Origin of the sequence: Rhodococcus sp. Ni2 (genome assembly GCF_021352185.1) — a bacterium.
Classification (GTDB): domain Bacteria; phylum Actinomycetota; class Actinomycetes; order Mycobacteriales; family Mycobacteriaceae; genus Rhodococcus_F; species Rhodococcus_F qingshengii.
Window position 1 is genome coordinate 683,919 of the sequence record NZ_WOXZ01000001.1, and the last position, 115,343, is coordinate 799,261.

Sequence of the window (115,343 nt, forward strand, 5' to 3'; positions counted from 1 at the left end):
CGTCGACCTGTATCTGATCCACTGGCCCGCGCCGGCAAAGGGCCTGTTCGTGGAAACGTGGGCCGCTTTCGAGGAGATCCTCGCCTCCGGCCGTGCCCGTGCGATCGGCGTGTCCAACTTCCTGCCCGAGCACCTCGAACTGCTGGCCGAGCACAGCTCGATCACCCCGGCCGTCAACCAGATCGAATTGCACCCCAGACTGCAACAGCACGCGTCACGGGAGTACGCGCGAAGTCGCGGCATCGAAATCGAGGCTTGGAGCCCATTGGGACAGGGAACCATCCTCGACGACCCGGCCATCGGGAAAATTGCTGCAGCACACGGCAAGAGCCCGGCACAGATCATTCTGCGCTGGCATCTCGAACAGGGTCACACCGTTCTGTCGAAGTCGGTCACGCCTGCCCGCATGCGCGACAACGCCGCAATCTTCGACTTCACACTCGATGCCGACGAGTCAGCGGCCATCGCAGCGCTGAACACCGACAGCCGTGTCGGGCCTGATCCAGTCGAATTGAACTGAATCGAAACGGCTTCAAGAATTTTCGTGGGGAGTCAACGTCAGCAGCACAGAATCGACGGACTGCTCGGCCAGGAGCGCGTCCAGCGGTAAGTGACGGAACAACGCTCGGTAATAGATCGGCGACGCCAGCGCGTCCAGGACGAAGTCCAGGTCGAAGTCGCTCCGAATGTCGCCGCGTAGCCGCGCCGATTCCAGCACTGCCGCAGTGGAATCGCGTCGAGGCTGAAAGAATGCCGACTGGAAATCCCGCGCCAATTCCGGGTCCGCCGCCAGATCCGCGACCAACGCGGGCAGGATCCGACCGACTACCGTTTCACTCAGTCCCACAACCAATGTCGTGATGCCGGCGACCAGGTCTGCCCTGAGATCGCCGGTGTCCGGCGTTGGATCAGTGCCGATGTGCGTCACGACGACGTCCACCACCAGATGCCGCTTCGACGGCCATCTCCGGTAGATGGCGGGTCGATGCACGCCCGCTCTCGTCGCCACCGAACCGATCGACAGCTCCGCATATCCGTTCTCCCCCAACAACTCCAGGGTTGCCGCCAGAACGGCGTCGTCGATCCGCTCGTCGCGGGCGCGCACCATCTACAGCACCGGCCGCGGCATGAGCACCAGACGCCAGCCGTCGGGATCTTCGAAAGTCATCCCCGCATTCTCCTCCCAGTACGGATTCTCGGCGCCAACGGGTTCGTGCCCTGCTTCCCCCAACCTCTGAACTACCTCGTACATCGCCGACTCGCCGGCGAAGTAGAGCACCAACAGGTTGTCCTGCGTCGGCGCCGGGCACGGGCTTCCGTCTTCGTGGGTCGTGAATTCGAGGTGATAGTTCGAATCCGGCAGACCCAGCATAATTCCGTCGTACCCGGCATGACCGGAGAACCGGTAGAGCTCTGGCAATCCCAGACAGTCGCGATAGAACGTAATCACGTCGTCGAGCCTGTCGGTGGGTCGCGCTACGCGCACTTGCACTACTGCGAGGTCGTTCGGCCAAGTTGTCATTCCAAAACAGTACAGTACGTACCGTAATGTTTCGAGAAGATGGCTGCCAGCCTCCCGACGGCAGCTCGCTGCAACTACAAGCGATCATTCTCCGGAAACGCCGCCTTGGGCATGAACTTCAGCCTGGCGAACAGCACAGACAGTTTAGTGGGCTGCGACTCCACCGGGCGATCGGACCGGTACAGCAACGCCTGCTGCGGGGTACTCACCCATTCACTGGCGAAGATCTCACCGAGGCGCGAAACCGGCACGTGCGACCCGTCCTCGAGTCGAACGGTGACGTCCGCCCCGATGTCCGACTGGCCGTACACGACCCACCACGATTCGCCTTCCACATCCCCCGGAGTGTGCTGCCCGATACCGATGACTGCACCCTTCTCCATCGGATCGCGCCAGACCGCTTCGCGCCCTTGCGGTCCCACGCAGTAGCTACCATCCTCGCGCACCTGCACGACCAGGCCGGACTCTTCGAGCACCAACTGTTCGACCACTATGCCAAGCCCCTTCCGTTGCCCGAACCTTATCCGCCGGCACGCCCCAGAAGCGGAACAATCGCGGTTCGTGTTGACAAATTGTTGGGTTTTTACAACACTTTGATGCATGAGCCCAGTCCGGCGGGGAGACGCGCTCCCCATCTTCAATCGCATCGGAGTGCTTCGCGCCGAGCGGAAGATGAGCCGGGCACAGCTTGCGCAACTCGTCGACGTGAATCCGCAGACGGTGGGGGCACTCGAACGCGGTGACCACTACCCCAGCCTGGATCTTGCATTCCGAATCTGCTGGGTGTTCGACCTCCCGGTGGAGGCGGTGTTCTCCCGGACGGAGTTCGGGCCGCTGTCGACGGAGGTCTACCGGAATGCACCGTCGACGGAGGTCTACCGATCTGACCGCACTACCGAGGGGAGTGAAAAGCCAAGTGCCTGAATCAAATCTGATCGACCGCTACCAGGCCCACCGCACTCGGCGGTTCCTGCAGAACGAGGAGACGTTCCGACATTGGCTCCCGAATTGGCGAACCCGTCGACGTCGGCGCGTACTCGTCGTCGCCCTGGCGGTCCTGTTCACCACGATGGTTGCCGTCAGCACAGCATGCCTGTTCAATCCGCTCTTCGCCGTGGCATGGCCGGTCCTCACCCTGCTGTTCCTGCCGACGTGGTCCTCACTTCAAATCGTGTCAGGCCGGCAAGGGGATGCTCCGCGGCAGGCGTTGGACGAATGGGAGATCCAGCAACGCAACGACGCTCGCTCCGTCGGGCTCAGCGTGACCCAAACGTTGGTCTTCATTGTCGCCATTTTCCTCATTTTCACCTCGTCGGTGCAGTGGAATGTAGAGAGGCTGCCTTACACGGGAGGTTTATTGGCACTGACTGCAATGCTGATCGGCGCGTGCACACCCGCGATGATTCTCTCGTGGACCAATCCAGACCCGGATCCGATTGATTCGGAAGAGTTCGATCTCTGACCCGTATTACCGAAGCGCACCACTCGACCGATGGGAAGGACCCATGTCAGCCACCCTCACGATCGACGGCATCTCGAAACGCTACGGCGACGTCGTCGCACTCGACAACCTGAGTTTCGAAGTGCGCCCAGGCGAGATCTTCGGATTCGTCGGCAGCAACGGCGCCGGCAAGACGACCACGATGCGCATTGCGCTGGGTGTGCTCGGAGCAGATTCGGGAGAAGTTCGCCTCGGCGGCAAACCCGTCGACCTCGACGTGCGTCGCACTATCGGATACATGCCGGAGGAACGCGGCCTCTACCCCAAGATGAAGGTGGGAGCGCAACTTTCCTATCTGGCCGAGCTACACGGACTGTCGAAGGCCGACGCGCACGCGGCCACTGAGCGGTGGACCGAACGTCTGGGCATCGCCGAACGCGTCAAGGACACCGTCGATTCCCTGTCCCTCGGTAATCAGCAACGTGTGCAGCTCGCGGCGGCGCTGGTTCACGACCCATCGGTACTCGTTCTGGACGAACCGTTTTCGGGCCTCGACCCCGTAGCAGTCGATGTCATGAGTGACGTGCTGGTCGAGAAGGCTCGCACCGGCGTTCCCGTAATCTTCTCCAGCCATCAGCTGGATCTGGTGGAGCGCCTGTGCGATCGCGTGGGCATCATCAGCCGCGGCAGCATGCGAGAGATCGGAACCGTCGACGAGCTACGAGGCAAGGGCGACGGCCGAATCGAAGTCTTCGCCCCTGACGCGCCGGTCGGTTGGGCACACCATCTGATCGGTGTCACCACACTGAGCCACCTCGACGGCCGAACGCTCCTGAGCGTCGACGGCACGGCCGACGATCAGCAGATCCTGCACGCAGCATTGAAAACCGGACCGGTGCACGAGTTCACGCTACGACGTCCGTCACTGACCGATCTGTTCCGAGAGGTAGTAGCCGCATGAGCAACCAGTTGAGCGGAGGTCGAGCCATCGGGTTGGTCGCCCGACGCGAATTCATGACGCAGATCTCGAAGAAGAGTTTTGTGATCAGCAACGTCATCATTCTGGTCGCGATCATCGGCGGCATCATCGCCTTCTCGCTCTTCTCCGGCGGCGACGAGGACAAGTCGAAGATCGGCTTGGTCGGCAACCAATCACTCAGTGCCACGATGGTGTCCATCGGCGACACCCTCGGAAATCCGGTGACGGTAACGGAGGTTTCCGACGACGGCACCGCGCGTGATCAAGTCAAGGACGGCGACCTCGACGTGGCCGTGATCGCTGGATCGGGCGGCGGCGTCACTGTCGTGACCAAGAAGGAAGTAGCCACGAATCTGCGGGCCGTCATCGAGAGTTCCGTTGCACAGCAGGCACAATCGAATGCGCTTTCCGCTGCGGGGATCGACCCGGCTCAGCTCGCCGAAGCCACGTCCACCGCAGTGGTCACCATCGATGCCATCGATCCCCCGGATCCCGAACAGGGCCAACGTATAGCGATGTCGATCGCTGCTGTGGTGCTCCTGTACATGCAGATCCTGTTGTTCGGAACGTACGTGGCGATGGGCGTCGTCGAGGAGAAGTCCAGCCGTGTCGTCGAGTTGCTGCTCTCCACTCTCCGTCCACTGCAGTTGTTGTGGGGCAAGGTTCTCGGAATCGGTGCTGTCGGCTTGATGCAGATGGCTGCCTATGCCGTCGCGGGCGTCGCCACCGGACTGGCGACGGGCGTCCTGACCGTGACGGGCACCGCAATCGGCGTTCTGTTCGGCACTCTCGGGTGGTTCATTCTCGGCTTCCTCTTCTTCGCCGTGCTGTACGCCGCGGCCGGGTCCATGGTCTCGCGACAGGAGGACGTCAACGCCACCGCGATGCCTCTCGCGCTGCTCGTCATGGCAATGGTCAGCGTGGCTTTCGTTTCGGTGAGCAATCCAGAAGGAACCCTGAGCAACGTGTTGAGTTGGATTCCGCCGTTCTCGGCAATCCTCATGCCCCTGCGCATTTCCGCCGGTGTTGCTTCTCCGTTCCAGATCGTGGGAACGATTCTGCTGATGCTGGTCGTGACTGCTGCGCTGTCGATGATCGCGGCAAAGATCTACCAGCGCTCCATCCTTCGTATCGGCAAGGTCGTTTCGTGGAAAGAGGCGTTCGGACGCTGATTTATCCGGCGCACAACTGACGCCACACGATCACGGCAGCACCCCGCCCAGGTAGGTTCATCCTGGACGGGGTGCTGCTTACTTGGAGGACGTTGTGCGAATCTCGGCCGAAGAACTACTCACTGCGGTACTCGATCCCGAGAGCTTCGTCTCTTGGGACTCCCCGCCCGTCGACGTCGGACCTGGCGCGAAATACGCGGAAGACCTGGCGAAGGCCCGCGAGAAGAGCGGAGTTGACGAGTCCGTCGTCACCGGTGTCGGTACCGTTCGGGGACGTCGGGTCGCGGTAATTGCCTGTGAATTCAGCTTTCTCGCCGGTTCGATCGGAGTTGCTGCAGCCGAGCGGATCGTGACCGCTGTCGAACGTGCTACGGCAGAACAACTCCCGCTGCTGGCCTCGCCCACCTCCGGCGGAACGCGGATGCAGGAGGGCACCGTGGCGTTCGTTCAGATGGTGAAGATCGCTGCGGCAGTGGCTGTTCACAAAGCGGCACACCTACCCTACCTGGTTTACCTGCGCAATCCCACCACCGGCGGGGTCTTCGCCTCGTGGGGATCCCTCGGCCACATCACCGTCGCGGAACCCGGTGCTCTGGTGGGATTCCTCGGACCCCGTGTCTACGAATCCCTGTACGGCGAAAAGTTTCCCGACGGTATCCAGACGTCCGAAAACTTGTATCGCAACGGCGTGATCGACGGCGTCGTCCCCGTCGACCGCCTCCGTCTGCTGGTCAACCGAGCGTTGTGCGTGCTCACCGATCCCCCGGCCCCGGCGGCCACGGACCCGATTCCCTCACCCGAGATTCCCGATGTTCCCGCCTGGCAGTCGGTGATGCTCTCGCGCCGGGCCGATCGACCCGGCATCCGGCAGTTGCTCCGCCATGCCGCAACTGAACAGGTACCGCTCAGCGGCACCGGGCAGGGTGAAACCGACAAGACGATCTTGCTCTCGCTCGCCCGCTTCCGAGGCTTTCCGTGCATCCTGCTCGGCCAGGACCGCAGTGGCCAATCCGCGCTCACCACGATGGGACCGGCCGCGCTCAGGGAAGCGCGACGGGGCATGAAACTTGCCGAAGAACTACAACTCCCGCTTGTCCTCGTGATCGACACTTTGGGCGCGTCGCTGTCCAAAGAAGCTGAAGAACGTGGACTGGCCCCTGAGATCGCCCGTTGCATCGCCGACCTCGTGACGCTGAAGACCCCGACAGTGTCGGTGTTGCTCGGCCAGGGAACAGGCGGCGGGGCGCTCGCGCTGCTGCCCGCCGATCGGGTACTCGCGGCACAGAACGGGTGGCTCGCTCCCCTGCCGCCGGAAGGCGCAAGCGCGATCGTCCATCGCGACATCAGTCACGCACCGGAGATGGCGGCAGCGCAGGGCATTCGTTCGTTGGATCTGCTTCGAGACGGCGTGATCGACGCGATCATTCCCGAAACGCCTGACGCGGCCGACGAACCCGTGGAATTCTCCAAGAGGGTAGGGGCTGCGATAGCGCACGAACTCTTCGTGCTTGCCGAAGAGTCGGACACCGATCGCCAGTCCTCCCGTATCGCGCGCTATCGAAACCTGGGAGTTCCGCAATGACGACGAAGGACCGGAATGCGCTGACGCTGCCGCACAGTTACGACCGCGCGGCACTCGCTCGTTTCGAATTGTTCCTGTTCGCGGGCATCGCCACCGTGCTGATCACCCGCGCATATCTGGCGGCAACGGGCTATCCCCAGATCGGGGGCGGCGCCCTCCACATCGCACACGTTCTCTGGGGCGGATTGCTGATGGCCGTAGCCATCGTGGCGACCGCCATCACCGAAGGCTCTCGCACGCGTGACCTGGCCACGCTCGTCGGCGGAATCGGGTTCGGTCTCTTCATTGACGAGGTCGGAAAATTCGTCACCGCCGACGTCGATTACTTCTACCAGCCTGCCATCGCGATCATGTACGTCGTCTTCGTTCTCTTCTATCTTGCCGCGCGCGAGGTGGTGATTCGGCGCGGAATGAATGATCGTCATCGGCTCGCCATCGGGGCGCGAGCGCTCTCGGACCTCGCTCTCGGTCAGCTCGACGAGATCCAGTACAACCACGCCCTCCGCGTACTCGACGGCGTCGAAGACCGCAGCCTCACCGACCTCGTCGATTCGATCAAAGCCGGCCTGCATTCACAGACTCCGCCGACCGGCGGTATCGAATCGAAGATCACTCGTGGCCGCAACGCGTTCTTCCACCGTGCCGAGGAACTGCTCCGGCACCGGGTCGTCCGCCGACTGGTACTGACCCTGTTCGTACTGCAGGCTCTTCTGGCGATTGTCCAGGTGATCTACGCGTTGGTTTCCGAGAACGTCGTCGAGGCCGACGACGTCTCCGACCTGGTGGTCCAGATCTCCACCGTCGCAACCGGAGTTCTTGTGGTTCTGGGAGTGTGGTTCCTCTTCCGAGGTCCGTACCTGCGAGCATTAAGGCTCCTGCGTGCATCCCTCATCGTGAGCCTCCTGGTGACGCAGGTTTATCTGTTCACACAGGACCAGTTCGGCGCGCTTTTCGGATTCGCGGTGTCACTGTTCATGCTCGCGACTCTCCGCATCGCGATTCGAAGCGAAGAGTCCGCCGCAGCTCTACCGCAGTAATCCTCTACCGCAGTGGGACCGCAGGCCGACTCGGTAGATCGCGGATCCCGCGGAGCGGGCTGAAGAGCAGGACCAATCCGCACGGCGCGATCAGGCAGGCCATGATCCACATCGTCCCGCGCGGATCCACTGCGTCGCCGAGGTAGCCTGCCGTCAGCGCACCGAGCGGAATGCTGCTGTGCAGCAGGAACATACTCGTTGCCACCACTCGTCCGAGGCGGTCCGGCGGACAGTAACTTTGACGGAAACTGCCGAGCACCACGTTGCACGACACGACGCCCGCAACCATCACCATGCCGCCGATGCAGAACCAGAACAGGCCGGCACCGTACGTCGTCAGAGGTGCTAACAGGATGAACGGTCCCGTCACCAACTGACAGGTGAGAACGCTTCGGGCAGTGCCGAATCTGCGGCCGAGCGGGCGCGCGATCATCGATCCGACAATTCCGCCCACCCCGGCAATCGCCAGGAGAAGCCCGAGTCCGAACTCCCCCACGCCAACCGTCTTTTCCAGGAACACGATCTGGATCGTGGAGTACCCGGTGAGACCGAAATTGAGCAGAGTGCCGTAGACGACGATCGACCGCAGATACGGATCACCGGCGACGAATCGCAGTCCGAGCGCAATCTGGCGTCGCAACGGTTCTCGCTGATTCTGTCCGCGATGGACGGTCTCCTGCACACGAATCAGCCAGATGCATACGAAGCAGAAGGCGAACGTGAACGCGTCGACAACCAGACCGGCCGCGAGCCCGACAGTTGCAACCACCAGCCCACCGACGCTTGGGCCGATCACCCGAGTTGCGGCCTCGGCGCCCTGAATCTTCGAGTTCCCTTCGACAAGATCCGCTTCGGCGAGCACCGTGGGGAGATACGAGTGATAGGCCGCCTGGAAGAAGACGGTGGCTGTACCGGTGAGCAGCGCGACCAGGAGCAGGTGGCCGTATGTCATCGCCTCCAGGAAGCCGGCGATCGCGATGCTCGCGAAGAACAGCGCGCACGCAGCGTTCGCGATCATCATGATCGGGCGCCGAGGCAGCCGGTCGATCCAGGCACCGGCTGGTAGTCCGACGATCAACCACGGCAACCACACTGCCGATGCCAGCACACCGATCTGGAAGCTACTCGCGTCCAGTTCGCGAAGCGCGATCAGCGGCAGTACGACGGTCGTGACACCGTTTCCGATACCGCTGACTGCGTCGCCGGTCCACAGAAGTCGGAAGTCACGCAGAGCGAGGACTCCCCAGAAGCCTGCGCGTTGCGCTGCACCTGTCACATCGATCCCCCCCCCTTTCAGTCCCTGCCCTATCCCACCCCTGCGCGCCACTGGCCGACGGGACAGGCCCGCCCGGCGCAAAGGGACGGTACCCCCACCGCTACTGAGGCGCACCGCACTGACGGTGACCTAAGGTGTTTCAGGTCACCGGTAAACGAAGTTCACGAGAGGACACACGTCGATGAGCTCTTCCGAGCAGGCGTCCCACACCACGTATGCCGACGCATATCGCGAGAGCATGGATCAGCCGGAGAAGTTCTGGCTCGACGCTGCGCGGGCCGTCGACTGGGATGTCGCGCCCACCAAGGCTCTCGACGACTCTGCCGCGCCGATCTATCGCTGGTTCCCGGATGCTTCGCTCAACACCAGCTTCAATGCCCTCGATCGGCACGTCCGCGACGGCCGCGGCGATCAGACCGCGTTGATCTTCGACTCCGCGATGGTCCCCACCAAGGCCACGTACACCTACGCCGAATTGCTCGAGCAGGTCTCACTCTTCGCCGGCGTCTTGAAAGATCAGGGTGTGGTGGCGGGCGACCGCGTGATCATCTACATGCCGATGATCCCCGAGGCTGCGATCGCGATGCTCGCGTGTGCGCGAATCGGCGCGGTGCATTCGGTGGTGTTCGGCGGCTTTGCGGCCAAGGAGCTCGCAACCCGTATCGACGACGCCGGTCCAGTGGTGCTCGTGACGGCGTCCGGCGGCCTCGAACCCGGACGAACAATCGAGTACCTGCCGATGGTCGAGAAGGCTCTGCAACTGTCCGCCACTCCCGCGCACACCGTGATCGTGAAGAATCGCGAGCAGATTCCCGGTGCAGCTTCCGACTACAAGTCAAGTGCCGCAGCCTGGTTCGACTGGGACGAGCTGATCGCCGACGCCACCCCGGCCGACCCGGTGTCGGTCGCCGCGACGGATCCGCTCTACATCCTCTACACCTCGGGAACGACCGGTAAGCCCAAGGGCGTCGTCCGGGACAACGGTGGCCATGCCGTTGCGCTGACGTGGACCATGAAGAATCTGTACGACATCAGCCCAGGACAGGTGTGGTGGACCGCCTCCGACGTCGGCTGGGTGGTCGGCCACTCCTACATCGTCTACGGACCGTTGCTCGCCGGAGCCACGACGGTCATGTACGAAGGCAAGCCCGTCGGCACCCCCGACGCCGGTGCGTTCTGGCGCATCATTTCCGAATACAACGTGTCGGCACTCTTCACCGCTCCGACAGCGATCCGCGCGGTCCGCAAGGCCGACCCGGACGCAAAAGAGCTTGCCAAGTACGACATCTCGTCGCTCGACACACTGTTCGCGGCCGGCGAGCGCTTGGATCCCGACACCTACGAGTGGGCTACTCGGATTCTCGATCGCCCGGTGGTCGATCACTGGTGGCAGACCGAAACCGGTTGGGCCATCTGCGCGAACCTGCGCGGCCTCGAACCGATGGAGATCAAAGCAGGCTCACCCACCGTCGCCTGCCCCGGATACCGCGTCGAAATCGTCGACGGCAAGGGCGAACTCGTGGGTCCGGACACCGAGGGCAACATCGTGATCGGCCTGCCGCTTCCTCCCGGAACACTCGCCGGACTGTGGCGTGACGAGGACCGGTACGTGAAGTCCTACCTGTCGACATTCGAAGGCTATTACCTCACCGGCGACTCCGGATACATCGACGAGGACAACTACGTCTTCGTGCTCGGACGAAGTGACGACGTGATCAACGTTGCCGGACATCGCCTTTCAACCGGAAGCATGGAGGCCGTCGTCGCCGGCCACCCGGCTGTCGCCGAATGCGCGGTCATCGGCATTCACGACGAACTCAAGGGGCAACGGCCGAGCGGTTATGTCGTGCTCAAGTCCGGCGTCGACATCGATCCCGAAACACTCCGACAAGAACTGGTCGCGCGGGTGCGAGACCAGATCGGTGCCGTCGCCACGTTCCGGGACGTCACCGTCGTCGCCGCACTACCGAAGACTCGTTCCGGCAAGATCCTCCGCAAGACCATGCGGCAGATCGCCGACAACGAGGAGTACACGGTCCCGTCGACCATCGAGGACGCGAGCGTATTGGACGAGTTGTCCAAACTCCTTCGCGGATAAGGATTCAGCGAATTCCCCTGTCTGTCTGCCTCCGGACGTAGCAGTATGAACACGTTCCAGTTTTCAACGATTCAGACGGGCAGGGGAAGTTCGATGGGCAATTTGGACGGTCAGGTCGCATTCATCACCGGAGCGGCGCGTGGTCAAGGGCGGGCGCATGCCGTCAAGCTCGCGTCCGAGGGCGCGGACATCATCGCGGTGGATCTCTGCGCGCCGGTCGCAACGGCGGGGTACGACATGGCCACCGAAGCCGACCTCGCCCAGACCGTCGCCCTGGTCGAAGCTCAGGGCCGGCGTATCGTCGCATCCGTCGCGGACACTCGCGACCTCGATGCCCTGAAATCAGCGGTCGACGCCGGAGTCGAGAAACTCGGCCGACTGGACATCGTGATCGCCAACGCGGGAATCGCGGCGTCGGCGAAATTGTCCTGGGACCTGAGCGCCGAAGAGTTCCGCGAGCTGATGGACATCAACGTCACCGGCGTCTGGTTGACGACCAAGGTGTCGATTCCGCACATCATGAACGGCAATCGAGGTGGATCCATTGTGTTGATCAGCTCGATGGCCGGGCTTCGAGGCGTGCCGGGGATTGCACATTACTCCGCGTCCAAGCACGCCGTTCGGGGGTTGGCGAAGTCTCTGGCCAACGAACTCGGCTGGGCAGACATCCGAGTCAACTCCGTACACCCGGGCAATGTGCGTACGACGATGATCGACAACGAACCGATGATTCGTGCGTTCCGTCCAGACTTGGAGAATCCTGTCCTCGCCGATACCGCTCCGATCATGTCGAAGCTGAATCTGCTGCCCCACCCGTGGGTCGACCCCGAGGTGATTGCGGATGCGGTGTTCTATCTGGTGGGGCCGGCAGGCCGCGGGATCACCGGCATCGCGTTGCCGATCGATCTCGGCACCTCGGAAAAATTCGCCGGCGGCTGAAGGCCCGAACTGATGCAGAATTGCCTCTGCCGGATGGGTCTCGAGCACCATCCGGCAGAGGCAATTCCGGCTTGATCAAGCCTTCGTAGCAACAGAACAAGTAGTCGACAACCTCATAGGCGCTCCTCGTCTGGCGTGGGACAAACCGTTGTGGGATGCGCAACAAACCCAAGACCCAGCGTAGAAGCATTTGGCCGCAAACGCGCGTCATTCGGCACTATTTTTTTGGATTCGGGCATACTGGACAACGCTCCCACCACGTATTATGGACCCGAGTTCACACTTACAGGGGGTAGGCACAGTGACGGTCAAATACGCCGTAATGGACCCGATTCACGGAAAAGTCGAGATCTCGTTCGATGTCGACACGGGGGTCGTCGACGTCCGAAACGGCAACTCACACGCTCTGTTGACGCGTCGAGTCGATGCCCCGCGCCGTGAAGGCACACCCATCGGAACGCGCGCCGCCGCCGACTTGTTCTTCACTGTCGGTGGCGATGAAGTCGAACTCACTGTCGGCAAAGGGTTTCTGTCCCGTCGCTCGTACTCTGTCTCGGCACTCGTCGACGGCGTGAGTTTGAACTTCGCCCCAGTCGACGACGCGAACAGTGCATTCACCCGCGACGGATTGCGGATCGGGCACTTCTCCAAGAACGAGGAATCCGATCCCAGACAGACCGACGCAGTCTGGTCGAGCACGCCGAGCACCGACGAACTTGTCATCGGTTACGCCCTGGCCGAAGCCTTCGATTGCGGAGCACTCAACGGTGCTTTTGCGTTGATCGAATCACTGGTGCTCGGCGGCGGATAGAGACCACTCAGAGCAGGTGGATTACCAGCAGAACAACGGCAATAGCTGGGAAAAGCATCTGTACGACGGCTGCGCGGGCTTTGTCGGGAGACGAGAGAATCAGCACCAATCCCGCGGCAACCATCGATCCTGTGCCTGCCAGTACGAGGGCAATTCCGACCGACGCGGAGCCGGTCGCCGCAATCACGATGCCGACCGCCGACACGATCGCCAAGAAAAGGTTGTAAAAGCCCTGGTTGAAGGCGAGCGGCTGCGTGGTGATCGCCTCTTCCTCGGACTTCACGCCGAACGTGGCGCGGGTCTTCGGGGCCGTCCAGAGAATCGATTCGAGGACAAAAATGTACACGTGCACTGCTGCGGCCAGTCCCGCGAAGATGTAGCCGGCGACGTTCATCGGTGAGCTCCTGTTGCTTCGAGTGAATTCTGTATCGTTCGGTCCAATATATACTGGACCGAACGATACAGAAAGAGCGAGGCTTTGATGGGCAGATCACAAGAATTCGACACAACAGCCGTGGTCGCTGCCGCTTTGGACGTTTTCTGGGCACGCGGATACGAAGGTGCCTCACTCGGCGACCTCGAATCCGCGACGGGGCTGAGTCGGTCAAGTCTCTACAACTCGTTCACCAACAAGCGCGGATTGTTCGACGCCGCCGTGCAGATGTACCTCGACCATGTCATCCGGCCACGTCTGCGCAGCCTCACGACAAATCCCGGGGCAGACGCAGTCGACGACTACCTTTCCTCGCTTGCGCACGCGATCGGCACCATGACCGCCGACTCGCCTCGGCGCGGTTGCCTACTTCTCAATACGGCTGCCGGACTCGGCGCGCACGACGATGCGGCGGCCGCAGTGATCCGCGCGTACCGCCGAGAACTCGCCGACGCGATCAACAGTGGATTACACGCCGCGTTTCCAACCGAGACAGACGCCACGCTCTCAGATCGCACTCGAATCCTTCTCTCCTGCACGGTAAGTGCATTGGTACTCGCACGAGTTGACACCGAAGAGGCCATCGCAACTCTGGAATCTGCGCGCCGACTGAACGCAGACTGGCAGGGATAATGACCGGAAAGCTCACGCCATTGCCCGCCATCAGGCGGGTAGGCGATGATGCTTCACGTGCCCAAGTTGACCACGCCCGCTATCGCCGCTGGATATCTCCGGGGAATGGACCAACCCTCGATCCACGTCGGGACTTTCGCGATTCTCCGACCCTGGACCCGCGACGACGCACCGGCCGTCATGGAAGCCTTTCGCGATCCGTCGATTCAGCGTTGGCACATCCGCCGCGCCGACTCGATCGACGAAGCACGGGGTTGGCTCACCCAGTGGAGAGACGGGTGGGCAAGCGAATCCGAATGCCATTGGGCGATCGCCGCTCCCGAGACAAATGAACTCCTCGGTCGAATCGCAGCAAAGGGGGTGAATTTGTGGGACGGCACTGCCGAGCTCGCGTATTGGGTGACCCCAGCGGCGCGCGGCCGCGGACTGTGCACCCAGTCTGTAACCGCACTGTCCGAGTGGGCATTCCGCGAAGCGGGGTTTCATCGACTGGAACTCGAGCACTCGATCCACAACCCACGATCGTGCCGAGTCGCCACCAAAGCAGGGTTCAGCGAAGAAGGTGTTCGACGAAGCTCCGCCAGGCACGCCGACGGCTGGCACGACATGCACGTCCACGCCCGACTACGTAGCGATCAGCCTTCGGCAACGACTCGCGCCGCGAGGGCAAGCGTCTGATCCACCAATTCCGCAACTCGCTGCGGCACGACCGGTTCGAGGTCAAACAGAATTCGGTAGATGATCGGCGCCACTACATGGTCGACCACCGAATCACCATCCACGCCGGCAGCTTCCGGCCAACGCGCGAGGATCACGTCGATCTGCGTCCGACAGAAGAAGGCACACTTGAACTTCTTCGTACCGTCCGGTGCATGCGTCTGATCGTCGCTCATCAACACGTCACGCAACGAAGCACGACCGACAGGCGCAGACATCTCCTCGAGGTACTCCTGCGCCCAAATCGTCAGATCCCCTCGGAGCGAGCCCGTTTCACGCGGGTCGGCGTCCGGGCGCAATCTCTCGATCGAGACGTCGGCAAAGACTTCGTTGATGTCACCCCACCGCCGATAGATGGTCGACGGGGTCACTCCCGCATCGGTCGCGATCATCGGCACCGTGATCTCGGCTCGATCACGCTGTTCCAACAACTTGCGCGCCGACGCATGCACGGCCTGTTGGATGCGCGCACTACGGCCACCGGGGCGCGGACCTGCGGACGGACTCATAAATCCAATAATAACGCAAAGATGTTGCATTAGGCTACGGCCAGGCGTAGCGTCCCAAACGCAAAGTATTTGCGTTTGAAGTCTTCACCACCCGCACGGGAAGCGCTACGACAATGACAACGACCGTTTCACCACAGACCGAGAGCACTTCACGCCCACGCCTTGGGCGAGGCGTCGCTTTCACACTCATCGCCGTCATCATCGCCACGTTCCTGGGCGCATCCGCGACCCCGACACCGTTGTACGAGCACTATCAACAGTTGTGGGGATTCTCCTCGCTCGCGTCGACGCTCGTGTTCGGCATCTACGCTCTCGCATTGCTCGCCACGCTCCTGACCGCCGGATCCCTGTCCGATCACATCGGCAGGCGCCCGGTCCTGCTCGGAGCACTCGCGCTCGAGGCAGTCTCGCTCGCGCTGTTCGCCTCGGCCGACGGTTTGACCATCCTGCTCATCGCCCGGGTCGTACAGGGTGTTGCCACCGGCGCTGCAATCAGCGCTCTGGGTTCGGCATTGATCGACCTCGAACGCACTCCGGGCCGAGGATCGATCATCAACAGCGTCGCTCCGACGATGGGGCTTGCAGTCGGAGCAGTGGGTTCGAGCCTCATCAGCGAGCACCTGCCCCGGCCCACCAGCACTGTCTACCTGGTCCTTCTCGTGCTTGTCATTCTCGAGATCTTCGGAGTATGGGCCGCTCCCGAGACTTCGGGCGGACGCCCCGGAGCCTGGCAGTCCCTGCGCCCCACACTGGCCGTTCCTCGTCAGGCGCGCACGATGATTGCCCTGACCGCACCGTGCCTGATCGCGGTCTGGGCGCTGGGAGGTTTCTACCTCTCACTCGGACCTGCATTGGCGCGCAACGCACTTGACGTTCACAGCTCCCTCATCGGTGCCGTCATGGTCGCAACACTGACAGGATTCGGAGCGGCAGCAGTACTCACCTTCCGCAAACTCGGCGGCCGGACCGTGATGCTGATCGGAACCACCGCCTTGGTGCTCGGGGTGGCCGTCACACTCATCGGTGCTGAAACATCCTCTGCCGTATTGATTCTGGTCGGTACGGCTGTTGCAGGTATCGGCTTCGGAGCAGGATTCCAAGGAACTATCCTCACCGTCATGCCGCTGGCCGAGAACCACGAACGCGCGGGTTTGTTGTCCACCGTCTACGTCATCGCATATCTGGCCAACAGTCTTCCCGCCTTGCTGGCCGGCTACCTGGTCGGCAAGGTCGGATTGGTGGATACGACGCGTGGCTACGGAGCACTCGTCATGGTGCTCGCGGCGGCCGCACTGATCGGACTGCTGGTCACCGGCGAGCGAAAGGTCGAAGCCGTCTCGGTGTCGGAGTAGGTGTCCCCCGATCGGTGGACACACCGTTCCGCCTGCACAGGGTCCGGGGAGTGGACATACGACATCGATCTGCTCCGACATAGTTGTCTTCGAGAGAGCCAACCGAACGCTCACCCGGACAAAGGACACCGACGATGACGAACCCACGCTACGTAGTTGCCGCAATCACAGCTCTGGCCGCCGGCGCCCTCACTTTGGGATTGAGCGGAATCGCCAGTGCCGGAACCCTTCCCACAACCGGCAACAGCATCACGATGACGATCAGCAACGACACCGAACAGACAATTCATCTCGAAGGCGCCGACAACCCCTACGGACAGTGGATGCAGAGCCCACGCCAGTCGCTCGCGCCTCACGAGACCGAGATCGTCACGGCATACAACCAGGACCCGCGCGGCCTGACGGTCGACGTCGTCTATTCCACTCCCGACGGCGGACAAGCAGTCTTCATGGCCAACGACTATCCGCAGTTCGACACCGACGGAACTCGCACCACCGACCCTGATCACTACTTCATCTCGAGCTACATCGACGGCTACTACCCGAACCTGAGCGTCGGGTACCACCTCAGTGTGGTGTGACTGCGGCAGTCGTCATAAGTAATCCATCTGCCTCTCAGACGCACTTGTTCTTGGACATTCGTCCGGCGCGCGGGGATTGTTGAACGCAGCCCCGCACGACCAGGCACACGCCCCGTTGCCGGTGGCCCGAAAATCAACGGGAGAGGGAAAACCACAGTGCGACTACCCAACCAGTTTCTGATCTACGTCAGCGATGCCGCCTCCGCAGCAGCGTTCTACGGCGAATTGTTCGACGCGAAGCCTGAGGTCCTCAGCCCTCGGTACATGACCTTCGACCTCGGCGGCGGTGTGGTCCTTGCACTGTGGAGCGGCAAGTCCCGCGACCTCGATCCCGCGACACCGCGCAATTTCGAAGTCGGCATCTTGGTCGACGGCGGGAGCAACGAAATTCGGGCGATCCACGACGAGTGGGTGGCCAAGGGAGTCGAGGTCGTCGAAGAACCCAGCGAAGATGTCTTCGGTCTGACGTTTGTCATTTCAGATCTGGACGGAAACCGCGTCCGCGTAGCGCCCGCAGATCACTGAGCACTCAGCCTTTGATCTCGCCGTACCGGCGCAAGGCTTCCTCACGCTCGTGCGCGTGATCGACTATCGGGTCCGGGTAGTCGACTGGGCGCATCGCCTTCAACGAGTGGACGGCCTTCCCGGGAACATCGCGAAGTTCGGGGACCCACCGACGGACGTATGTGCCGTCGGGATCGAACTTCTCCCCTTGCGTGATCGGGTTGAAGACGCGGAAGAAGGGCGAAGCATCCGTACCCGACCCGGCAGTCCACTGCCACCCGTGCTGATTGGAGGCCAAGTCACCGTCCACCAGTTGCGACATGAAGTACCGTGCGCCGCGCCACCACGGAATGTGCAGGTCCTTCACCAGGAATGACGCGACGATCATTCGGACCCGATTGTGCATCCAGTTCTCGGCGGCGAGTTGCCGCATGCCGGCATCCACGATCGGGAAGCCGGTCTTGCCTTCACACCAGGCCGTGAAGGCGGCGTCTGCGTCGACTCCCCCGTCGTGACGTAAACGGTCGAACTTGTCGTCGTAGTTCTTCCGCGCGCTGTCGGGGCGCTGAAACAGGATGTCTGCGTAGAAGTCTCGCCAAGCAAGCTGGCGACGGTACGCCTGAGCGCCGTCTCCGAGTCGCTTGGAGAGATCTGCCAACATGGTTCTCGGATGAATCGTGCCGTACTTGAGCGGGATCGACATCCGACTCGTGGTGTCGAGGTCGGGTCGATTTCGTTCGTCGTCGTACCGGTCAAGATCGTTCTCGCAGTATTCTTTCCACTGTTCGAGCGCACCGGCCTCACCGACGACATCGCTGACGGTGCCGGACGGCGCGGGGATACTCACCCGGCGCGGGCCACCGTCCTTCTCGCTCGGATCGAACCAACGGACCGTCCCCGCATCGGTCGACGCGGGGCCCCGCCAACCATGTTCCATCCACTGACGGAAGTACGGCGTGAACACCTTGTACGGATCACCGTCCGCCTTGGTGACGCGTCCGGGCGCCACGGCATATGGTGACCCGGTGGCGATCAACTCCACCTTCTCGGCCACGGCCGCGTCGCGCCGTCGGCCGTAGGGCCCGTAGTCGGCACTGATGTGAACTTCTTCGGCGCCAACGGATTCCGCCACGCGGGGCACCACGTCTGCCGGATCACCTCGAACAACCATCAATCGTCCGTCTAGCTGGTTGTCGAGTGCCGACAAGTTGGCGAACAGTTGATTCTGGCGGGGTGAGCCTGCCGGTCCGAGCAACTTCTCGTCGAGGACGAACAAACCCAACGTCTGTCCGCCGGCATCCGCCGCTGCAGTCAGAGTCGGAAGATCACCGACCCTCAGATCGCGTCGAAACCAGATCACAGAGTTACTCACCCAGTCGAGCCTACCGATCAGATCTCAGAACGCATCCCACCGCACGGGCCGCCAGTTGCGCCGCTCTTTCGGCTGTCGGTTCGGAGGTGAGCCCGAGCAGTCGCCGCCGGTGCTCCTCCCCGAGCAGCAAGGTGTACAACTGATCCGCGCACAGCGCAGCCTTCTGACCCTGCTGATCGATCAAAATCTTCTCCAGAAAGGCAATCGACTTGGCCGGGCCGGATTCGTAGAACGCTGCGGCCAATTCAGGGAACTGCACGGCCTCGCCGATCATCATGCGGTGCAGCGCAATCGAGTTGTCGCTGTGCAGGGCGATGACGATGTCCACTGCAGCGGCGAGCAGGTCGGACTGGCCCTCGCCGGTATTCTCGACGTACGCGTGCTGACGCGCAACCGCAGCTGCAAAGACCGCAGACTTGTCGCCGAAGTAGCTGTACACGGTGCGCTTGGCGACGCCGGCCACCGTGGCAATGCCCTCGATGGTAGTTCGGGCGAACCCGACATCTCGAAACGAGTCGACAGCGACGTCGAGAATCTCGTTGCGTCGTTCGGCGCGCTCGGCGTCACTGGTTCTCCCACGTCTGCGCGGTTGCTCCATCAAGTCCCCTGTTACCGTGCCGGTAAATTAATGCTACGTTGACGTTTCATTAATCCGAATACTACAGGAGCACTGCATGACCGGACAACGACTCGTCCACGTCGCTATCGCCGACGACTGGGAAGCATGCAAGCGTTTCGGTGAGTACGAGGTCTCGACGCGCGGAATCAGTTACGACGAGGCAGGATTCATTCGCGCAACGACCCCGGACGCACTCACTTCGGTGCTCGATCTGGTGTTCGGCGACCTCACATTGCCGCTGGTCGTCGCCGTCATCGATCAGGACGCCCTGACCTCCGCGGGCATCGACGTCGAATGGGAGGCGGAAAAGCCCCGAATCCTCCGACCTCTACCGATGGACGAGGACACCGTGGTCGCCGAACTGGCCGTGGAACGCGTTGACGGGGTCTGGCCGATTCCCGACCTGACCCCGTACGCAAGCTGCGCCGGCTAGACCAGCGCGGCCTCCGGTTCGATAACCGGCGCCGACGCCTTCTTCCGGCCGGCAGCCACGCACAGCGCGATCCCGACGGCAATCCAGCACACCAGCACCAGAAGTGGCGTGGTGGCGCCATGGCCGTCGAAGAACGCCATCGAACGGACGGATGCACCTGCGGCGCCAGGTGGGAGCAGCTGCCCCAAAGCGCCCCAACCCGCGGGCAACCACGCGGCAGTTGTCGCCATCCCCGAGAGTGGGTTTCCGATGAACATCATCGTGACGGCGCCCAACGCGAACCCCTTCATCCCGAGCAGGGATTCGAGCCCCAAAATGGGAAGCGAGATGGCCGAAATACCAACGGCGAGTGTGAGCGCGGTGAGCAGGTAGTTTCCGTCAAGACTGTTGGTGCCGAACTGCAGAATGGCAGTCAGTGCAAAACCCGCGACCACCGCGACGCCGGCAGCGCCCAACACTCGTTTGACGATGCTGCGCGGAAACAGTTGCACGAGAACAACAGCGGGCATGATTCCGCCGAACACCAAGGGCAAGGCCAATGCCGTGAGCCCAGCACCGGTCGGGTCGTCCGCAGTCAGCGGCACAACGTCTTCGACGGGCACCTTTGCCCCCGAGGCCTCCGAGAGGCCGTTGGCCACCCCGGTCAGGGTCTGGGCGATCGGGGTTCCGCCTGCAGTCGCGATCAACACGTGAGGACCGTTGGCATCAACGGCGATTCCGCCGACCACGTCGCGATTCCGAATCGCGTCACGCAGGGCGTCGGCGTCGGCGAATTCTCGAGTATCGAAGGCGCCTTGCTTACTCGCCTCGAGCGAGGTGCTGATCTGTTCGGTTGCCGCAGCTGGACCGGTGATGCCCAACTTCAGTTCGTGCGGGCCACTGTTGACCGAGGGCAGTACGAAGGCAAGCAGCATCAGCCCGATCACGGCGGACAAGCCCAACACCACAGCCACCAACTTCTTGCGGTCCTGTGCTTCGACTTCGGCGTTCATAACTACCCACCCTAAGTGGAAGTTTTTCCTCCACTATTTGTGGAAGATATTCCTCCGGTTATGATGAACTGTCAATACCGGAGGTGGATGTGCGAGCCGATGCACGTGAACGCAGAAACGCAATAGTCGACGCCGCACGAGCGGTGTTCACTGAGCGCGGGCACGACGCGCCCCTCGACGCAGTCGCAGAACTCGCGAAAGTGGGCATCGCCACGCTGTATCGGAACTTTCCGACGCGCGAGGACCTCGTGACCGCCGTCGCCGTCGCAACACTGACCGATGTCCGCGAGGCTGCCGACATCGCACTCACGGCAATGTCCACCGATCCCACAAACGCGTGGCACACGCTGGTGGACCGCCTCGTGGAACTGCGCCTGGGTGCGCTCATTCCTGCACTGGTGGAACGCAGTTTCACCGAGCTGGCGCCCGAAGTTCTGGCGGTGCGTGAGGTGACGAAAACGAAGATGACCGCGACGATCGGCGCCGCTCAGAGCGCCGGACTGGTTCGCGCCGATCTGCAACCGCTCGAATTCGTCATGGCTCTGGCCAAACTGACGCGCCCGCAAATCGAGTTGTCCGACGAGGCCATGCCGAACCTGGTCCCGCGGTTGGTCGCGGTGTTCATGGCCGGTCTGCGTCCGGACGGTACCGACTTGCCGGTCTGATCGGCGAAACCCGACGTACCAGGCAAGGCACAATGGGGCTGTGACCGAGATACCGAAAATCCTCGTAGTCGACGACGACGCAGACGTCCTGACCTCACTCGAACGCGGATTGCGGCTCTCGGGATTCACCGTACTGACGGCGGTGGACGGCGCCGACGCGCTCCGAGTGATCTCCGACAAGCGACCGGACGCGGTAGTCCTCGACATCAACATGCCGGTGCTCGACGGCACCGGTGTGGTGACGGCGCTTCGTGCCGCCGGCAACGAAATCCCGATCTGCGTGCTCAGTGCGCGCAACTCGGTCGACGATCGCATCGCCGGACTCGAATCCGGTGCAGACGACTACATGGTCAAACCGTTTGTTCTTGCCGAACTGGTTGCCCGGATCCGCGCAATGCTCCGTCGCAGCAACACTCCGGCCGGCGATCACTCCGAGGGTACGAATACCCTGCGGGTCGGAAACCTCGACATCGATCTCTCCGGTCGCCGGGTTCGTGTCGACGGCAAGGAAGTACCGCTCACCAAACGCGAATTCGAGCTACTCGAAGTGCTCGCACACAATTCCGGCATCGTGCTCACTCGCGAACGTCTCCTCGAACTGGTGTGGGGCTACGACTTCGTCGCCGACACGAACGTCGTGGACGTCTTCATCGGCTATCTGCGTCGAAAGTTCGAATCCGGCGGTTCACCTCGTCTGCTGCATACCGTTCGCGGCGTCGGGTTCGTGCTTCGGGAGAACCCGTGAAGCGTCGCCGCTTCTCACTACGAACTCGCGTTGCCGCGGCCGCGGCACTGGGGGCGACGTTCATCGTCATCGCACTCGGTGTGGTCGTTGCACTGGCTATCGCACGAAACAATTTGGCGCAGTTGGACCGTCGATTGGAGACGGCATCGACGGTCATCGTGGCCAATGCGGCTACAGCGGGACCTTTTCTCGGCGCGTTCGGAGACGGCGGCGCCTTTTCCGTGACCATCCGCTCCGACACCGACGGAACCGTCAAATCCAGTACCCCGACGCGACTGCCCGAACTACCGGTCGGCTCGGCGACCGTCGACGTGGACGGTACGAAGTACCGAGCATATACCGCCGAGGCCGACGGGATCAATGCCCTTGTCTCGCTGGCGGTTCCCTATGCCGAAGCGCGAGACATCACAGTCGACCAACAGCGACAGGTTGCGTTCTTCGGCGTCGGGGCCGTAGCGGCCGCAGCTGCGTTGGGATGGTTGTTCGGCGGCCCGGCGGTGCGCCCCCTCGTGGAGTTGACCCGCCGGATCGCCAGGCGCGATCCCGATCTCGCCACCGAGGTTTCCGGAATCCGTGAAGCGGACGAGCTTGCCGCAGCAGCAGAATCGATGCTCAGCGACGTCGCTCGAGCGCAAGCCGCAACCAACTCCGCCCTTGCCGCAGCCCGAGATTTTGCGTCCGCCTCGGCTCACGAACTCCGAACTCCGTTGACAGCAATGCGAACCGACATCGAAGTGTTGTCCATTCACGACCTCGATCACGAACAAAGACGCGAGATCCTCACAGATCTGGCCCGCGCGCAGGGCCGCGTCGAGTCAACTCTGAGAGACCTCGAGCGCCTGGCGAAGGGTGAACTCTCGACGGCCGAGGATTTCAAGGACACCGATTTGACCGAGGTCTGCGACATCGCCGCCGACGACGCACGCCGACATCATCCTGGGCTCGACGTCGGCGTCGTCACGGTGGATTCCCCACTCCCCTATTGCATCCGGGCCCTTCCCGGCGGAATCCGGTTGATCCTCGACAACGCGATCACCAATGCAGTCCGCCACGGCGGCGCGAGCGCGGTGCGCATCACCCTCGCTCGCCCGGCCGATTCACCGGACACCGTCACGATCACGATCGACGACAACGGTTGCGGAATACCGGCCGAGGAACGCTCGAGCGTGTTCGAGCGCTTCACTCGCGGATCGACGGCAGGCAAGACAGGCTCCGGTTTGGGCCTGGCGCTGGTGGCGCAGCAGGCGGCCCTGCACGGCGGACGGACGACATTTCACGACAGTCCACTCGGCGGGGCTCGCCTGCTGGTCGAACTCAGGGATCAGCCCGGACCCGAATAGCCCCTTCAGGTCTCGATCAACTGGCCGATCCCCGACGCTGTCACTTCGATGACCCGAGCCGAGCCGATGTCGAAGAACAGTCCGGCGATACGCAGGCGACCATCCACACGGGCCTGACCGACGAGAGGATGGCGTTCGAGAGTCTGCAATTGGACTGCGACATTGACCATTCCGAGCTGATCGACCTCCGAGAAACCTGCCTCGGCCGCAGCACGCGCGACCGGATGGCCACTCGTATAGGCCTGCAAGCTCGTCTCCGCATGCCGCAGCCATTCCCCGACGACTCCCGATTCCGACGAACCGTTCGTCAGGAGTGCTTGCATCGCGCCGCAGCCCGAATGTCCGCACACGACCACCGAGCTGACACCCAACTCGTCGATCCCGAAGGCCAGTGCCGCTTCCACCGACGTATCGCGGCCGCCGGCAGGAACCAGGTTTCCGACATTGCGCACGGTGAACAGGTCGCCGGGGCCACTGCTCGTGATGATGTTCGGCACCACTCGCGAATCTGCGCAGGTAAGGAAAAGAGAGTCGGGGTTCTGCCCGTCGCGCAACTGATCCATGTGCGGCCGTATCGCTTCGGCGCGATGGCGATGATAGTTGGACACCCCGTCGAGAATGGGCCGCAAGGCCGGCGGGCTGCTCAGATTCCTCCCCGAAGCCTGTGGTTGCCAACTGCCCCACGGCGCGAGCAAGCCGCGCAGGTCGGTGACTGCGGCGCCGCGCTTCGGCGGACCGGTGGTCGCGCTCTCCATACTCACCGAGCCGACTTCGTCGATGACCACCGAACCACCTGCCAACTCGTACTGCCTCGCCCACTCTTCGATGACGTCGAAGACGGCATGGTCGAGGAAGTCGACAGACAGCTCGACGGTGACGTCCGACCGCGGTGGGAGTCCGGCGAGCACCGACGTCAGCTTGGGCAGCACCAGGAAGGTGCACGAGCCTTCGACCAGGACGCGCCACTTCCCGGAATCGTTGTCGCCCAACTCTTCTGCGGTGACAGTTGCGCGGATGACACGCCACACCAGGAGGGCGATGGCCAGCGCCAACCCGATCAGGACGCCCTCGAGCAGATTCAAGAACACGACGCCGACCACCGTGATGCCGTACACCCACAGATCACCGGTCCGTCGCGCCAACCGAATGTGCGCCAGCTTGACCAGTTGAATACCGATGACAATCAACAGTCCGGCCAGTGCAGACTTCGGAATCTGCTGGACCAACCCGGCGAGCGCAGCCGAGAACAGCAGAATCCACAGGCCGTGCATGATCGACGACGCGCGGGACTTCGCCCCGGCCTCGACATTGGTCGCACTGCGCACGATCACCCCGGTGACCGGAAGGCCGCCGATGGCCCCGGACACCATGTTCGCGGTGCCCTGGCCGAGCATCTCGCGATCGAAGTTCGACCGCGGGCCCGAGTGCATCTTGTCCACGGCCACGGCCGAGAGCAGACTCTCCACACTGGCGATCAGGGCGATGGTCAGGATGCCGGTTGCGACGCCGAGCCACTGGCCGTCGGGCAGAGCGGGGAGTCCGATCGAGTCCAGCAAAGATCCGTCGAGAGCAATACGCTCGACGTCGATCGGCAGCGCCAGCGAAGCGAGAGTTGCCAATACGATGCCCACCAACGCCGCCGGAACCTTGCGGACACCGGCAGGGAGATAGCGCCACCCGAGAAGGGTGGCGATGACGACGAGTCCGATCATCAGGTCCTCGACATGCAAGGCACCGATCTGTGCGGGCAACTGCCGTAGATTGTCCAGCGCCGAGCTGGCCGAGCTTCCACCCAACAACACGTGAACCTGTTGTAGCGCAATGGTGATGCCGATACCGGCGAGCATCGCATGCACCACCACTGGAGCAATAGCCAGCGCCGCACGGGCAATTCGGCTGAGCCCGAACACGATCTGCAGAATTCCGGCGCCGACGGTGATCAGGCAGGTGACTTTCCACCCGAACTTGCCGATCAGTTCGGCGACCACCACGGTCAGGCCGGCTGCGGGACCACTGACTTGCAGCGGTGAACCTCCCACAGCTCCGGCCACCACTCCGCCGACGATTGCGGCGATCAGACCTGCCATGATCGGCGCCCCGGAGGCGATCGCAATTCCCAATGACAGGGGAAGCGCCACCAGGAATACGACCAGCGACGCCGGCACGTCGTATCTGATCAGTTGCTCGAGATATCGCCGGCTTCCACCACCCGGCGGAGACGAATCCCCCACGACGCTCTCGTCTGCGGATGATTGTGCGTGCACTACGGACTGCGTCGACATAGATCTCCTCGCCGGACCCCGGATCCGGCTGCTGGGCAACATGTTCGAAGCGAATCGGCGATCGGTATCGCCGATCGACTGTGACCATGGTAACCGCGATTCCTTACCGTTCCCTTAGATGCGAGCCCAGACGTGGTCGACGTCACCGCCGCCCGGCACTGTGACTCGAACCTGAACATCGGTCCAAAAGATCGATCGAATTGCTTTAAACCGCAAGCATTTTGACTGACACACCTCCAGCGGCCGGCACACCTGAGCGCCGTCGGCGATAATGGTCGGGAGTGAACGCTCAACCGCAAACACAACGATGTGAAGGCAGGCACCATGTCCGATCAGTACGTCGCCGCGCAGGACCGCTACGAAGCCATGCCGTACCGCCGAACCGGTCGGAGTGGTCTCAAACTCCCGGCCATCTCGCTGGGCCTCTGGCACAACTTCGGCGACGACGTACCGATCGAGAACCAGCGCGCAGTTCTGCGGCGGGCATTCGATCTCGGAATCACCCACTTCGATCTTGCGAACAACTACGGACCCCCGTACGGAAGCGCCGAGACGAACTTCGGCAGGATCCTGCGTGAGGATTTCTCTTCGTACCGCGAGGAATTGGTCATCTCGTCCAAAGCCGGCTGGGACATGTGGCCCGGCCCCTACGGATTCGGTGGTTCCCGCAAGTATTTGCTGTCTTCCCTCGATCAGTCGCTCGGACGACTCGGCGTCGACTATGTCGACATCTTCTACAGCCATCGCCCTGACGCCGAAACTCCGATCGACGAGACCGCAGGCGCCCTGATCAGCGCTGTCCAGCAGGGCAAGGCCATGTACGCGGGTATCAGTTCGTACTCGCCGGAGCGCACCCGTGAAATCGCCGCACTGCTCGCCGCTGCGGGGGTTCCGCTCTTGATCCACCAGCCGAGCTATTCGATGCTGAACCGCTGGATAGAGCAGGACCTGCTGTCGGCTGTCGACGATCTCGGCGTCGGCGTCATCGCGTTCTCACCACTCGCTCAAGGCATGCTCACCGATCGCTATCTGAACGGCGTCCCCGAGGATTCCCGTGCAGCTCAAGGTAAGTCACTGGATCCGTCGTGGTTGACCGACGACGCTCTCACCCACATCCGCGCGCTCAACGACATCGCGGCAGACCGCGGCCAGTCGCTGGCTCAGCTGGCACTGAGCTGGGCACTCCGCGATTCGCGGGTCACCTCGGTACTGATCGGTGCGTCCAGTGTCGCCCAACTCGAAGCCAACGTCGGCGCGCTCGACAATCTCGAATTCAGCGCAGCCGAACTGGCCTCCATAGATCAGCACGCCAAGGACAGCGGCATCAATCTGTGGGCAGAGGCCAGTTCGATCTGAGCGATCACCTGCGCTAGAGCTGAGGCAACTCCACGTTCACGTGCTCGCCCTCTTCGAATACGGCCGACGCCGGCCCGACGATCAAGGGATCCGGAGTACCGACAGCCCGGTGATCCTTGTTGGGATAGTCGAAGCTGGCGAGCACGTGACGCATCGCCTCGAGGCGAGCGCGTTTCTTGTCGTTGCTCTTGATTACCGTCCAGGGCGCATCCCCGGTATCGGTGTAGAAGAACATGGCTTCCTTGGCCTGGGTGTAGTCGTCCCACTTGTCGAGCGAAGCCAGATCGGTCGGTGAGAGCTTCCACTGACGCACCGGGTCCGTTCGGCGGGCCGCGAACCGCGCCAACTGCTCTTCGCGGCTGACCGAGAACCACAGCTTGTGCAGATGAATCCCGGAGTTGACGAGCATCCGCTCGAAGTCCGGGGTCTCTCTCATGAACTCGAGATACTGCGTCGGCGTGCAGTAACCCATCACTCGTTCGACGCCGGCGCGGTTGTACCAGGACCGGTCCATCATCACTATCTCGCCGCCGCTGGGTAGGTGTGCGACATAGCGTTGGAAATACCACTGCGTCCGCTCGATGTCGGTGGGCTTCTCGAGCGCGACCACGCGGGCTCCACGGGGATTGAGATGCTCGGTGAATCTCTTGATCGACCCGCCCTTACCGGCAGCATCGCGACCTTCGAAGATGATGAGCACCTTCTGACCGGTTTCCTTGACCCACAACTGCAGCTTGAGCAGCTCGATCTGCAGACGCCGCTTCTTCCGCTCGTACTCGCGGCGCGACATCTTCTTCTCGTAGGGGTAACCCTGCTTCCAGGCATCCGCGAACTCCGAAGGCTCCAGCACGCCGAGCTTGTGCTTGAGACTCGACAGCTCGTCGATCTCGGCCGCGTAATCCTCGGTGACGGAAATTCTGGTCGACGGGGTCGGCAGGTCAGGAACCCGACCGTCCACACCGCTGGCGTCGGGGCTCATGAATACGCACTCCCTGTCGTCGAAATGAACGAACGTCCGGAAAGTGAATTTTACGCGCCGAAGCCCGCTCCCGCGGGTCCGAAGAGAATGTTGCTTGGCATCGAGGAGGTAACGACAGGTCCGGCTTCCCAGTCGCCGAACCCTCACGCGGTACCTTGATCGAGGTAACTGAGACGGTCGGTAACCCCGAGAGAAGAGAGTTCTGGCGAGATGCGAGTAGACGGACGGGAGATCCCGGTAACGGGAAGCCTCCTGCCACCACTGCACCGCCGTACGAGCGACATCATGCGGGTTGCGATCGCTGCTGTGCTGCTCGGCGGCGTGATCGCGGGATCTCTGATCACTCGAAGTCAGTGGGACGCGCTCGAAACGTCGGTGTCCAACATCGTCGGTGTTCTGTCGCCGAGCCTGTCCGACACTGTGTACCTGCTCTACGGCATCGCAATTCTGGCGCTACCGTTCGCCATCCTGATCGGCCTGATCGTCGGGCGCCGGTGGAAGTTGCTGGCCGGATACGCCGCCGCCGGCCTGTGCGCCGGTGTCGCGCTGTCCTTCACCGGAACAGGCCTGGCGGCACCGAAATGGCACCTCGACGTGCCGGACCGACTCGACGCCACCTTCCTGTCTCAATTCCTCGACGATCCGCGATGGATCGCGATGCTCGCGGCGGTGCTCACCGTCTCGGGCCCGTGGCTTCCGAAGAAGTGGCGACGAGCCTGGTGGACGCTGCTTCTGCTCTTCGCTCCCATCCATCTGATCGTCAGCTCGATCGTTCCCGCACGATCGATGCTGGGTCTCGCCGTCGGTTACCTGATCGGCGCGGTGATCGTTCTCGCCGTCGGCACCCCTGCCCTCGAAGTGCCGTTGGACTCGGCAGTACGCGTACTCGCGCGGCGCGGTTACCGCGTCACCGCGTTCCGCGTCGTGAGTCCCTCGGGAATCGGGCCTCTTGTCATGTCCGCAGCCATCGACCAAGCACCGGACGACGAACCTTTCGACGAACTCGTCGTCGAGTTGTACGGACAGAACCAGCGAAGCAGCGGAGCAATTCGACAGACGTTCCGTTGGATCTCGTTCCGGAACCGTGAAACTCCGCCGCCCTACGGATCACTTCGTCGCGCCGTCGAACACCGAGCGCTCATGGGTATCGCGTTCGCCGACATCGGTCTGGCCAGTTCCAAGGCCGTCGCAATCTCGGTACTCGATCGCGGGTGGGAGATGTACGCGCGCCCGAGTCCTCGTGGCATCCCCCTTGCCGTCGCCGTCGAGAACCAGGCGGGCGAGGAAGAATCCACCAAACTGATCGACGCGCTGTGGCAGACACTGCATACCGCTCACGTGCACCAGATGGCGCACGGCGACCTGCGCGCTTCCGAAATTCGTGTCGAAGGCGGAACCATCCTCTTCGGCGGGTACGCGTACTCCGAATTCGGCGCCACCGAAGTTCAGATGCAGTCCGACAACGCACAACTTCTCTTCGCCACCGCATCATTGTTCGGGGTCGATGCAGCGGTGGACGCCGCGATTCGAGCGCAAGGCGCAGACACGATTCTCGCCGCCTCCGGCCGATTGACCACCGCTGCATTGCCCAACCGAATTCGGCGGACGGTCACGGATTCCGCGAAACTGATGACCGAGATCCGAGACGAGGTCGGTGCCAAGAACGGGATCGAAAAGGTCGCTCCCGCACAGGTCACCCGATTCAGTCGCAACCAGCTGATCCAGCTCGTTCTGCTCATCGGTCTGGTCTACGTCGCCTACCCCTTCATCAGCCAGGTCCCCGCGTTCATCACCGAGCTGAAGACGGCCAACTGGTGGTGGGCACTGCTCGGCCTCGGCGTCTCCGCACTGACGTACGTCGGCGCGGCAGCGGCCCTGTGGGCCTGTGCGTCGTCGATGGTCAGTTACCGCAACCTCTTGATCATGCAGGTGGCCAACACCTTTGCGGCGACGACAACTCCGGCCGGAGTCGGCGGGCTCGCGCTGAGCGTGCGGTTCCTGCAGAAGGGTGGGCTCGGTACCGTCCGTGCAACGGCCGCAGTCGCGCTGCAACAGACGGTCCAGGTGGTCACCCACGTCGGCTTGCTGATCTTCTTCTCGATCGTCGCCGGACGTGATACGAACCTCTCGCACTTCATCCCGGGATCCACTGTTCTGTACCTGGCGGGCGGCGTCGCGCTCGGAGTTCTCGGTGCATTCATGTTCATCCCGAAACTCCGTGGGTGGCTGCGCGACGATCTGCGTCCTCAGATCACCGAGGTGTTGGGTGAACTGAGCCAACTCGCGCGAAATCCCACGCGCTTCCTCATCATCGTGGGCGGCAGCGCCGCAACAACTCTCGGTGCCGCCCTGGCTCTGTGGGCGAGCGTCGAAGCATTCGGCGGCGGAACGACGTTCATCACCGTCACCATCGTGACGATGATCGGTGGGACGCTCGCCTCGGCGGCTCCGACACCGGGTGGCGTCGGAGCCGTCGAGGCCGCCCTCATCGGTGGTCTGTCCGCATTCGGACTGCCGGCAAGCATCGCGGTCCCGTCGGTCCTGCTCTACCGAGTGCTGACCTGCTGGCTCCCGGTGTTCTGCGGTTGGCCGACGCTGCGATGGCTGCAGAAGAACGACATGGTCTGAGCCGTTCCGCTACTTCTGGCGAACGACGTGAGCCTGCAGTGCTTCGCCGTCCTCGTCCACCCAGCCTTTGCTCTGGGCGTAGTCGACCATCGCGGCAACACCTTCGACGTCCGTGGTGCTCTCGCGAACGCGGGCTACCGAGATGAATGCACTACCACCGCTGACGTATCCGTAATCCTGAAGGCGCAAGAGTTCGTCCAGTTCGGCTTCGGAGATGTCGGCACTCACCTCGACGTGAAAGTCCTTCAGGTTGTCCACATCGTGGATGCTGACGCGGCCGTCGTCCACCAGTACATACATGGCTCTCCTTCCTAGAGCACTGACGTCGGTGCGTGCGTACCGAATACACGCCGGTGGTAGGTCAGTGGATTCGACTCGCGGTGCTCGACCTCGTCCACCGATCCTGTCACGATCTTGTGATCACCACCGTCCACGACGGCATCAACGGTGCACGCGATCCAGATGGATACGTCCGGCAGTCTCGGAACACCGAGATGCTCCGCCCACTCGACACCGTCGAACTTCGCACGGCCCTTCCTCGCAAAGGCAACCGCCAGTGAGCTTTGCGCGGTCCCGAGGACATTGATCGCGAACCTCCGCGTTCCTTCGATGAGGCCGAGAACTTCCGACTGTCGATCCAGAGCCACCGCGGTCATCGGCGGGTCCATCGACAACGACATGAATGCGCTGACCGTCGTGCCGTGCGGCCGGTCGCCGTCCATTGCCGTGACGACGGCGACCGGTGAGCACACGTGCGCCATGGCTTCTCGAAAACGCAACGCCCGGTTGCCCTGTGGGACATTCACGATGTCAGCCCTTGTCTGCCAACTCTTGTGCGTACTTCTTCGTCATGTGGTCGACGGCGTCGAGTTGCGCCTTTGCATGCCCTCCCCTGACAGCGCGCGCGTGAGCTGCCGCGTCGAGCGTCGCCTGCGCCTGCCCTTGGAAGTGCGGAAAGACCTCCTGCGCGAACAACTCTGCCGAACGTCGGGTGTCCTGCGGGTTCGCCCAATCGTGACCCATCTGCAGCATGCAGCCGAAACCACCGGACTGGTCCCACAGCCGTTGTACCTGACGTCTGGCCTGCTCCGGTGTGCCGATGACACCGATCCCGGCCTCGTTGATGAAGTCGATCATCTCGCTCAGACGCGCACCGGAGACCGCCATCTGAGGGAAGGCCGCGACGTGCTGGAAATAGTCGAACCACTCCTCGATGCCGTACTCGACCTGCTTGCGTGCTTCCGCCTCGGTTTCGGCGATGTGGAAAGGTCCGGCAAGAGACCACTGCCGACGATCCACCGTCGTCCCGTTGACCTCAGCGCGTTCCTCCATCACATTCCAGTGGTGCCCCAAGGCGTCGAAACCGTCGGCGGACAAGGTTGCTCCGATGGAGAGCAGACCGAGACCGTGCGTACCGGCCAGGCGAGGTCCTGTCGGGGAGGCCACTGCGGCCACGGTGATTTCGATGCCGTTCTCCGAGTACGGAGCGAGCTGCAGCTTGGCGTCGTACAGCTCGTGGGTTCGTGTCTTCGCGGAAACCGTCTCGCCACGAAGAAGGCGCACGACGATGTCGAGGTTCTCCTGCAACAACTCTCGGGTGTCCGTCGGGTTCAGACCGATCATCGCCGAGTCGGTGGGCAACGAACCGGGCCCGACTCCGAAGATGGTGCGCCCCTGAGTCAGGTGATCCAACTGCATGATTCGATCCGCTGCCCACAGCGGGTTGTGATACGACAACGACGTGACACCCGTGCCGAAACGAATCCGAGGTGCGCGCTGCGAGGCTGCAGCGATCATGATTTCCGGCGACGCGATGATCTCGCTTCCGGCAGAGTGATGCTCACCGAACCACGCCTCGTCGTAGCCCAACCGGTCGAGGTACTCGACCAGTTCGAGATCACGCTGCAGTGCGGCGGTGGGATTGCGTCCGGGGACGTGGAACGGTGCCATGAAATACCCGAAACGAAGCCTACTCATGAGTTCTCCTAGTGCTGTGGGCCAACTCCTGGCCGTGCACCGAAAACGCTATCCGTGCCGTGACCGCGGTCACAGTGCACGAAAGTGGACAATCTCAAGCGCGTTGATCGGCAAGTTTCTGCGCGTAGACCAACTTCACGAACTCGGCACGGTTGCGAACGCGCAGAAGAGCAAGGATGCGGCTTACATACTTCTTCACCGTGTCCGGACTCAGCGACAGGATCACCGCGATCTCGTCGTTGGTATGGCCGTCCGCCAACAACTCCGCGAGATCGATCTGCCGGGGCGTCAGCTTCTCTCGCCATCCCGGCTCGCGTTGCCCGGGCAGCGTCTGACACAACAGCGACAATTGCTTGCCCAGAATGCCCAAGCCCACGATGTCGCGCCCCGACAGATCCTTGCCTTCTGAATCGAAAATCCCCACCAGACCGTGACCGCCGTGGGCCAACTGGAGATGCATCACCGACGCGCTGTGAAGGCGTTTGCGATAGAGGAAATCTCGCAGGTACGTCGCCGACTGTGAAGGGACGTCGGCCAACTGAGTGTGCGTGATGGCGGGAGATGCCAACAGCGTTGCCCGCGATTGCGCCGTCGCAAAAACGTCGTCGAGGTACCAGTGCGCTTGGTACTCGTCGAGGATCGGCGTGATCCGCCCGGTCGTCACCGGATCCGGGTCGGCGAAAGCCGTCGTGAAGGTCGGGCCGGCAAGGAAGGTGGTGTTGGGACAGCGGTAGTGATCATGGAGCGCGACCATGAGGAGATCCTTGAGCTGATCGAGCGTTCTCGCGGCCGAGCAGTAGTCGAAGACAGCGAAGACACGGTCGTAGTCCGCAGCGGACAGAGCGACGTCACCGCTACCGTGCACGTCGACCACCTCACCCGAACTATGATCCAGATCACTCATCGGACAGCATATGCATTACTTCGAGAGAACGGACAACTTCGCCGCCTACCAGCACTGTTGATGCCGATAGCCGATACTGAGCTGTATGTCGGAACTCGGAAATGAACCAGACTCGAAGCAGAAGGCGGTGCTCGAGCGACACGCGTCATGGATCGAATTGTTCTTCGACCTCGTCGTGGTTGCCGGTATCGGTCAGCTGGCTCACCTGCTCCACGGTTCGCCGTCGTGGTCGGATGTCGCGCTCTACGCGTTGCTCTATCTCGCGTTCTGGACCGCGTGGGCGACGTTCACGATGTACGGCAACGTTGCCGGTGACCGTGTCCGGATCCCGAGCATGCTGATCGCCATGTTCGGACTGGCCGTCATGATGGCAGCCGTGGCCGGCATCCACGACAACCATGCGCTGGCCTTCGCTGTCGCCTACGTGGCCGTACGTCTGCTGGCGAGTCGGGTGTGGCACAACGGCCAGATAGTCGTGGACTGGCCGATCGCCCAGATGTCTCTCGGTGTGATCCCGTGGATCGTCTCGTTCTGGTTCGAGGGCGAAACTCGGTTCTGGCTCTGGACCGCCGGTGTGACCATCGACCTGCTGATCATGTTCGTCGTCTCCGGCAGCGCGATCATGGAAGACGCGCAGGAAAAGCTCGACCGCATCATCAAGGTTCGGGGGTTCAAGGACGACCGGATGCCCGAACTCGAAGCCCTGCACTCCGATCGGGCTCACCTTGCCGAGCGCTTGGGCCTGTACGTCATCATCGTGCTGGGCGAGGGTGTGATCCTCGTGATTTCTGCGGCCTCGAAGCTCACCTGGGACTCGACGGTGGTCAGCCTCGCAGTCGGATCGTTTGTCCTGCTCTCGGGCATGTGGGCTCTCTCGCTTCTCTACGGCCACGCCGGTGTTCCGCACCTGCAGGCCGAGAAGTTTCCCGCTCGCATCGACATGGCGCTGCACTGTTTCACCACCGGCGCTATCGCGGTTCTGGTCGCAGGGCTCGGAGCGGCAACCGAACACGGCGCGGAGCACACGCCCGCGAACCTGCGGTGGTTGTTGTGCGGAAGCATCGCAGTCTATTTCGGAATCAGCCTGGTGGCAGGGCTGTTCGCGCGATCGGACCGACGGTGGCTGCTCGGCTGGGCGCTCCCGTGCACCGCCATCCCCATCGTCATGGGCATCGTCGGCACGCACATGAGCGCCACGTGGATCATCTGGGTGCTGGTGGCCACCGTGTCCTGGCAGAACGGCTACGAGTACGCGCAGGTGCGGCGTTCGCGCCGCTCTGCTGTGCGCCTTTATTAACCCCCCGCGGTTAATAAAGGCGCACAGCAGGGGCGGTTTTTACCCTCACCGCCGGGTCGAAGCGATAGGGCTGAGCCAACAGGATTCCGGCCAATCGCTTACGCAACCTCGACATCTCGGCCCGGACGGTCACCGTCTTGCGTGGATCGCCGAACAACTGTGAGGCGAGCTGCGAGGCCGTGAGGCCCTCGGGCGCATGTGTCAGAGCCACGAGGATCTGCGAATGGCGCGGGCTGAGGTCGATGCTCCAGCTCCCCATTGCCGAGGAGTACCGCAATTCCATCGCATTCGGATCTTGCACATCCAATTCGACTTCGGCACAAACCGTTCCGGACGCCGGATCCATCTGAGGGCGGACGAGCCAACCACCCGGAAGCGGCTCGCACATACATAGTCCGAGCGACGGGAGCCAATGCTCGCCGCTGCTCATCACTTTCGGCAGTGCGATTCTGTAGATCGGCGCCATCGAGTCCACCGCCGCGACCCAGCCACTGCGGTCCACGACCACTGTCGGCTGACTCGCGCGAGCCAGCGTCGATACCGAGATCATCCGGAGCTGATCCAATCCGATTCGATGCTTCTCCCGCAGTGCGGATTCCGCCAGCCTGGCCACACTGTCCACCAGAGCGAGAGTCGACGGGTGGACCGTGTCTGCTGCGCCGGCGACGTTCACGACGGCGATGGCCCGGCGACTACGCGGATCTCGAACCGTCGCCCCGGAGCAGGTCCACGGATGCTGCGAGCGCGAGTAGTGCTCGGCCGAGAACACCTGCACTGCCGAACCTGATGCCAAGGAAGTGCCGATCCCGTTGGTACCAACAGCTTCCTCCGTCCACGACGCACCCTCGATCATCCCGAGCCGTTCGGCCCGATCCAGCATTCGACTGGACCCGTGTCGCCAGAGGATACGTCCGTAGCGGTCCGCCACCACGATCAGATTCGCGTCGTCCGGGCCGACGAGTGGTGCCAGACCGTGCACCGCCTCGTCGAAGATCTCCGCCATGCCGGCTGCGCGTCTGCCTTCTTCGATCTCGGATTCGCGGCCCGTCTCGGTGATCGAGCACCGGTCCGGATCGAGTCCGAGCGCACGCAAACGCGACCACGAATTCGCGATGACGGAGCGCGGACGCGCAGGCGGCTTGCGTCCCGACATCGTTGCTTCGTAGACGGATTCGAGAACACGTGCGTACTGCGCCGGGTCTTCACCACTGGCCAGGGCCGGTTCGAGTCGATTCGTTTCGCCGATCACACTCCAGTCCTATGTGACGGGGTCATCGAAAGCGAGCGTTGCACCCGGTTGCAGAGTTGTTCGCGTGCGTGAACGAAAGGACGGCGTTCACGCACGCGAACGGTGCTCACGCGTTGAGGGGTCTCCCCAGCGCCGAGAGCACAGACTCGTGCATTGCCTCCGAGAGCGTCGGATGAGCAAACACGACCTCGGCGAGATCCTCGCCGGTGGCTTCGAGGGATCGAGCGATACCGAAACCCTGAATCTGCTCGGTCACATCCGGACCGACCATGTGCGCGCCGAGAAGTTCCCCGGTATCGGCGTCGAAGATCGTCTTGACGAAGCCTTCGGCCTCGCCGATCGCCAGTGCCTTGCCGTTCGCCTGCAGGTCGAAGTGTCCGACCCGCAGCGCGCGACCAGTACCGGCGCACTGCTTCTCCGTCAGACCCAGGCTCGCCACCTGTGGGCGGGCATACGTGCACCCCGGAACGTAGTCGCGATCGAGCGGATGAACGTCGGGCACGCCTGCCAACTTTTCGACGCACAGGACAGCTTCGTGGCTTGCCTTGTGCGCCAGACATGGAGCGCCCGCGACGTCACCGATCGCATAGATCCCGAAAGCGCTGGTACGGCACCACTGGTCGGTGACGATCGCACCGCGCTCGATCTCGACGCCCAGAGCCTCCAACCCCAGATCCTCGACGTTGCCGGTGATTCCGGCCGCCACCAACACCCGGTCCACGGTCAACGACTCGACACCGTCGCTCGTCTGCACATTCACCTGGACGGCGTCGTCGCCGACGGTCACCGCCGACACCGAGGCTCCGGTGTGAATCGTGATGCCACGCTTCTCGAACTGCTTGCGAACGAAGGCCGAGATCTCTTCGTCCTCGACCGGCATGATGTGTGGTGCCATCTCGACGATGGTCACCTCGGTTCCGAGATCGCGGTACAGGCTGGCGAATTCGACTCCGATCGCACCGGACCCGATCACGAGCAGCGACTTCGGCAGTTCCTTCGGGACGAGCGCGTCGAAGTAGGTCCACACCCGATCACCGTCGGGGGCAACGCCGGGAATCGAACGCGGCCGGGCACCGGTTGCAATGATCACGTGGTCGGCTCGATGCGTCTGTCCTCCCACGGATACGACGCCTTTGTCGACCAACTTCGCGGCGCCTGAGATGACGTCGACGCCGTTCTTCTTCATCAGATAGGCAACACCGCCGGACAACCTCTCCGAGACCCCTCGGCTGAACGACACCAACTTCGAGATGTCGAACTGGACAGACGCCGAACTGAATCCGTATGTGTCGAGTTCACTCAAGGTATGCGCGACGTCCGCGCCGTGCAGCATCGCCTTGGTGGGGATACAACCCCAGTTGAGGCAGATACCTCCGAGGCGATCACGTTCTACCAGCGCGACGTTCAACCCCAACTGGGCAGCCCGGATCGCCGCCACGTAACCACCGGGGCCGCCACCGATGACAAGAACGTCGTACTGATGCGACGTATTGTTTTCCACCACAGCCCCTTACACCAACATCAGCGCGGGAGAAGCGACAAAGCGCTGGAGCTCCCGAAGGAAGGTCGCACCCAGGGCTCCGTCGATAACCCGGTGATCGCACGAGAGGGTCACGGTCATCACGGTCCGGGCAGAAACACTGTCACCGACCACCACCGCGCGCTTCTCCCCCGCACCTACGGCAAGGATCGCTCCCTGGGGCGGATTGATGATCGCGTCGAATGCCTTGATCCCGAACATGCCGAGGTTGGACACCGTGAAGGTTCCGCCCTGGAATTCTTCGGGACGAAGTTTGCCGGTCTTCGCCTTGGTGGCCAACGAGAGCACCTCACCCGAGATGTCCGCCAACGACTTGGTATTCGCGCTACGCACGATGGGCGTGATCAGGCCGGTCGGAAGTGCAACTGCCACCGAGACATCCGCCGACGCGAATCGAAGAACCGATTCGTTCGCGGCATCGAACTGGACGTTCACGTCCGGCACCTTCATCAGTGCAGCGGCGCAAGCCTTCACGATGAAGTCGTTGACCGACAGCTTGACCGCCGGGACGGTCGAATTGATCTCCTTGCGCAGAGCGAGAAGCGCATCGAGCTCGAGGTCTGCGGTGAGCCGGAAATGGGGTGCCTGCTGCTTGGACGCCTGCAACCTACCGGCGATTGCCGATCGCATGGGGGTGAAAGGAATTGTGTCGTACTCAGGTTCGGCCGCAACAGATTCGGTCTCAGCCGCCGCCTCGGGCAGGAGCTGCGCGGAACGAGCGGCGTCGTGCACGTCGGCGACGCAGACGCGCCCCCGCGAACCCGTCGGACGACAGTCATGCAGGTTGACCCCCAGTGATCGGGCAGTTCTGCGTGCGACCGGGGTGGCAGGCACGGCACTGTCGTCGGCGGTCGATCGCAGCGGGAGGCCGGATCTCGCGGCCGGCACTACCGGCGCAACAGTGCCACCGGCGTCACGAATCGCGTCGTCGATGTCGCGGACACTGATCCGCCCGAGGGGACCGGTACCCACTACGGCGGCGAGATCGATTCCGAGCGATTCCGCACGTCGGAGTGCGCGAGGACTCGCAAACACATCGTCCTGCGTCGTGCTTTGCAGAACGCTCGGTACGACGGTGGAACCGGTTGGTGCAGGTTTCGGTGCAACAACCACCTTCGCAGCCGGTGTAGCCGCAGGTGTCACGGGAGCCGCCGGCGCAGCAGCTGGGGACGGTGCCGGCTCTTCCGCCGGCGCGGTTGCGCCGCGGGCGGCGAGGAACTGCTCGATCTCCGCATCCGTCGCGGACGCATCGGCGGACACACCGATCACGGCGCCGACGGGCAGAGTCTGCCCCGGTGTGCCGACGATCTTGCGGAGAACACCGTCGAACGGCGCCTCCAGCTCGTTGGTGATCTTGCTGGTCTCGATCTCACAGATCAACTGGCCCTTGGTGAACGAGTCACCTTCCTCGATGAGCCACGCGTTGACCAACCCCTCCTCCATGGAGAGCCCCCATTTGGGGATGTCGATAGCTTTGATGTCAGCCATGATCAGGCTCTCACCAGCTTGCGAACCGACTCTTCGATGCGCGCCGCGTCAGGCAGCCAGGCAGTTTCGAGGGTCGGGGAGAACGGAACCGGCGTGTGCGGCGGCGTGATCAGTTCGATCGGCGCTTTCAGGTAGTTGAATCCCTTGGTGGCGATCAGCGCGGCTACGTCGTGCCCGAAACCGCAGCGGGCGGCGGATTCGTCGACGATCACGACGCGTCCGGTCGATGCGACGGATTCGAGGATGCCGTCCTCGTCCAATGGTGAGACGGTACGAGGATCGACAACCTCGACCGAAATACCCTCGGCGGCCAGCTTGTCTGCTACGTCGTTGGCGCGGTTCACCATTGCGGACAACGCGATGATCGTGACGTCGTCGCCCTGCCTGGTGTAGTTGGCGACGCCGAACGGAATCGCGTACGGCTCGTCCGGCACTTCGTCCTTGAGGTCGTAGAGAACCTTGTGCTCACAGAAGACGACGGGATCGTCGTCCCGGATGGCTTGGATGAGAAGGCCTTTGGCGTCGTAGGCGTTGGACGGAGCGACTACCTTCAGGCCAGGCACCGCCGCGAACACGTTGTACGGAGACTGAGAGTGCTGCGCAGCGGCGGAGAACCCTGCGCCGATCATGCCTCGCACCACCAGCGGGGTTCTGGCCTTGCCACCGAACATGTAGCGGAACTTGGCAGCCTGGTTGTAGAGCGCGTCGTAGGAGACTCCGAAGAAGTCCATGAACATCAGCTCGGCGACCGGCCTCAGTCCGGTCAGTGCGGCTCCGGCAGCCATTCCGATGATCGCGGATTCGGTGATCGGGGTATCGATTACACGCTCCGATCCGAACTCCGTCCACAATCCCTTGGTGACACCCAGGACACCGCCAAATGCCTCGATCTTCTTCGTCTCCAGATCGGGATTGGTACCGGCATGCCCACCCCGTACGTCCTCACCGATGAGAACGACGCTCGGGTCGCGTTGCATTTCTTGGGCGATGGCCTCTTTGACGGCCTCGCGGTAGGTCTTCTTCGACACGTTCTCGGCTTCCACGCTTGTCATCTCGGGCTCCTCAGTACGACACGTAGACATCGGTCAGCAGATTCTCGACGGGTGGATACGCCGCGGCACGCGCCTTCGCTACCGCCTCGTCCACCAGCACTCGCGACTGCTCGTCCACCGCGTCCAGATCAGCGGTGCTGACCTTCTTCACATCCACGCTGCTACGGAAATTCTTGAGCGGATCCTTGGTTTCCCGTAGTTGCGCAACCTGTTCCGCCGTGCGGTACAGCTGCGCGTCACCCTCGAAGTGGCCGTGCCAACGGAATGCCGCCGCCTCGATCGTGGTGGGGCCACCGCCGGTCCTGGCGCGCTCCGATGCTTCCGCCATCGCGTCGTAGACCGCGAAGAAGTCGGTGCCGTCCACCTTGACGGCAGGCATGCCGAAGGATGCGGCGCGCGCGGCGATGTCGGGTGCACCAACTGCGTAGTCGGTTCCGGTGGCCTCACCGAATCCGTTGTTCTCGATCACGAAGACGATCGGAAGGTCCAGCACCACAGCCATGTTCATCGCCTCGAAGACGGTTCCCTGGTTGGATCCACCGTCACCCGTGAACGACGCTGCGATGACACCGTTTCGAAGCGTCTTACCACTCAGTGCTGCACCGATCGCCAACGACGGGGCTCCGCCGACAATCGCGTTGGCGCCGAGCATTCCCACGGACAGGTCGGCGATGTGCATCGAGCCGCCCTTACCGCGACACAGGCCGTCGTCCTTGCCGAAGATCTCGGCCATCATGCCGTTCAGATCACAGCCCTTGGCGATGCAGTGCCCGTGACCGCGGTGAGTGGATCCGATGTAATCGGCGTCGCTCAGGTTCTCGCACACTCCCACCGCGATGGCTTCCTGGCCCGAGTAGAGGTGAATGAAGCCGGGGATGTCACCGGTTGCATTCTCTTCGTGCAGTCGATCCTCGAACGCACGGATGCGCGACATCTTCTCGTACGCCTTCAGCAATGCATCCCGGTCCAGCCCTGAATGAGGCTTGGCGCCGGTCCTTTTCGATCCTGGGGTTGTCGGCTTCTGCGCCGTCCGTTGAACCACAGTCACACTCCTCGTTCTCGATCACTCGTCGCCATGCAGTGTCGTGTAGGTCACGGGCGAAGGGAAAGAGTTGCGTGAGGTTGCCGGGAGTTGCGAAGGGTTGCAGCTGTTGACTTTCGAGCGTTGATTCAGGCGCCGCTCAGGCTGTCGCGTCTGATCTTGGCCAGCGCGCGGTGTTGGGCGAGTTCGACGGCGCTCGTTGTCGTTCTCAGTGACAGCGCCGTCTCGCGCACGTCGAAGCCGACAACGATGCGAGCTACCAAGACGTTGCGTTCTGCGGCCGACAGATCACCGAAGGGCAGAGTGAGTCGACTGGAGGCAGGTAGCGAATCGATTTCGCGACTGATCGCGTCGTACAGATGCGCGAGGAACGCTTCTCCGGCACGTCTACGTCGCCGAATGTCGGACAGGACGGATCGGCAGATACCGACGGCAATACGATCAGCGTCGAGCGGTCGCAGTTCGGCACGGCAGCGCCGCGTCACCAGAGGCACGATGCGTTGAAGGAGTTCTGCAATCGCGTCCCGATCCCCTCGGGACGCATCGTCGGCAACAATGTCGATCGAACGTCCACCTGCCCTGCTTGTCATTCCGATCTCCCCCTGCTTCGGCTCTTGGTCGAATTCCCGACTACTGCTCAGGTTTTGAAGTCGCTAGGGGCGTATCGGCTCGGGGCAGATCCCGGTTTGTTCCCCGATGATGTTGATCTCGGCGTTGGAACGAGGGTCAGCGCCGTAGTTGATCTGGTCGGTGCATTTCTCGGAGGGCTCGACGGCATCGGGCGGGAGCGGCGCCGGGCATGAACCCATCTGCTCTGCGATGCTGTTGATCTCCGCATTCGAACGAGGGTCACCCACATAGTTGATCTGATCGGTGCACTTGGTCGACTCGGTAGCCGGACCAGGGGTCGCAGGGGCAGCCGCGCTGGTCGAGACCGGGGTCCAGGCCGGCGCTGCTCCGCCCGCCGGGACTCCGGGGGTGGATGCGTCCGTACCGCCGCCCACCGAGTTCGAGCCTTCGACTGTCTCCGAAGTGGTCGCTGCGGTCAGCGGCGGTGGGGTCGTAGACGCCGCAACCACCGATGTAGTCGTCGGTTCGTCTCCTGGAGCGCTGTTGTCATCACTCGAACACCCTGTCATCGCGCACACCACCCCGATCGTCAGTACGGCGAGCAGCACTCGCAGACGCCGAGTCTTGTTGGTCAGCAATAGTTCAGGCATTTGCTCTCACACTCCTCGATACGCGGATCAGCTCGTTCCGCCCAAGCGGTGAACACCGACGTGACTCACTCTAGGAGCCTGATTCCATCGGTTTCGTAACAGAATTCCGTCGGTCGCGTACCAACTCTCGACGGTCCTGACATTCATACGATTACGTAACGGTGGGTGGCAAAACTCCGATATCGAGATCACCTGTGATCGTATGAAAACGCACATGCCGATGAGAGGGTTCGCAGCGACCGGGGAGGGGAACGTGTTGTATCGGAGTGACATCTGCGGCGGTCGATCAGACCGTACTCGCAGCCTGTTCGGTACAGCGCTCGCGGCAGCAACCCTCGGAGCGTCCGTGATCACCGGCTGCGCGTCCACCCAGGGCGTTGTGATCGAAGGCGATGTCGCTTCCACCGGGTTGCCCGTCACACAACCTGCAGACCTGGCCAGACGGGTTGCCGAAAACTCGAGGTTGGGCCGGGCGCTCCTCGACGATCCTGGGGTGTCCGAGGGAGTGAAGACAGAACTTCGGTCGTGCCCTGACTGGTATCCGATCTCGGTCGGGTCCATCCTTCTCGATCCAGGCGCACCGCGTATCGTGCCGGAGACCGAACTCGTCGTCATGAATGTGTATCCGTGCCAACCGGCCCACCAACCCGGGACCGGAGTGTCGATTTCGGTCAACCTTGCCGGCTACGTCTACCGCAGCGGCAAGGCCGGTTCGAGTGAAGACGATCCCGAACTGGGTGAGCGCCTGTTCTCCGTCGAAGAGCGCGGAAAGTTCATCGTCAGCGGTCAACGCGCCGCGAGTTTGTCTGTCCTGGAAACGGATCCGCGGCCACCGGAGTTCGAATGTTGCCCCCGTCCACCGCTTCGGACCGAGTTCCACTGGGATGGAATGGAGTTCATCCGTGATTGATCGCCGTCGCCGCGCGATGCTCGCCGGTGTTTGCCTGCCGGTCGCGTTTGCTCTCGCCTCCTGTTCCACCGAGCCTGAATCAGAACCCACTCCGAATATCGCAGCATCACTCGACCCCTCGGATCTCTCACAGGGCTTGAGCATCGATCCTGTTGCCCTCCTCAGAGCAGACCCGGAAGTGTCCGATGCGGTCAAGGACAGTCTCCGACTGTGCGGTGATGCGAACTTCCCCTACGAAATCCGGTACTCCCCCGTGACAGGCGCCGTTTGGCAAGATGCCGTCGTCAATGTCTTCACCTGCGAGTCTGTCGGCATCTGGGGACGACCGGCCCCACCGGTCAGCTTCATGGTCGCCGGATTCGTCTACCAGATCGACGAATCGGGCGCTCACAAAGTCTTCGGAGTGCAAGACCCAGGACGCTACGTCGTCGGCTCAACCGGAGGATTGTCGGTCATGGTCGACCTGTGCAAAGACCCCGGCATTCCGGAGTTCTGTCAATCGTCGACTGCATACAAGTGGACCGGTGAAGGGTTTGAGAGTGTTCCGTTCCCATGAAAGCGAAGGCCGATGACCGATCCGTTGATTTTGCTGGTCGAAGACGACGCTGTCATCCGCGAAGCAACGCAATTGAATCTCGAACGCAACGGGTTTCGGGTGATCACCGCATCGGGTGGGTTGACCGGAATGGATATGGCGCTCGACGCCAAGCCGGATATCGCCGTCCTCGACGTGATGCTTCCCGACCTGAACGGAATCAGCCTGTGCCGGCGCATTCGTGAGGAACTGTCGGTGCCGGTCATCATGCTGTCCGCGCGCGACGACCCGGTCGACATCGTTCTCGGATTGGAAGCCGGTGCCGACGACTACGTCACCAAGCCCTTCGACAGCGGTGTCCTGGTGGCCCGTATCCGAAGTGTGCTCCGGCGGGTCGAATCCCATTCCGGTACGGAGAAAGACATCGTGACTCTCGGCGATCTGGAGATCGATCGCGAGTTGGTGACCGTCACGCGTTCGGGCGCCGAAGTGGCTCTCACGCCCACCGAAATGAAGCTGCTCCTGGTCATGGTGAGTGTGCCGCGCAAAGTCTGGTCTCGCTCCGAACTGCTCTCGGACGTCTGGGATTACGACTGGGGCGGCGATACGCGCATCGTCGACGTTCACGTTCAGCGATTGCGCACGAAGATCGGCTCCGAACAGATCCGGACCGTCCGGGGGTTCGGCTACACGATGGACAACCATCGGTGAGATCGCGGGATCTCGCCGCCAAGCTCCCGTCCACCGGGAGGCGGTTGTCGTTTCAGTGGAAGATCGCGGCGGCCATCACGTTCGTGATCGCCGTCGCCTCGATCACGCTCAGTACCGTGATGCATCAAACCTTTTCACACAACCAAGAGGATGCAGCGCGGGCGGCAGCTGATCGCAATCTCCAACTGGTGCTGCAGGACGAAACGGGCAGCATGCGTGCGCTGTTCCGCGCCACCACAGATGGTCTCGACGTTCCGGAAGAGTTGCGTCAGGCCGTGGTGGGCGGCAAACGTGCCACCTACCTTGTCGACAGCGGGGACCAGCCATTTGTCTGGGCTGCTGCCGACGTCAACACTCAGGTGGTGGCGATTCGCGTCCCGTACACCGCGCAGCGGGAATCGATCGCCAGCGTCGATCGGACACTTCGCAACGCCACCGTCGCAGTGATCGCAGCGGGTGCCGTCCTGGGTGTGCTGCTTGGACTCGCGATGTCGTATCGATTGCGCTCGGCCGCCCGTGCGGCTCGCAAAGTGTCTACCGGAGCGGACATCCGCGTCCGCTCGGTCACCTGGTCGCTTTTCGACGACGAGATCACCGAGCTGGCGGATGCGGTCGACGCGATGTCCGATGCTCTACGGGGACAATTGGACGCCGAGAAGCGCGTGACAGCCAACATCGCGCATGATCTCAGAACACCCATCTCCGGACTGGTCGGCGCCGCAGAGCTCCTGCCACCCGGTAGGCCAACCGAATTGGTGCGCGACGGCGTCCATAAACTCAGGAGGCTCGCCGAGGACGTCATCGAAGTGGCCCGCCTCGACACCACGTCCGAGCAGGCTGACATCCAATCGGTGGAACTGGCACCGGTGGTGCGTCACGCGATTTCCACCACCGGGGTGGAGTGCGAAGTGAGAGTTCACGGGACCCCTGTGTCGCACACCGACGCACGTCGGCTCGAGCGGATCATCGCCAACCTGATCTTGAATGCTCGAAATCACGGAAAGCCGCCGATCAATGTCGACGTCGACCACTCCCGCATCACGGTGCGGGATCGGGGCATCGGGTTCACTGAAGAGTGGCTTCGCCAGGGGCCGAGGAGATTTCAGACCAACTCCGTCGAACGCGGCCCGAACTCAGGCCTGGGTCTCGGCTTGACGATCGTAGTCGGGCAAGCGGCGGTCATCGGCGCTCGTATCGACTTCTCGAACCATCCGAACGAGGGCGCGGTGGTGACGATCGACCTCCCCGAATGCCCGCCAGACGAGTTCGCTTGACACCGAGCCAGTTCGGCCGATCGGCCGGGACGCAGTGCCCCGGCCGATCATTGGTGTCCCGGACTCAAACCTGTCCGACAGTGACTCCGGTGCGAACGTCCGGTGCACCGAGGCGCGCCGCATCAGCGGTCAGGTCATCGGGCTGCTCCTGCGATTCCCGCTCGGCTGCAACACGCAACCGGTAGTGTTCGATCTCCTCGGCAATGTGATCGGGAGTCCAACCCAGCACCGGCGCAACCAGTTCGGCCACTTCCGCGGCTGCCGCGTCGCCGCGGTCGGTCACCTCGATGGAGATGCGGGTACGACGGGTGAGGATGTCGTCGAGATGCTGCGCACCCTCATGGCTCGCAGCGTAGTGAATCTCCGCCTTGAGGTACTCGGGGGCGGAGTCCAACGGCTGCCCCAGTTCCGGTCGCGCCTCGACGAGTTCGAACAACTCGTCAGCCAGAGTGCCGTACCGACCCAGTAGGTGCTCGATGGTCGAAACGTGCAGTCCCGTGCGCTCAGCGGTGAGATGCCGATTGTTGTGCGCGGCAAAGTAGCCGTCGGCACCCACAAGTTGGATACGCTCGGTGCAGGACTTCGGCACCTTCTGTTCCAATCCGTGCACCGCGGAATCGACAGCGTCCTTGGCCATCACGCGGTAAGTGGTGTACTTGCCACCGGCGACCACCGTCAAACCTCGGACCGGACTCGACACCGCATGCTCACGCGAGAGAGTGCTGGTCGAATCCGATTCGCCGAACAGCAACGGACGCAACCCCGCGTACACACCGACGACGTCCTCGTGCGTCAACTCGTCCTGAAGGAGCTTGTTGACATGTCCGAGGATGTAGTCGATATCGCTTCGGCTCGCTGCCGGATGGGCGAGGTCGAGGTTCCAGTCGGTGTCCGTCGTACCGATGATCCAGTGGCTTCCCCACGGAATCACGAACAGCAGACTCTTCTCGGTCCGCGTGATGATTCCGGTCGCAGAGTTGATGCGGTTTCGCGGGACGACCAAATGCACACCTTTCGAAGCGCGAACCTGGAATTGTCCTCGACCACCTACCATTTCCTGAATCTCGTCAGTCCACACACCGGCGGCGTTGATGACCTGACGAGCACGGATCTCGAACGCGCGACCTGTTTCCAGATCCACGGCCTTCACCCCGACTACGCGGTCCTCCTCACGGAGAAAGCCGATTACGCGGGTGCTGTTGACGCACAGCGCACCGTACTCGGCCGCCGTGCGCGCCAGCATCATCGTGTGGCGGGCGTCATCTACCTGACCCTCGTAGAACTTGACCGAACCCCGGATAGCAGAGCGCTTTCCGGACGGGAACGATTCGAGAGTCTTCTTCTTGCCCACATGCTTGTGGTGTGAGGGAACCCCGCGGCCTGCGCCCATCACGTCGTAGACGCCGATGCCCAGACCGACGTACGGCCGGTCGATCAACTTCTCGAGTGGGTAGATGAACGGCACCGGCTTCGCGAGATGCGGGCACAGCGAATTCAGAACCAGCGACCGCTCACGCAGTGCCTCGAACACGAGCGCAAAATTGAACTGCTCGAGGTAACGCAGTCCGCCGTGGAACAGCTTGCTCGACCTGCTCGAGGTTCCGGACGCGAAGTCGCGAGCCTCCACCAAGCCCACCTTCAGACCGCGAGTTGCGGCGTCGAGCGCGCTACCCGCTCCGACCACGCCACCGCCGATAACGAGGACGTCGAGTTCGGTTTCTTCCAACTTCTTCAGCGACTCCGCCCGCGAGGACGGACTCAATGCTTGTGCTGTGCTCATGAAAACTGTTCCTTCACTTGAAAATAGGTAGAAATGGGGGCGCCGCGATCAGTCTGCGTCGACCCAGTCGAGTGTCCGAGTGACGGCTTTCTGCCAGCCTGCATACAGGCGCTCACGCTCGGCCGAATCCATCGACGGCGTCCAGCTCTTGTCCTTCGCCCAGTTGCTGCGAATGTCGTCCTCGCTCTCCCAGTACCCGACCGCGAGACCAGCGGCGTACGCAGCGCCCAATGCCGTGGTCTCCGCAACGACAGGGCGGATCACCTCGACGTCGAGCAAATCGGCCTGGAATTGCATGAGGAGTTCGTTCGCGACCATTCCGCCGTCGACCTTGAGAACCTTCAAGTCGACACCCGAGTCGAGGTTCATCGCCTCGATCACCTCACGACTCTGGTACGCAGTCGCTTCGAGCACCGCCCGGGCAAGGTGCCCCTTGTTCACGAACCTTGTCAGACCGACGATCGCACCGCGTGCATCCGCGCGCCAATGCGGTGCAAACAGGCCCGAGAACGCGGGCACGAAGTACGCGCCACCGTTGTCGTCCACAGAGCGCGCGTTCACCTCGATGTCGGCCGCGTTGTCGATCATGCCGAGGTTGTCCCGAAGCCACTGGACCAGCGAACCGGTAACGGCGATCGATCCTTCCAGTGCGTAAACCGTTGGCTGCTCACCGATCTTGTAACAGACCGTCGTCAACAAGCCGTTCTTGCTCATCACCTTTTCGGTGCCGGTGTTGAGGAGCACGAAGTTGCCGGTTCCGTAGGTGTTCTTCGCTTCTCCGGGCGAGAGGCAGGCCTGACCGAAAGTCGCTGCTTGCTGATCGCCGAGGATTCCGGCGATCGGCACGCCGGACAACGTTCCGCGTTCGCGCACGAATCCGAAAGTTTCGGACGAGCTGCGAATCTCGGGGAGCATCGATTCGGGGATGCCCATGTCGGCGCAGATCGCCGAATCCCAAGCGAGAGTGTCGAGATCCATCAACAGAGTGCGCGACGCGTTGGTGGGGTCGGTAGCGTGCACTCCGCCGTCGACGCCGCCGGTCATGTTCCACAGCACCCAGGTGTCCATCGTGCCGAAGCACAACTCGCCTGCTTCGGCCTTCTCACGCGCGCCCTCGACGTTGTCGAGAATCCACTTGACCTTGGGGCCCGAAAAGTACGTGGCCAACGGCAATCCGGTGACTTCGGTGTACTTCCTGGGGCCGTCTTCGCCGGCGAGTGCAGTACAGATTCGATCGGTGCGTGTGTCCTGCCAGACGATGGCGTTGTAAACGGGCTTTCCGGTTGCTCGTTCCCAGACCACTGCCGTCTCACGCTGATTGGTGATGCCGACGGATGCGATGTCGGCCGCGGTCAGATCTGCGTTGGCCAAGGCGCCCGCGGTGACGTTGCGGACGTTGTCCCAAATTTCGATCGGATCGTGTTCGACCCAGCCTGCCTGCGGAAAGATCTGTGTGTGCTCGTGCTGTTCGACAGCGACTACGTGCCCACTGTGATCGAAGATCATGCATCGCGTGGAGGTGGTTCCCTGGTCTATCGCGGCTACGAACTGCGCCATCGTGCTACCCCTTTGGTGTCGAAGAAAGTGCGAAAGATTTACTGTCAGAGATGATGATTCGCCATCAGGCCGGTATCGTGGCCGGCTCCTCGGCTGCCTTCTCCACCGACTCGTCAGGCAGGAATCGACCAATCAGCTTGTCGTAGAGGAACACCCCGATCGGAGCGCCGATCAGCGGCCCCACGATGGGCACCCAGAAATACAGGCTCCCGTACTGATCTCGCCAGGCGCTGCCGTAACCGGTGAGATACGACGCCAGCCGCGGACCGAAGTCACGGGCCGGATTGATGGCGTAACCCGCGTTGGTCGCCCATGCGAATCCGATTGCCACCACGATCAAACCGACGACGAAGGGCGCAAGATTCGCGAGCGGCGGAGTTCCCCGAGTATCGGTCACCGCAACGATGAGGAACAACAGGATCGCCGTGCCGATGATCTGATCTATCAGCGCTGATCCCAGACTGACCGGGAGCGTTCCGTTTCCGGGCATCGTCGAGAAGATCGTCTGAGTCGCCGTTGTGTGTCCGGGATCGATGGCATTGAGCATGTCGTTGTAATTCCACCGGACGATCAGGGCCGCGACAAAGGCTCCAGCGGTCTGCGCCAGCGTGTAGGGCAGGACCTTGCGCCAGGAGAATCCCCGGAAGATCGCAAAGGCGAAGGTCACTGCGGGGTTCAGATGAGCACCCGTCACCCGGCCTGCGACATAGATGCCGAACATGACGCCGAGTCCCCAGGCCCACGCGATACTGTCGTGTCCGCCGAGACCCCCACCGCTCCCGCCGGACACAACCTGCGCCACAACTCCGACGCCGAACAAGATCAAGATCATCGTTCCGGCGAACTCGGCTGCCAACTCGCCTGGAAGCCCTAATCGCTTGGCTTTCTCCGTCCCCACCCTCACTTCGTTGTGATGCATGTCATAGTTTGGATTGCTGCACCCGTAGCGTAAGGCCGTTTGCACATTCACGCATAGCTCGTGCACATATGTGCAAATGCCCCATTTGCGCACCGTAACGCGGGTAACAGACACACTTCTGGGACTTTGCGTGATCGAGCGCCTCGGCCTGGGCCTACTCGGATAAGATTCGGTTCAATGCTCTTGCACGTACGTGCAGACAGGACGAACCCATGGAAACTCCCACTTCGGACTCCGCTACCTCCGATCCGGCGGACCCGCGCATCGCCGACGCAGTTCAGGCCGCACGCCTCTACTACTTCCAGGACCAGACCATGGCTGCCATCGGCCGCGACATGGGGGTGTCCCGATCCACCGTCTCCCGATTGATCACCTACGCGCGCACCTCGGGTCTCGTCGAGATCAAGATCAGCACCCCGCACGGCCAGGCTCCTCGCATCGAACGCGAGTTCTCGGAACGGTACGGAGTGCGCGCCCACGTGGTGACCGTGCCGGAACTGGTGGGAGATCTCGAGCGACTCGAAAAGGTCGCAACCTTTGCCGGACGCCTGCTGGCGTCGTTCTTCGACAGCGACATGGTGATGGGGATCGCCTGGGGAACCACTCTCAGTGAAGTCAGCAAGCACCTTGCCCCCAAACGCACGTACAACTCGTACGTCGTGCAACTCAACGGCGCCGCGAATACTCGCACCACCGGGATCTCTTACGCCAGCGACATCATCAGAACCATCGCCGACGCCTACGGTGCTCTGCCACAAGGATTTCCGGTGCCTGCCTTCTTCGACTACCCGGAAACTCGGGAGCAACTGTGGCGCGAACGAAGCATCAAACGCGTCTTGGACATGCAGAAGCGAATGGACCTGGCAGTCTTCAGCATCGGCGTACCGGGCGGCAACGTACCGAGTCACGTCTACACCGCCGGATACCTCGAACCCGATGAAGCAGAAGCACTTCGACGCGACGGAGTGGTCGGCGACATCGCAACCGTCTTCTTCCGGTCGGACGGGAGCTACCGCGGAATCGAACTCAACGAGCGCGCGAGCGGCCCGCGACTGGACCTTTTCGAGAAGGTCGCCAGGCGCGTGTGCATCGTCGCCGGAACAGCAAAACTGCCGGCCCTGGAGGGAGCACTACGGGGCGGGCTGATCACCGATCTGATCATCGACGACGTCAGCGCCACCGCGCTGGTGTCCTGACCGCTGCACCAGCTTCTCGATTCCGTCGAGAAGTAAGCCGAGCGAGAAACTGAAATCGAAGGCATCGTCGCCGGCGGCCTCACCCTCCGGGCTGCCGTCCTCGAAGCCGCCTTCCTCGATTGCTGCACTCAGGTAGGGGAATCCCTCCCGATTGATGACACGAGCAATGAGAGCGCCGTATGCGACGTCGTCGTCTGCCGACTGCGCTGAACGAGAAGCCAGGTCAGCCGAGAATCGAGCGCGGCCGATGACGAACAACGACACGTTGGTCACCACCTGGAACTTCGACGCGGTGCTCAGGGCGACCCCGTCGAGGGCGCTCAGACCCGCGTCGAGCCACGCCATGTTGTTGGGCCCGGTCGGTGGAGCCGTGATGGGCAGCTTGAGCCACCACGGTCGACTCAGCATCGTGGCATACTCCTGATTCGCCCACGCCTCGAGCTTGACGCGCCAGGTCACGCCGTCGGGAATCACCGGCGGCGGCCCGATCACCCGATCCGAAATCAGTTCGATCAGTTCGTCTTTGCTTGCCACGTAGCGGTAGAGCGACATGGTCGTGAACCCGAGCGCTTTGGCCACGCGGCCCATCGACAGAGCGGTGACGCCTTCTGCGTCGGCCAATTCGATCGCGGTGTCGAGAATTTGCTCGAGACTGAGCCCCTTCTTCGGACCCCGCGTTCCCGGCTGGTCCAGTCCCCAGGCCAGTTCAACTGCTCTCGGTAGCGCTCCGCGATCCATAAGCTCCCACTCTTCACTCTTGCCATCATCCTAGAACTGTGTACGCTATAAACACGAGTTTATGACATACACAGTTCTTACTTGGAGGTCTCGATGTCAGGAACGATCCCCGCAATCTCGGTCCGCGGACTCCGTAAGCGCTACGGCGATCAACAGGTACTGGCTGGACTCGACCTGTCGGTCCCGGCCGGATCGGTGTACGCCCTCCTCGGCGCGAACGGCGCCGGAAAGACCACGGCCGTAAGAATTCTCACCACCCTCATCCCCTTCGACGGAGGCGAGGTCATGGTCGCGGGGCATTCACTGCCCGGAGATCCACAGAACGTTCGGCGGCGCATCAGCGTGACCGGGCAGTACGCAGCCGTCGACACCTTGCTGACCGGATTCGAGAACCTCACCCTACTGGGCGAACTGAATCACCTGGGCCGGAAGAACTCCCGTCGCCGTGCCGAGGAATTGCTCGACCAGTTCGTTTTGACGGACTTCGGCGACAAACGCGCCGGCGACTACTCGGGCGGCATGCTCAGACGACTCGACATCGCAATGAGCCTCGTCGCCCGACCGGACGTCGTCTTTCTCGACGAACCCACCACCGGCCTGGACCCGCGAAGCCGCCACGACATGTGGTCGATCGTTCGAGGACTCACAGCGTCAGGCGTCACCATCTTCCTCACCACCCAATACCTCGACGAGGCAGACGAATTGGCCGATACGGTCGGCGTGCTGAGCGGCGGCCGCATCGTCGCCGAGGGAACACCGGACGAACTCAAACGCCTTGTTCCCGGCGGCCACGTCGCACTGCAATTCGAGAACCTGGCCCAACTCGAACTCGCCGCGGCATCACTGCCGCAGGCGCATTCGAATGCCGAGACCTTGACCCTGCACATCCCTTCCGACGGGGCAGTTCCGTCGATCAAAGCGATCCTCGACTCGATCGACGATCCGTCGATCACCGTCGAGAAGTTCTCCGTTCACACTCCGGATCTGGACGACGTGTTCTTCGCGCTCACCGGATCAGGCCAACCCGAGATTGCGAGCGTTCGATGACCTCCACCATTGCAATCGATTCCGCGGTGATGCTCCGCCGGAATCTCAAACACGTTCTGCGCAGTCCGGATTCGATGATCACCGCGATAGCCCTTCCGGTCATGCTCATGCTGCTGTTCGTCTACGTCTTCGGCGGCGCCATCAACACCGGTAGCGAGTACATCGACTACGTCGTGCCAGGAATCATCCTTCTGTGCGCCGGTTTCGGCGCCTCGACCACCGCGGTCAGCGTCTCGAGCGACATGAAGGACGGGATCATCGACCGTTTCCGGACCTTGGCGATCTCTCCGCCGTCGGTCCTGACCGGTCATGTACTGGCCAGCGTCGTCCGCAACGTCCTGACTACGGCGATCGTGGTCGTGGTTGCGCTGATCATGGGATTTCGCCCGACCAGCGATCCGTTGCGCTGGCTCGGCGTCGCCGCTGTGATCGTCGCCTTCGTCTTTGCCATGTCGTACCTCTCGACAGCTTTGGGACTCTTAGCCAAGAACCCGGAGGCTGCAAGCGGATTCACCTTCGCCATCATGTTCCTGCCCTACGCCAGCACTGCTTTCGTACCGGCTGAGACCATGCCGTCCTGGCTGCAGGGGTTTGCCCGGCACCAACCCGTGACTCCGATCATCGAGACTGTGCGCGGACTCCTGATGGGCACGCCGATCGGGAACAGCGCGGCCATCGCCCTCGCGTGGTGCCTGGGCATCGCCGCCGTGGGATTCGTGTGGTCGAACTGGCTCTACCGACGAAAGACCGCGAGCTGACCACACAAGAAAGCCCCACACCTGACGGTGCGGGGCTGCTTGTGCTGTGCGCCTTTATTAACCGCGGGGGGTTAATAAAGGCGCACAGTGGATTACTTGGCGTCCAGCAGATCGATCACGAAGACCAAGGTCTTGCCGGAAAGCTGGTGCCCTGCACCGGCGGGGCCGTATGCCAGCTCCGGCGGAATGGTGAGCTGACGGCGTCCGCCGACCTTCATGCCCGGGATGCCGTCCTGCCAGCCCTTGATCAGGCCACGAAGCGGGAACTGAATGGACTCGCCACGGCTCCAGGAAGAGTCGAACTCTTCGCCGGACTCGAACTCGACACCGACGTAGTGAACGTCGACGGTGCCACCGGGAACGGCTTCGGCGCCTTCTCCGACAACCAGATCCTTGATGACCAGATCGGTCGGCGCGGGGCCTTCCTGGAACTCGATTACGGGCTTGCTACTCATGGGTCCTCCTCGTTGAGGCGAAATGTTGGGTACAGAAGACTAGCGGGTGGTGATATCGCTAGGTCACGCGTCAGCGGGACGTGATGTCTCTGTAGTCACGCTCGGTGTAGCCGGTGTAGATCTGGCGCGGGCGGCCGATCTTCGTAGCCGGATCCTCGTGCATTTCACGCCAGTGCGCAATCCAGCCGGGCAGACGGCCCATGGCGAACAGCACCGTGAACATGCGCGGCGGGAAGCCCATCGCGCGGTAGATGAGGCCGGTGTAGAAGTCGACGTTCGGGTAGAGCTTGCGCTCGATGAAGTAGTCGTCCGTGAGGGCGGCCTCTTCGAGTTGCATTGCGATGTTGAGCAGTTCGTCGTCGCCGCCGAGCTTGGCGAGGATGGTGTGCGCGGTTTCGCGGACCAGCGCAGCGCGCGGATCGTAGTTGCGGTAGACGCGGTGCCCGAAGCCCATGAGCTTCACGCCGTCTTCCTTGTTCTTGACCTTGCGGACGAACTCGGCTGCGGTGCTGCCGCTGGCCTTGATCTCGTCGAGCATCTCGAGCACTGCCTGGTTGGCGCCGCCGTGCAGCGGGCCCCACAGTGCGTTGATGCCGGCCGAGACGGAGGTGAACAGGTTGGCGTCCGACGAGCCGACCATGCGCACGGTCGACGTGGAGCAGTTCTGCTCGTGGTCGGCGTGCAGGATCAGCAGCATGTCGAGTGCCTTGGCGACCTCGGGATCACCCTGGTACGGCTCGGCGGGGAAGCCGAACGTCATACGCATGAAGTTCTCGACCAGGTTCAACGAGTTGTCCGGGTACAGGAACGGCTGTCCGACGGACTTCTTGTACGCGTACGCAGCGATGGTCGGCAGCTTCGCGAGAAGACGGATGGTGGACAGTTCCACCTGCTCCGGATCCTCGGGATCGAGCGAATCCTGGTAGTACGCCGACAATGCGTTCACTGCGGACGAGAGAACCGGCATCGGGTGAGCGTTGCGCGGGAATCCGTCGAAGAACCGCTTGAGGTCCTCGTGAAGCAGGGTGTGTCGACGGATGCGGTCCGTGAAGGACTCGAGCTGGGCGTCGGTCGGCAGTTCGCCGTAGATCAGCAGGTAGCTGACCTCGATGAACGTCGACTTACCTGCCAACTGCTCGATGGGATATCCGCGGTAACGCAGGATTCCCTTCTCACCGTCGATGTAGGTGATTGCAGAACTGGTGGATGCAGTGTTCACAAAACCGGGGTCAAGGGTGGTGTACCCCGTTGTGGCCAGCAGCTTTCCCAGCTCGATGCCGTCATTGCCCTCTGTTGCCCTGGCAATGGACATCGTGTACTCACCACCGGGGTAAGTAAGCGTGGGCTTTGTGTCATTGTCAGCGGGCACGAAGGATCCCTCTCAAGCTCGAACCAACGAGTAACTACATGCGATCAACTAGAAACTAGTCGCACGGGAGAGATCGTGCCGAAGGAGGGTCGCTCCACGGCTATTTTTCGGGTACTCACGAACCCGACATACCCACCGAAACTGAAACATGTTCCAGTCTGGGCTTTCCCACTCGCGTGACCGGTACTCCAGTCTACGGAATCGCGCATTTACCCACACTGATCTGCAAATCTCGGCTGCAATTCGCAAATGGGAGCAACGTCGGACCTTCCGGACCACTGACACGGGGTACCGAAAACCGATCGTTATCGGCTGATGCCTACTTGGTGTTACACGATCCCACGGTATGAGAGCCGGATCACAGCGCCTTGATGCCCCAGCTACCCGTCCACGTCTGACCCGGATGAAGCACCAGGAGATCGATGCCCGAGTTGAAGGCGTCAGGCGGGCAGGTCATCGGCTCCAAAGCCAATGCGCGGCCGCGATCGGGATACCCCTTGTCGTTGGCGGGATCTGCGATGAAGGCCTGAATCCACGGGAACTCGCGGTTGGTCCACAGGGCAGTGCCCGTTCCATCCGGAGCCAGCAGCTCGTGTTGCGTGCGACCACTGCCGTCGACGACGTCCAATGCGCTGTACGGAGTGTCCAACTGCACCCCGGCAAGCAGTCTCGGTGTCCGGAAGTCGTAGTCCGTACCGGCGACTGCCTGCGAATACGCGTTCGGCAGCATCCTCGCCGGATCGATCGGCAACCGTGTGCCTGCTGCCAGATGCAGAGCACATTCGTCGAGCGGAAAGTCGCCGGCGCGAATGAAGGTGTGCATTCCGAGCCCGAACGGCGACGAGGTCGCACCCTTGTTCGTGGCCGTGTGCGTGACGGTCAGTCCGTCGGCACCGACCTCGTAGGCGACCGTCAGCTGCAACGGATAGGGCCAACCCTTGTGAAGTCCCACGTCGACCGACAGTTCGACGCGCTCGTACGTGTGGTCCACGAGGCTCCAATTGCGACGCCGGACGAACCCGTGGCTCGCGTTCCCCAGCGCAGGTTCGGTGATCTCGAGTTGATGCTCGATCCCGTCGAACATGAAGTGCCCGTCGCGAATTCGGTTGGGCCACGGCGCGAGAACCAATCCGGCCGACAGCGGTGGCTTCGATCCGAGTGCCCAGGTCTCGGTCAGCGCGCGCTGACCGTTCGGTCCTTCGTGATCGAGTAGCCGCAACCCGGCACCGGCCGCGGCGATCTCGGCTCGATAGCCTCCACCACGGATCTCGAACCCTCCCCTACCCGTGCTGTGCGGCGCAGTCATACGTACCAGTTTCCACCACGAGCGACCGGTTAACCAGGACGTCAGACGGCGCGTCCCACCTTGTAGCGAACGAATGCCGGAAATGCGAGGGCAGAAAGGACAACACCGACAATCACCAGGAAGCCGCCGCCCGCTGCCGCGACACCGGTCCCGAACAGGAAGGCTGCACCGCCGTGCAGCACGTCACCGATACGCGGACCACCTGCCACGACCACGATGAACACGCCCTGCAGTCGTCCGCGCATGTCGTCGGTTGCCACTTGCTGGAGCATCGTGCTGCGGAAAGCCGCCGAGACCATGTCGACGGCTCCGCCGAATGCCAGGAATGCGACCGCCACCCAGAGCAGAATCACACTGGAACCGGGACTCGCGAAGTACACGGCAACGCCGAAGCCGACCATGGACAGCCCCCACAGCGCGATGCAGACCAGAACGGCTCGCCCCTGGTACTGAACCCGTGGCAACCAACCCGAGAAGACTCCGCCCAGAACGGCTCCCACCGACATCGCCGCGAACAGCAGTCCCAGCGCAAAACCGCCGCTGGCGGGGTCACCGAAGGATTCGTGAGCGATCTCCGGGAACAGTGCTCGCGACATCCCGAACACCATCGCGATGATGTCCACCACGAACGACGCGAGCAGAACCTTCTGCGTCGCGAGATACGTGAAACCGCCGAGGACCTCGCTCAATCCGGCTCGCCGAGACGTTCCGGTCGGCGGAATCGCCGGGAGCTTCCATACCGCCCACAGTGTGGCGAGAAGAAAGATCGAGTCGAGCAGGTACAGCAGTTGCAGACCGGCCGACGGTATGAGGACACCCGCCAGTAGCGGGCCGGCTATCGCACCGAACTGCACGACAGTCATGTTCAGCGAGTTCGCGGCAGGTAACTGCCTGCCCGGAATCAACCGAGGGATGATCGCCGCTCGCGTCGGCTGGTTCACCGCGAAGAACGCCTGTTGAACCGAGAACAATCCGAGCACCAACCACACGTTGTTCACGTTCAGGGCAGCCTGGATCCAGAACAGCACCGACGTGACGCCGAGTCCGATCGAGGTGATCATCAACAGCCGTCGTCGATCCATGACGTCGGCCAGTGCGCCGCCCCACAGACCGAAAACGACCAGCGGGACCAGACCGAAGATTCCCGTCAGACCGACGTAGGCCGAGCTTCGGGTGATCTCGTACACCTGTTGCGGTACGGCGACCACGCTGAGCTGAGCGCCGATGACGGTGACGATGCCGGCCGTCCACAGCCGTCGATAGTCGCGATTCTCGAGCGGAGTCGTGTCCGCGAGTAGCCGGCTCACGGCTGGAGACGGACGGCGGACCACTGTCCGTCGACCAGGCTCGTGCGAACTCGATTGTGCATGCGGTTCGCGCGTCCTTGCCAGAACTCGACAGACTCGGGCCGAATCAGAATCCCGCCCCAGTTCGGTGGCACCGGAATCTCACCGTCCACGCCGAATCGAGCAGCGACCTCACGCAGTTGCTCGTCGAGATCGGCACGCGAGTCGATCGGACGAGACTGCGACGACGCCCACGCGCCGAGCTGTGAACCGCGAGGCCTGGTTCGCCAATACTCCTGCGTCAGTTGAGCACTCACCCGCTCGGTGGTGCCGCGGACGATCACCTGCCTGGCAAGGGTCAGCCACGTGAAGTTCGCCGACGCGTACGGGTGGGCGTCGAGGTGACGAGCCTTGTCGGATCCGTAGTTGGTGAAGAAGAGGACGCCGTCCTCGCTGAGCCCTTTGCAGAGCACGGTGCGCGACGCCGGACGGCCACCGTCGTCCACCGTCGACAGAGTCATGGCGTTGGGCTCCGGCGCGTCAGCTTCGACGGCGTCCACGAGCCATTGGCGCATGAGGGGCAGCCAACCGGTTTCGACAACCGAAGTATCCAATTCCGCACTCATGCGGTCCTCGACGGACTCCGATTCGCTGCCTGCTTGCGGATAGCCCACACGCATGGCCGCGAGTTCGTTGTCCACCGCCTGCGGGTCCTGACGTTCATTCGACACAGCCGAGAACGCTACTCCCGGGTACTCACTGGCCAACGGCTACGCGGCACGCGCTAAAGTTTGCCGTGGCTAGACCCGACCCGGACCGCGAGCCGCACCAGCGACAGCGCCGAATCGGGACGAGACGATTGCGCAGTACAAAACACGGTGCGTGCTCATCCCTGCGAGCACCGAGGCGCAGTCACTGAAGCTGAGGCAGTGCGACTGTAGACCTGGCGCACTCGAACGAGGAGAGTCCACGAGAATGGCAGCGAGCGCAGCAATACCGGACGATTTTGTGAGCGGACTCGAAGGCGTCGTCGCCTTCACCAGCGATATCGCAGAACCCGACAAGGACGGCGGCGCACTGCGCTACCGCGGAGTCGACATCGAAGACCTGGTCGGCCAGAGGGTCACCTTCGGCAACGTATGGGCCCTTCTCGTCGACGGCCGCTTCGGCCCCGGCCTCCCGCCGGCCGAGCCGTTCCCCCTCCCCATTCACACCGGCGACGTCCGTGTCGACGTTCAGGCCGGACTGGCGATGCTGGCTCCCATCTGGGGCTACCAGCCGCTCCTCGACATCGATGACGAGACCGCCCGCGACCAGCTCGCCCGCGCATCCGTCATGGCGCTGTCGTACGTCGCGCAGTCCGCTCGCGGCATCTACCAGCCAGCAGTCCCGCAGAGCCGCATCGACGAGGCCAAGACCGTCACCGAACGCTTCATGGTTCGCTGGAAGGGTGAGCCCGATCCGGCACACGTCGAGGCAATCGACGCGTACTGGGTCTCGGCAGCCGAGCACGGCATGAACGCCTCTACCTTCACGGCCCGCGTCATCGCCTCCACGGGCGCCGACGTCGCGGCTTCGCTTTCCGGCGCCATCGGCGCGATGTCGGGCCCGCTGCACGGCGGCGCACCGGCCCGCGTTCTTCCGATGATCGAAGAGACCGAGAAGACCGGCGACGCCCGCGCGCTGGTCAAGGGAATCCTCGACCGCAAGGAAAAGCTCATGGGCTTCGGACACCGCGTCTACCGCGCCGAAGATCCCCGTGCACGCGTGCTCCGCGCCACGGCCAAGCGCCTCAACGCTCCCCGCTACGAGGCTGCCGCAGCTCTCGAGCAGGCTGCACTGGCGGAACTGCGTGAGCGTCGTCCCGATCGCGCGATCGAGACCAACGTCGAGTTCTGGGCCGCCGTCATCCTCGACTTCGCCGAGGTTCCCGCGCACATGATGCCCGCCATGTTCACCTGTGGCCGCACCGCCGGCTGGTGTGCACACATCCTCGAGCAGAAGCGTCTCGGTAAGCTGGTACGCCCGGCCGCCATCTACACCGGCCCGGCGCCCCGTACTCCGGAGTCGGTCGAGGGCTGGGACCAGATCAGCCACGCGTAGTACCCCGCTCGAATTCGCCAATCACGGTAGTACAGAACACAAGTGAAGGAACAGAAAGAAGCGATGACCTCCACACCGATCATCCCCGCCGACCTCAAGCCCGCCGACGGACGCTTCGGCTGCGGTCCTTCCAAGGTTCGCCCCGAGCAGCTGCAGTCCCTGGTCGAGGTGGGCGCTTCGGTGTTCGGCACCAGCCATCGCCAGAAGCCGGTCAAGAACGTTGTGGCCAGCATTCGTTCCGGCCTCGCCGATCTGTTCTCACTGCCCGAGGGCTACGAGGTCGTCCTCGGCAACGGCGGAACCACTGCGTTCTGGGATGCGGCCGCATTCGGCCTCATCCGCGAGAAGTCGCTGCACCTGACCAACGGCGAATTCAGCTCCAAGTTCGCTTCGGTCGCCAAGGCCAACCCGTTCATCGGTGACCCGATCGTCGTTTCCGCCGATCCGGGCAGCGCACCGGTGCCGGTCTCCGACCCGTCCGTCGATCTCATCGGCTGGGCGCACAACGAGACCTCCACCGGTGTGTCGATCCCCGTCTCGCGTCCCGCGGGTTCGGAGAACGCACTGATCGCCATCGACGCCACCTCGGGCGCCGGCGGACTTCCGGTCAATGTCGCCGATTCCGACGTCTACTACTTCGCTCCGCAGAAGTGCTTCGCTGCAGACGGCGGACTGTGGATCGCGCTGATGAGCCCGGCCGCCCTCGAGCGCGTCGCGGAGATCAAGGATTCGGGACGCTGGACGCCTGACTTCCTCTCGCTGCCCATCGCCGTGGACAACAGCTCCAAGGATCAGACGTACAACACCCCGGCCCTGGCCACCCTCTTGCTCTTCGCCAACCAGATCGAGTGGATGAACAGCAACGGCGGCCTCGACTGGACCACCGCTCGCACCGCGGATTCGTCCTCGCGCCTGTACAACTGGGCCGAGGCCAGCGAGTTCGCAACGCCGTTCGTCGCTGATCCGGCACACCGCTCGCAGGTTGTCGGCACCATCGACTTCAACGACGACGTCGACGCTGCCGAGGTGGCAAAGATCCTGCGCGCCAACGGAATCGTCGATACCGAGCCGTACCGCAAGCTCGGCCGCAACCAGCTGCGCGTCGGCATGTTCCCGGCCATCGACCCCGATGACGTCACCGCTCTCACCAAGAGCATCGACTGGGTCGTTTCTCAGCTCGGCTGATTTTCACATTTGCTTCACCGCTCGGCCCCCGGCATGACGTCGGGGGCCGAGCGTCGTTTGCGCCAGGCCTTGTGAGCTACCACACCGGTGGGCGGATCCGAGGTCATCTCGCCCTGCGTGTCCTGCCGAGTCCATGGTCACGAATGAATTACAGTTGAGCGCGGCGCAAAGTCGCGAGCCGGCGCGATAAGGAGGTCAATGTGCGAGAGCTTCGAGTGATCGGACTTGAACCCGATGGATCGCATGTGGTGTGCGCAGATGCTGAAACCGGCCAGAAATTCCGGCTTCCCGCCGATGACAAACTTCGTGCAGCTTCCCGCGGAGACGTGGCTCGACTCGGCCAGATTGAGATCGAAATGGAAAGCCAACTCCGTCCCCGCGAAATTCAGGCGCGCATTCGTTCCGGTGCTTCCGTAGAGCAGGTCGCCGAAGAAGCGAAGATCCCCATCAGCAAGGTCGAGCGCTTTGCGTACCCCGTTCTGCTCGAGCGCTCCCGCGCCGCGGAAATGGCGCAGGGCGGACACCCGGTGCGCGACAACGGTCCGACAGTTCCCACCCTCTCCGAAATCGTGACCCACGCATTCCGCGCCCGCGGCCACAGTATCGACGAGGCCACCTGGGATGCCTGGCGCGACGAGGACAATCAGTGGGTCGCGCAGTTGCAATGGCAGGCCGGCCGCACCACCAACGCCGCGCACTGGCGCTACCAGCCCGACGCGCACGGCGGAACGATCGTCGCACTCGACGACGCGGCATTCGACTTGATCGATCCCGACTTCGGTCGCCCGCTCCGCGGCCTGGTACCGGTGGTCTCGAACGAGCCGCAGCAGCTCGAACTGTCCCGATTCGACGTCGAACCGGTGGCGGAGATCGAGCCCGAGCCCGCAGCAGTTTCCGAGCGGACAGCAGTTTCCGAGCGCACAGTAGTCCCCGAGCGGACGGTGGTGGCGGAACGGATCGTGGCGCCCGAACCGATTGCTGTCGAGCCGGAAACCGTCGTCACCGAAGAGGTTCCCGAACCCGCACCGGATGTGACCCCGAAAACCGCTCCGCAGCAGACGCAGACCAAGGACAAGCGCGGACGGCCTGCTCTTCCCTCGTGGGACGACGTACTCCTCGGGGTCCGCAGCAGCGGTCGCTGACCCGAAGGAAAGTATTCTTCTTTCGAGCGAGGCTGAGGAGAGAGGGCTGCCGGTGGCTGCACGGGTATCGACGATCTGGTTTCTGGGCGGCGCAGACGCTCGCACCGAATTGAGCAGGTACCCACAGCCGGATCAGACCGAGGCCCTGAAAATCGCCATGTCGCTGTACCCGGACAAGGAGTTCGAGTCGCTCGGGCCTCAGCCGCTGTCGATGGCCGCGACGGTGAGCCCCGGCTACGTCTTCGTCGGTGCGTACGGCCGAGTGAGTGTCGTCTGCAGCTCCGAACTCAGCACCTTCGTCCCCTCGAAACTGCCTGATTCCTGGCACCTTTCGGCAGAGGGTGGCTCGACGCTGTTGATCAGCTCCGTCCCCGAAACCGCGCAGGGTTCGTTTGCACTGTGGGAGGACGGCGAGCTACGACGCTCGTTCAGTGCCATCCCGATCGACATCGTCGAAAATCTGGGGATCCCACAGACCTGGGAACTGGAATTCTGGGCCGGCAATCATCCCCTGCGTTACCCGCCCGGGATCCTGCCTGATCCGCAGTCACTTCCGTTCCACCCGCAACAGTTCGCGGAGTCCGCCAACCTCGAGTGGCTGGGATTTCGATACACCGGCGCGCCGCGAGAACACGAACTCGACACAACGCAGATTCTCCTGTGGGGCTTCAAGATTCACCGACCCGGCGAGGCACCCAAACCTGCACCCCCAGCCCCCGCGCCGATGCCCGAGCAGGCGCCGACAGAGGTACCCATGCCCGAAAACATGCCGCCGATCCACGACGCACCGGTGGCCAAGCCGCGCGGCCGCCTCGCTCGGTACTTCGGCTTCAAGTAGCGCCGAGCAGCCTCACAGGTTCACGCGGCTATCGCTGCGATCCACCCGAGCGGTACGCCGGCTACCGCGCCGTAGACCACCCATCGCCAGACGGGGACGGCTCGCCAGCGCCAGACGGTCGGCGCAAGTCCGCCTACCGCAATGACATTGACGACAACCGCCAGGAGCACGTTCACGTTGCCCAGCGCGACACAGAACGCCGCGACGGCACTGGTCGAGAGCATGGCTGCGAACACCGACACCGCGATTCCGGTGAACCAGGGCGTGCGGTCCTGAGTCACCGGCCGGTCCTGACACGTTCGTAGAAGGCCATCGCCGCTGCGGTCGCGACGTTGAGCGAGTCGGTACCGGGCGCCATCGGTATCTTGGCACGAATGTCGGTGGCCCGCATCGCATGTTCGGTCAAACCTGGCCCCTCGGCGCCCAGCAGTAGCGCTACCTTCTCCCCGGTCATCGCTTCGGCCAAAGTGACCGCTTCCGGATTCGGAGTCAAGGAAATGAGCTGAAAACCGTTGCCACGCAGCTCATCCAAGTCGTGTGGCCACTTTGCCACATGCGCGAAGGGCACTCGCAGCACGTGCCCCATCGACACACGGACCGACCGCCGGTACAGCGGGTCGGCACAACCCTTCCCGAACAGAACTGCATCGACACCGAGCCCCGCCGCGTTGCGGAACATCGAGCCGAGATTCTCGTGATCGTTGACGCCTTCGAGAACCACGACGGTCTTCGCGTCCTTCAACACGTCCGAGACCGCGAGCGGTGCCGGGCGTGCTGCTGCAGCGAGGACGCCGCGGTTGAGGTGAAATCCGACGACCTCGGCCATCACTTCGGCGCTCGTACGGTAGAACGGCACGTCCACACCGTCGAGATCGTCAGCGAGCTCCAGGAGCCGTCGTTCGACGCCGAGGAGACTGATCGGCTCGAACCGCGAAGTCAGCAGTCGCTGAGTGACGAACACTCCCTCGGCGATGACCAGTCCTTTGCCCTCCGGCAGGTCGGGGCGCCGATCCGAAGAGTTGAGATCGCGAAAGTCATCCAGCCGGGGATCGGCGGGATCTGAGATGTCGATGACGTGAACCACGGGTCTATCGTGCCGTACGCACCGCGAGCCCCCCACCACTACTCCCGACCTAGCGCAACAGCGTGACAAAATGCGCGTCGAGCACCTGGCTGATCACCTCTGGATTGGTTCGCTCGGGATTGTCGACGCCGTGCGACGCGAGCCCGTCGGCGAGCGCATGCAATCTCATCGCCTCGATGTCGACCGAGGCACCCGGCCGTAGAAAACCCGCTCGATGCGCCGCTTCCACGAACGAACGAAAGTGCTCGAACAAGGTCCGGTCTGTCTCGTCACGCACCGCCGTCAACGCCGAATCGGTCTGGGCGGCAGCAGCAAAGGCCTCCCAAACCTGCATTTCTTCACGCCGATCTTGGTCGAGGGGAACGAACTGATCGGTGAACTGACGGATCGCGCGGCGGATGTCGGGATCGAAGTCGATGCCGGCAATCCTTTCCTCCACCCGGACGGTCACGAGCGTCATCGCGAACAGCAAGAGTTCGGACTGCGTCGCGAAGAAGTGCCGTAGCGACCCCGTCGACATCTTCGCCTCGTCCGCGACCGCCCGGACGCTGGCGCTCGCCACACCGTCTCGACGGATCACACGCCACACGGCCTCGGCGATCTCTTCACGCCGCTCATCCGGACTGCTACGTTTCACCACTTCACAAAACTAACACAGCTGTGCTAGTTTTCAATCACTAACACAGTCGTACTAGAAATGAGCTGATGTCATGATCGTCCACTTGATCATCGCGTGCGAAATCATGTTCTGGGTGTTCATCGCCGCAGGTCTCGCGGCCCGCTATCTACTGCGCCGCAAAACGCTGGGCGCCGCACTGCTCATCTGCGCGCCCCTGGTGGATGTCGTACTGCTCGTCGCCACAGCCCTCGATCTTCGTGGCGGTGGCGAGGCGAACTTCACCCATGGGCTTGCCGCGGCCTACATCGGATTCTCCGTCGCGTTCGGACACAGCCTCATCTCCTGGGCCGACGCCAGGTTCGCCTACCGATTCGCCGGCGGCCCGGCTCCCGTCGCACCACCCAAGTACGGGAGTGCGCGAGCACTGCGCGAATGGCGCGAGTTCGGCAAAGCCGCGATCGCCTGGGCCGTCGCGTGCGGACTTCTCGGCGCGGCCATCTTCCTCGTCGACGACCCCACCCGCACTGGAGCCCTCGACGGATGGATCAGCAAGCTGACAGTGGTACTCGCAATCTGGGGAGCAATCGCCCTGAGCTACACGGTGTTTCCCAAGCGTGAGAAGGTCACGGCGCGCGGCTAGCCTCGACTGCCTGTTCGGTCGCGTCGCATACGATCACCGGACGCAGGACGAAAACCGGCAGCCTGCCACCGTCTTCCGGTCGCGCAAGACGAAGTTTCAGCCCTTCGCTGCGTAGCAGGTACACCCCGGCCACAGTGCCCGAGACGAGCGAGATCACTCCGCCCACGATCAAGGGCGCACGTGGGTCCACGGAGTCGGCGAGCCAACCCAGCAACGGGCTTCCCAGCGGTGTGCCACCGAGGAAACTGAGCATGTAGATACCCATCACCCGCCCGCGCATCTCGGAAGGCACCGACATCTGCAGGATGTTCATCGCGGACGTCGTGAACGTCAACGTCAGTGCGCCCGTGGGGATCAACATCAGCGCCACCAACGCGTAGGTGGGCATCAATCCCACCGCGACCTCGAACACACCGAAAGCCACGGCGGCACCGAGGAACGTCCGCAACCGCGGCGCTTCCTTCCGTCTTGCGGCGTACACAGCGCCGGCAAGGGTGCCCACGGCGAGCGTCGTGGACAGCAATCCGTAACCGTCGGCCTCGAGGCCGAACGTGTTGCGCGCCATCACCGCCAGGCTGATCGCGAAGTTCAGGCCGAAGGTCGAGACCATGAAGACCGACACCATTATCACGCGAAGGTCCTTGCGGCCCCATACATATCGGAACCCGTCGCGCACCTGCCCCTTGGTGCGCGGGGCCGGTTCCGACGGGATCAACTCCTTCTTGTTCATCAGGTAGAGCGCGATGAGCACCCCACCGAATGTTGCGACGTTGAGCAGGAACACCCACCCTGTTCCGATCAGGTTGATCAGCACACCCGAGATGGCCGGACCGACGATGCGGGCCGTGTTGAACGTCATGGAGTTGAGCGCGATGGCGTTGGACAGGTGTTCCTTGCCCACCATTTCGATGGTGAACGATTGACGCACGGGTGCGTCGAGCGCCGAGACACAGCCGAGGGCAAAGGCAATCAGGAAGACATGCCACAACGCGACGAGCCCACCGACGTCCAGCAGACCCAACACCAGCGCGCATACCGCACTCGCCCACTGCGTGAAGATCAGGATCCGACGCTTGTCGTACCGATCGGCCAGCACCCCACCCCACACCGACAAGAACAGCGTCGGGCCGAACTGCAAGGCCATGACGATGCCCACCGCCAGCGCGTTGCCGTCCGAGAGCGTCAGTACCAGCCAGTCCTGGGCGATGCGTTGCATCCACGTGCCGACCAGAGAAACGATCTGTCCGGAAGCCCAAAGGCGGTAGTTGCGGTTGCGGAGCGCGGCAAACATGCCGGAATCGGGGTCTCGGGGCACCCCACTATCTTGCCCCTCGAGTAATTCGTTTGGGCAACGACCTCTAGGTAGCGGAGCTACTCCGTCTTGTTGACCATCTCGGTGATGATCTCGACGGCACCGCGCAGTGTCGCGAGTTCTTCGCCACCCAGCCCGGCCAGCTGCTCGTTCATCCACGCCTCACGCGCATGGGTTTCGTCCGCGAGCAACGCCTGCCCGGCGTCGGACAGATTCACGATGATCTGACGACCGTCCGTGGGATGCGGCGAGCGCTCGACCAGACCGAGCTCGGCGAGAGAAGCAACAACGCGCGTCATCGACGGCGGCTGCACTTTCTCACGTGCTGCGAGTACGCCAGGAGTCATCGGGCCGTACTGATCCAGGCTCGCCAAGGCGGACAGTTGCGTCAGCGATACCTGAGCGTCGACTCTGCGGCCGCGCAGATGCCTGGTGAGACGCACTACAGCCAGGGAAAGATCGCTGGCCAGCGCACGAGTTTCGGTGGTCACGCGTCAGACAATACGTCAAGAGCTGGCCGGTAGCTCACGTAATCGAATACCGGTCAACCCTGATTTCACGTAAGGGCGTCGGTAATGGGTCCGACAGTGAAGTAGGCCACAAAAAGTGCCGCCACGATCCAGAGCAACGGGTGGATCTTCTTGATACCACCGCTGGCAGCGTGCAGGACCACCCATGAAATGAAGCCGACGCCGATGCCGTTGGCGATCGAGTAGGTGAACGGCATGACGATCATGGTCAGGAACGCCGGGAGAGCAACCGAGAACTTGGTGAAATCGATGTCTCGGACCTGCCCGATCATCAGCGCACCGACGACGACGAGGGCAGGCGCAGCTGCCTCGATCGGCACGACGGAGTAGAGCGGCGTCAGGAACATCGCGACGAGGAAGAGCAGTCCGGTCACGACGTTTGCCAGGCCCGTGCGGGCGCCTTCGGCGATACCCGACGCGGATTCCACGAACACGGTGTTCGACGACGCCGAAGCGCCACCGCCGACGATCGCGCCCGCGCCTTCGACGACAAGCGCGCGACCGACGTTGGGGAGGTTTCCGTCCTTGTCGGTCAGGCCGGCTTCCTTACCGAGACCCGTCATCGTGCCCATGGCGTCGAAGAAATTCGCGAGCACGAGGGTGAAGACAAGCAGGCTGGCGGCCAGAACACCGATGCGGGTGAATGCGCCGAAGATGCTGACGTCGCCGACCAGGCTCAGATCAGGCATACCACCGAGCATCTCCGGGATCGCGGGGATGCTGAGGTTCCAGCCCTTGGGGTTGGTTCCGAGCGAGGGTCCGACGTCGGCAACTGCCTCGATGATCGCGGCGAGGATCGTCGTGACGACTATGCCGATCAGCAGTCCACCACGAACCTTGCGCACTACCAGAACACCCATGAGCAGCACACCGAAGATGAACACCACGGTCGGCCACGAAGCGATGGAGCCGTTGATTCCGAGTCCGACGGGAACCGTCGTACCGGCGGCATCGGGGATACGGCGGACGAATCCGGCGTCGACCAGTCCGATGAAGGCGATGAACATGCCGATACCGGCCGCGATCGCGGACTTCAATGCCGAGGGAATCGCATTGAACACCGCAGTTCGGAAGCCGGTGAGTGCCAACAGAACGATGATCACACCGTCGATGACCACCAGGCCCATCGCCTCGGGCCAGGTGACCTGAGGTGCGATTGTGACGGCGAGCAGGCTGTTGATGCCGAGACCCGCGGCGATGGCAAACGGATAGTTGGCAACGACACCGAAGACGATGCTCATCAGGCCGGCAACCAGAGCGGTGACCGCAGCCACCTGGTTGACCGGAAGGATGTTGCCGAGAACGTCGGTCTTCGCTGCAGCGTCGTCAGCCGAGAAACTGCCGAGGATCAGGGGGTTGAGGACCACGATGTAGGCCATCGCCACGAAGGTGACGACACCGCCGCGAATCTCGGTCGAGATCGTCGACCCTCGTTCGCTGATCTTGAAATAGGTGTCGAGGATCTTGCCGGGTGCCGCCATGTTTGTTCTTTCCCCATCGCTGTAGGTCGCCGTGTGCCGGCGCACATGAAGCCGGTCGCACTAGGGAGAGTAGGCCACCGGGGTACGGGTAGCGTTAATTTTGTGACGGAGACTCGCAACACAACAGGCCTGATCGGCAAATTGTCCGCACCCGCGCCGGCACTGATCATCGGCACCGCGTTGTGGGTGATCGCCACGATCGTGGTCGCGGTGAGCGGCGATCGTTGGTCGGATGCACTCCCGATCTGTTACGCGGGTATCGGAGTCGGCTTCCTCGGCTTCGCTCTGTTCTCCATTCAACGACGCGCAGCTGTGCGCGGTGACAAGGGCGCACAGCAGGGCGCCGGTCTGGTCGACTGAGCAGGTCGATTCACCCTTTCAGTATGGTAAGCCTACCCTGCACTCCAGTGTCGGTCTTAGCTTGTCAATGCTGAAAGGAACCACGTAGCCGTGAAGATCTCCCACCGAAATCGTTGGAAAAGCCGAGGACGTTGGACGAGACTGACATCCGTTGCTGTGGTCGCCCTGGTCGGCACAGCACTCGTCTCCTGCAGTTCGAACGACGACGCAGCAAGTAGTCCGTCGAGTTCCGGTGGTGGCGCCTTCCCCGTCACGATCGATCACGCTTTCGGCAGCACCACGATCGATTCCGAACCACAACGGATCGTCACCGTCGGTTACAACGACGAGCAGGCTCTGTTGGCTCTGGGCATCAAGCCCGTCGGAATGGTCAACCAGTACCCGGGCGAACCGGACGTCAACCGCACGTGGCCATGGGTCACCGGCCCTTGGGGCGGAACCGAACCGACCGTCGTCGGCAGCAATCCCGAAACCACGATCAGCGTCGAAAAGATCGCTGCGCTCGAGCCCGACCTGATCCTCGCGCTCTACTCGAGCATCGACAAAGACCTGTACAGCACACTTTCCGCGATCGCCCCGACCGTCGCGAAGGATCCGGCCTACGGCGACTACGCAACTCCGTGGCAGATCACGACGAAGACCGCAGCGAAGGCAGTGGGTCGCGAAGCCGACGGCGAGAAGTTGGTCGCCGATATCGACAAGCAGTTCGCCGACGCCAGAAGCGCTCACCCGGAATTTGCAGACCAGACCGCGGTGATCATCAGCGTCGACGCGACCCCGGAGTTCTACGCCTTCTCCTCCGAGGACGCCCGCGGACGGGTTCTCGGCAGTCTCGGATTCAAACCTGCTCCCGCGGTCGAGGCCTTGATGAACGGTGAGTTCTACGCGCCGATCTCCACCGAACGACTGGATCTTCTCGACGTGGACCGTCTCGTTGTCATCGGCAATCCCGATGCCGCACAGGCGGTCCGAAACAACCCTGGCTTCCAGCAACTCGACGTGGTCAAGGACAATCGCGTCGTCTACGTCAACGACGATCAGGCTCCGCAGGTCGGTGCGGCCTTGACCGCAAGCTCGGCACTGAGCTTGCCGTGGGCCACGAGCCAACTACTCGCCGAGCTCACGAAGTAACCAGCGCCCGGCGCTTTCTGATCTGCGCGGTTCCCCAGATCCACACCCCGGCCCACATCATCCCGAACGCCCAACCTGCTAGTACATCGGTCATCCAATGGGCAGCCAGGTAGACGCGGGAGAATCCGACGGCGATCGTGTACAGGCCGAGGCTCGCGAGCATTGCCATCTTCGCGAGCCTCGGCAAGGCAAGACGAAGGATCACGGCGGCAACCGAAGTCGCGAGTATCGCGCTCATCATCGCGTGGCCCGACGGGAACGAATACGAATCGATTTCGATCAATCGCTCCGGAACGGGTGGGCGGGTTCGCGTGAAGATGCGCTTCAATCCGCTCATCACGAGCAGACCGGTCAACATCGATCCGGCGATCAGCAGAGCTTCGGTACGCAGTCCCCGAACCAGAAGCACGATCGTGAGCAGCGTCGCGATCAGCCACGACGCGAGGGTTCCGCCGCTGTCGGTGATGACGTCGACGACGTCTACGAGCCACGCCGTCCGCTGACTCACTGCGCTGTCGAGTACCCACTGATCAAAAGACATCTGCCCTCACATTCCTTGCGGCAGAGTCCACGTACGCATCACGTGATGAACGCCGTCCGAGTCCACCCACCACGGCACGATCACCGTCGTCTCGACCGCCCCCGTCAGTTCCACCGTCAGTTCGTGATGGATCACTACCTCGCCGCTGGGTACCTCACGGCCGAGGGCTGCGAAGCCGAGAACTGCCTGCGGTTCGTTCGCCCAAGTCGTCACGACGCCGGTGCTGCTCACTCGTCCGTGAACGGATGCAGACGCCGTCGCGACGTCGAGCAGATCTGCCAGTGCGTCGGCCGTCTCGAAGCTGCCGAGCACCACTCGTTGCGCAGGTAGTGCTGCTCCCAGCCACGGTTGGTCGAGAACAAGGGCGTCGCCGGGATCGACCAGATCGCCGGAAAGGCCTCGCACGAACGGAGGCAGGTGCAGTTCCTCCAGGTCGAGAACCCGTCGCTGCGCTGCCTCACCCAGCAGTCGGTGCGTCCGCGCGACGACGGCGGAGGCCGGCATCCGTAGTGGGTCGGCAAGCCGATCGAGCAGCAGCTGAGCCAGTTCCGGATCGTCGACGGTATCCGATGCCAGCAATCCGGAGAAGAATCCGGCGTCGGGGTGTTCGGCAGCATCGAGCAATCCCTCGAAGGTGCGATCGCCCGGAGCGCGCAGCAAGCCCAGCACCTCACCGCCGAGTTCGGCATTCGAACGCAACCACCACGCCGTGTATCCACGACGGTCGGTGAGCAGCGCCCGCGTCGCCGGCGACTCGACCAGCAGCGACAGCGCCTGCGGCCAGCGGTCTTCGTCCACGAGATCGAGATCGCGCACGGCTTCGATGTATTCGGGGTCCTCGTCGAGGGTGTCCCACCATGCGTCTTCGGCGTCGAGATCGTGATCGGGGCCGGACGGCAATTCCTCACGGACCACCGTGAAACCCCACCCGACACCGACTACCCGTAGCGCCTGCTCCCCCACCCGCTGAACAAAATCAGCGTCGACGATGCCGAAGGGAGAATCCTCGACCAGGACGCTTGCAAGGGGAGCTCCCGGAAGCAGAAGTTGGTCGGCGGACCGCAATTCGCCTTCCGAATCAGGAAGCAGCACTTCACCGATCCACGACGGCAGCGCCCCTGGCGCCACGTGGGCCGCCAATCCGAGTACAACTTGCGCCAACTCCGTCGCTACCGAATCATCTTGGTCCGCAGCATCTTCGATCAATGCGCGCAGCACCGGATCGGACAGCAGGTCGGTGGCACTCGCGGTCTGCGCTCCCAATCGAGACAGCAACGGGTGAACCGCGACGGGATGAACCAACCTCGTCCACTGCACCGACGGCGCGTCTTCGCCCAGTTCGACGCCGACGACGACGGTCCGCGGCCCGGTCACCGTCCGTCCGTCGGAGAGCGGAACCGGCAGTGTTCCAAGCTCTTCCACCGCAAGAGTGTCGATCACCAAGGGCTCGAGAGCCGAATAGAGTCGATTCCACCACTTCGGTTCACGTTCCGAACCGCTGAGCAGTTCCGCGATGCGCGCGAGCCCGATGCGGTGCGTCGACACTGCCGCGAGTGCTCGCTCGTGCTTGGGGCCGGAGAGCTCGGGGACAACCAGGCCGCCGATGATGTCGGTGAGCAACTCGGCAAGGTCATCACCGAGCCCGGGCACCACGGATGCTCGCTGCGGCGCGCGGTCGGGTTCACCGACCACCGGAAGCCACTCGTTTTCCTGCAGCTCCTTCAGAAGCGCTTCGCGCAGAAGCGAATCGGTTTCGCTGCGGGCAAAGGCAGGGATCGGGACGAGTGCCGTTCGCTGCCGAGGAGGTAGTGCAGCAAGGAACTTCGCGTACCCCTCGGCAAGCGGAGCGATCGGTGCAGCGGGCATGAGGCGTCGCCGATCGGGTTGCATTGCAATGTCGGCAATGATGATCGCGGGGATCGACAGTTCCTCGTCGGATCGCGTCGGCGCCCGCAGGACGTCGTCTGCGACCGGCTCGACGACCCCGTCGCGGACCGGCACCAACCATCGCGCGTTCGGCGCGGTGTACTGCCACCACGTGCGATCACCTATCGCGATCTCGACGAGGCCGGAATCCAGCACCCGTTCCGATCGCCGAAAAGTTCTCTCACCCAGACGAATTGATCCGAGAGCCGGGAGTTCGAGCAGCAGGTCGACTGCCTCACGTGTCATCTGCGAAAGCAGCGCCGCGGCATCGACGTCCGGCCGAAGCGTCAGCACCACTTCCGAATCAGCACCATCGCTCGGCAATTCGCCAGACGGCCACACCAAACGAAGTACGGGGACACTGGTTTCCGGTACCGGGAGTTCGCGAGACTCGATCTCGCGCAGAGTGTGCGAGGCAGAGAATCGAATCGATCCCGTCGACGAGCGCAGTTCCACCTCGTCACTGACCGAGAGAACTGCCGAGAATCCGACGCCGAACCGTCCCGTCACACCTTCGTCGGCGTCGACCTTGTTCGACGCGCGCAGCGCGGTCAGCGCATGTACACCGGATTCGTCCAGTGGACGGCCCGTGTTCGCCACCGTCAGCGTCCGACCGTCCACATCCACCCACAAAGAGCCCTGGACGCCCTCGCGTGCAGCTGCATCGGCAGCGTTCTGCGCCAGTTCGGTGAGCAGACGGTCGCGGTACCCGGCCTTTGCGAGGTCGGATTCCGCAGCCGCGTCTTCACGCAATCGCGTCGGAGATTCCGACCACGCGCGCAGCGTCGCCTCGCGGAGTGCGTCCGTACCGAACGGATCTTCTACTCGGTGGATACCGAATCCTCAACTGCAACAGCGCTCGACGGGCGAGCGGGCACCGCAATCAGCTCGACGGCCCCGTCGTCGAATGCGTCGAACTGCGGCGAGCCCGCACCGAGCGGCAGGCTGGTGTCCGAGTGCGCGCCACAACCGTAGGACACGCTGACCACACGGCCGTCTGCGGAGAGTTCGTTTCCGCACACACCGAACGCTGCGTGCAGCGAACCGGCGAGTGGAAGGAAGAATCCACACAGTCCACACGTCGACGGCGCGGCCTTCGCCATCTCCGACTCCGGGCCGAAGTCACCGTCGAACCAACGCTGCGCGGCATCGAGTCGGCCCTCGCGGCTCATGACCTGTTTGCGGCCGAGCCCGATTTCGAGAGCTACCTCGTCGACTTCCGGGTCACCGGTGGCGACGTAGCCGGGAACGAGGCGAGGATCCTCGGCCGGCGGGGCGAGTAGGTCACCGACGGACAGATCGCCGGGACGAATCCGCTGATCCCATGGCAGCCATTCCGGCGCAACCAACGCGTCGGGACCCGGCAACAGCGCCAACTCACTGATCGTGGCGTGGGTGTCCTCCGGTCCGGCAGCGACGACAACCGCCCACTGCCAACCGCGGTATCCCGGAATGTCTGCTGCAAATCGATGGGTGGCGGCAAATTCGTCCTCCGACGTCACGCCGAGGTATGCCCCCACACCGCCTTCATGCAGGTCGACGACTGCCTTTCGGGCAAGCTCGACCGCATCGGCCAGTACTGGGCGCGGCACTGCACGCTCTGGAGAAGTAGCAACACTCACTCCTCCAGTTTGCCGCACCACCGCAAGTCCGCAACGCACTGGGCTGCCATGCTGGGCAGATGAGTAGGTCACACGCCAATTCCGTGCGCACTTTTGCAGTGGTCGCCGTGATCGCCTCGGCCTTGGCGGGGTGCTCCGATTCCCCCGGCGCTCCCGACAACCTCACGTCCGAAACCGGCTCCGTCGAGATCGTTCGAGTGTCCGCGCACGATCCCGACGCGTTCACGCAGGGCCTCGAGATCGACGGAAACCGGTTGTACGAAAGCACCGGACGCGTCGGGCAGTCCTGGGTGCGCTCGAGCGAGATCTCCGACGAGCAGCCCCCCGCTTCGGGACCGGAAGTTGCGCGTGCCGATCTCGACCCGCCGTTGTTCGGTGAGGGCATCACGGTCGCCGGAGACACACTGTGGCAACTCACCTGGAAAGACGGCGTTGCCATCGCCCGTGACAAGGACACCTTGACCGAACGGGGGCGGTTCCCACTCGACACCGAGGGATGGGGAATCTGTTCGCTCGGGGATCGGATTGTCTCGAGCGACGGTTCGGCCACGTTGACCTTTCGCGATCCCGAAACCTTTGCGCCGATCTCGACCGTCGACGTCACCAGATCTTCGGAGTCCGTCGGCAAGCTGAACGAATTGGAATGCGCCGAAGACGGCTCCGTCTACGCCAATGTCTGGACCACGGACACCGTCGTCCGAATCGACCCGTCGGACGGCAGCGTCACGAACGTGTACGACGCTTCGCCGCTACGCGAAGAACTCGTCGCGGACGGATCGACCAGCACCGTCGACGTTCTCAACGGCATCGCGCAGATTCCCGGTACCGATCGATTCCTGCTCACCGGCAAGTATTGGCCGCAGATGTTCGAAGTCCGTTTTGTTAACTGAGTCCGACATGACACAGGACTCGCAGGGGTGTGCGTGGTAGCCGCGCCGACACTAGGACAGAATTGAGTGGTGACCGGACCGCGCGAACCCTACGACCCCGAAACTCGGCGAATCCACGACGAGCCGGAGGGGCAACAGGTGCACCCCGGTTACGACAATTACCCACCCGCGGCCCGCCCGGACAATTACCCACCTTCGGCCCGTCCCGCTGCCCGTCGCACGCCTTTGCCACCGCTGCATCCGATTCCCGAATCGCGGGGAGACTCCGAATCCGCGGCCGGTTCGAAGACGCCGGGGGCGGACGCTCCCAAGGCTCCACCGATGCCTCGCAAGCTCACCGTCACTCGCGTCGCAGCGATGCGCAGCCGCGAACTGACGAACAAGGGCATCGCGACCTTCCAGCGCGCGGCGAAGGCCGACGGCGCGGACAAGTCCGGTCTGACCGCTCTCACCTACGCGGTGATGACGAACAACGCGACCGACGCGGCGATCTCCGTCGCTCTGGCCAACACCCTGTTCTTCTCGGCGGCGACGGGCGAGGACAAGACCAAGGTCGCGCTCTATCTCCTGATCACGATCGCACCGTTCGCGGTCATCGCACCGCTCATCGGCCCCATGCTCGACCGGTTGCAGCGCGGACGCCGCATCGCACTCGCGTCGTCGTTCGGAATCCGGACGCTCCTCGCGGTGATCCTGGTCTTCAACTTCGACAGTTGGATCCTCTATCCGGCCGCGCTCGGCATGATGGTGCTCAGTAAATCGTTCTCGGTGCTCAAGAGTGCAGTGACACCACGTGTCTTACCACCGGAAATAGACCTGGTGCGCGTGAATTCGCGTCTGACGGTCTTCGGGCTGATCGGTGGAACGATCGGGGCCGGCGCGGTCGCAGGTGCGCTCGCGCTCGCTTTCGGTTCCACCGGCGCCTTGTGGTTCGCGGTCGCCGTCACCGTGTTCGGCGCATATCTGAGCATGCGAATCCCGTCGTGGGTCGAGGTCACCGAGGGTGAGGTACCCGCGACCATCACCTACCACCCGGACGAAGCGCATCACGCCGGCAGCGCCCCACCGCAGCCGGACGCCAAACCTGCCAAGGTCCGTCAGCCTCTCGGACGCGCCGTGATCATCGGACTCTGGGGCAACGGCACCATTCGCGTGCTCACCGGCTTCCTGACGCTCTACATCGCGTTCGTCGCCAAATCACGCACCGATCACGAGCCGCTCCAGCAGGCCATGATGCTCGGCCTGGTCGGCGCAGCAGCCGGTCTGGGTAACTTCGCCGGAAATGCCACGGGTGCGCGCCTCAAGCTCGGCCGGCCTGCCTTGATCGTGCTCCGGTGTACTGCGTCGGTGTGGATCATCGCGGTGATCGCAGCTCTGACGGACAACCTCATGACGGCCGCGCTTGCCACGCTCATCGCATCGGCCGCCAGCGCGCTCGCCAAGGTCTCACTCGACGCGTCACTCCAGCACGACCTGCCCGAGGAATCGATCGCGTCCGGATTCGGTAGATCCGAGACGGTTCTGCAGCTGAGCTGGGTACTCGGCGGCGCATTGGGGGTTCTGCTTCCGACCGAATACTGGATCGGGTTCACTGTTGTATCGGTGTTCCTGACGATCGGGCTTCTGCAGACCTTCCTGAGCTACCGAGGAAGCAGCCTCCTGCCCGGCCTCGGCGGGAAGCGACCCGATCTGGCCGAACAAGAAGTGACCGAAGTGATTTACACCGGTAAATCCAACCGAGGACAAGGAAGTACTCCGCAGTGATGATGCGCTCGAGAACAAAGAAGATCGTGGCAGCGATCAGTGTCCTGATGGTGGTGGCACTGGTTGCTTACGTCTCCGTTCTTTTCGTGATCATCAAGAACATCAATGACGACCCCGACAAGCTGCCGGTCATCACTGCATACGCACACGGCAAGACGATCGAAACGAACCCTGCCGGTTTCTGCACCATCGACCTGTCCCAGTGCGCCCAGGTGGGCGACATCTACGCACTCGACGTTCCAGCGGGCTACCCGCTGCAGCTGTCGTTGTCGACGGACGTCTCGGATGCGCAGTGGGCACTGCTCGCCGTCTACGAGGATGCCGACGGCAACCAGACCGGTGAGCCCCGAGTCTTCGAGCCCGGCGAGGCCCTGGCAGTGACGGTCGAGTCTTCGAGCGATCCCGTCAAGCAACTCGTCGGCGTCGAAATCCACCTCGCCGTCGGTGAGGGAAGCGAACAGGGACTGCTGATCTGGTCGATCAAGACCGCTTGATCCCCGGAACGTCGAAAATGCCCTGCACACCGATTGGTGTGCAGGGCATTTTGTTTCGAAGCCGTGTATGGCAGCTCGTATCGAGCGATCAGGTGTCGAGCTCGCGAGCGACGGCCCGGACGACCTCGGAGATCCGCTGAGCGGTCTTGCGGTCCGGGTACTTGCCGTTGCGCAGATCCGGCTGGACCTTCGCCTCGAGCAACGTGATCATGTCCTCGACCATGCCGTGCAACTGATCAGGGGTGTGCTTACGCTCGACGGGCTCACGACGCGTCGCCGTCGCGCCGCGCAACGACGGCGCCGGCTCGAGTACCTTCAGGCTCAGTGCCTGCGGACCGCGGCGGCCCGCAGCCATTCCGAACTCGACGCGCTGGCCGGCCTTCAAGCCTTCGACGCCCTCGGGGAGAGCGGAAGCACGGACGTAGACGTCCTCGCCCTCTTCCTGCGACAGAAAGCCGAAACCCTTTTCGACGTCGTACCACTTCACCTTGCCGGTCGGCACCGCGTTCACCTGCTCATCACTCGACTGGGGCGTCTGCCCCAATGTGCTCGGGAGGCTCTCGGAAGAGCCTCATGGCCTTGCTCGCATCGCTTCCGGTGGAAGAATGCAAAAGAACGCGCCCCACACTTGCTTCAGCGGGGCGCGCAGTCTGTTAACAGTCTACCTGTGACGAACCCGGGTCGGCACCCAGGTTTACAGGCACTATCCTCGTAGGTGTGGACCCTCAACCGAACCCGCGCACTTCCGGCACCGGAAACGGTCTGTTCCGTACGGCGATGGCACTGTTCATCGTCGGATTCCTGGCGATCGTGGCCATCTTCGCAGTCCATATCTTCAGCGACACCCCACCCGGCCTGGCGTTGTACCTGGTAGCACTCGCGTGCCCGATCGGCTTCCTCCTGGCCATCGTCTACACGCTCAGATCCGGTCGACGCGTGCGCTGATCACTCCCGCCTCCAACCGAAAGGTCACTGACCATGAGAATCCTCCTGAACGTGATCTGGCTGGTCTTCGGCGGCTTCTGGCTGGCGTTGGGTTACTTCGCCGCAGGCATCATCTGCTGCATCCTCATCATCACGATTCCCTTCGGAATCGCGGCATTCCGCATCGGCATCTACGCACTGTGGCCGTTCGGTAAGACCGTCGTCGACAAGCCGACCGCTGGTGTCGGTTCGATGATCGGCAATGTCATCTGGGTGATCATCGCCGGTATCTGGTTGGCGATCGGACACATCGTCACCGCCGTCGCGATGGCGATCACGATCATCGGAATTCCGCTCGCGGTCGCGAACCTGAAGATGATTCCGATCTCGCTGATGCCGCTCGGCAAGGAGATCGTCGACGTGGACCGGGTGAATTACGCATAGTCGTGGACCGCGTCGATTACGCATAGCGGGCCCGCGGACCGAAGAACCCGACCACAGCAGTTGCTGTGGTCGGGTTCTCTGGTATCAGGTCGTATCAGCGGCCGAGGCTACCGAGTCCGGGGAGGTTACCGAGCGAACCGGTACCCGTTCCCGGGTTGCCCGGATCGACGGGGCCGACCGGCCCCTCGGAGACCACGATGGTCACGCTCGAAGCACGCGAAAGCACGCTCTTCGCAGTGACCTCGACGGTGACGCTGCCGACAGCGGTGGGGGTACCCGAGATGGTGCCGTCCTGTGCGAGGGACAGTCCGCCGGGCAGAGTGCCACTGGTGAGTGCAAAGGTTGCGCGCGCATCGGCGGCAGTGAGCTTCTGCGAATACGCCTTACCTACCTGAGCGGCAGGCAATTCGACGGTCGCGGGTAGCGGGTACGCAGCAACGACTGTCACCTTGCCCCCGTTGGTCGTCGACGCGATGGCGCCGGTCGAGGTGTCGAGCGCGAGGTTTTTGACCTTCTCCAGTGCCGGAACCTTGGTATCGGTCAGAGCGGTGGTGGCGCGGGTCGTCAGATCGACCGACCACAGGTGTCCGTTCATGACGTCCGCGACATATGCAATGCCTGCCGCAGCGTCGACGACCACGCCGTTGGGAATCGCGGTCGGAGACAGCGTGGTCTTCGACAGAACCGCGCCGGCCGGGGTGATCGCCCACAGGTTGGTTGCCCGGGTGTCGGTCATGTAGATGTTGCCGGTGTTCGTGTCGACATCGACGTCGACCGGGTAGAGGTTGTCGGCACGCACGATCGACTTGAGTGCTCCGCCCTTGCGTACGTCCGCCTGCCACAGCGTGCGGCCGTAATTCTCGTCGAAGAAGTTGGTGTCCGCGATGTAGAGGAAGCCGCGGACACTGTCGAAGGCGAGCTTGGTCGGCGTTGCCGACTTGTGGACCAGAATGCTCGACACGGCGTCGGCGGCGTTGGGGTCGACGACTCGGATGTTGCCGGACTTGTAGTCCGAGAAGTACGCGCGGTGTGTTGTGGGATCGACGACGACATCGTTGATCTGCGGACGCGAGCCGTCGGGGTTCTTCTCGCTCAGCGTGACCGTCTTTTCGACCTTCCCGGTCTTCGTGTCGACAATCGAGATCGCGCCGCCGTAGGAGGAGGACACGTATGCGCGTCCGAGGCCTGAGTCGACGGCAAGTGCCGACGGGTAACCGACGACGCCGTCGATGGTGCCGACGGACTTGCCGGTGTTCGTGTCGACGACGGACAACGAGCTGGTCGGTCCGCCGTACTGCGTGATGTATCCGCGGTGGGTTGCCGAGTCGACGACGATGTCGCCGGGCTGGGTTGCGGAATAGCTTCCGACAACACCGTGTGTCGGATCCTCGGGTGAGGCGTGTGCAGCGGGAGCAGTGACGGCCAGGCCGACAGCAGCAGCGGCGACGGCGAGTGATGCGGTGACCGCACGCCGACGGTATTGCAGTTTCATGAGGGGTGCCCTACTTCTTTGGAAGACTCTGCGAAACCTGCCCAATCGAGGCAAGTCAGGCAAACCTAACCTAAGTTTCGATCTCGATGTTGAGACACGGGCCACACCTTGGGCCCGGATCGACACACCTCTCAATCGCCCGAAATTGTATTTCCACATAACGTGTGACCTTGCTCACATTACGGATGGATAACGGAACGGACACAACCGGACATTCACTCGGGCACCCCCACCTACCTGGGAAGAGTCTCCTGCGCTTTGTGTGACGCGTTGTACGGCTTTCGCCACGCCGCGTTATCAAATGGTGACACGAGCGACTCGAGCCGTTACCGTCGTTTTCGGCCGGGAAACTCGGCCACCTCCGGCCCGCCGCGCCAAGCCTTGTCCCGCGGGTACCGGACTTCCGACAGAGCATTCCAGGGACGAGGACGGGGGACCCAAAGTCCTCTGTGAGAACAGAAAAGTTCTCCAGTGGACACCGGTTCGATCGCAAGACCGAATCTTGGGGTGAAGCCAGACCCTTTCCAGCCAGGAAAGGCGAGGCCGGGCGACCTCTCAGCCCGAACCCGACAGCTGACCTCGCAGGCGCGTGTGGAGAGGATTTCGACCATCATGAGCGGACGCCATCGCAAGCCCACCACCACCGGCCGCACTGTCGCCAAGGTCGCCGTCACCGGCGCCATCATGGGCGTAGCAGGAATTGCAGCCACCGGAACCGCAAACGCTGCCCCCGACTCCGACTGGGATCGTCTCGCCCAGTGTGAGGCCGGCGGAAACTGGGCCATCAACACAGGCAACGGTTACCAGGGCGGACTGCAGTTCTCCCCCAGCACGTGGAACGCACACGGCGGCGGACAGTACGCAGCCACCGCAAACCAGGCCACTCGCGAGCAGCAGATCGTTGTTGCCGAGCGTGTTCTCGCAAACCAGGGTTGGGGCGCATGGCCGTCCTGCTCCTCCAGCCTCGGGCTGAGCAGCGGCGCCACCGAGCGTTCCGCTCCGGCCACGACGGCTCCTCAGGCAGCTCCGGCTCCGGCGCAGCAGGTCGCACAGACCGTTGCACACCCGGTCGCCGACGCCATCGATCAGGCAATCGCATTCGCCGAGGCCAACGGTATCCCGGTCGACCCGCAGATCCTCGCAGTCGCCGACACCGCGAAGTCGTTCCTCAAGTAACACCGGCAAGACTGTCCGCTCGGACGCTCGAACATCAAGAAGGCCCGCACCGATTCGGTGCGGGCCTTCTTCGTGTCGAGTTGTTATCGGTTGATGACGGTGTGCGGGTGTAGGTAAGGAAGTGACTCCACCGGAACCGGAAAGGTGGTGTCCTCGCCGAAGGGTGAAAGTCCACCTGCGCGGGTCGATGACAATTCGGTCACTGCGTGATCTCCGTCTGCAGTTTCCGGCCATCCTGGATCTACATAGTGTTGCTTCGAATTGTTGGCCACGAAGTCATTTTGACAGGACGCCGTTACGCCGTACAGACCAGGTCTCTAATCTGATACCTGATGACCGAAACACGTGGCACCCCGGCGGGCAGTTCCGCAGCCGAAAGTCTGACCGATTGGCTCTCGGCGCGCAGTGACGCCGAGTTGACGGAGTTGCTGCGTCTGCGCCCCGATCTGGCCGTACCGCCGCCGAGCACGATGGTGGTTCTCAGCGGTCGGGCACAGCAACGCGCGTCGGTCAGCCGAGCCGCGGACGAACTCGACACCCTCGATTTCGGTCTTCTCGAATTGTTGGCACTGGCCGGCGCCGAGGAAACTCCGATGACGCGGGCGGAGCTCAACAGTGCGATCGCCGAACGCGCCCTGACCGGCAAGGGCAAGGTCACCAAGAAGGCCGTCGACAAGTCTCTGTCGAAGATGCGCGCGTCCGCCCTCATCTGGGGTGTCGATCCCATCAGCGTCGTCCCGGCAGTCATCGGGATGATTCCGTGGCGTGTGGGGCGCGCCCTCGAACCTGCCGAGGCGATGACCGAGACCGAGATCTCGGCTGCGCTCAACGCTCTGGACACCCGCGAGCGGGATCTCCTCGAGACACTCGCCAACTCCAGCCCGATCGGTCGCACCCGCGACGCTGCCCCCGGAACGCCGCCTGAGCGCCCGGTTCAACGACTGCTGGCGGCCGGCCTGCTGCGGTGGCTCGACGAGCAGACCGTCGAGCTTCCGGCGACGGTTCGTCAAGTCATCCGCGGCGAGCCGGTTTTCGATCCGACGACGCTGACCGCACCTGTCATCGGGGGCGACAAACTCAAGCCGGCGGACGTGAACGCCGCAGCAGCCGGCGAGGCGCTCGAGTTGGTACGCCAATGCGAGAACGTGATCGCTGTTCTGGGCGCAGCGCCGGCCCCCGCACTGCGAGCCGGTGGGCTCGGTGTTCGAGAACTACGACGCGTGGCCAAGACGGCCGATCTCGACGAAGCGCGCGTGAGCCTACTTGTCGAGTTGCTCTCGGCAGCCGGACTCATCGCCAGTGGAACACCAGACCCGGCGCCGGTCTCGGACAACGCGGACGAATACTGGACGCCCACGCTTGCGGTCGACGGCTGGCTGAACGCATCCACAGCGCGACGGTGGGAGGTCCTGGCGTCCGCCTGGGTCGACGTACCTCGAGTCCCGTGGATGATCGGGCTGCGCGATTCCACCGACAAGCCGATCGCGGCGTTGTCCGAGGAGGGCCGCGCTCCGGCGGCTCCGCGAGATCGTCAGGCCATTCTGGGGCTGCTCTCCGAACTCGACAGCGGCCAGACCGCGTCGGCCGTCGAGGTAAGTCGGCTGCTGGCGTGGCGACGCCCGCGATGGAGCGGGCGCCTGCGGACGTTCGCGATCGAGCGGACTCTGGACGAGGCCGCTGCTCTCGGGCTGGTGGCCCGCGGCGCGTTGTCGTCACCTGGACGAGCCTTGCTGCACGGCGGGGACGCCGAAGCCGAAATGCAGTCCGCGCTACCCGAGCCCATCGACTACATCCTGGTCCAGGCGGATCTGACTCTGGTTGCGCCCGGCCCGCTGGTACCGGACCTGCTCGAGCAGGTGAGCCTGGTCGCAGACATCGAGTCGGCCGGATCGGCGTCCATGTACCGCATCAGCGAGGACAGCGTGCGTCGTGCGCTCGACGCCGGTCTGACGGCCACCGAACTGCATGCGATGTTCGCTTCGAAATCGAAGACTCCTGTCCCCCAATCACTTTCGTATTTGATCGACGATGTCGCCCGTCGACACGGACGACTGCGTGCCGGAGTGGCGGCGTCGTTCATTCGATGTGAGGACGCGTCACTGCTGGCGGAGGTCCTCGCATCCGCAGTGGCCGAGCCGTTGGCACTGCGCGCCTTGGCTCCCACCGTCGCGATTTCGCAGGCCCCTCTCCGCGAAGTCCTGACCGAGCTGCGAGCCGCCGGATTCGCGCCGGCAGGTGAGGACTCCTCGGGCACGTTGGTCGATCTCCGCCCACGTGGGGCACGTGTACCCAACCGTCGCAGCCGACCGGCGTCGAGGATGCCGGCGAGCCCGTCGGCGGATCAGCTGGCGTCGTTGGTCCGCACGATGCGGGCCGGAGACCGTGCTTCCGCCCCCGGCCGCGGCGGAGTGCGAACGGACGGTTCACGGGAGAACAACGCCGCCACCATCGCCTTGCTGGCCACGGCGGCCCGAGACAATTCGAGCGTCAACATCGGCTACGTCGACGCCCAGGGGGTCGCGACGCATCGCATCGTCGACCCCGTCAGCGTTGGCGGCGGACAGCTGGACGCCTTCGACCCCGCGAGCGGCGCGGTTCGCCGTTTCACGTTGCACCGAATTACTTCCGTCAGCCCCGTCGACTCCGGAAAAAAGTAGCAAAAAAGAAGCAACTGGCTTTTTTCTGTAAATGAAGTATGGTCGAGGTCAGTTTGTGATTGCCACTTCGAAAAATGAGGAGCGACAATGGCTGACAAGGCGCCGGGTAAGAACATGAAGAAACCCGCCCAGTCGATCAAGGAACGCCGCGCGGAGAAGCGGGCGAAAACTGCGGAGTCTTCCGAGTTCATCCGTAAGCGGAAGCGGAGCTGACAGCAAAGTCCAGAGAAGACGAGCTGATTGCGAAGCTGACCAATGCCTGCCTCCACCGACACCCTCGTGCACCTGCACGAAACGTTCAACCTGTTCAAGTCACGTAATCGAGGAACTGACGCACGCTCGCGAGGGTACGCAGCGGGCATGACCCTCGCTTCACTCTGCGTCCTCGACGAACACGCTCGGCAATCCGGAATACTTCTATCGGATTTACCGCAGAAAGAGAATCAACCATCGTGAAAAGAACAATCCATACCCTGGACCGCATTCAAACGAGACTCGAATCGGAGCTTGATTCCACTCCGGGTGATTCCGAAAAGAATATCGGTTACCGGTCCGGAATTTCCGAAGCTATTACTCATGTAATGGAAATGCGGAAGTCAGTGGTCGCGCAGAAATAGGAGACGCATCGATTAGGCGCTCACCCCAATAACTGCCGCACACCACCCACCAGAAAGACGACCTGGTCCTCGTAGAAGTCGGCAAGCCGCTCCGGCGCGAGCGGCTTGCCACTTCCGCTCCAATCGTCCGCCCGGCTCAACGCCTGGAGGAAGCCCATCAAGGCAATCGCCCAGCGAGTCTCGAGCCGTTCGGGATCGGTAGCAGGAAAAGTACGACGGACCTGGTCGAGAAGATGTTCACGCAGGTGCAGCTCGGTCGCCTCGAGGGCTGGATGGCCCGGTCGTGACATCTGCGGCTGCGAGATCTGCGTGACGATTCTGATCCATCGCATTCCCCGCGTGCGATGGCGAAGGAGCAATGCCTTGTAGGGCGCAGTGACGGCCCGTACCAGCGCCTCGACCGTCGGCGGCGTCTTGTCGGCGGAGAGGGCGTCGACGTTCGCGCTGATCTGATCTCGCACCGACGTTCCCATGTCCAACAGCACCGCTGCGACCAGATCGTCCTTGGTTCCGAAATGGTAGTGGACCGATGACGGCCCGAGACCGGCCGCGGCGTTGACCGAGCGCAGCGAAACTGCATCCAATCCCTCTGTCGCGAAAAGCCTTTCAGCAGTTTTGAGCAAACGCAGACGCGTCGCGTCGCCTTGACGGTTCTGCCGGGAGTCGGTCATACGAACGAGCTTCGCACGGGATCGACAAACGTCTCAACCGTGGCGAACGCGGAGTCAGAGTGATTCACGGTGTGCTCGCACCCTGTTGTCGCGATCCACCCAGCCGTGGGCGCGTGCGTAGTCCACCATCGCGGAGAACTTCTGTCTCCACTCGGTGTTTCCGATCCGGGCAGCGACGGCTTGCTCCAAGTGGCCGATGTCGAGCCAGACGTGATCCCCCTCGAGTTCCCCCCACGGTTCCAGTACCCGACTCAGAGTCTCGGATCGATCGTCGCCGCCAACGACGACCGAGAGACTGGTGAAGTCGTCGACACTGTTCAGTTCGACGGTCGAGGAGTCGGGGGTGATTGTGACGTCCAGTTGCATACCTCTTCAATACTCCTTCGGAAAGTACTTGGTTCAGTCGATCGACTCGCAACAACGATATCCGACGTCATTGCACCAGATAACGTTGAACTACAGGTGATTACAAATCTCCCACTGTGCGGGAGGCTCAACTTATTGGATCAGTTGATCCATGTTAGACATCTCGATCAGAGCGAGTGATCCAAATCACTCCCCTGTCGACAGGAGTTGTCATCGTGTGGTCCGCATCGTCCATCCGCTTCGGAGCCTTCCTCGCCCCGTACCATCCGCTCGACGCCGATCCCGCCCTGCAACTCAGACGCGATATCGACCTCATGACACACCTGGACCACCTCGGATTCGAAGAAGCGTGGATGGGTGAGCATCATTCGACCGGCGCCGAGATCGTGCCTGCCCCGGACATGTTCATCGCGGCCGCCGCAGAGCGAACCGAGCGCATCCAGTTCGGCACAGGCGTGACGTCTCTGCCCTATCACCACCCGTTGATCACGGCCGACCGCATCACTCAGCTCGATCTGCAGACGCGCGGACGACTCATCTTCGGCACCGGCCCGGGCAAGATCCCCCTCGATGCGCACATGATGGGCATCAACCCGTCGGACCAGCGTCGTCGCCAGGGCGAAGCGCTCGAGGCCATTCTCGCGTTGCTTCGCGGCGAGGTCGTCAACATGGAAACCGACTGGTTCACGTTGCGTGACGCACGTGCGCAACTGCCCACCTACCGTGCGGACGGCATCGAGACCGTGACAGCGTCGACGATTTCCCCCAACGGTTCGGTGCTCGCCGGCAAGAACGGCCTCTCCCTGCTCTCACTCGCGGCGAGTTCACCCAGCGGCTTCGACGCACTGGATCGCAACTGGGATGTGTACGAGAAGGTCTCGGCCGAGCACGGCCACCACGCCGACCGAGCGACGTGGCGTGTGGTCACTCCGATGTTCATCGCCGAGACCCGAGCCGAGGCCGAGCGCGCCGTGAGCCGGCGGATCGGATCGATGGCTTCTTACGTGAATCGACAGACCGGCCAGAACCCGGCCTGGGCAGATACACCTGCCGGAATCATCGATCAGTGGCGAAACGACACGCTCGGCGAGTTCGGTCAGGCGATCATCGGTACCCCCGAAGATGCGATCGCACAGATCGAGCGTCTGATCGAGAAGACGGGAGGGTTCGGCACGTTCTTGATCCTTCACGTCGACATGGCGAGCTGGGAGGACACCAAACGCAGCTACGAATTGTTCGCCTCCGAGGTGGTCCCGCACTTCCGGAAGCGAAATGTCGGGCGTCAGGCGAGCATGCAGTTCGCCGAGGACAATCGCGAATACCTGATCGGCGGGCTGGTCGGAGCGATCACCAAAGCCCATACCGACTACTACGGCCGGCCGGCCGAGACGGGAGCCGTGCGCGCATGAGGGCCGTCCGTTTCCAGCAGGGAGAATTCGCGGTCACCGAGATCGCCGACCCGCCGCCGTTGGCACCCCATCAGATCCGCATCGACGTCGTCGCCTGCGGGATCTGCGGCAGCGACCTGAGCATGTCGAAGGACCCGTGCCGATTCGTCGAGGTCGCGCACGACGGGGGCTACCCGCTCGCCACCTTCGATCCGGACGCGCCAGTGGTGCTGGGGCACGAATACGCGGGTATCGTCTCCGAGACCGGTTCTGCAGTAGACGATTTCGCGATCGGCGATCGGGTGGCCGGCATCGGCTTGGCCACCGACACCGCTACCGGGATCCCGACGATCATCGGCTACTCGAACGAGTACCACGGCGCGTTCGGCGATCACATAGTCGTCGACGCGTTCTGGGTCCGCAAAGTTCCCGACCACCTGTCACTCGAGCACGCCACACTTGCCGAACCTCTCCACGTCGGCGAGATGCATCTCCAACAGTCCGGCCTCACCTCGGCCGATTCGGCGCTCGTCATCGGTTGCGGAACGATCGGACTGGGCGCCATCGTCGCCGCGAAAGCGCGCGGAGCGCAGATCGTCATCGCGTCGGAGCCCTCCCCCAAACGACGCGAGCTCGCCGCGAAGATGGGCGCGGACATCGTTGTCGATCCGGCCGAGCAGGATCCGATCGAACTGTGGAATCGAATGATCGCCGAAGGCAACCAGCTTGTCGGCCAGGCCGCGAACGGAGTTCTGATCGCCTACGAATGCAGCGGTCGGGCGGGAGTCATCGGAGAACTGATGCACACTCTGCCGTTCAACTCGCGGATTCAGGTTCTGGCTGCGCCGTTCGGCGACGAGACGATCATTCCCGTCGTCGGGCAGTTCCGGAGGATCTCGATCAACTTCGGTCACGGTCCTTACGAGAATGCCTACGACATCACCCTGCAGAGGCTCACCGACGGCGAGATCGACGCCGAAGCGATCATCACCGGCAGGGTCGGTCTGGATGGAGTCTCGGACGCTTTCGCAGCTCTGCGCGCACCCGACGAACACGTGAAGATCCTCGTACTACCCGCGGGCCTCCCGGAATAGCGGTCGATCCTGCCCTGTTGACGTAGGGGTGCTCGCACTCGGGCACCTCTACTTCGGGCTGTGCGAGCGTCGCCTGTTGGCGTCTGCGCCCCGATACCAGGACAATGGCAGGGTTGGCGTCAGCCGACAACGCGGCGCAACGCTCTGTGGCTGCCGCGTTTGCTTCACTAGGAGGATTCCGTGACCGACGGACCGTTGATCGTCCAATCCGACAAGACGCTGCTGTTGGAGGTCGACCACGAGCGCGCCGGCGATGCCAGGCAGGCAATCGCCCCCTTCGCGGAACTCGAACGGGCCCCCGAACACGTCCACACGTATCGCATCACTCCCCTGGCCTTGTGGAATGCCCGCGCCGCCGGACACGACGCCGAGCAGGTTGTCGACGCGCTCGTGTCGTACTCACGATTCGCGGTTCCACAACCGCTGCTGGTCGACATCGTCGACACGATGGCCAGGTACGGACGCTTACAGCTGGTCAAGAGCCCGGTGCACGGCCTCATCCTGGTCAGCCTCGACCGCGCAGTCCTCACCGAGGTGATGCGACACAAGAAGATCTCGCCGATGCTCGGTGAGAAGGTCGACGACGACACCGTGATCGTCCACCCGAGCGAACGCGGCCGCCTCAAGCAGATGCTGCTCAAGGTGGGCTGGCCGGCCGAGGACCTCGCCGGCTACGTGGACGGCGAAGCGCACCCGATCGATCTCGCTTTCGAAGAGGGCCACTGGGAACTGCGCGACTACCAGCAGATGGCAGCGGATTCGTTCTGGGCCGGCGGCTCGGGCGTCGTCGTGCTGCCGTGTGGCGCCGGCAAGACGATGGTGGGCGCCGCAGCGATGGCAAAGGCCAAGGCCACCACCCTCATCCTCGTCACCAATACCGTTGCCGGTCGTCAGTGGAAGCGTGAGTTGATCGCGCGTACATCGTTGACCGAGGAAGAAATCGGCGAATACTCCGGCGAGCGCAAGGAGATTCGGCCGGTCACGATCGCGACCTACCAGGTGATCACACGTCGCACGAAGGGCGAGTACAAGCACCTCGAACTTTTCGACTCCCGCGACTGGGGACTGGTGATCTACGACGAGGTCCACTTGCTGCCCGCGCCCGTCTTCCGGATGACGGCAGATCTGCAGTCGCGCCGCCGTCTCGGCCTGACCGCAACGCTGGTTCGTGAGGACGGCCGCGAAGGCGACGTCTTCTCGCTCATCGGCCCCAAGCGCTACGACGCTCCGTGGAAGGACATCGAAGCGCAGGGCTGGATCGCGCCGGCCGACTGCGTCGAGGTGCGAGTGACGATGACGGACGCCGAGCGCATGTCCTATGCCGTCGCCGAACCGGAGGAGCGCTACAAACTGTGCTCGACGGCTCACACGAAAATTGCGGTCGTGAAGTCGATCCTGGCCAAGCACCCCGATTCTCCGACTTTGGTGATCGGTGCGTATCTCGATCAGCTCGACGAACTCGGCGAAGCCCTGAACGCCCCGGTGATCAAGGGATCCACCAAGAACAAGGAACGCGAGATCCTCTTCGATCAGTTCCGTAACGGTGAGATCCAGACGCTGGTGGTGAGTAAGGTCGCGAACTTCTCGATCGACCTTCCGGAGGCGTCTGTCGCCGTGCAGGTTTCGGGAACCTTCGGGTCGAGACAGGAAGAAGCGCAGCGACTCGGACGCCTACTGCGACCCAAGCACGACGGCGGTCAGGCTCACTTCTATTCGGTGGTCTCGCGCGACACTCTCGATGCGGAGTATGCGGCACATCGTCAGCGATTCCTCGCCGAACAGGGCTACGCCTACCGGATCACCGACGCCGATGACCTGCTCGGACCTGCAATCGGCTGAGCATTTCTGCAACACGTTGCAGAATCAAATGGACATACGTCCAGTTATCTGTAGAGTGTCCCCTGTCACAGTCGTGTCCATCGGCCGGGGGTCACCTGCACCATGCGCTCAGTTCCACGTCTACGGGGTCGGCTCGCCGGGACCATTTCGCTGCTGACTGCCGCCGTCGTCGTCGCCGCGACCGGCGTCAGTGCGGCCGCTCCGAGTCCTGCTCCCACCACGCAGAACTCGGTGTACGCACTTGCGAACGGTTGCTTCGCACTTCGTACGGAGTCCGGCGATTTCGTCCGTCGTGACGGGTCGGCGTACCTCACCGACGTAACGAAAGCCGCAGACGCCGAACCGTTCCGACTACATGCGGCCCAGTTGGGTCGATTCATGCTGTACGGCCCGGACGGGTCGATGCTCTCGCACGACGGCGCAGACTCGGTGCTCGCCACTTCCGAAGCAACTCCGTCCACCGACTGGACCGTGATGTCCACTGGCGAGTCCTTCGTTCTGACAGCGACCTCGAACGGCCGACAACTGATCTCGCGAGATTTGATGCTCACGATGTCCGATCCCGGTGACGTTCCCGACTCTGCGTTCACGCTGATCCCGCGCGACGGCTGCGCCGACTTCCCCGAAGCGGAGTTGGGCGCAAACGGCGTTCCGGGAGAAATCGGACCGAACGGTGAAGTCACCGGATTCATCGACACACACGTGCACATGAATGCTTCCGAGTTCATGGGCGGAAACTTGCACTGCGGCCGACCTTTCGATCCTCAGGGCGTCACCGCAGCGCTCGTCGACTGCCCGGACCATCAACCCGACGGGATACCGGCGCTCCTCGAAAACGTTCTGTCGTACGGCAATCCCTTCGAAACTCACGACACCACCGGCTGGCCGAGTTTCACCGACTGGCCGGCGCACGATTCACTGACACACGAGCAGACGTACTACAAGTGGGTCGAGCGGGCCTGGCGTGGCGGTCTGCGAATCTTCACCAACCTCTTTGTCGCCAACCGTGTCCTGTGCGAGCTGTATCCGAGTAAACGAAATCCCTGTGACGAGATGGAGACCGTCCGGATCCAGGCGCAGCAGACACGCGAACTCCAGGACTACATCGACGCCCAGTACGGCGGTCCCGGCCGGGGTTGGTTCCGCATCGTGAGCTCCCCTGAACAGGCCAGGCAGGTGGCCGCCGACGGAAAGCTGGCCGTCACCCTCGGGGTGGAGGTGTCCGAACCCTTCGGTTGCTCTGTGCGCAACGGTATTCCGCAGTGCACCGAGGACGACATCGACCGCGGCCTGGACGAGTTGTACGACCTCGGTGTCCGGCAGATGATCGTCACGCACAAGTTCGACAACGCCCTCGGCGGTGCCCGTTTCGACGGCGGCGTCACCGGAGTGGCCGTCAACATCGGCAACTACCTGGGCACCGGGGAGTTCTGGCAGTCGGAACCATGCACCGGCGTTGCCGAGGACAATGTGCTGCCCACCAAGGTCGACGGCGCACAGAATCTTCTCGCGGTACTCCCACCCGGAGTGACGCTTCCGGTGTACCCCTCTGGTCCGCAATGCAATTCGCACGGCCTGACCGACCTCGGCGCGTACACGATCCGAGGTTTGATGGACCGAGGGATGATCGTGGACATCGATCACATGAGCGTCAAGACCGCCGAAGCGGCTCTCGATATTCTCGAAGCTGCGAACTACTCCGGCGTCGTTTCCAGTCACAGCTGGAGCGACCCGAGCCTGTACAAGCGGATCTACGCACTCGGCGGATTTGTCGCCCTGTACGCCGGACAACTCGACGCATCGGACGAAAAGCCCGAAGAGCGTGGGTTCATCGACCAGTGGCGGGACGCACGGGCGATGCGAAGCGAGAACTACTACTTCGGTTTCGGCTACGGCGCCGACACCAACGGCTTCGGGCCGCAGGCCGCACCGCGCGGCGACGCCGCAGAAAATCCGCTGCAATATCCGTACACCGCCTTCGACGGCACGGTCATGGACCAGCAGCGCGCCGGCACCCGGGTTTTCGACGTGAACACCGACGGCGTGGCGCAGTACGGGATGATTCCCGACTGGATCGCGGACATGCGCATCGCTGCGGGAGCCGACGGCGACACCATCATCGAGGACATGAGCCGCGGCGCCGAGGCTTACCTGCAGATGTGGGAGCGCGCGCGAAACTAGCTACGCTGGTGGACGGTCCCCGGGCGATCGGGGGCCGGTCCTAGATCGTCCGGCACCACCCGAAGGAATTTTTCGTGGCTGACTTCCAGTTCACCGTCGACAAGGCTCATGCCAAGTCGGTCAACGACACACTGGCCGATGTACGCCGCCTGCAGATTTCTGCGGTGATCTTCGCGATCGTCCTCGCCGCGGTCGGGGCCTGGTTGATCAGCATGGGCGAGGTGTGGTCCATCATCATCGGCGCAGTCCTCGCCATCGGTGCGGCCAGTTCCCTGTGGGTTGCCGTGTGGGCACCTCGCAAGGTGGGAAGCGTCGAATCTCTGTATGCGGACAACCCACTGGTTCCCGCGATCGTCACCGAGGTTCACCCTCGAGCGGCGACCTTGACGGCATTGATCGACATCGCGAAGCCTGCGGCCGGAGCACCGCAGTACGCGCTCGTCAGCCGCAACGTTCGACTCAATCCGAAGTGGCGAGTCGGCGACCGCATTCCGTCGGTCGCACTGCGTTCGGATCGTTCCACCCGCAGCAAGGCTGACACGTGGCAGATGGTCAGTCCCATGCCGATCGAGTGGGGGACCAAGGACTCGGCAGTGCTGGCACGCGCGATCGCTGCTGTCAGTGCGAGCGAGTGGAACTTCCTGCAGAGCCGGATTCCCGATTCCGAAGAAGTTCGCACCCACCCCGATCGCCGGGTTCTGATCAACCCGGCCGATCTTCCTGACTCGCTGCGCTAGCCCCAACGGTTACGCGAGCGCGGGCAGCACTTCCTTCTCGAACATCTCGATTCCCGACGTGTCGTACGCGGCCTCGGGGAAGTAGAAGATTCCGTACTCGAGTCCCTGCGCCGCGAGCGCCGACAGGTTCTCGATGATCTGCTCGGGCGTACCCACGGCAGGCATTCCGCGGAACGCATCGAGCGACGCATCGGCGGCAGCTTCGCCGACCAACGGCGTCAGTCGGGCCTTCAGTGTCTCCAACCGCTGAGCCACCTCGGATTCCGTCGCGCCGATGGCCACGTTGTAGTTGGCCGAACGGACGATGGCGTCGAAATCGCTACCGACGGTGTCGCAGTGCTTCTTCAGGATTTCGGACTTGTGCGCGAAGCCGGCCGGGGTGCCGTCGAAGTTCGTGTACTGCGCGTACTTGGCCGCGATCTTGAGTGTGACCTTCTCGCCGCCACCGGCAACCCAGATGGGAATTCCGCCCTCTTGCAACGGAAGTGGACGGCACAGCGCTCCGTCGACCTGGTAGTACTTGCCGTCGAGCGTCGAACTGCCGGTCGACCACGCCTGCTGCATGATCTGGATTCCTTCGTCGAGGCGGCCCAGACGCTCACCGGCAGAGGGGAAACCGTAGCCGTACGCACGCCACTCCTGCTCGTACCAACCGCCGCCGATGCCCATCTCGACGCGTCCACCCGTGATGAGATCGGTGGTCGCGGCGACCTTGGCGAGGTACGCCGGGTTTCGGTAACTCATGGCGGTACACATCTGGCCCAGTCGGATACGCGAGGTCGACGCACCGAGTGCGGCCATCAACGTCCACGCCTCGTGAGTCGCTTCTTCCGTCGGCTGGGGAACGGTGTGGAAGTGGTCGTAGACCCACACCGACTCCCACGGCCCTGCCTCCGCGCGCAGCGTGAAGTCTCGCATCACCTCCCACTGCTTCGCGGGGTCGATGCCGACCAGGTCCAGACGCCAGCCTTGAGGTACGAACAGTCCGAATCGCATGTAGCGAGCCTACCTACAGTTTCCCGACGCGCGACCGGGGTGACACCCGCGGAGAGTAGACCGGAATGAAGCGGAACATCATCGCCGCGCCGGCGAACGACGTCGCGCCCAGAGCGGCGAATGCCCACCCGAGTGGGAGCACCGCGGCGAGTAGACCGATCGCGAGCGGCCCACCGAACATGCCGGTGTCGTGAGTCAATCGCCATGCAGCGAGGAACTCGGCGCGTTCTTCGGGCGGGGCGATATCGGCACCGAGGGTCATGATCACGCCGTTGCCCAGCCCGTTGCCGATCCCCATCACGACAGCGACCACGGTCAATCCCACTGCACCCGTCGAGAACGGCAACAGTAGGTACGACACACCGATCACCGTCAGCGAAGGCACCGCGACCAGCCTGCGGCCGTATCGGTCCATGATGTGTCCGGCCGGGTACGAGCACAGCAAGTCCACGGCCGCACCGATACCGAAGATCACACTCACCTGGGCTGCATCCAATCCGAGGTGCAATGCCCACAATGGAAGAACGGCCTCACGCGAAGCGCGGGCGGCGCCCATCAGAAGGGAGCCTGTCCCGAGCGTCGACAGAGCGGCACGATGACGGCGAAGGATCTCCGGGAGCGTGACGTGTCCGTGATCGCCGTTGCCTGCCTGCACCTTTCGTGGCGGGTCGGGAACGCGGGCCATCAGCGCCCCGGCGAGCACGACGCCCACCAACTGGACAAGGAATCCTCCGCGCGCTCCCACCAGGAGAATCACGCCGGCCCCGATGAGCGGTCCCAGGAAGAAACCCAACCGCCACATCGCAGCGAACGACGACATTGCTCGGGCCCGTAGACCGAGTGGCACGGTCTCGGCGAGGTAGCTCTGCCGCGCAAGGCCCCACACCGCATTCGCCAATCCGGTCAACAGTGCGCCGATACCGAGCATCCACGGAGTCTGTGCAAGGAGACAGATCACCACTCCTGTTGCACCCAAGGAACTTCCGCCGATGATCGACCTGCGCTCACCGAAACGCGACACGATCCTGCCGGCGGGGAGGTCACCGAGTACGGCGCCCAAACCACCGAGTGCAACGATCAGGCCGGCGACGGCAACCGAGGCACCCAGGTCGCGCGCGGTGACGGCCATGATGGGGGCAGCCGCACCCTGACCGATCCCGAAGATGGCCGCCGGTACGAAAACCGTTGTGACCAGTGGCTTGAGACCGGCAATCGCCGGCTGTTCCTTGGGCAGTGTTTCCGTCACGCGCTCACTTCTGCCGCGTCAGCGGCCCGCGAGAACCGATTCGCCGGACGATCGAGGCCGTAGTGACCCCGCAGGGTGGATTCCGTGTATTCGGTCCGGAAGAGCCCACGCGCCTGCAGAATCGGCACGACCCGGTCGACGAACACCTCGAGCCCTCCGGGCAGATAGGGCGGCATGATGTTGAAGCCGTCCGCGGCGCCCTTGTCGAACCATTCGGTCAACTCGTCCGCGACCTGCTCCGGTGTCCCGGCAAATGTCCGATGCCCACGGCCACCGCCGAGTTTGCCGATCAGTTCACGGACGGTGAGGTTTTCGCTCTCCGCAAGGTCTTTGACGAGCTGGTATCGACTCTTGTTTCCTTGGATGCGATCGATGTCCGGCAACGGAGGCAACGGGGCATCCAGCGAATGCTCGGTGAGGTCGACGCCCACCATGTTCGAGAGTTGGCGCAGCGAGTACTCAGGTGAGATGAGATCCGTGAACGACTGCTCCAGTGCCTTGGCTTCTTCTTCCGTATCCGCGATGAAGGGAACGATGCCTGGCAGCACCTTGATCTCGTCGGGACTACGCCCGTACTTGATCAGCCGCGCTTTGAGGTCGGTGTAGAAATCCTGCCCCTGCTCGAGTGTTCGTTGAGCGGTGAACACGGCCTCGGCATACTTCGCCGCGAAGTCCTTACCGCTCTCGGAGGAACCGGCTTGCACGAGCAACGGACGTCCCTGTGGAGACCTCGGCGAATTGAGCGGGCCAGCCACCGTGAATCGTTGACCGTCATGGTCGATGCGATGGACACGATCAGGATCGGCGAAGATTCCGGTCTCTTCGTCCAGGACAACTGCCCCCTCTTCCCAGCTGTCCCAGAGTCCGAGCGTCACGTCGAGAAACTCCTCGGCGCGCTCGTAACGACCGCTGTGCGTCGGTACCGCATCGAGGCCGAAGTTCGCGGCCTCGTCGGCGCCGGCCGACGTCACGATGTTCCACCCGCCTCGTCCGCCACTGATGTGATCGAGGGAAGCGAACTTCCTTGCGAGAGTGTATGGATCGCTGTAACTGGTCGACGCGGTTGCAATCAGCCCCACCTTGTCGGTGGCCGCCGCGATCGCCGACAGCAAGGTGACGGGTTCGAAGATCGCCTGGGTGTTGTACTTGACCCGCGGGCCGACTGCTAGACCGTCGGCGAAGAACACCGAGTCCAGCTTTCCACGCTCGGCGATTCTCCCCAATTCCTGGAAGTGCTTGACGTCCAGGAGGTTGGCCGCATTTGTGCGTGGGTGGCGCCACGCCGCCTCATGATGGCCGACGCCCATCAGGAAGGCGTTCAGATGAAATTGTCGTTCGGACATGAGTTCGCAGAATCTTTCCGTGAATGTGTGGTCAGGTGGTGACGCGCCAGCGCGAGAGCCGACGTTCGATCAGGACCAGAATCGCGTTGATTGTCAGACCCAACAACGAGATCGCGACGATGCCCGCGTACATGTTCGGGATCTGGAAGTTGAGTTGTGAAGCGGTGATCAGATACCCGAGACCGGCTTTGGCCCCGACCATTTCGGCGGCGATCAGCACGAGAATCGACGACGCGGCTGCCATGCGGATACCCGTGAAGATCGTGGGAACAGCGGCGGGCAGAACCACCTTCTGGAACAGCCGAATCGAGGAGAACCCCAGCGAGGCAGCGGACTTGATCAGCAGGGGGTCCACTGTTCGCACACCGGAGATCGTGTTGAGCAGAATCGGGAAGGTGCAGGCGTAGATCACCAGGGCGATCTTCGATTCCTCACCGATTCCGAGAATCAGCACGAAGACGGGAAGCAGAGCCAAGGCTGCTGTGTTGCGGAACAATTCGAGAATCGGGTTGAGGAAGTCGGAGACCGGGCGGTACCAGGCGATCGCGATTCCCAACGGAATCGCGATCGCGATGGCCACGAAGAATCCGGTCAGCGCACGCGTCAGACTGGCCGAAACATGCTCTTGCAATTGTCCGTTCTCGGCGAGAGTGAAGAATGCGGACACAACTTCGGTGAAGGGCGGGAGGAAGACCTTGTCCACCAGCCCGAGCCGAGGTGCCGCTTCCCAGATCCCGAGGAAGATCGCGATCGCAATCGACGGCTTGGCAATCCGCCAGGCGGTGGAACGAATGTAGCGCGCCGCCTTGCCGCCGGCCTGGCTCCGCTGCGCAATGTCAGGTGTTTTGTCGGCCAACGGTTTCGGGGTGGCGACCACCTCCGGCGTCGCCAATGCGCTAGACATGTGCAACCTCCTTGGCAGGATCGAGTTCGCCGGCCCGAGCGCGCTCGACTTCACCGTGCAGCAGCGTCCAGATCCGGTGCCGGAACACTCGGAACTCCTCACCTGATCGCACGTCGTCGCCGGACCGGTCGATGTCGATGTCGACGATCGTCTTGACTCGCCCCGGCCGCGAAGTCAGTACTGCAACACGTTGCCCGAGGTAGATGGCCTCGTCGATTCCGTGGGTGATGAACAAGATGGTCTTGCCGGTGGCCTTCCAGATGCGCAGAAGCTCGTCCTGCAGCGACTCTCGCGTCTGTGCGTCCAGCGCAGCAAATGGTTCGTCCATCAGCAACACTTCGGGGTCGAATGCCAGGCTGCGGGCGATCGCGACTCGCTGCTTCATTCCACCGGACAACTCGTGCGGATAGCGATCCGCGAAACCTTGCAGACCGACCAGTTCGAGGTAATGCTCGGCGAGCTCGCGTCGCTCGTTCTTCTTCACGCCCTTCGCTTCGAGTCCGAACTCGATGTTGTGACGTGCAGTTCGCCATGGAAGTAGCGCGTATTGCTGGAAGACGATTCCCCGATCCAAGCCTGGGCCCGTGATCTGCTTGCCGTCCAGAAGGATTCGACCGGAAGTGGGCGAACTGAGTCCTCCGAGGAGGTCCAGCAGAGTCGACTTGCCGCAACCACTCGGCCCGACGAGGACCAGGAACTCCCCCGGCGCCACGTCGATGTTGATGTCCTCGACCGCGGTGAAAACTTCGTCGGTCCCACGAATGTCGAACTGTTTGGTGACGTGCTCGAGCCGTAGTTTCGGTTCTGTGCTCATTTTGCTGCCTCCAGTGCCTGTCCGTCAGCGCCGCTGTCGGGTGAATACGTTCCGTTGGCGTACGGGTTGAATTCGTTGGTGTAGATGTCCGACGGCTTCAACTTTCCTTCTTCGAGTTCGCCGTTACGGGTGAGCCAGTCGATCCACGTGCTGATCTCGGTATCGGTGATCGTTCCGCCGGGGCCGGCGACTCCTGGGCTCTTCCAGTAGCTGATGAGCTTGGTGTCCTCGTTGCGTCCGCGGCTGTTGATGATCGACGTCAGCTTCGCGACCACTTCTTCTCGTGGGTGTGTCTGCGTCCAGCGGATGGCCCTCGCTGTTCCCTGCACGAAATCGGCGACCGCCTCCTTGTTCTGCGCGATGTAGTCGTCACGGAACACCAACGTGCCGTAGGTGAACGAGCCGAACAACGATTCGTCCGTGAACAGCTCGCGAAGGCCACCACGTTCGAGCGCGGAGTCACGGAAGACCGAGCCGAGGGTGGCGACGTCGATCTGTCCCTGCCGCAAAGCTTGTTCCGTGTTGACCGGCGGAACCACGATCAGTTCCACCTGCTTGATCTCGTCCGGTGTAAGCCCCTCCCGCGCAAGCCATTCACGCACGACGAACTCGTGGTGCGCACCGAGGGTGTTCATCCCGACCTTCTTGCCGATCAGGTCCTTCGCCGATTTGATCGGACTGTCGTCGAGAACGTAGTACCCGTTGAAGCTCTCCTTGTCGGAGCCGTAGTACCCGATGACCGAGGTGATCGGTGAACCCGCGGAAGCCAACTTCACCACCGCCCCGTTGAACGCTCCGCCGAACTCGGTTTGACCGGTCGCTGCGTTCTGAATGCTCTGAGGGCCGCTGGTCGTATCGCCGATCCAGTTGAGCTCCACGTCGTTGAAGTAGCCGAGGTCAGCGGCCAGTTCGGGGTAGATGACCTGTCCGGTGCTGCCCTCGTACCGCAGGACGGTCTTGCCGTCGGCGGTCTTGACCACTTCGTCGGAGGAGCCCGAGCAGGCAACGGCAAAACTGGACAGAGTGACAAGAGCGACGACCGCGGCTACCGAGCGCGCGAAACGAGGGCGAATCATGAAGTTGCTTCCTGTAGAAGATGATTGGTTCAGTTCTCGGCTACACCTGTCCGGAGCGCCGTGTGCGGCGCTCGGCACAGGCAGGTGTGGGGAATGTCAGTTCAACGACAACAGTTGAGCGACATGAGCGGGAAAGACCGAAACACGTGAGACTCCAATGAATGTGCAGACAGGATCGAGCCGTGAGCAGTGCCGAAACCATACGTCGGCACCCACTACCTGGGTCAACGGTTACATTCATGCCGGATTTAATGTGTGAGGTCCGTATCATGAGGGCATGCTTTCGCCGACGACTGCGCAGGACTTCGAGCAACACCGTGGCCACCTGACGTCGGTGGCCTACCGTCTCACCGGAAGTTTCAGCGACGCTCAGGATGCGGTGCAGGAGGCATGGATACGCTTGCAAGTCGCACAATCGAGACAAGGAAGCGACCTCGAGATCCGCGAGCTGCGCGGATGGCTCACCACTGTTGTCGGTCGGATCTGCCTCGATCATCTCAAATCGGCCGCGGTCAGAAGAGAAAGCTATGTCGGACAGTGGCTTCCGGAGCCGATCGTCACGCCCGTCGACGCCACCTCGGGCACACCCTCAGCGACACCCGATCCGCTGGAGTACGTCGTGACGCAGGAACAGAATCGTCTTGCTGCCCTCGTCGTCCTGGACACCCTTACTCCCGCTCAACGCGTTGCCTTCGTCCTGCATGACGGCTTCGACGTGCCCTTCGCCGAGGTTGCGCGCATCCTCGACATCGAAGTAGCCACTGCCCGTCAGTTGGCCTCGCGGGCCCGTAAAGCCGCAGCGTCGGCGCCGGTCCCGGTCAGTAGCGAGGAGCATGCTGCTGCCGTCGAGCGATTGGTGACGGCTATCGCGAGTGGAGATCTGAACGCCGTGATAGGTGCACTCGATCCCGATGCCGTCCTGATCGGTGACGCAGGCGGAACTACCCGCACGGCTGTCAACATTGTGCGCGGCAGCGATCGTGTCGCGCGGTTCTATCTGGGATTGGCCCGCAAGTACGGACCGGCAGCGGTGTTCTCGATGTCACCGGTTCTCGTCAACGGACAGCTCGGCGGTGTATTCGCCGGCTCACCGGGGGACGACCAGTACCCGCAGTTCGCCGCTCGCGTTGCCGGCTTCACTGTCCGCGACGGAGTTGTGTGCGCAGCCTACGACATTGCGAATCCAGCCAAGTTCAGCGCTGTGCCGATGCTCGATCACACCGAACCCGAACGCAAGTAGCGAGACTCCCATTCCTCGAGGTGTGATCTGGACACCTGCGTGCCGAACCACAGTCGGTGCAGTACATCCGATCCCAGATGATGCAATTCGGTGTGCGTCCTCCACTGCTGCGACGCCCACTCGGGTTCGTTGTGGGCGGCGTCGATCCCGGCCATCGCGCTACCTCGCAGTTCGAAGTCCAGGTCCCGACGAAGCTCCGAAAGCTCCGACCAATTCGCCTGTGGTGCATAGTGCCTCGCGCGAATTTCGGTCAGCAGCTTGAACAGGACGCTACCCGCCCGCTCGTCGACCCAGATCAGAGTGCGTCGATGCGCACCGCGCCCCACCGTCCACAGGACCACCAACGCCACGACGACGCCGATTGCCGTCTCGAGCATGCGGCTGAGGATCAGATGTCGGACGGTCCCGTGCGCACCACCGGCCGCGCCGAGGAGAATCGCGAGGGCGGTGATGAAGATGACGGCTATCCCGTAATTCCGCACCAGGAACAGCTCGATCCCCGCCATCAGGACTGCAAGTACCGCCACCAACCACAGACCGGTCGGACTCCAGGAGTAGATGGCACCCAACAGAATCAACCCGAGGACGGTCCCACCGATGCGGTGGATTCCGCGATAGGTGCCCAGTATTCGATCCGGTCCTTGATGAAGGACCATCGCCGCGGCGATCACCGCCCAGTCCGGGCGATCGATGCCGAGCAGGACGGTGAGGGTTCCCGCCGCCATACAGGCAATGGACAGCCGAAGTGCCGTCACCGACGCTCGGCTGGACGGATTGCAGGCGCGGAGGAACCGATATCGGATCGTCGGGTCGGGCAGAGGCGGGTGGGCCCCGACCTCGTCGACGTCGAACGCGGGGTCCGCCATGAGCTCCGGATCGTGGTCGTCGGAGATCGCTCTGGCCATCGAGATCTGCGCTCGTTCGAGTTCACGGGTCAACGGGTGGTCTTTCCCGACGATTGCGCCGCGGTAAAGGCACTGCCACGCGTCGTGCAGCCGAAGTGCTGCAGCGTGGCGTTTGTCTCGCGTGAGTTCGGGTGGGGCGTACCTCGCCTGAGCGTCCGTGTACTCCGCAACGGCCGAGACGGCTGCCTGTACAGCGCTGCGTTCGACAGCTCTCGGTGCCCACAGGATTCCCGTCATCGAGACGACCACCGCGCTGATCCCACCGATTGCCGTCCACATCGCGACCTCGACCGGCGGCTGACCGGGAGTGGCGATCACGGAACTGATCTCGGTGGTGAGCAACAGAAAGAACGCGCCCGGTGGACCCAATCGAAGCGCGTCGACGGTGAAGGCGCAGGTCGACACCACGACGGCCATGATCAGCACGACAAAGACCAGCAGCACCGTCGGCGCTCCCTCAGCGATGGCTCGGTGGACGGGCTCACCCACCGATGCCCCGACGAAGGACAGGATCGTCAGCGCCGTCGCAGCGATACCGACTGCCTTCCACCTGCTCCGGTACGGACGACCCTCACCGTAGATCGATGCAAATGCACCGAGGCCGACCAGGAGCGAAGCAGACCCGGATCCGAGCAGTGTGGCGATGGCCGCCGGAATCGCCAGGGCTAGGGCGACGCGAACCGCTCCGGGGTACCTGTTTCCCACCGGCGGCAATCCGAACAGGACGCTGCGCGCCGGCCGCGGAGCCGGGAGGTTGGACTCGTGACCCGCTGATGTTTCTTCGGGGTCCACTGCCCATCCTTCGCGCCGGCCTGTTCGTGTCTGTGTCCTCCCATTCTTGCGGGCGGCCGACGTGGAATTCGAGGCGGGTCCGGAGGTCGATTCGACCACCCCTTTATTGACACTATGTCAACAGTGTGGATGATAGGTGGAGTCGGATCCGCTCGCGGGTCGCACTTCATCGATCGGGAGAATCACGATGACGCAAGGATCTACCGCAACCCGGACCGCAGAACGACGGTCCCCGTGGATGGACGACGAATTGGAGGCCGTGGCCGACCTGGCAAGGAACTTCTTCGCCAAACACGTCACACCGCATCAGAAACGCTTCGCGTCCCAAGGTTTTCCCGACAAATCCGCATATCGAGAACTCGGGGCGCTCGGGCTCGCCGGCATGTCGATCCCCACCGAGTACGGCGGCGGAGGAGGAACTTTCGCGCACGACGCCGTGCTGTTCCACGAGCAGGTCATGGCGGGTGATCATTCACTCCAACTCGGCGTGCACTCGGGAATCGTGCCGCACTACCTCAATGCCTACGCCGATCACGAGCACAAACTGCGCTGGCTACCGAAGCTGGTGAGTGGCGAGTGGGTGGGCGCAATCGCCATGACCGAGCCCGGCACCGGATCCGACTTGCAGAACATCACCACCCGAGCCGTCCGCGACGGTGACGACTATCTGATCAGCGGCGCAAAGACCTTCATCTCCAACGGTCGCAATTGTGATCTGGTGATCATTGCCGCCAAGACCGATCCCAGCCTCGGAGCGCGTGGAGTGTCGCTCATCGTGGCCGAGGTCGATGACAACACACCGGGTTTCGAGCGCGGGCGAATACTCGAGAAGGTCGGACAGAAGGGCCAGGACACCACCGAGCTGTTCTTCGACCGCTTGCGGGTGCCTGCAACAAACCTGCTCGGGGACCGCGAAGGCACAGGGTTTGCCCAGCTGATGCAGCAGCTACTGCCCGAACGATTGATCTGCGGAGTTGCAGCCACTGCGGCAATGGAGCGTGCAGTCGCCCTCACCGTCGAGTACACCAAATCCCGAAACATGTTCGGGCAAAAGCTCTTCGATCTGCAGAACACGCGCTTCGAACTTGCCGAGTGCGCGTCCATCGCTCGTATCTCACGAACGTTCATCGACGACTGCATCGTCAAATACCTTGCCGGGCAGCTCGATGCGACTACCGCCGCGATGGCCAAGTACTGGCTCACCGATCAGCAGTGCGCCGTGATCGACCGCTGCGTGCAACTACACGGCGGGTACGGCTACATACTCGAATATCCCATCGCTCAGATGTATGCCGACGCTCGTATTCAGCGAATCTACGCCGGATCGAACGAAGTCATGAAGGACCTCGTGGCGAGATCACTCTGAGCAATCAGGAATCCGCCTCGCACGCCGGCAGAACGTCACGCACGATGGCGAGCAAACTGCGTACCAGCAGAAGGTGCACCTGTTCGCGGTCGAGCGCTCCCGTCACCAACCACTGCTTACTGGCAGCCTTCGCCAAGCCTCCGTACGCCACGATCATCGAATGAACAGCAGCCTCGCTGCCTTCACTCGGTCGAATCTCGAGCGCATCCATCATGCGTCGCGCAGCAACGTCGTCAGCATCCTGCAGGATCCGATCCATCTCGGGATCACGGCGGAGGTCGTCGGACATGACTGTCGAGATCCACATGTCGCGATGACGCCAGGCGACGTCGAGCCACCGATCGATCACGGCGCCGATCCGCTTCTCCTGGCTCGCCGATCGCGGAATGCGGTCCACCGCCACTTCGGGAATGAAGACGAACCGCCGCACGACGTCGAGATACAACTCCCGCTTGGAGCCGAAGTAATGATTGAGCAGCGGACGTCCGACCCCAGCCGCCTTGGCCAACTCGGTCATCGAGACGTCGGCAAAAGACTTCTCCTCGAAAACCTTTGCCGCGCTGACAATGATCTGCTCACGCCGGTCTTCGGGACCGAGACGCCTTCCGCCTGTGGCCGACGCGGACGTCATTCTTTTCTCGCGGGCGTGCTGTTGACCGTCGCCTGCGCCTCGACCATGAGCGAAATGTGCTCCACCAAACGCTTTCGAGAGATCTTGGAGGACGGGGTGTGCGCCTGATAGATGAACGCGAGGGCACCGAACAGCCCCACCGAATTGAGTTCGGAGTTCGCGGAGTCGGTTGCCTCGCCGCCGTACATCAGCTCGAGCGACGCGGAAATCGGATTCGTGAACTCCGCCATCAATTCTCGCCCTCGATCCCACAGCGCAGGTTCCGCCTGGGATTCGACGAACATGATGCGTCCACGTCGAGGATCTTTGAATACGTAGTTGGTGAAGGCCTTCACCACGTGGCGGATCAGGGCCGACGGTTCGGAAGGCGCCGCCTCGAGAGCGTCCAGAATAGTGTCACGCGCACCGAGAACGACCTCGTCGAGCACGGCGACCAGCAGTTCGTCACGGTTGGCGAAGCTCTCGTAGAAGTACCGTTCGGTCAGCGCGGCCTCGCGGCAGGTCGCACGCATGGTCGCGGCGGCCGCTCCCTCGGTACCCATGATCTGCAACCCGGCTTCGATCAGCTGTGTCCGGCGCGCGGCGCGGCGATCTTCCGGTTCCTGCCCACGCCACCTGCGCGGGCCGGTGCGCCGAGCCTCGGTATCCGTCATGTCCCCATGTTCTCACTGACCGGCAGCGCTCTCGACCTCAGGTTATCGCGGCGACCTCCGCAAGCGAACTGACATCGCCCGATGTCAATCAGTTGAATTCTGACATCAACCGCTGTTGACATCACTTGATGTCAGACTTACTCTTCGTTCAGTTTGTTCACGCACCAATCAGGAGGCGTCACACATGGTCGACATCGACCCAACCTCGGGGCCATCGGCCGGTGACGAGGAAACTCGAACTCGCCGAACACGAGTCGTCGTCATCGGAGCCGGTTTCGGCGGCATCGGAACGGCTGTCCGCTTGAAGCAGTCCGGGATCGACGACTTCGTCGTTCTGGAACGTGCCGCGGAGCCCGGGGGAACCTGGCAGGTCAATACCTACCCCGGTGCACAGTGCGACATCCCGTCGATTCTGTACTCGTTCTCGTTTGCGCCAAATCCGAACTGGACGCGGCTGTATCCGCTACAGCCCGAGATCTACGACTATCTCCGGGATTGCGTCCATCGCTTCGGACTGGCCGGTCATTTCCACTGCAACCAGGACGTGACAGAAGCTTCGTGGGACGAGCAAGCCCAGATCTGGCGGGTACACACTGCGGAAACCGTGTGGGAGGCACAGTTCCTGGTCGCGGCCACCGGCCCGTTCAGTGCCCCCGCCACACCCGACCTTCCCGGGCTCGAATCGTTTCGTGGTCAGATGTTCCACACCGCGGACTGGAACCACGACCACGACCTTCGCGGTGAGCGGATAGCCGTGGTCGGCACCGGCGCCTCTGCGGTGCAGATCATCCCCAGACTGCAACCGCTCGCGGACACGTTGACCGTGTTCCAGCGGACACCGACGTGGATCCTGCCGCACCCGGATCAGCCGATGACCGGCTGGCCGAGCGCTCTCTTCGAGCGGGTGCCGCTCACCCAACGACTGGCACGCAAGGGACTTGACCTGCTCCAAGAAGCCCTGGTACCCGGATTCGTGTACAAGCCGTCACTGCTCAAAGGGCTGGCCGCACTCGGCCGAGCACACCTTCGCCGGCAGGTGCGGGACCCGGAGCTTCGCGCAAAGCTGCTCCCCCACTACGCATTCGGATGCAAGCGTCCGACGTTCTCGAACACCTACTATCCCGCGCTGGCGTCACCCAATGTGGAGGTGGTGACGGACGGAATCGTCGAGGTGCAGGAGCGCGGAGTCCTCACCGCGGACGGCGCCTTCCGGGAAGTCGACACCATAGTCATGGGAACCGGCTTTCGTATGGGAGACAACCCGTCGTTCGACATCATCCGGGGCAAGGACGGCCGCAGCCTCGCGCAGACGTGGAACGGCAGTGCCGAGGCCTTCCTCGGCACCACCATCAGCGGGTTTCCGAACTTCTTCATGATCCTCGGCCCCAATTCCGTGGTCTACACCTCGCAGGTCGTCACGATCGAAGCGCAGGTCGAGTACATCGTGAGCTGCATTCTTCAAATGGACGAGGGCGGCATCGGCAGTATCGACGTCCGGGCAGACGTGCAGAGAGAGTTCGTGCGCGCGACCGACCGCCGACTCGCCACCAGCGTGTGGAACGCCGGCGGGTGCAGTAGTTACTACCTCGTCGACGGCGGCCGCAATTACACCTTCTATCCAGGATTCAACCGATCCTTCCGCACCAGGACCAAACGAGCCGACCTCGCTCACTACGCGCAAGTACAACCCGTCTCGTCCGAATCACTCACCACTGCCCGAGAAACCGTGAGGAGCCGATAATGCTCGGCATCAACGCCTTCCGAGGCACACCCGTCGTCGCACCGTCCGGCGCGCGCCGCTACACCGACGAAGCACATGCGATCGCCGCCCGTGACGTCGAATTCGACTGGGACGGCGTACCACTGCATTACGTGCCGAACGAACCGATGGTCACCCACGTCATCAACTTCATGCATCTCGTGTTGCCCGAGGGAGAGCGGGCCATGTCCGCAACGCTCGCCGAAGCGCTCCCACTCATCGAGGACCCCCGCCTGCACGAAGAGGTGGTGGGATTCGTCGGCCAGGAAGCAACACACGCGTCGTCGCACAAAGGTGCACGCGAGCATCTTGCGGACCTCGGCATGGACATGAAACCGATGTCACGCCGGATGGACTGGCTCGTGGACAAGATATTGGGCGACAAAGGATTGACCGGAAAAGCCAAGCACGCCTGGCTCTGTGAACGTCTCGGCTTGTTTGCCGCGATGGAGCACTACACGGCGGTGGTCGGGGAATGGCTGCTCACCGATCCCGCCCTCGAAGATGCCGGCATGCACCCGACGATGCTCGACATGGTCAAGTGGCACGGCGCCGAGGAAGTCGAGCACCGCAACGTGGCCTTCGACGCCTACATGTACGTGGACGGTAGCTACGCCCGCCGCGTTCGCACGGCGCTGCTCGCCAGCTTCACGTTGTTCGTGTTGTTCATCGCCTCGATGAACTACCTCTTCCGGCAGGACCCGTCGAAGGCGAAGGGCCGCCTGTGGCCTCTGCAACTGATCAGCGCCACTCGCCGCGGCCTGGTCCCGAACATGAAATTCCTGATCACCGAGATTCCTCCGTATCTGCGGCCGAGCTTCCATCCGTCCCAGATCGGGGACATGGACGTAGCCATGCGCTACCTCGCTCGCTCACCTGCCGCCAATCGTTCTTCCGAAAAGAGTGAAGGATGAACAAGACGACTGCCGACCGTCCTCACGACGCACAAGACTTCACACCGACCCGGTCGTTGAGGATTGCCGCACAGGCGACGAGCGCATACCGTCGAATCTTTGCGTCAAGTCCTGCAGCGCAGATATTTTCGCGTCCCAACCCGGTCCGCTACAGCGGATTCGACATGACGCTGGACGTGAAGTCCGTCCGGTTCGAGTGCGCAGACGTCCTGAGTGTCACCTTGACCCCGAGGGAAGGAATCACCCTGCCGTCGTGGATTCCCGGCGCTCACCTAGACGTCATTCTCCCCTCGGGAAGGCAACGACAGTATTCGTTGTGCGGAGACCCCGACGACTTGACCTCGTATCGGATCGCCGTCCGGCGGATCGACGAGGGCGGGGGTGGCTCCCGCGAGATACACGAGTCGCTGAAACCCGGAATGGTTGTCGACGTACGGGGGCCGCGGAATGCATTTCCTTTTGTCACTGCTCCGTCGTACCTCTTTGTTGCGGGCGGAATCGGGATCACTCCGATACTTCCCATGGTGCAACGCTGTCACCGCCGCGGAGTCCCGTGGCGATTGGACTATCTCGGACGAACTCGGGCAGCTATGCCATTCCTGAACGAGATCGAGGAGTATTCCAGCGGCCGGGTAACCATCCGACCCGACGACGAGCTGGGTCCGACGGATATCGGAACACTCGTCGCTGCTGCGGATCCAGGTGCCGCGGTGTACACGTGCGGACCGGTTCCGCTGATGAACACGGTGCGTGCGGCAACTTTCGCCGCCAACCCGACCGGATCGGTGCACAGCGAGAGGTTCTCCCCACTCCCGGTAGTCGACGGCAAGGAGTTCACGGTGCATCTGGCGCGCACCGGTCTCACCGTCGATGTGGGCGAGTCCGAAAGTGCATTGGCTGCAATACGACGCGTACTTCCCGGAGTAGCGTATTCATGCCAACAGGGCTTCTGCGGTACATGCAAGGTCCGGGTGCTCTCCGGGACCGTCGAGCATCGAGACACCCTCCTCACCGAATCCGAACGTACTGGTTCGATGTTGACCTGTCGATCACGTTCCACCGGTGGGTCTTTGGTGGTGGACCTGTGAAGGGAAAATTCTCTCTTTCTGCGGCCGACGCAGCCTTCATCCGCTCCGCTCCGCTGGTGATCACTCACCGGATCGAATCCGAAGCGACATGTGAAAGCTTGTGGCAGACGTTGACCTCGGACGGAGCGCTCACGTCGTGGGCGCACGGGATCACCGGAGCCGACTGGACCTCGGACAGACCATTCGGCGTCGGGACTACGCGAACCGTGCGAGCCGGCGCTTTTGCTGCACTGAACGAGCGATTCTTCCGCTGGGACGAGGGGCGCCGGATGTCGTTCTACGTGGAGTCGGCGTCACTTCCGGGGTTCAAACGCTTCGCTGAAGATCTGGTGTTGGAACCGACTTCGACTGGCAGCCGCCTCACCTGGACGTTCGCTGTGCAAGCGCAGCCGTGGTTCGCCCCCATTCTGACTCTGTCCCGACCGATCCTCCAACGCGTCACCCGCGGCTGGGCCGACGGCGCCGTCCACCACACACTTCAAGGAACTCCACGATGACGGCGACCGAGATCGACACGACCACACAGGCGTCCGACGACACAGTGACACAGGCAGTGCGCGACGCCCGTACTGCTTCCGAATGGTGGGCAGAACTGACATTCGAGCAACGCGCTCGTCGACTGGATCGGTGGCGAGGAATCATCGCTCGTCGCGCATCCGAACTCGCCGACGTCGTGCACCGGGACATGGGCAAGCCGCACCCTGACGCAATGCTCGAAATCGCCATGGCACTAGAACATCTCGCGTGGGCGTCGAAGAATGCCCGAAAGGTATTGGGCAGGCGCAGCGTCCGCTCCAGTTTGTTGACGGTCAATCAGGCCGCCTCGGTGGAGTATCGACCTCTCGGGGTGATCGGTGTGATCGGTCCGTGGAACTATCCGGTCTTCACCCCACTCGGTTCGCTCTCGTTCTCGCTGGCTGCAGGCAACGCCGTGGTCTACAAGCCGAGTGAGTTCGCACCGGCAGTCGGGCAATGGTTGGGCCGCGCCTTCGCCGAGGTCGTCCCTGAACATCCTGTGCTGCAGGTCGTCACGGGCGATGGTTCGGTCGGCGCGGCACTGTGCCTGGCCGGTGTCGACAAGATCGGGTTCACCGGATCGACCGCGACGGGCAAGAAAGTCATGGCAGCGTGCGCCGAGACCCTCACACCGGTGTTGATGGAATGTGGTGGTAAGGACGCGCTCATCCTTGATGCCGACGGAAATGTCGGTGCCGCCGCGGATGCTGCGGTGTGGGGAGCATTGTCCAACTCCGGTCAAACCTGTCTGGGCGTCGAGCGTGTATACGTGCACGAACATGTCTACGGCGAGTTTATCGACAAGACAATCACTTTGGCTGCCCGAGTTCATGCGGGTCCGGATGCCGAAGACAAGATCGGTCCGATCACCATGCCCTCGCAAGTGGCTGTAATCCGGCGCCACATCGACGACGCGATGTCGCGGGGTGGACGTGTCGTTCTCGGAGGGCTCGGCTCGATCTCCGGCCAGTACGTGCAACCGACCATCATGGTCGACGTCCCCGAAGACAGCCTCGCCGTCACGGAGGAAACTTTCGGCCCGACGATGACGATCACCAAGGTCGCCTCGATGGACGAGGCGGTGGAGTTGGTCAATGCGTCGCCATACGCATTGGGAGCAAGCGTGTTCGGCAAGGACGGAGCGGCTGTTGCCGATCGGCTCCGATCCGGAGGAGCGTCGGTGAACTCTTACGTGATGTATGCCGCGGTTCCCAACCTGCCACTGGGTGGGGTCGGAGCATCTGGTTTCGGACGCGTTCACGGCCCAGATGGTCTGAAGGAGTTCACCTACGCTCGTTCGACGACCCGGCAACGATTCCGTTCGCCCCTACCACTGACGACGTTTCGACGGACCGCCCGAATCGACTGGCTGGTCAAGGTTCTCATCCGCGCGCTACACGGAAGGCACTGAAGCAATGACGGGACGCTTGTCCGCAATTGCGGGAACAGTCCGCGATCTGGGCATTCCACTGCCCGGACGCCGAATCGACTACGACGTCGCCGGGAAGGTCGTACTGATCACCGGTGGAGGTGACGGTATCGGTGCAGCGCTGGCGCGCACTCTCCACCGGCGTGGGGCCACCGTCGCACTGGTCGACGTCAACGAGAGTTCATTGGCAACGGCCGAGCGCTCATTCGAGTCACAGCGAGTCGTGACGGTGACGGCCGATGTCCGAGATCGGGACGGTATGAAAGCGGCCGCGCGCACGATCGTCGAGCAGCTGGGCAGAATCGACGTCGTGGTGGCCAACGCCGGAATCACCCCTCCCCCAGCAACATTGCGCCAGATCGATCCCGACGCCTTCGATCGTGTGCTCGACGTCAATCTCACCGGCGTCTTCAACACCGTGCATCCGACCATCGACGAGGTGATCCGCAACAGTGGGCACATCGTCGTCGTGTCATCGGCGGCGTCGTTCGCCCCCGGTTTGGGCGGCGCTTCGTACATGATCAGCAAGGCTGGGGTCGAAGCGCTCGGCCGGGCGCTGCGTCTCGAGGTTGCCGGCTACGGCGCTACTGCCGGCATCGCGTACTTCGGGATGGTGGATACACAACTTGCACGCGCAACACTCGACGACGACGAGATCGGGCGCAAACTCGACGCTCGACTACCTGGTCCCCTCCGTCATCGAATCTCCCCGGACCGTGCCGCCACCGTGATCGCCGACGCGATCGCGCGCCGCGCCGCCCGGACCCTTGCCCCCGCTGCCTGGGAACCCTGGGCGTGGGGACGCGGATTCATCAATGTCCTTGCCGACGGTTACCTGGCAAAAGACAAACAGGCACACGACCTGATCCGCGAACTCGAAGACAGAACCACCGCTGCGGCCCCGACGAATGCATCAGCCCTGCCAAAGGCATCCAGGAGAACATCATGACTACGTTGTGTGCAGCCTTCCAGCGAGTGTCGGCGGTAGCGCCCGACGCGGTGGCTTTGCGAGACATCGGCGATGCGCGAACACTGACGTGGCGCGCGTACGGCGAACAGGTTCGCGATGTTGCCGCGGGATTGGCCGGAATCGGCGTGGGACATGGCGATACGGTTGCATTGATGATGAGTAACCGCATCGAGTTCTACCCGATCGACGTCGGCGCCCAACACCTCGGCGCGACATCCTTCTCCATCTACAACACGTCGGCACCCGAAGCCATCCAGTACATCCTCGCCAATTCCGGTGCGCGAGTGCTCGTCTGCGAGGCCCAGTACGTGGATACCGTTCGCCGATCCGGTGCCACACTCGACACGATCGTGGTCGTCGACGCGCAACCGTCTGCCCAGCAGTCCGGCACCCTGACGCTGGAGCAGATGAAGTCCTCTGCTGCCGCCGATTTCGATTTCGAGAGCACCTGGCGTGCGGTGAAACCGAACGACGTCGCCACGTTGATCTACACCTCCGGCACGACCGGCAACCCCAAGGGCGTCGAGACGACTCATGCCTGTCTGTTGTTCGAAACCACCGCCGTCAGTGCTGTACTCCCCGTCGAGTTCGGTGACCGCATCACCTCGTACATGCCGTCGGCGCACATCGCCGATCGGCTCACCTGCCTGTACATGCAAATGGTGTTCGGCACCCAGATCACTGTCGTGCCGGATCCGAGCCAGGTAGCGGCTGCGCTTCCGGACTGTCGCCCCACGATCTGGGGCAGCGTCCCCCGTGTGTGGGAAAAGCTGAAGGTTGCAGTCGAATCGGCCGTCGCCAACGAACCGGACGACGCGCGGCGAGCGGCATTGCAGTGGGCACTCGACGTCGGTCGCACTCGGCTCGCACACTTGCGAGCCGGTGAAACAGTCCCCGCCGAACTGGAAGCGGACTACGCCCGAGCCGATGCAATGGTCCTCTCCGCTCTGCGTGCGAAACTCGGTTTTGCCGAACTGAAGTGGGCCATCTCTGGCGCCGCACCGATTCCGCCGGACACCTTGGCATTCTTTGCAGCCCTGGGAGTTCCGATCTCGGAGATCTGGGGAATGTCCGAGCTGACATGCATTGCGAGCACCGCACCGGCCGAGCCGACCAAGCTGGGAACGGTCGGAAAGTTGCTTCCAGGCATGGAAATGCGCATCGAGGCGGACGGTGAGCTACTGGTTCGAGGACCGTTGGTCATGAAGGGGTACCGCGGCGAACCGGCAAAAACGGCCGAAGCGATCAGTGCAGACGGTTGGCTTTCGACCGGAGACATCGTCACGGCCGACGCAGACGGATACCTCACGGTGATCGATCGCAAGAAGGAGCTGATCATCAATGCGTCGGGAAAGAACATGTCCCCCGCTGCCATCGAGACCGCAGTGAAGACGTCGTCGTCGTTGATCGGTGAGGTCGTGGCAGTCGGAGACGGCCGAAAGTTCAACACAGCGTTGATCACTCTCAGCGCCGACGCCGCGGTCGGAGCGGCACGCTCACTGGGACTTGCGGCCGAGGCCGCGGTACTCGCCAAGGACGCTCGGATCGTCGACATCGTTGCAACTGCTGTCGCCGAGGGAAACTCGCGTCTGTCGAGGGCCGAGCAGATCAAGCGGTTTCACGTACTCACCACGTTCTGGGAGCCAGGCGGCGACGAGCTGACACCGACGATGAAGCTCAGGCGCAAGCCGATAGCCGAGAAGTACGCGTCCGAAATTGCAGCCCTCTATGCGGATTCGGTCGTAGAGGACGTCTACGAGCCTGCGCCCTGCGCATAGATCAGCGTCTCGGTGGCCTTGACCACAAACGTAGCGGCCGATCCCGGAACCAGATCGAGCTCGGCCGCTGCGCTCGCCGTGATGTCGGCAGACAAGCCCGGCTGGCCGGCTTCGTCCTCGGCTCGGACTCGGACGACATCGCCTCGGTTTTCGATCTCCGCGATCGTGACCGCAAACGCGTTTCGTGGGCTCCCGTGAGGCGGATCCAGGTAGACCGACACTGCTCGCGGCTCGAAGACTGCCACGGCGGCACTGCCGGCCGGTAGGTCGGTCTCCGTCTGGCCCGCGATATCCACCCCGACCGGACTTCTGAGCATTCCGTCTCCGGCCATCGTGCCGCTGCGCAAGTTGATCCCTGCGATGCGTGCTGCAAATGCACTACGCGGGCGAGTCAGAACTGTTCGTACGTCACCACGTTCGACGACCCGGCCGCCGTCCAGCACGACAACGGTGTCGGCAAGGGCCAGCGCATCCAGAGCGTCGTGCGTGACGAGCACGGCCGTGCGATCTCCTGTTCGGAGCACTCTACGCAGCAACGACCGCAATGCCGGGGCGGAGGCGACGTCGAGCGCAGACATCGGTTCGTCGAGCAGGAGTAGTTCGGGTTCGGCAGCCAATGCCCTCGCCACTGCGACTCGTTGCGCTTGACCGCCGGAGAGCTGTGACGGCTTGCGGTCAGCCAATTCGGCGGCGTCGACTGCGTCGAGCCAGTGGCGCGCGGAATCGGCGGAATCGCGACGCGACCGCCCTGCACTGCGCGGCGCGAACGCCACGTTCGCGGCCGCACTGAGGTGGGGAAAGAGAAGTGCCTCTTGCGCGAGTAGAGCAGTGCCGCGCCGATGCGGCGCCAACGCGACTCCCCTACCGGTATCGGTGAGAACGCGGGAATTCAGTTCGATCAACCCACGCCGCGGGTGATGTAGTCCGGCAACCGCCGCCAGTACCGTCGACTTGCCTGCGCCGTTCGGTCCGAGGACAGCGGTCACCTCACCGGCCGCGACGTCGAACGTCGCAACGACGTCGCGCTCCGGAATCTCGATGTCGACGTGGAGGCCACTCACAACGAAC

The 115,343-nt window shown here is 62.9% G+C and carries 114 protein-coding genes and 1 riboswitch (2 of these 115 cut by a window edge); of the genes, 58 read left to right on the forward strand and 56 right to left on the reverse strand.

From position 1 onward, the window contains the following. On the forward strand, window positions 1-520 hold the 3' portion of the coding sequence (locus tag GN300_RS03195) for an aldo/keto reductase (protein ID WP_063315925.1). 320 nt of this gene lie to the left of the window's left edge; only the last 520 of its 840 coding nucleotides appear in the window; its start codon lies off the left edge, out of view; its stop codon occupies window positions 518-520. Window positions 521-532: 12 nt separating this feature from the next. On the opposite strand, the gene GN300_RS03200 is transcribed toward GN300_RS03195, so the two are convergent. The 3 genes from GN300_RS03200 to GN300_RS03210 all read right to left on the reverse strand — a co-directional run bounded on the left by GN300_RS03200 (window position 533) and on the right by GN300_RS03210 (window position 2,013). Continuing rightward, the gene (locus GN300_RS03200; RefSeq protein ID WP_063315924.1) at window positions 533-1,108 is read right to left on the reverse strand and encodes a TetR/AcrR family transcriptional regulator; all 576 of its coding nucleotides are present in this window, start codon (window positions 1,106-1,108) and stop codon (window positions 533-535) included. Then, a complete protein-coding gene (locus GN300_RS03205) occupies window positions 1,109-1,522 on the reverse strand; it encodes a VOC family protein (protein ID WP_042451168.1) in 414 nt (137 codons plus the stop codon). A gap of 74 nt (window positions 1,523-1,596) precedes the next feature. After that, complete coding sequence (locus tag GN300_RS03210) at window positions 1,597-2,013, reverse strand: hypothetical protein (protein WP_233272329.1); 417 nt, start codon at window positions 2,011-2,013, stop codon at window positions 1,597-1,599. Window positions 2,014-2,122: 109 nt separating this feature from the next. Between GN300_RS03210 and GN300_RS03215 the strand changes: the two genes are divergently transcribed. The 6 genes from GN300_RS03215 to GN300_RS03240 all read left to right on the forward strand — a co-directional run bounded on the left by GN300_RS03215 (window position 2,123) and on the right by GN300_RS03240 (window position 7,733). Further along, the gene (locus tag GN300_RS03215) at window positions 2,123-2,446 is read left to right on the forward strand and encodes a helix-turn-helix transcriptional regulator (protein ID WP_003940147.1); all 324 of its coding nucleotides are present in this window, start codon (window positions 2,123-2,125) and stop codon (window positions 2,444-2,446) included. Next, window positions 2,439-2,984, forward strand: coding sequence for a hypothetical protein (locus GN300_RS03220; RefSeq protein ID WP_003939943.1), 546 nt, complete (start codon window positions 2,439-2,441; stop codon window positions 2,982-2,984). The genes GN300_RS03215 and GN300_RS03220 overlap by 8 nt, the downstream gene beginning before the upstream one ends. A 43-nt stretch (window positions 2,985-3,027) precedes the next feature. Beyond that, window positions 3,028-3,924 (forward strand): ABC transporter ATP-binding protein, encoded by an 897-nt coding sequence (locus GN300_RS03225; protein WP_003939757.1) that lies wholly within the window; start codon window positions 3,028-3,030, stop codon window positions 3,922-3,924. After that, complete coding sequence (locus GN300_RS03230) at window positions 3,921-5,114, forward strand: ABC transporter permease (protein ID WP_007733417.1); 1,194 nt, start codon at window positions 3,921-3,923, stop codon at window positions 5,112-5,114. Before GN300_RS03225 ends, GN300_RS03230 begins: the two co-directional genes overlap by 4 nt. Before the next feature lie 94 nt (window positions 5,115-5,208). Next, complete coding sequence (locus GN300_RS03235) at window positions 5,209-6,696, forward strand: carboxyl transferase domain-containing protein (RefSeq protein ID WP_003940141.1); 1,488 nt, start codon at window positions 5,209-5,211, stop codon at window positions 6,694-6,696. Next, window positions 6,693-7,733: a hypothetical protein gene (locus GN300_RS03240; protein ID WP_007733419.1), complete on the forward strand. Its 1,041-nt coding sequence runs from the start codon at window positions 6,693-6,695 to the stop codon at window positions 7,731-7,733. The genes GN300_RS03235 and GN300_RS03240 overlap by 4 nt, the downstream gene beginning before the upstream one ends. A gap of 4 nt (window positions 7,734-7,737) precedes the next feature. On the opposite strand, the gene GN300_RS03245 is transcribed toward GN300_RS03240, so the two are convergent. Further along, a complete protein-coding gene (locus tag GN300_RS03245) occupies window positions 7,738-9,009 on the reverse strand; it encodes an MFS transporter (protein ID WP_063315923.1) in 1,272 nt (423 codons plus the stop codon). Between the two features lie 181 nt (window positions 9,010-9,190). On the opposite strand from GN300_RS03245, the gene GN300_RS03250 reads away from it, so the two are divergent. From GN300_RS03250 to GN300_RS03260, 3 genes are all read left to right on the forward strand, one after another. Then, window positions 9,191-11,107, forward strand: coding sequence for a propionyl-CoA synthetase (locus GN300_RS03250; RefSeq protein ID WP_063315922.1), 1,917 nt, complete (start codon window positions 9,191-9,193; stop codon window positions 11,105-11,107). A 93-nt stretch (window positions 11,108-11,200) separates the two neighbouring features. After that, complete coding sequence (locus tag GN300_RS03255) at window positions 11,201-12,046, forward strand: mycofactocin-coupled SDR family oxidoreductase (RefSeq protein ID WP_063316061.1); 846 nt, start codon at window positions 11,201-11,203, stop codon at window positions 12,044-12,046. Window positions 12,047-12,347: 301 nt separating this feature from the next. Continuing rightward, a complete protein-coding gene (locus GN300_RS03260) occupies window positions 12,348-12,857 on the forward strand; it encodes a hypothetical protein (protein ID WP_223304422.1) in 510 nt (169 codons plus the stop codon). Window positions 12,858-12,864: 7 nt separating this feature from the next. On the opposite strand, the gene GN300_RS03265 is transcribed toward GN300_RS03260, so the two are convergent. Beyond that, window positions 12,865-13,251, reverse strand: coding sequence for a DUF1304 domain-containing protein (locus tag GN300_RS03265; protein ID WP_003939752.1), 387 nt, complete (start codon window positions 13,249-13,251; stop codon window positions 12,865-12,867). Between the two features lie 87 nt (window positions 13,252-13,338). On the opposite strand from GN300_RS03265, the gene GN300_RS03270 reads away from it, so the two are divergent. Beyond that, window positions 13,339-13,923: a TetR/AcrR family transcriptional regulator gene (locus GN300_RS03270; protein ID WP_063315921.1), complete on the forward strand. Its 585-nt coding sequence runs from the start codon at window positions 13,339-13,341 to the stop codon at window positions 13,921-13,923. Window positions 13,924-13,980: 57 nt separating this feature from the next. Then, entirely contained in the window at window positions 13,981-14,601 is a 621-nt protein-coding gene (locus GN300_RS03275; RefSeq protein WP_063316060.1) for a GNAT family N-acetyltransferase, read from the forward strand. On the opposite strand, the gene GN300_RS03280 is transcribed toward GN300_RS03275, so the two are convergent. Further along, window positions 14,559-15,149, reverse strand: a complete 591-nt coding sequence (locus GN300_RS03280; RefSeq protein ID WP_007733425.1) for a TetR/AcrR family transcriptional regulator — start codon at window positions 15,147-15,149, stop codon at window positions 14,559-14,561. The two genes, GN300_RS03275 and GN300_RS03280, sit on opposite strands and share 43 nt — an antisense overlap. A 113-nt stretch (window positions 15,150-15,262) precedes the next feature. On the opposite strand from GN300_RS03280, the gene GN300_RS03285 reads away from it, so the two are divergent. The 3 genes from GN300_RS03285 to GN300_RS03295 all read left to right on the forward strand — a co-directional run bounded on the left by GN300_RS03285 (window position 15,263) and on the right by GN300_RS03295 (window position 17,607). Further along, window positions 15,263-16,501: an MFS transporter gene (locus GN300_RS03285; RefSeq protein WP_063315920.1), complete on the forward strand. Its 1,239-nt coding sequence runs from the start codon at window positions 15,263-15,265 to the stop codon at window positions 16,499-16,501. Window positions 16,502-16,635: 134 nt separating this feature from the next. Next, the gene (locus GN300_RS03290; RefSeq protein ID WP_047270917.1) at window positions 16,636-17,082 is read left to right on the forward strand and encodes a hypothetical protein; all 447 of its coding nucleotides are present in this window, start codon (window positions 16,636-16,638) and stop codon (window positions 17,080-17,082) included. A 156-nt stretch (window positions 17,083-17,238) separates the two neighbouring features. After that, window positions 17,239-17,607 (forward strand): VOC family protein, encoded by a 369-nt coding sequence (locus tag GN300_RS03295; RefSeq protein WP_063315919.1) that lies wholly within the window; start codon window positions 17,239-17,241, stop codon window positions 17,605-17,607. A 4-nt stretch (window positions 17,608-17,611) separates the two neighbouring features. Here the strand turns inward: GN300_RS03295 and GN300_RS03300 are convergent, their stop codons facing one another. Both GN300_RS03300 and GN300_RS03305 read right to left on the reverse strand, forming a co-directional pair. Beyond that, a complete protein-coding gene (locus GN300_RS03300; RefSeq protein ID WP_047270918.1) occupies window positions 17,612-18,958 on the reverse strand; it encodes a deoxyribodipyrimidine photo-lyase in 1,347 nt (448 codons plus the stop codon). 10 nt (window positions 18,959-18,968) lie between these two features. Continuing rightward, a complete protein-coding gene (locus tag GN300_RS03305) occupies window positions 18,969-19,556 on the reverse strand; it encodes a TetR/AcrR family transcriptional regulator (protein WP_063315918.1) in 588 nt (195 codons plus the stop codon). A gap of 76 nt (window positions 19,557-19,632) precedes the next feature. Between GN300_RS03305 and GN300_RS03310 the strand changes: the two genes are divergently transcribed. Further along, window positions 19,633-20,010: a DUF952 domain-containing protein gene (locus GN300_RS03310; protein WP_030535385.1), complete on the forward strand. Its 378-nt coding sequence runs from the start codon at window positions 19,633-19,635 to the stop codon at window positions 20,008-20,010. On the opposite strand, the gene GN300_RS03315 is transcribed toward GN300_RS03310, so the two are convergent. After that, window positions 20,007-21,002 (reverse strand): hypothetical protein, encoded by a 996-nt coding sequence (locus GN300_RS03315; protein ID WP_063315917.1) that lies wholly within the window; start codon window positions 21,000-21,002, stop codon window positions 20,007-20,009. The genes GN300_RS03310 and GN300_RS03315 overlap by 4 nt on opposite strands. 89 nt (window positions 21,003-21,091) lie before the next feature. On the opposite strand from GN300_RS03315, the gene GN300_RS03320 reads away from it, so the two are divergent. From GN300_RS03320 to GN300_RS03330, 3 genes are read left to right on the forward strand one after another with little or no spacing between them, the layout of a single operon-like run. Further along, window positions 21,092-21,667: a TetR/AcrR family transcriptional regulator gene (locus tag GN300_RS03320; protein WP_029256004.1), complete on the forward strand. Its 576-nt coding sequence runs from the start codon at window positions 21,092-21,094 to the stop codon at window positions 21,665-21,667. 40 nt (window positions 21,668-21,707) lie between these two features. Then, window positions 21,708-22,412: a response regulator transcription factor gene (locus GN300_RS03325; RefSeq protein WP_003939853.1), complete on the forward strand. Its 705-nt coding sequence runs from the start codon at window positions 21,708-21,710 to the stop codon at window positions 22,410-22,412. Further along, window positions 22,409-23,752: a sensor histidine kinase KdpD gene (locus GN300_RS03330; protein ID WP_003939972.1), complete on the forward strand. Its 1,344-nt coding sequence runs from the start codon at window positions 22,409-22,411 to the stop codon at window positions 23,750-23,752. The genes GN300_RS03325 and GN300_RS03330 overlap by 4 nt, the downstream gene beginning before the upstream one ends. A 5-nt stretch (window positions 23,753-23,757) precedes the next feature. On the opposite strand, the gene GN300_RS03335 is transcribed toward GN300_RS03330, so the two are convergent. After that, complete coding sequence (locus GN300_RS03335; protein ID WP_042451182.1) at window positions 23,758-26,034, reverse strand: bifunctional SulP family inorganic anion transporter/carbonic anhydrase; 2,277 nt, start codon at window positions 26,032-26,034, stop codon at window positions 23,758-23,760. Between the two features lie 324 nt (window positions 26,035-26,358). Here GN300_RS03335 and mgrA point away from each other — a divergent pair, with 324 nt between their 5' ends. Next, the gene (mgrA, locus tag GN300_RS03340) at window positions 26,359-27,390 is read left to right on the forward strand and encodes an L-glyceraldehyde 3-phosphate reductase (protein WP_063316059.1); all 1,032 of its coding nucleotides are present in this window, start codon (window positions 26,359-26,361) and stop codon (window positions 27,388-27,390) included. 13 nt (window positions 27,391-27,403) lie between these two features. Here the strand turns inward: mgrA and ppk2 are convergent, their stop codons facing one another. Further along, on the reverse strand, window positions 27,404-28,369 hold the full coding sequence (gene ppk2, locus GN300_RS03345; RefSeq protein WP_003940295.1) for a polyphosphate kinase 2: 966 nt from the start codon (window positions 28,367-28,369) through the stop codon (window positions 27,404-27,406). A 210-nt stretch (window positions 28,370-28,579) separates the two neighbouring features. Between ppk2 and GN300_RS03350 the strand changes: the two genes are divergently transcribed. Next, window positions 28,580-30,997, forward strand: a complete 2,418-nt coding sequence (locus GN300_RS03350; RefSeq protein WP_007733454.1) for a lysylphosphatidylglycerol synthase transmembrane domain-containing protein — start codon at window positions 28,580-28,582, stop codon at window positions 30,995-30,997. A gap of 9 nt (window positions 30,998-31,006) precedes the next feature. Here the strand turns inward: GN300_RS03350 and GN300_RS03355 are convergent, their stop codons facing one another. The 4 genes from GN300_RS03355 to GN300_RS03370 form a co-directional block, all read right to left on the reverse strand. After that, on the reverse strand, window positions 31,007-31,297 hold the full coding sequence (locus GN300_RS03355) for a hypothetical protein (protein ID WP_063315916.1): 291 nt from the start codon (window positions 31,295-31,297) through the stop codon (window positions 31,007-31,009). A gap of 11 nt (window positions 31,298-31,308) precedes the next feature. Continuing rightward, the gene (locus GN300_RS03360; protein ID WP_007733458.1) at window positions 31,309-31,758 is read right to left on the reverse strand and encodes a flavin reductase family protein; all 450 of its coding nucleotides are present in this window, start codon (window positions 31,756-31,758) and stop codon (window positions 31,309-31,311) included. A 49-nt stretch (window positions 31,759-31,807) separates the two neighbouring features. Then, the gene (locus GN300_RS03365) at window positions 31,808-32,974 is read right to left on the reverse strand and encodes an LLM class flavin-dependent oxidoreductase (RefSeq protein ID WP_063315915.1); all 1,167 of its coding nucleotides are present in this window, start codon (window positions 32,972-32,974) and stop codon (window positions 31,808-31,810) included. Between the two features lie 94 nt (window positions 32,975-33,068). Beyond that, window positions 33,069-33,878 (reverse strand): helix-turn-helix transcriptional regulator, encoded by an 810-nt coding sequence (locus GN300_RS03370; protein WP_007733461.1) that lies wholly within the window; start codon window positions 33,876-33,878, stop codon window positions 33,069-33,071. 85 nt (window positions 33,879-33,963) lie between these two features. On the opposite strand from GN300_RS03370, the gene GN300_RS03375 reads away from it, so the two are divergent. Further along, the gene (locus GN300_RS03375) at window positions 33,964-35,175 is read left to right on the forward strand and encodes a low temperature requirement protein A (RefSeq protein ID WP_054188866.1); all 1,212 of its coding nucleotides are present in this window, start codon (window positions 33,964-33,966) and stop codon (window positions 35,173-35,175) included. A 10-nt stretch (window positions 35,176-35,185) separates the two neighbouring features. Here GN300_RS03375 and GN300_RS03380 read toward each other — a convergent pair whose 3' ends face one another. From GN300_RS03380 to GN300_RS03410, 7 genes are all read right to left on the reverse strand, one after another. Further along, entirely contained in the window at window positions 35,186-36,424 is a 1,239-nt protein-coding gene (locus GN300_RS03380; protein WP_054188867.1) for a helix-turn-helix domain-containing protein, read from the reverse strand. A 106-nt stretch (window positions 36,425-36,530) separates the two neighbouring features. Further along, the gene (lpdA, locus tag GN300_RS03385; RefSeq protein ID WP_063315914.1) at window positions 36,531-37,928 is read right to left on the reverse strand and encodes a dihydrolipoyl dehydrogenase; all 1,398 of its coding nucleotides are present in this window, start codon (window positions 37,926-37,928) and stop codon (window positions 36,531-36,533) included. A gap of 6 nt (window positions 37,929-37,934) precedes the next feature. Beyond that, the gene (locus tag GN300_RS03390) at window positions 37,935-39,452 is read right to left on the reverse strand and encodes a 2-oxo acid dehydrogenase subunit E2 (RefSeq protein ID WP_063315913.1); all 1,518 of its coding nucleotides are present in this window, start codon (window positions 39,450-39,452) and stop codon (window positions 37,935-37,937) included. 2 nt (window positions 39,453-39,454) lie between these two features. Further along, window positions 39,455-40,504, reverse strand: a complete 1,050-nt coding sequence (locus GN300_RS03395; RefSeq protein WP_007733466.1) for an alpha-ketoacid dehydrogenase subunit beta — start codon at window positions 40,502-40,504, stop codon at window positions 39,455-39,457. Window positions 40,505-40,514: 10 nt separating this feature from the next. Further along, window positions 40,515-41,438, reverse strand: a complete 924-nt coding sequence (locus GN300_RS03400) for a thiamine pyrophosphate-dependent dehydrogenase E1 component subunit alpha (protein ID WP_051649553.1) — start codon at window positions 41,436-41,438, stop codon at window positions 40,515-40,517. 236 nt (window positions 41,439-41,674) lie between these two features. Next, the gene (locus tag GN300_RS03405; RefSeq protein ID WP_063315912.1) at window positions 41,675-42,136 is read right to left on the reverse strand and encodes a hypothetical protein; all 462 of its coding nucleotides are present in this window, start codon (window positions 42,134-42,136) and stop codon (window positions 41,675-41,677) included. 63 nt (window positions 42,137-42,199) lie between these two features. After that, window positions 42,200-42,766 carry a hypothetical protein gene (locus tag GN300_RS03410; RefSeq protein WP_063315911.1) on the reverse strand — a complete coding sequence of 189 codons (567 nt, stop codon included), beginning with the start codon at window positions 42,764-42,766 and terminating at the stop codon, window positions 42,200-42,202. Window positions 42,767-43,019: 253 nt separating this feature from the next. On the opposite strand from GN300_RS03410, the gene GN300_RS03415 reads away from it, so the two are divergent. The 4 genes from GN300_RS03415 to GN300_RS03430 are packed head-to-tail and all read left to right on the forward strand — an operon-like array spanning window position 43,020 to window position 46,196. Beyond that, complete coding sequence (locus tag GN300_RS03415) at window positions 43,020-43,676, forward strand: hypothetical protein (RefSeq protein WP_003939689.1); 657 nt, start codon at window positions 43,020-43,022, stop codon at window positions 43,674-43,676. Beyond that, window positions 43,669-44,232: a hypothetical protein gene (locus GN300_RS03420; protein WP_054781865.1), complete on the forward strand. Its 564-nt coding sequence runs from the start codon at window positions 43,669-43,671 to the stop codon at window positions 44,230-44,232. Before GN300_RS03415 ends, GN300_RS03420 begins: the two co-directional genes overlap by 8 nt. Window positions 44,233-44,244: 12 nt before the next feature. Then, window positions 44,245-44,922, forward strand: coding sequence for a response regulator transcription factor (locus GN300_RS03425; RefSeq protein WP_042451205.1), 678 nt, complete (start codon window positions 44,245-44,247; stop codon window positions 44,920-44,922). Next, the gene (locus GN300_RS03430) at window positions 44,919-46,196 is read left to right on the forward strand and encodes a HAMP domain-containing sensor histidine kinase (RefSeq protein ID WP_063315910.1); all 1,278 of its coding nucleotides are present in this window, start codon (window positions 44,919-44,921) and stop codon (window positions 46,194-46,196) included. Before GN300_RS03425 ends, GN300_RS03430 begins: the two co-directional genes overlap by 4 nt. A gap of 64 nt (window positions 46,197-46,260) precedes the next feature. On the opposite strand, the gene GN300_RS03435 is transcribed toward GN300_RS03430, so the two are convergent. The 3 genes from GN300_RS03435 to GN300_RS03445 form a co-directional block, all read right to left on the reverse strand. Beyond that, window positions 46,261-47,976, reverse strand: coding sequence for a glycerol-3-phosphate dehydrogenase/oxidase (locus GN300_RS03435; RefSeq protein WP_063315909.1), 1,716 nt, complete (start codon window positions 47,974-47,976; stop codon window positions 46,261-46,263). A 48-nt stretch (window positions 47,977-48,024) separates the two neighbouring features. Next, entirely contained in the window at window positions 48,025-49,533 is a 1,509-nt protein-coding gene (glpK, locus tag GN300_RS03440) for a glycerol kinase GlpK (protein WP_003939742.1), read from the reverse strand. Between the two features lie 64 nt (window positions 49,534-49,597). Continuing rightward, entirely contained in the window at window positions 49,598-50,452 is an 855-nt protein-coding gene (locus GN300_RS03445; protein ID WP_063315908.1) for an MIP/aquaporin family protein, read from the reverse strand. A gap of 212 nt (window positions 50,453-50,664) precedes the next feature. On the opposite strand from GN300_RS03445, the gene GN300_RS03450 reads away from it, so the two are divergent. Further along, a complete protein-coding gene (locus GN300_RS03450; protein WP_007733475.1) occupies window positions 50,665-51,648 on the forward strand; it encodes a sugar-binding transcriptional regulator in 984 nt (327 codons plus the stop codon). Here GN300_RS03450 and GN300_RS03455 read toward each other — a convergent pair. Beyond that, entirely contained in the window at window positions 51,583-52,386 is an 804-nt protein-coding gene (locus GN300_RS03455; RefSeq protein ID WP_063315907.1) for a TetR/AcrR family transcriptional regulator, read from the reverse strand. The genes GN300_RS03450 and GN300_RS03455 overlap by 66 nt on opposite strands. Window positions 52,387-52,479: 93 nt before the next feature. On the opposite strand from GN300_RS03455, the gene GN300_RS03460 reads away from it, so the two are divergent. Both GN300_RS03460 and GN300_RS03465 read left to right on the forward strand, forming a co-directional pair. Further along, a complete protein-coding gene (locus tag GN300_RS03460; RefSeq protein ID WP_063315906.1) occupies window positions 52,480-53,433 on the forward strand; it encodes an ATP-binding cassette domain-containing protein in 954 nt (317 codons plus the stop codon). Next, the gene (locus tag GN300_RS03465) at window positions 53,430-54,191 is read left to right on the forward strand and encodes an ABC transporter permease (protein WP_063315905.1); all 762 of its coding nucleotides are present in this window, start codon (window positions 53,430-53,432) and stop codon (window positions 54,189-54,191) included. The genes GN300_RS03460 and GN300_RS03465 overlap by 4 nt, the downstream gene beginning before the upstream one ends. 92 nt (window positions 54,192-54,283) lie before the next feature. Here GN300_RS03465 and GN300_RS03470 read toward each other — a convergent pair whose 3' ends face one another. The 5 genes from GN300_RS03470 to pdxH all read right to left on the reverse strand — a co-directional run bounded on the left by GN300_RS03470 (window position 54,284) and on the right by pdxH (window position 59,338). Further along, a complete protein-coding gene (locus GN300_RS03470) occupies window positions 54,284-54,646 on the reverse strand; it encodes an FKBP-type peptidyl-prolyl cis-trans isomerase (RefSeq protein WP_003940440.1) in 363 nt (120 codons plus the stop codon). 70 nt (window positions 54,647-54,716) lie between these two features. Next, the gene (locus GN300_RS03475) at window positions 54,717-56,015 is read right to left on the reverse strand and encodes a citrate synthase (RefSeq protein ID WP_003940509.1); all 1,299 of its coding nucleotides are present in this window, start codon (window positions 56,013-56,015) and stop codon (window positions 54,717-54,719) included. A gap of 358 nt (window positions 56,016-56,373) precedes the next feature. Next, window positions 56,374-57,321 carry an aldose 1-epimerase family protein gene (locus GN300_RS03480; protein ID WP_003939677.1) on the reverse strand — a complete coding sequence of 316 codons (948 nt, stop codon included), beginning with the start codon at window positions 57,319-57,321 and terminating at the stop codon, window positions 56,374-56,376. A 41-nt stretch (window positions 57,322-57,362) separates the two neighbouring features. Beyond that, the gene (locus GN300_RS03485) at window positions 57,363-58,628 is read right to left on the reverse strand and encodes an MFS transporter (RefSeq protein ID WP_021332219.1); all 1,266 of its coding nucleotides are present in this window, start codon (window positions 58,626-58,628) and stop codon (window positions 57,363-57,365) included. Then, a complete protein-coding gene (gene pdxH, locus GN300_RS03490) occupies window positions 58,625-59,338 on the reverse strand; it encodes a pyridoxamine 5'-phosphate oxidase (RefSeq protein WP_007733483.1) in 714 nt (237 codons plus the stop codon). Before pdxH ends, GN300_RS03485 begins: the two co-directional genes overlap by 4 nt. 244 nt (window positions 59,339-59,582) lie before the next feature. On the opposite strand from pdxH, the gene GN300_RS03495 reads away from it, so the two are divergent. From GN300_RS03495 to GN300_RS03510, 4 genes are all read left to right on the forward strand, one after another. Continuing rightward, window positions 59,583-60,710 carry a citrate synthase 2 gene (locus GN300_RS03495; protein ID WP_003940025.1) on the forward strand — a complete coding sequence of 376 codons (1,128 nt, stop codon included), beginning with the start codon at window positions 59,583-59,585 and terminating at the stop codon, window positions 60,708-60,710. A gap of 63 nt (window positions 60,711-60,773) precedes the next feature. Beyond that, window positions 60,774-61,895 carry a phosphoserine transaminase gene (gene serC / locus GN300_RS03500; protein ID WP_007733484.1) on the forward strand — a complete coding sequence of 374 codons (1,122 nt, stop codon included), beginning with the start codon at window positions 60,774-60,776 and terminating at the stop codon, window positions 61,893-61,895. A gap of 200 nt (window positions 61,896-62,095) precedes the next feature. Continuing rightward, window positions 62,096-63,037, forward strand: a complete 942-nt coding sequence (gene sepH, locus GN300_RS03505) for a septation protein SepH (RefSeq protein ID WP_030535368.1) — start codon at window positions 62,096-62,098, stop codon at window positions 63,035-63,037. A 52-nt stretch (window positions 63,038-63,089) separates the two neighbouring features. Then, window positions 63,090-63,875 carry a hypothetical protein gene (locus GN300_RS03510; RefSeq protein WP_042451221.1) on the forward strand — a complete coding sequence of 262 codons (786 nt, stop codon included), beginning with the start codon at window positions 63,090-63,092 and terminating at the stop codon, window positions 63,873-63,875. A gap of 20 nt (window positions 63,876-63,895) precedes the next feature. On the opposite strand, the gene GN300_RS03515 is transcribed toward GN300_RS03510, so the two are convergent. The 3 genes from GN300_RS03515 to GN300_RS03525 are packed head-to-tail and all read right to left on the reverse strand — an operon-like array spanning window position 63,896 to window position 65,599. Next, on the reverse strand, window positions 63,896-64,156 hold the full coding sequence (locus GN300_RS03515) for a DUF2537 domain-containing protein (RefSeq protein WP_030535366.1): 261 nt from the start codon (window positions 64,154-64,156) through the stop codon (window positions 63,896-63,898). After that, a complete protein-coding gene (locus GN300_RS03520) occupies window positions 64,153-64,959 on the reverse strand; it encodes an RNA methyltransferase (RefSeq protein WP_003939731.1) in 807 nt (268 codons plus the stop codon). Before GN300_RS03520 ends, GN300_RS03515 begins: the two co-directional genes overlap by 4 nt. A 49-nt stretch (window positions 64,960-65,008) precedes the next feature. Further along, window positions 65,009-65,599 (reverse strand): TetR/AcrR family transcriptional regulator, encoded by a 591-nt coding sequence (locus GN300_RS03525; RefSeq protein ID WP_037128521.1) that lies wholly within the window; start codon window positions 65,597-65,599, stop codon window positions 65,009-65,011. Window positions 65,600-65,669: 70 nt separating this feature from the next. On the opposite strand from GN300_RS03525, the gene GN300_RS03530 reads away from it, so the two are divergent. Next, on the forward strand, window positions 65,670-66,218 hold the full coding sequence (locus tag GN300_RS03530) for a hypothetical protein (RefSeq protein WP_003940103.1): 549 nt from the start codon (window positions 65,670-65,672) through the stop codon (window positions 66,216-66,218). On the opposite strand, the gene GN300_RS03535 is transcribed toward GN300_RS03530, so the two are convergent. From GN300_RS03535 to GN300_RS03545, 3 genes are all read right to left on the reverse strand, one after another. After that, window positions 66,202-67,509, reverse strand: a complete 1,308-nt coding sequence (locus GN300_RS03535) for an MFS transporter (RefSeq protein ID WP_063316057.1) — start codon at window positions 67,507-67,509, stop codon at window positions 66,202-66,204. The two genes, GN300_RS03530 and GN300_RS03535, sit on opposite strands and share 17 nt — an antisense overlap. An 80-nt stretch (window positions 67,510-67,589) precedes the next feature. After that, the gene (locus GN300_RS03540; protein WP_003939901.1) at window positions 67,590-68,021 is read right to left on the reverse strand and encodes a MarR family winged helix-turn-helix transcriptional regulator; all 432 of its coding nucleotides are present in this window, start codon (window positions 68,019-68,021) and stop codon (window positions 67,590-67,592) included. A 65-nt stretch (window positions 68,022-68,086) separates the two neighbouring features. Then, complete coding sequence (locus tag GN300_RS03545; RefSeq protein WP_003940242.1) at window positions 68,087-69,541, reverse strand: NCS2 family permease; 1,455 nt, start codon at window positions 69,539-69,541, stop codon at window positions 68,087-68,089. Window positions 69,542-69,643: 102 nt separating this feature from the next. Between GN300_RS03545 and GN300_RS03550 the strand changes: the two genes are divergently transcribed. Both GN300_RS03550 and GN300_RS03555 read left to right on the forward strand, forming a co-directional pair. Next, window positions 69,644-69,901 (forward strand): DUF2530 domain-containing protein, encoded by a 258-nt coding sequence (locus tag GN300_RS03550; RefSeq protein ID WP_007733492.1) that lies wholly within the window; start codon window positions 69,644-69,646, stop codon window positions 69,899-69,901. A gap of 90 nt (window positions 69,902-69,991) precedes the next feature. Then, entirely contained in the window at window positions 69,992-71,032 is a 1,041-nt protein-coding gene (locus tag GN300_RS03555) for an iron-siderophore ABC transporter substrate-binding protein (RefSeq protein ID WP_058037819.1), read from the forward strand. Here GN300_RS03555 and GN300_RS03560 read toward each other — a convergent pair. From GN300_RS03560 to GN300_RS03570, 3 genes are all read right to left on the reverse strand, one after another. Next, entirely contained in the window at window positions 71,022-71,573 is a 552-nt protein-coding gene (locus tag GN300_RS03560; RefSeq protein ID WP_030535362.1) for a phosphatase PAP2 family protein, read from the reverse strand. The two genes, GN300_RS03555 and GN300_RS03560, sit on opposite strands and share 11 nt — an antisense overlap. 6 nt (window positions 71,574-71,579) lie before the next feature. Then, window positions 71,580-74,252, reverse strand: coding sequence for a sacsin N-terminal ATP-binding-like domain-containing protein (locus GN300_RS03565; RefSeq protein ID WP_063315904.1), 2,673 nt, complete (start codon window positions 74,250-74,252; stop codon window positions 71,580-71,582). A 68-nt stretch (window positions 74,253-74,320) separates the two neighbouring features. Continuing rightward, a complete protein-coding gene (locus GN300_RS03570; RefSeq protein WP_030535360.1) occupies window positions 74,321-75,142 on the reverse strand; it encodes a DUF3027 domain-containing protein in 822 nt (273 codons plus the stop codon). Between the two features lie 38 nt (window positions 75,143-75,180). Between GN300_RS03570 and GN300_RS03575 the strand changes: the two genes are divergently transcribed. From GN300_RS03575 to GN300_RS03585, 3 genes are all read left to right on the forward strand, one after another. Beyond that, window positions 75,181-76,011 (forward strand): glutaminyl-peptide cyclotransferase, encoded by an 831-nt coding sequence (locus GN300_RS03575; protein ID WP_233405567.1) that lies wholly within the window; start codon window positions 75,181-75,183, stop codon window positions 76,009-76,011. Between the two features lie 69 nt (window positions 76,012-76,080). Further along, window positions 76,081-77,775, forward strand: coding sequence for an MFS transporter (locus GN300_RS03580; protein ID WP_223304424.1), 1,695 nt, complete (start codon window positions 76,081-76,083; stop codon window positions 77,773-77,775). A gap of 26 nt (window positions 77,776-77,801) precedes the next feature. Then, a complete protein-coding gene (locus GN300_RS03585; protein WP_223304425.1) occupies window positions 77,802-78,269 on the forward strand; it encodes a DUF2771 domain-containing protein in 468 nt (155 codons plus the stop codon). An 88-nt stretch (window positions 78,270-78,357) separates the two neighbouring features. Here the strand turns inward: GN300_RS03585 and GN300_RS03590 are convergent, their stop codons facing one another. Then, entirely contained in the window at window positions 78,358-78,771 is a 414-nt protein-coding gene (locus GN300_RS03590) for a cold-shock protein (RefSeq protein ID WP_007733502.1), read from the reverse strand. A 215-nt stretch (window positions 78,772-78,986) separates the two neighbouring features. Between GN300_RS03590 and GN300_RS03595 the strand changes: the two genes are divergently transcribed. Together GN300_RS03595 and GN300_RS03600 are read left to right on the forward strand one after the other, a co-directional pair. Further along, entirely contained in the window at window positions 78,987-79,214 is a 228-nt protein-coding gene (locus GN300_RS03595; protein WP_003940194.1) for a hypothetical protein, read from the forward strand. 33 nt (window positions 79,215-79,247) lie between these two features. Then, window positions 79,248-79,637: a YccF domain-containing protein gene (locus GN300_RS03600; protein ID WP_003939919.1), complete on the forward strand. Its 390-nt coding sequence runs from the start codon at window positions 79,248-79,250 to the stop codon at window positions 79,635-79,637. A gap of 94 nt (window positions 79,638-79,731) precedes the next feature. On the opposite strand, the gene GN300_RS03605 is transcribed toward GN300_RS03600, so the two are convergent. Beyond that, complete coding sequence (locus GN300_RS03605) at window positions 79,732-81,129, reverse strand: YncE family protein (RefSeq protein ID WP_058226123.1); 1,398 nt, start codon at window positions 81,127-81,129, stop codon at window positions 79,732-79,734. 383 nt (window positions 81,130-81,512) lie between these two features. Further along, window positions 81,513-81,733: riboswitch (cyclic di-AMP (ydaO/yuaA leader) on the forward strand. 8 nt (window positions 81,734-81,741) lie between these two features. Between GN300_RS03605 and GN300_RS03610 the strand changes: the two genes are divergently transcribed. Continuing rightward, complete coding sequence (locus GN300_RS03610; RefSeq protein WP_003939675.1) at window positions 81,742-82,305, forward strand: transglycosylase family protein; 564 nt, start codon at window positions 81,742-81,744, stop codon at window positions 82,303-82,305. A gap of 83 nt (window positions 82,306-82,388) precedes the next feature. Here GN300_RS03610 and GN300_RS03615 read toward each other — a convergent pair whose 3' ends face one another. Beyond that, complete coding sequence (locus tag GN300_RS03615; RefSeq protein ID WP_063315903.1) at window positions 82,389-82,577, reverse strand: hypothetical protein; 189 nt, start codon at window positions 82,575-82,577, stop codon at window positions 82,389-82,391. Between the two features lie 60 nt (window positions 82,578-82,637). Between GN300_RS03615 and GN300_RS03620 the strand changes: the two genes are divergently transcribed. Together GN300_RS03620 and GN300_RS29660 are read left to right on the forward strand one after the other, a co-directional pair. Next, window positions 82,638-84,962 (forward strand): helicase-associated domain-containing protein, encoded by a 2,325-nt coding sequence (locus GN300_RS03620; protein ID WP_030535357.1) that lies wholly within the window; start codon window positions 82,638-82,640, stop codon window positions 84,960-84,962. Window positions 84,963-85,049: 87 nt separating this feature from the next. After that, window positions 85,050-85,175: a hypothetical protein gene (locus GN300_RS29660; RefSeq protein WP_007733507.1), complete on the forward strand. Its 126-nt coding sequence runs from the start codon at window positions 85,050-85,052 to the stop codon at window positions 85,173-85,175. 424 nt (window positions 85,176-85,599) lie between these two features. Here the strand turns inward: GN300_RS29660 and GN300_RS03625 are convergent, their stop codons facing one another. Further along, complete coding sequence (locus GN300_RS03625; protein ID WP_003940633.1) at window positions 85,600-86,250, reverse strand: TetR/AcrR family transcriptional regulator; 651 nt, start codon at window positions 86,248-86,250, stop codon at window positions 85,600-85,602. 54 nt (window positions 86,251-86,304) lie between these two features. Then, window positions 86,305-86,616 (reverse strand): hypothetical protein, encoded by a 312-nt coding sequence (locus GN300_RS03630; RefSeq protein ID WP_003939736.1) that lies wholly within the window; start codon window positions 86,614-86,616, stop codon window positions 86,305-86,307. A 215-nt stretch (window positions 86,617-86,831) separates the two neighbouring features. On the opposite strand from GN300_RS03630, the gene GN300_RS03635 reads away from it, so the two are divergent. The 5 genes from GN300_RS03635 (at window position 86,832) to GN300_RS03655 (ending at window position 93,855) form a co-directional block, all read left to right on the forward strand. Beyond that, window positions 86,832-88,025, forward strand: a complete 1,194-nt coding sequence (locus tag GN300_RS03635; RefSeq protein ID WP_063316055.1) for an LLM class flavin-dependent oxidoreductase — start codon at window positions 86,832-86,834, stop codon at window positions 88,023-88,025. Beyond that, entirely contained in the window at window positions 88,022-89,098 is a 1,077-nt protein-coding gene (locus tag GN300_RS03640; RefSeq protein ID WP_058037815.1) for an alcohol dehydrogenase catalytic domain-containing protein, read from the forward strand. Before GN300_RS03635 ends, GN300_RS03640 begins: the two co-directional genes overlap by 4 nt. 180 nt (window positions 89,099-89,278) lie before the next feature. Continuing rightward, window positions 89,279-90,937, forward strand: coding sequence for a DNA repair helicase XPB (locus GN300_RS03645; protein WP_003940219.1), 1,659 nt, complete (start codon window positions 89,279-89,281; stop codon window positions 90,935-90,937). Between the two features lie 102 nt (window positions 90,938-91,039). Beyond that, window positions 91,040-93,118 carry a hypothetical protein gene (locus GN300_RS03650; protein WP_063315902.1) on the forward strand — a complete coding sequence of 693 codons (2,079 nt, stop codon included), beginning with the start codon at window positions 91,040-91,042 and terminating at the stop codon, window positions 93,116-93,118. A gap of 74 nt (window positions 93,119-93,192) precedes the next feature. Beyond that, entirely contained in the window at window positions 93,193-93,855 is a 663-nt protein-coding gene (locus GN300_RS03655; RefSeq protein ID WP_007733514.1) for a DUF3239 domain-containing protein, read from the forward strand. A 9-nt stretch (window positions 93,856-93,864) separates the two neighbouring features. On the opposite strand, the gene GN300_RS03660 is transcribed toward GN300_RS03655, so the two are convergent. From GN300_RS03660 to GN300_RS03685, 6 genes are read right to left on the reverse strand one after another with little or no spacing between them, the layout of a single operon-like run. Next, window positions 93,865-94,851, reverse strand: a complete 987-nt coding sequence (locus GN300_RS03660) for an LLM class F420-dependent oxidoreductase (RefSeq protein ID WP_063315901.1) — start codon at window positions 94,849-94,851, stop codon at window positions 93,865-93,867. A gap of 13 nt (window positions 94,852-94,864) precedes the next feature. Continuing rightward, window positions 94,865-96,097: an MFS transporter gene (locus GN300_RS03665; protein ID WP_063315900.1), complete on the reverse strand. Its 1,233-nt coding sequence runs from the start codon at window positions 96,095-96,097 to the stop codon at window positions 94,865-94,867. Continuing rightward, window positions 96,094-97,440, reverse strand: coding sequence for an LLM class flavin-dependent oxidoreductase (locus tag GN300_RS03670; RefSeq protein ID WP_007733520.1), 1,347 nt, complete (start codon window positions 97,438-97,440; stop codon window positions 96,094-96,096). Before GN300_RS03670 ends, GN300_RS03665 begins: the two co-directional genes overlap by 4 nt. A gap of 31 nt (window positions 97,441-97,471) precedes the next feature. After that, window positions 97,472-98,344, reverse strand: a complete 873-nt coding sequence (locus GN300_RS03675) for an ABC transporter permease (protein ID WP_007733521.1) — start codon at window positions 98,342-98,344, stop codon at window positions 97,472-97,474. After that, a complete protein-coding gene (locus tag GN300_RS03680; protein WP_063315899.1) occupies window positions 98,337-99,158 on the reverse strand; it encodes an ABC transporter ATP-binding protein in 822 nt (273 codons plus the stop codon). The genes GN300_RS03675 and GN300_RS03680 overlap by 8 nt, the downstream gene beginning before the upstream one ends. Beyond that, window positions 99,155-100,234, reverse strand: a complete 1,080-nt coding sequence (locus GN300_RS03685; protein WP_007733528.1) for an ABC transporter substrate-binding protein — start codon at window positions 100,232-100,234, stop codon at window positions 99,155-99,157. The genes GN300_RS03680 and GN300_RS03685 overlap by 4 nt, the downstream gene beginning before the upstream one ends. A 277-nt stretch (window positions 100,235-100,511) precedes the next feature. Between GN300_RS03685 and GN300_RS03690 the strand changes: the two genes are divergently transcribed. Then, on the forward strand, window positions 100,512-101,474 hold the full coding sequence (locus GN300_RS03690; protein ID WP_063315898.1) for a sigma-70 family RNA polymerase sigma factor: 963 nt from the start codon (window positions 100,512-100,514) through the stop codon (window positions 101,472-101,474). Here the strand turns inward: GN300_RS03690 and GN300_RS29875 are convergent. After that, window positions 101,450-103,171 carry an FUSC family protein gene (locus tag GN300_RS29875; protein WP_063316054.1) on the reverse strand — a complete coding sequence of 574 codons (1,722 nt, stop codon included), beginning with the start codon at window positions 103,169-103,171 and terminating at the stop codon, window positions 101,450-101,452. The two genes, GN300_RS03690 and GN300_RS29875, sit on opposite strands and share 25 nt — an antisense overlap. 187 nt (window positions 103,172-103,358) lie before the next feature. Here GN300_RS29875 and GN300_RS03700 point away from each other — a divergent pair, with 187 nt between their 5' ends. Then, on the forward strand, window positions 103,359-104,537 hold the full coding sequence (locus GN300_RS03700; RefSeq protein WP_047271188.1) for an acyl-CoA dehydrogenase family protein: 1,179 nt from the start codon (window positions 103,359-103,361) through the stop codon (window positions 104,535-104,537). A 4-nt stretch (window positions 104,538-104,541) separates the two neighbouring features. On the opposite strand, the gene GN300_RS03705 is transcribed toward GN300_RS03700, so the two are convergent. Together GN300_RS03705 and GN300_RS03710 are read right to left on the reverse strand one after the other, a co-directional pair. Then, window positions 104,542-105,168: a TetR/AcrR family transcriptional regulator gene (locus GN300_RS03705; protein WP_030535343.1), complete on the reverse strand. Its 627-nt coding sequence runs from the start codon at window positions 105,166-105,168 to the stop codon at window positions 104,542-104,544. Beyond that, window positions 105,165-105,821 (reverse strand): TetR/AcrR family transcriptional regulator, encoded by a 657-nt coding sequence (locus tag GN300_RS03710; RefSeq protein ID WP_007733534.1) that lies wholly within the window; start codon window positions 105,819-105,821, stop codon window positions 105,165-105,167. Before GN300_RS03710 ends, GN300_RS03705 begins: the two co-directional genes overlap by 4 nt. Window positions 105,822-106,005: 184 nt before the next feature. Here GN300_RS03710 and GN300_RS03715 point away from each other — a divergent pair, with 184 nt between their 5' ends. The 7 genes from GN300_RS03715 to fadD11 are packed head-to-tail and all read left to right on the forward strand — an operon-like array spanning window position 106,006 to window position 114,275. Beyond that, on the forward strand, window positions 106,006-107,562 hold the full coding sequence (locus tag GN300_RS03715) for an NAD(P)/FAD-dependent oxidoreductase (RefSeq protein ID WP_054782246.1): 1,557 nt from the start codon (window positions 106,006-106,008) through the stop codon (window positions 107,560-107,562). Further along, window positions 107,562-108,494 carry a metal-dependent hydrolase gene (locus GN300_RS03720; RefSeq protein WP_003940129.1) on the forward strand — a complete coding sequence of 311 codons (933 nt, stop codon included), beginning with the start codon at window positions 107,562-107,564 and terminating at the stop codon, window positions 108,492-108,494. Before GN300_RS03715 ends, GN300_RS03720 begins: the two co-directional genes overlap by 1 nt. Next, window positions 108,491-109,582, forward strand: coding sequence for a PDR/VanB family oxidoreductase (locus GN300_RS03725; RefSeq protein ID WP_063315897.1), 1,092 nt, complete (start codon window positions 108,491-108,493; stop codon window positions 109,580-109,582). The genes GN300_RS03720 and GN300_RS03725 overlap by 4 nt, the downstream gene beginning before the upstream one ends. Further along, on the forward strand, window positions 109,579-110,079 hold the full coding sequence (locus GN300_RS03730; RefSeq protein WP_007733538.1) for an SRPBCC family protein: 501 nt from the start codon (window positions 109,579-109,581) through the stop codon (window positions 110,077-110,079). The genes GN300_RS03725 and GN300_RS03730 overlap by 4 nt, the downstream gene beginning before the upstream one ends. Further along, on the forward strand, window positions 110,076-111,509 hold the full coding sequence (locus tag GN300_RS03735) for an aldehyde dehydrogenase family protein (protein WP_063315896.1): 1,434 nt from the start codon (window positions 110,076-110,078) through the stop codon (window positions 111,507-111,509). The genes GN300_RS03730 and GN300_RS03735 overlap by 4 nt, the downstream gene beginning before the upstream one ends. A 4-nt stretch (window positions 111,510-111,513) precedes the next feature. Continuing rightward, window positions 111,514-112,476: an SDR family oxidoreductase gene (locus tag GN300_RS03740; protein ID WP_030535339.1), complete on the forward strand. Its 963-nt coding sequence runs from the start codon at window positions 111,514-111,516 to the stop codon at window positions 112,474-112,476. Then, window positions 112,473-114,275, forward strand: coding sequence for a fatty acid--CoA ligase FadD11 (gene fadD11, locus GN300_RS03745; protein WP_063315895.1), 1,803 nt, complete (start codon window positions 112,473-112,475; stop codon window positions 114,273-114,275). The genes GN300_RS03740 and fadD11 overlap by 4 nt, the downstream gene beginning before the upstream one ends. On the opposite strand, the gene GN300_RS03750 is transcribed toward fadD11, so the two are convergent. Continuing rightward, complete coding sequence (locus tag GN300_RS03750; RefSeq protein ID WP_007733546.1) at window positions 114,251-115,336, reverse strand: sulfate/molybdate ABC transporter ATP-binding protein; 1,086 nt, start codon at window positions 115,334-115,336, stop codon at window positions 114,251-114,253. The two genes, fadD11 and GN300_RS03750, sit on opposite strands and share 25 nt — an antisense overlap. Further along, a protein-coding gene (locus GN300_RS03755; protein ID WP_063315894.1) for an ABC transporter permease crosses the window boundary here: on the reverse strand, window positions 115,333-115,343 show its end. Its footprint extends 799 nt past the window's final position; 11 of the gene's 810 nt are visible here — the last part of the coding sequence; the start codon falls outside the window, past its right edge; it ends in the stop codon at window positions 115,333-115,335. The genes GN300_RS03750 and GN300_RS03755 overlap by 4 nt, the downstream gene beginning before the upstream one ends.

Coding starts and splice junctions, on each gene's coding strand:
- GN300_RS03675 (WP_007733521.1), bottom strand. CDS start 98,344: ATGTCTAGCGCATTGGCGACGCCGGAGGTGGTCGCCACCCCGAAACCG.
- GN300_RS03395 (WP_007733466.1), bottom strand. CDS start 40,504: ATGACAAGCGTGGAAGCCGAGAACGTGTCGAAGAAGACCTACCGCGAG.
- GN300_RS03610 (WP_003939675.1), top strand. CDS start 81,742: ATGAGCGGACGCCATCGCAAGCCCACCACCACCGGCCGCACTGTCGCC.
- GN300_RS03285 (WP_063315920.1), top strand. CDS start 15,263: ATGACAACGACCGTTTCACCACAGACCGAGAGCACTTCACGCCCACGC.
- GN300_RS03405 (WP_063315912.1), bottom strand. CDS start 42,136: ATGACAAGCAGGGCAGGTGGACGTTCGATCGACATTGTTGCCGACGAT.
- GN300_RS03600 (WP_003939919.1), top strand. CDS start 79,248: ATGAGAATCCTCCTGAACGTGATCTGGCTGGTCTTCGGCGGCTTCTGG.
- GN300_RS03575 (WP_233405567.1), top strand. CDS start 75,181: ATGAGTAGGTCACACGCCAATTCCGTGCGCACTTTTGCAGTGGTCGCC.
- GN300_RS03425 (WP_042451205.1), top strand. CDS start 44,245: ATGACCGATCCGTTGATTTTGCTGGTCGAAGACGACGCTGTCATCCGC.
- GN300_RS03545 (WP_003940242.1), bottom strand. CDS start 69,541: ATGGCGGCACCCGGCAAGATCCTCGACACCTATTTCAAGATCAGCGAA.
- GN300_RS03715 (WP_054782246.1), top strand. CDS start 106,006: ATGGTCGACATCGACCCAACCTCGGGGCCATCGGCCGGTGACGAGGAA.
- GN300_RS03710 (WP_007733534.1), bottom strand. CDS start 105,821: ATGACGGATACCGAGGCTCGGCGCACCGGCCCGCGCAGGTGGCGTGGG.
- GN300_RS03390 (WP_063315913.1), bottom strand. CDS start 39,452: ATGGCTGACATCAAAGCTATCGACATCCCCAAATGGGGGCTCTCCATG.
- GN300_RS03625 (WP_003940633.1), bottom strand. CDS start 86,250: ATGACCGACTCCCGGCAGAACCGTCAAGGCGACGCGACGCGTCTGCGT.
- GN300_RS03360 (WP_007733458.1), bottom strand. CDS start 31,758: ATGGCGCACGTGTGCTCACCGGTCGCCGTCGTCACGGCAATGGACGGC.
- fadD11 (WP_063315895.1), top strand. CDS start 112,473: ATGACTACGTTGTGTGCAGCCTTCCAGCGAGTGTCGGCGGTAGCGCCC.
- GN300_RS03250 (WP_063315922.1), top strand. CDS start 9,191: ATGAGCTCTTCCGAGCAGGCGTCCCACACCACGTATGCCGACGCATAT.
- GN300_RS03720 (WP_003940129.1), top strand. CDS start 107,562: ATGCTCGGCATCAACGCCTTCCGAGGCACACCCGTCGTCGCACCGTCC.
- GN300_RS03650 (WP_063315902.1), top strand. CDS start 91,040: ATGCGCTCAGTTCCACGTCTACGGGGTCGGCTCGCCGGGACCATTTCG.
- GN300_RS03480 (WP_003939677.1), bottom strand. CDS start 57,321: ATGACTGCGCCGCACAGCACGGGTAGGGGAGGGTTCGAGATCCGTGGT.
- GN300_RS03305 (WP_063315918.1), bottom strand. CDS start 19,556: ATGGAGCAACCGCGCAGACGTGGGAGAACCAGTGACGCCGAGCGCGCC.
- GN300_RS03465 (WP_063315905.1), top strand. CDS start 53,430: ATGACCTCCACCATTGCAATCGATTCCGCGGTGATGCTCCGCCGGAAT.
- GN300_RS03280 (WP_007733425.1), bottom strand. CDS start 15,149: ATGAGTCCGTCCGCAGGTCCGCGCCCCGGTGGCCGTAGTGCGCGCATC.
- GN300_RS03230 (WP_007733417.1), top strand. CDS start 3,921: ATGAGCAACCAGTTGAGCGGAGGTCGAGCCATCGGGTTGGTCGCCCGA.
- GN300_RS03355 (WP_063315916.1), bottom strand. CDS start 31,297: ATGTATGTACTGGTGGACGACGGCCGCGTCAGCATCCACGATGTGGAC.
- GN300_RS03470 (WP_003940440.1), bottom strand. CDS start 54,646: ATGAGTAGCAAGCCCGTAATCGAGTTCCAGGAAGGCCCCGCGCCGACC.
- mgrA (WP_063316059.1), top strand. CDS start 26,359: ATGTCCGATCAGTACGTCGCCGCGCAGGACCGCTACGAAGCCATGCCG.
- GN300_RS03740 (WP_030535339.1), top strand. CDS start 111,514: ATGACGGGACGCTTGTCCGCAATTGCGGGAACAGTCCGCGATCTGGGC.
- GN300_RS03560 (WP_030535362.1), bottom strand. CDS start 71,573: ATGTCTTTTGATCAGTGGGTACTCGACAGCGCAGTGAGTCAGCGGACG.
- GN300_RS03365 (WP_063315915.1), bottom strand. CDS start 32,974: ATGAGTAGGCTTCGTTTCGGGTATTTCATGGCACCGTTCCACGTCCCC.
- GN300_RS03400 (WP_051649553.1), bottom strand. CDS start 41,438: ATGTCGCGCATCCGTGCGTTCGAGGATCGACTGCACGAAGAGAATGCA.
- GN300_RS03685 (WP_007733528.1), bottom strand. CDS start 100,234: ATGATTCGCCCTCGTTTCGCGCGCTCGGTAGCCGCGGTCGTCGCTCTT.
- GN300_RS03690 (WP_063315898.1), top strand. CDS start 100,512: ATGCTTTCGCCGACGACTGCGCAGGACTTCGAGCAACACCGTGGCCAC.
- GN300_RS03605 (WP_058226123.1), bottom strand. CDS start 81,129: ATGAAACTGCAATACCGTCGGCGTGCGGTCACCGCATCACTCGCCGTC.
- GN300_RS03225 (WP_003939757.1), top strand. CDS start 3,028: ATGTCAGCCACCCTCACGATCGACGGCATCTCGAAACGCTACGGCGAC.
- GN300_RS03455 (WP_063315907.1), bottom strand. CDS start 52,386: ATGGATCGCGGAGCGCTACCGAGAGCAGTTGAACTGGCCTGGGGACTG.
- GN300_RS03735 (WP_063315896.1), top strand. CDS start 110,076: ATGACGGCGACCGAGATCGACACGACCACACAGGCGTCCGACGACACA.
- serC (WP_007733484.1), top strand. CDS start 60,774: ATGACCTCCACACCGATCATCCCCGCCGACCTCAAGCCCGCCGACGGA.
- GN300_RS03630 (WP_003939736.1), bottom strand. CDS start 86,616: ATGCAACTGGACGTCACAATCACCCCCGACTCCTCGACCGTCGAACTG.
- GN300_RS03700 (WP_047271188.1), top strand. CDS start 103,359: ATGACGCAAGGATCTACCGCAACCCGGACCGCAGAACGACGGTCCCCG.
- GN300_RS03660 (WP_063315901.1), bottom strand. CDS start 94,851: ATGCGATTCGGACTGTTCGTACCTCAAGGCTGGCGTCTGGACCTGGTC.
- GN300_RS03450 (WP_007733475.1), top strand. CDS start 50,665: ATGGAAACTCCCACTTCGGACTCCGCTACCTCCGATCCGGCGGACCCG.
- GN300_RS03205 (WP_042451168.1), bottom strand. CDS start 1,522: ATGACAACTTGGCCGAACGACCTCGCAGTAGTGCAAGTGCGCGTAGCG.
- GN300_RS03435 (WP_063315909.1), bottom strand. CDS start 47,976: ATGAGCACAGCACAAGCATTGAGTCCGTCCTCGCGGGCGGAGTCGCTG.
- GN300_RS03530 (WP_003940103.1), top strand. CDS start 65,670: ATGATCGTCCACTTGATCATCGCGTGCGAAATCATGTTCTGGGTGTTC.
- GN300_RS03315 (WP_063315917.1), bottom strand. CDS start 21,002: ATGAACGCCGAAGTCGAAGCACAGGACCGCAAGAAGTTGGTGGCTGTG.
- GN300_RS29660 (WP_007733507.1), top strand. CDS start 85,050: ATGGCTGACAAGGCGCCGGGTAAGAACATGAAGAAACCCGCCCAGTCG.
- GN300_RS03445 (WP_063315908.1), bottom strand. CDS start 50,452: ATGCATCACAACGAAGTGAGGGTGGGGACGGAGAAAGCCAAGCGATTA.
- GN300_RS03670 (WP_007733520.1), bottom strand. CDS start 97,440: ATGTCCGAACGACAATTTCATCTGAACGCCTTCCTGATGGGCGTCGGC.
- GN300_RS03620 (WP_030535357.1), top strand. CDS start 82,638: ATGACCGAAACACGTGGCACCCCGGCGGGCAGTTCCGCAGCCGAAAGT.
- GN300_RS03290 (WP_047270917.1), top strand. CDS start 16,636: ATGACGAACCCACGCTACGTAGTTGCCGCAATCACAGCTCTGGCCGCC.
- glpK (WP_003939742.1), bottom strand. CDS start 49,533: ATGGCGCAGTTCGTAGCCGCGATAGACCAGGGAACCACCTCCACGCGA.
- GN300_RS03310 (WP_030535385.1), top strand. CDS start 19,633: ATGACCGGACAACGACTCGTCCACGTCGCTATCGCCGACGACTGGGAA.
- GN300_RS03680 (WP_063315899.1), bottom strand. CDS start 99,158: ATGAGCACAGAACCGAAACTACGGCTCGAGCACGTCACCAAACAGTTC.
- GN300_RS03370 (WP_007733461.1), bottom strand. CDS start 33,878: ATGAGTGATCTGGATCATAGTTCGGGTGAGGTGGTCGACGTGCACGGT.
- GN300_RS03410 (WP_063315911.1), bottom strand. CDS start 42,766: ATGCCTGAACTATTGCTGACCAACAAGACTCGGCGTCTGCGAGTGCTG.
- GN300_RS03375 (WP_054188866.1), top strand. CDS start 33,964: ATGTCGGAACTCGGAAATGAACCAGACTCGAAGCAGAAGGCGGTGCTC.
- GN300_RS03255 (WP_063316061.1), top strand. CDS start 11,201: ATGGGCAATTTGGACGGTCAGGTCGCATTCATCACCGGAGCGGCGCGT.
- GN300_RS03240 (WP_007733419.1), top strand. CDS start 6,693: ATGACGACGAAGGACCGGAATGCGCTGACGCTGCCGCACAGTTACGAC.
- GN300_RS03215 (WP_003940147.1), top strand. CDS start 2,123: ATGAGCCCAGTCCGGCGGGGAGACGCGCTCCCCATCTTCAATCGCATC.
- GN300_RS03725 (WP_063315897.1), top strand. CDS start 108,491: ATGAACAAGACGACTGCCGACCGTCCTCACGACGCACAAGACTTCACA.
- GN300_RS03200 (WP_063315924.1), bottom strand. CDS start 1,108: ATGGTGCGCGCCCGCGACGAGCGGATCGACGACGCCGTTCTGGCGGCA.
- GN300_RS03705 (WP_030535343.1), bottom strand. CDS start 105,168: ATGACGTCCGCGTCGGCCACAGGCGGAAGGCGTCTCGGTCCCGAAGAC.
- GN300_RS03460 (WP_063315906.1), top strand. CDS start 52,480: ATGTCAGGAACGATCCCCGCAATCTCGGTCCGCGGACTCCGTAAGCGC.
- GN300_RS03535 (WP_063316057.1), bottom strand. CDS start 67,509: ATGTTTGCCGCGCTCCGCAACCGCAACTACCGCCTTTGGGCTTCCGGA.
- GN300_RS03640 (WP_058037815.1), top strand. CDS start 88,022: ATGAGGGCCGTCCGTTTCCAGCAGGGAGAATTCGCGGTCACCGAGATC.
- ppk2 (WP_003940295.1), bottom strand. CDS start 28,369: ATGAGCCCCGACGCCAGCGGTGTGGACGGTCGGGTTCCTGACCTGCCG.
- GN300_RS03270 (WP_063315921.1), top strand. CDS start 13,339: ATGGGCAGATCACAAGAATTCGACACAACAGCCGTGGTCGCTGCCGCT.
- GN300_RS03350 (WP_007733454.1), top strand. CDS start 28,580: ATGCGAGTAGACGGACGGGAGATCCCGGTAACGGGAAGCCTCCTGCCA.
- GN300_RS03265 (WP_003939752.1), bottom strand. CDS start 13,251: ATGAACGTCGCCGGCTACATCTTCGCGGGACTGGCCGCAGCAGTGCAC.
- GN300_RS03335 (WP_042451182.1), bottom strand. CDS start 26,034: ATGTCGACGCAGTCCGTAGTGCACGCACAATCATCCGCAGACGAGAGC.
- GN300_RS03495 (WP_003940025.1), top strand. CDS start 59,583: ATGGCAGCGAGCGCAGCAATACCGGACGATTTTGTGAGCGGACTCGAA.